General features: G+C 37.8%; 89 protein-coding genes, 4 tRNA genes and 3 rRNA genes (2 of these 96 running past the window's edge). 54 read left to right on the top strand and 42 right to left on the bottom strand.

Features of this window, described 5'->3' with window-relative positions:
• Positions 1-1,848 carry the 5' portion of a hypothetical protein gene (locus tag P176_RS0106215; RefSeq protein WP_026753888.1) on the bottom strand. The gene continues 588 nt to the left of window position 1, outside the view, so only the first 1,848 of its 2,436 coding nucleotides appear in the window; its start codon is at positions 1,846-1,848; its stop codon lies beyond the left edge, outside the window.
• A 27-nt stretch (positions 1,849-1,875) separates the two neighbouring features.
• Positions 1,876-2,478, bottom strand: a complete 603-nt coding sequence (locus tag P176_RS0106210; protein ID WP_037348752.1) for a ribonuclease HII — start codon at positions 2,476-2,478, stop codon at positions 1,876-1,878.
• Between the two features lie 200 nt (positions 2,479-2,678).
• Between P176_RS0106210 and P176_RS0106205 the strand changes: the two genes are divergently transcribed.
• From P176_RS0106205 to P176_RS0106150, 12 genes are all read left to right on the top strand, one after another.
• Positions 2,679-5,957 (top strand): SusC/RagA family TonB-linked outer membrane protein, encoded by a 3,279-nt coding sequence (locus P176_RS0106205; protein WP_026753886.1) that lies wholly within the window; start codon positions 2,679-2,681, stop codon positions 5,955-5,957.
• Between the two features lie 38 nt (positions 5,958-5,995).
• A complete protein-coding gene (locus tag P176_RS0106200; RefSeq protein ID WP_197022151.1) occupies positions 5,996-7,468 on the top strand; it encodes a RagB/SusD family nutrient uptake outer membrane protein in 1,473 nt (490 codons plus the stop codon).
• 11 nt (positions 7,469-7,479) lie between these two features.
• Positions 7,480-8,217, top strand: a complete 738-nt coding sequence (locus P176_RS0106195) for a hypothetical protein (protein WP_026753884.1) — start codon at positions 7,480-7,482, stop codon at positions 8,215-8,217.
• Positions 8,218-8,299: 82 nt separating this feature from the next.
• On the top strand, positions 8,300-10,279 hold the full coding sequence (locus P176_RS19060; RefSeq protein WP_051605414.1) for a S8 family serine peptidase: 1,980 nt from the start codon (positions 8,300-8,302) through the stop codon (positions 10,277-10,279).
• Positions 10,280-10,473: 194 nt separating this feature from the next.
• Complete coding sequence (locus P176_RS19975) at positions 10,474-12,072, top strand: aryl-sulfate sulfotransferase (RefSeq protein WP_051605413.1); 1,599 nt, start codon at positions 10,474-10,476, stop codon at positions 12,070-12,072.
• A gap of 552 nt (positions 12,073-12,624) precedes the next feature.
• Complete coding sequence (locus P176_RS0106180; protein WP_026753883.1) at positions 12,625-14,571, top strand: putative porin; 1,947 nt, start codon at positions 12,625-12,627, stop codon at positions 14,569-14,571.
• Positions 14,572-15,240: 669 nt separating this feature from the next.
• Positions 15,241-16,761: ribosomal RNA gene (locus P176_RS0106175) — 16S ribosomal RNA — on the top strand.
• Positions 16,762-16,849: 88 nt separating this feature from the next.
• A tRNA-Ile gene (locus P176_RS0106170) sits at positions 16,850-16,923 on the top strand.
• A gap of 167 nt (positions 16,924-17,090) precedes the next feature.
• A tRNA-Ala gene (locus P176_RS0106165) sits at positions 17,091-17,167 on the top strand.
• Between the two features lie 221 nt (positions 17,168-17,388).
• Positions 17,389-20,216, top strand: a 23S ribosomal RNA gene (locus P176_RS0106160).
• A 116-nt stretch (positions 20,217-20,332) separates the two neighbouring features.
• Positions 20,333-20,442: ribosomal RNA gene (rrf, locus tag P176_RS0106155) — 5S ribosomal RNA — on the top strand.
• The 16S, 23S and 5S rRNA genes sit together here with 2 tRNA genes alongside, the layout of an rRNA operon.
• A 269-nt stretch (positions 20,443-20,711) precedes the next feature.
• Positions 20,712-23,159: a helix-turn-helix domain-containing protein gene (locus P176_RS0106150; protein ID WP_026753882.1), complete on the top strand. Its 2,448-nt coding sequence runs from the start codon at positions 20,712-20,714 to the stop codon at positions 23,157-23,159.
• 72 nt (positions 23,160-23,231) lie between these two features.
• Here the strand turns inward: P176_RS0106150 and P176_RS0106145 are convergent, their stop codons facing one another.
• The gene (locus P176_RS0106145; protein WP_026753881.1) at positions 23,232-24,374 is read right to left on the bottom strand and encodes an acyl-CoA dehydrogenase; all 1,143 of its coding nucleotides are present in this window, start codon (positions 24,372-24,374) and stop codon (positions 23,232-23,234) included.
• Between the two features lie 86 nt (positions 24,375-24,460).
• Between P176_RS0106145 and P176_RS0106140 the strand changes: the two genes are divergently transcribed.
• The 8 genes from P176_RS0106140 to P176_RS0106105 all read left to right on the top strand — a co-directional run bounded on the left by P176_RS0106140 (position 24,461) and on the right by P176_RS0106105 (position 32,527).
• The gene (locus P176_RS0106140) at positions 24,461-25,519 is read left to right on the top strand and encodes an anhydro-N-acetylmuramic acid kinase (protein ID WP_026753880.1); all 1,059 of its coding nucleotides are present in this window, start codon (positions 24,461-24,463) and stop codon (positions 25,517-25,519) included.
• A gap of 155 nt (positions 25,520-25,674) precedes the next feature.
• Entirely contained in the window at positions 25,675-26,901 is a 1,227-nt protein-coding gene (locus P176_RS0106135) for a Glu/Leu/Phe/Val dehydrogenase dimerization domain-containing protein (RefSeq protein ID WP_026753879.1), read from the top strand.
• A gap of 10 nt (positions 26,902-26,911) precedes the next feature.
• The gene (gene nhaD, locus P176_RS0106130) at positions 26,912-28,309 is read left to right on the top strand and encodes a sodium:proton antiporter NhaD (RefSeq protein WP_026753878.1); all 1,398 of its coding nucleotides are present in this window, start codon (positions 26,912-26,914) and stop codon (positions 28,307-28,309) included.
• A 66-nt stretch (positions 28,310-28,375) separates the two neighbouring features.
• Positions 28,376-29,071, top strand: coding sequence for a MotA/TolQ/ExbB proton channel family protein (locus tag P176_RS0106125; protein ID WP_026753877.1), 696 nt, complete (start codon positions 28,376-28,378; stop codon positions 29,069-29,071).
• On the top strand, positions 29,071-29,466 hold the full coding sequence (locus P176_RS0106120; protein WP_026753876.1) for a biopolymer transporter ExbD: 396 nt from the start codon (positions 29,071-29,073) through the stop codon (positions 29,464-29,466). Before P176_RS0106125 ends, P176_RS0106120 begins: the two co-directional genes overlap by 1 nt.
• A 33-nt stretch (positions 29,467-29,499) precedes the next feature.
• Positions 29,500-30,384 (top strand): hypothetical protein, encoded by an 885-nt coding sequence (locus tag P176_RS0106115; protein WP_026753875.1) that lies wholly within the window; start codon positions 29,500-29,502, stop codon positions 30,382-30,384.
• A 1-nt stretch (position 30,385) separates the two neighbouring features.
• Complete coding sequence (locus tag P176_RS0106110; protein WP_026753874.1) at positions 30,386-31,603, top strand: folylpolyglutamate synthase/dihydrofolate synthase family protein; 1,218 nt, start codon at positions 30,386-30,388, stop codon at positions 31,601-31,603.
• 147 nt (positions 31,604-31,750) lie between these two features.
• Positions 31,751-32,527 carry a DUF1206 domain-containing protein gene (locus tag P176_RS0106105; protein WP_026753873.1) on the top strand — a complete coding sequence of 259 codons (777 nt, stop codon included), beginning with the start codon at positions 31,751-31,753 and terminating at the stop codon, positions 32,525-32,527.
• Between the two features lie 88 nt (positions 32,528-32,615).
• Here P176_RS0106105 and P176_RS0106100 read toward each other — a convergent pair whose 3' ends face one another.
• A complete protein-coding gene (locus tag P176_RS0106100) occupies positions 32,616-33,191 on the bottom strand; it encodes a hypothetical protein (RefSeq protein WP_037348749.1) in 576 nt (191 codons plus the stop codon).
• Between the two features lie 304 nt (positions 33,192-33,495).
• Between P176_RS0106100 and P176_RS0106095 the strand changes: the two genes are divergently transcribed.
• Positions 33,496-33,570, top strand: a tRNA-Val gene (locus tag P176_RS0106095).
• A gap of 234 nt (positions 33,571-33,804) precedes the next feature.
• On the opposite strand, the gene P176_RS0106090 is transcribed toward P176_RS0106095, so the two are convergent.
• Positions 33,805-34,470, bottom strand: coding sequence for a DUF2461 domain-containing protein (locus P176_RS0106090; RefSeq protein WP_026753871.1), 666 nt, complete (start codon positions 34,468-34,470; stop codon positions 33,805-33,807).
• Positions 34,471-34,601: 131 nt separating this feature from the next.
• On the opposite strand from P176_RS0106090, the gene P176_RS0106085 reads away from it, so the two are divergent.
• Positions 34,602-34,676: transfer RNA gene (locus tag P176_RS0106085), tRNA-Val, on the top strand.
• Positions 34,677-34,762: 86 nt separating this feature from the next.
• On the opposite strand, the gene murF is transcribed toward P176_RS0106085, so the two are convergent.
• Both murF and gldJ read right to left on the bottom strand, forming a co-directional pair.
• The gene (gene murF / locus P176_RS0106080; protein ID WP_026753870.1) at positions 34,763-36,028 is read right to left on the bottom strand and encodes a UDP-N-acetylmuramoyl-tripeptide--D-alanyl-D-alanine ligase; all 1,266 of its coding nucleotides are present in this window, start codon (positions 36,026-36,028) and stop codon (positions 34,763-34,765) included.
• A gap of 69 nt (positions 36,029-36,097) precedes the next feature.
• Positions 36,098-37,774, bottom strand: coding sequence for a gliding motility lipoprotein GldJ (gene gldJ / locus P176_RS0106075; protein WP_026753869.1), 1,677 nt, complete (start codon positions 37,772-37,774; stop codon positions 36,098-36,100).
• Between the two features lie 252 nt (positions 37,775-38,026).
• Here gldJ and porU point away from each other — a divergent pair, with 252 nt between their 5' ends.
• The 7 genes from porU (at position 38,027) to P176_RS0106040 (ending at position 48,492) form a co-directional block, all read left to right on the top strand.
• On the top strand, positions 38,027-41,890 hold the full coding sequence (porU, locus tag P176_RS0106070; RefSeq protein ID WP_026753868.1) for a type IX secretion system sortase PorU: 3,864 nt from the start codon (positions 38,027-38,029) through the stop codon (positions 41,888-41,890).
• Between the two features lie 113 nt (positions 41,891-42,003).
• Entirely contained in the window at positions 42,004-43,230 is a 1,227-nt protein-coding gene (porV, locus tag P176_RS0106065; protein ID WP_026753867.1) for a type IX secretion system outer membrane channel protein PorV, read from the top strand.
• 60 nt (positions 43,231-43,290) lie between these two features.
• Positions 43,291-43,773 (top strand): cytidine deaminase, encoded by a 483-nt coding sequence (cdd, locus tag P176_RS0106060; protein WP_026753866.1) that lies wholly within the window; start codon positions 43,291-43,293, stop codon positions 43,771-43,773.
• A gap of 226 nt (positions 43,774-43,999) precedes the next feature.
• Positions 44,000-44,998 (top strand): pyruvate dehydrogenase (acetyl-transferring) E1 component subunit alpha, encoded by a 999-nt coding sequence (gene pdhA, locus P176_RS0106055; RefSeq protein WP_026753865.1) that lies wholly within the window; start codon positions 44,000-44,002, stop codon positions 44,996-44,998.
• Between the two features lie 3 nt (positions 44,999-45,001).
• On the top strand, positions 45,002-46,723 hold the full coding sequence (locus P176_RS0106050; protein ID WP_026753864.1) for a pyruvate dehydrogenase complex dihydrolipoamide acetyltransferase: 1,722 nt from the start codon (positions 45,002-45,004) through the stop codon (positions 46,721-46,723).
• A 103-nt stretch (positions 46,724-46,826) separates the two neighbouring features.
• Complete coding sequence (locus P176_RS0106045; protein ID WP_026753863.1) at positions 46,827-47,816, top strand: M28 family peptidase; 990 nt, start codon at positions 46,827-46,829, stop codon at positions 47,814-47,816.
• Positions 47,806-48,492: an SDR family oxidoreductase gene (locus tag P176_RS0106040; protein WP_026753862.1), complete on the top strand. Its 687-nt coding sequence runs from the start codon at positions 47,806-47,808 to the stop codon at positions 48,490-48,492. Before P176_RS0106045 ends, P176_RS0106040 begins: the two co-directional genes overlap by 11 nt.
• Before the next feature lie 8 nt (positions 48,493-48,500).
• Here P176_RS0106040 and P176_RS0106035 read toward each other — a convergent pair whose 3' ends face one another.
• Together P176_RS0106035 and P176_RS0106030 are read right to left on the bottom strand one after the other, a co-directional pair.
• Positions 48,501-48,794, bottom strand: a complete 294-nt coding sequence (locus P176_RS0106035; RefSeq protein ID WP_026753861.1) for a chaperone modulator CbpM — start codon at positions 48,792-48,794, stop codon at positions 48,501-48,503.
• On the bottom strand, positions 48,791-49,687 hold the full coding sequence (locus P176_RS0106030) for a DnaJ C-terminal domain-containing protein (RefSeq protein WP_026753860.1): 897 nt from the start codon (positions 49,685-49,687) through the stop codon (positions 48,791-48,793). Before P176_RS0106030 ends, P176_RS0106035 begins: the two co-directional genes overlap by 4 nt.
• Positions 49,688-49,880: 193 nt before the next feature.
• Between P176_RS0106030 and P176_RS0106025 the strand changes: the two genes are divergently transcribed.
• Entirely contained in the window at positions 49,881-50,528 is a 648-nt protein-coding gene (locus P176_RS0106025; protein ID WP_037348747.1) for an HAD family phosphatase, read from the top strand.
• Positions 50,529-50,535: 7 nt separating this feature from the next.
• Here the strand turns inward: P176_RS0106025 and P176_RS0106020 are convergent, their stop codons facing one another.
• A complete protein-coding gene (locus P176_RS0106020; RefSeq protein ID WP_026753858.1) occupies positions 50,536-51,027 on the bottom strand; it encodes a hypothetical protein in 492 nt (163 codons plus the stop codon).
• Positions 51,024-51,908, bottom strand: a complete 885-nt coding sequence (locus P176_RS0106015) for a hypothetical protein (RefSeq protein WP_026753857.1) — start codon at positions 51,906-51,908, stop codon at positions 51,024-51,026. Before P176_RS0106015 ends, P176_RS0106020 begins: the two co-directional genes overlap by 4 nt.
• A 131-nt stretch (positions 51,909-52,039) precedes the next feature.
• Here P176_RS0106015 and P176_RS0106010 point away from each other — a divergent pair, with 131 nt between their 5' ends.
• The 5 genes from P176_RS0106010 to P176_RS0105990 all read left to right on the top strand — a co-directional run bounded on the left by P176_RS0106010 (position 52,040) and on the right by P176_RS0105990 (position 60,418).
• Positions 52,040-52,903, top strand: coding sequence for a DUF4349 domain-containing protein (locus P176_RS0106010; RefSeq protein ID WP_026753856.1), 864 nt, complete (start codon positions 52,040-52,042; stop codon positions 52,901-52,903).
• 71 nt (positions 52,904-52,974) lie between these two features.
• Positions 52,975-57,003, top strand: coding sequence for an FG-GAP-like repeat-containing protein (locus P176_RS0106005; protein WP_026753855.1), 4,029 nt, complete (start codon positions 52,975-52,977; stop codon positions 57,001-57,003).
• 144 nt (positions 57,004-57,147) lie between these two features.
• Positions 57,148-57,747, top strand: coding sequence for a SprT-like domain-containing protein (locus tag P176_RS0106000; protein WP_026753854.1), 600 nt, complete (start codon positions 57,148-57,150; stop codon positions 57,745-57,747).
• Positions 57,748-57,845: 98 nt separating this feature from the next.
• Positions 57,846-58,928, top strand: coding sequence for a mannose-1-phosphate guanylyltransferase (locus tag P176_RS0105995; RefSeq protein WP_026753853.1), 1,083 nt, complete (start codon positions 57,846-57,848; stop codon positions 58,926-58,928).
• Between the two features lie 2 nt (positions 58,929-58,930).
• A complete protein-coding gene (locus P176_RS0105990; RefSeq protein WP_026753852.1) occupies positions 58,931-60,418 on the top strand; it encodes a DUF389 domain-containing protein in 1,488 nt (495 codons plus the stop codon).
• A gap of 1 nt (position 60,419) precedes the next feature.
• Here the strand turns inward: P176_RS0105990 and P176_RS0105985 are convergent, their stop codons facing one another.
• Complete coding sequence (locus P176_RS0105985) at positions 60,420-61,187, bottom strand: ABC transporter ATP-binding protein (RefSeq protein ID WP_026753851.1); 768 nt, start codon at positions 61,185-61,187, stop codon at positions 60,420-60,422.
• Positions 61,187-61,924 carry an ABC transporter permease gene (locus P176_RS0105980; RefSeq protein ID WP_026753850.1) on the bottom strand — a complete coding sequence of 246 codons (738 nt, stop codon included), beginning with the start codon at positions 61,922-61,924 and terminating at the stop codon, positions 61,187-61,189. Before P176_RS0105980 ends, P176_RS0105985 begins: the two co-directional genes overlap by 1 nt.
• Before the next feature lie 114 nt (positions 61,925-62,038).
• On the opposite strand from P176_RS0105980, the gene pafA reads away from it, so the two are divergent.
• Complete coding sequence (gene pafA / locus P176_RS0105975; protein WP_026753849.1) at positions 62,039-63,694, top strand: alkaline phosphatase PafA; 1,656 nt, start codon at positions 62,039-62,041, stop codon at positions 63,692-63,694.
• A gap of 4 nt (positions 63,695-63,698) precedes the next feature.
• Entirely contained in the window at positions 63,699-64,508 is an 810-nt protein-coding gene (locus tag P176_RS0105970; RefSeq protein ID WP_026753848.1) for a DNA/RNA non-specific endonuclease, read from the top strand.
• Positions 64,509-64,527: 19 nt separating this feature from the next.
• Here the strand turns inward: P176_RS0105970 and bioB are convergent, their stop codons facing one another.
• The 10 genes from bioB to gcvP all read right to left on the bottom strand — a co-directional run bounded on the left by bioB (position 64,528) and on the right by gcvP (position 76,914).
• Complete coding sequence (bioB, locus tag P176_RS0105965; protein ID WP_026753847.1) at positions 64,528-65,622, bottom strand: biotin synthase BioB; 1,095 nt, start codon at positions 65,620-65,622, stop codon at positions 64,528-64,530.
• Positions 65,623-65,653: 31 nt separating this feature from the next.
• The gene (locus tag P176_RS0105960) at positions 65,654-66,622 is read right to left on the bottom strand and encodes an alpha/beta fold hydrolase (RefSeq protein ID WP_051605411.1); all 969 of its coding nucleotides are present in this window, start codon (positions 66,620-66,622) and stop codon (positions 65,654-65,656) included.
• 82 nt (positions 66,623-66,704) lie between these two features.
• On the bottom strand, positions 66,705-68,129 hold the full coding sequence (locus P176_RS19050) for a flotillin family protein (protein WP_051605410.1): 1,425 nt from the start codon (positions 68,127-68,129) through the stop codon (positions 66,705-66,707).
• Positions 68,101-68,730: a hypothetical protein gene (locus tag P176_RS0105950; protein WP_026753845.1), complete on the bottom strand. Its 630-nt coding sequence runs from the start codon at positions 68,728-68,730 to the stop codon at positions 68,101-68,103. Before P176_RS0105950 ends, P176_RS19050 begins: the two co-directional genes overlap by 29 nt.
• Before the next feature lie 60 nt (positions 68,731-68,790).
• Positions 68,791-69,975, bottom strand: a complete 1,185-nt coding sequence (locus P176_RS0105945) for a beta-ketoacyl synthase N-terminal-like domain-containing protein (RefSeq protein WP_026753844.1) — start codon at positions 69,973-69,975, stop codon at positions 68,791-68,793.
• Positions 69,976-70,085: 110 nt separating this feature from the next.
• The gene (gene bioA, locus P176_RS0105940) at positions 70,086-71,351 is read right to left on the bottom strand and encodes an adenosylmethionine--8-amino-7-oxononanoate transaminase (protein WP_026753843.1); all 1,266 of its coding nucleotides are present in this window, start codon (positions 71,349-71,351) and stop codon (positions 70,086-70,088) included.
• Between the two features lie 52 nt (positions 71,352-71,403).
• The gene (locus tag P176_RS0105935; RefSeq protein ID WP_026753842.1) at positions 71,404-72,252 is read right to left on the bottom strand and encodes a glycosyltransferase family 2 protein; all 849 of its coding nucleotides are present in this window, start codon (positions 72,250-72,252) and stop codon (positions 71,404-71,406) included.
• A 75-nt stretch (positions 72,253-72,327) separates the two neighbouring features.
• Positions 72,328-72,864 carry a methyltransferase gene (locus P176_RS0105930; protein ID WP_026753841.1) on the bottom strand — a complete coding sequence of 179 codons (537 nt, stop codon included), beginning with the start codon at positions 72,862-72,864 and terminating at the stop codon, positions 72,328-72,330.
• A 32-nt stretch (positions 72,865-72,896) separates the two neighbouring features.
• The gene (locus P176_RS0105925) at positions 72,897-73,955 is read right to left on the bottom strand and encodes a 3-oxoacyl-ACP synthase III family protein (protein WP_026753840.1); all 1,059 of its coding nucleotides are present in this window, start codon (positions 73,953-73,955) and stop codon (positions 72,897-72,899) included.
• Positions 73,956-74,061: 106 nt separating this feature from the next.
• The gene (gene gcvP / locus P176_RS0105920; protein WP_026753839.1) at positions 74,062-76,914 is read right to left on the bottom strand and encodes an aminomethyl-transferring glycine dehydrogenase; all 2,853 of its coding nucleotides are present in this window, start codon (positions 76,912-76,914) and stop codon (positions 74,062-74,064) included.
• A gap of 120 nt (positions 76,915-77,034) precedes the next feature.
• Between gcvP and P176_RS0105915 the strand changes: the two genes are divergently transcribed.
• A complete protein-coding gene (locus P176_RS0105915; RefSeq protein WP_026753838.1) occupies positions 77,035-77,865 on the top strand; it encodes a membrane protein in 831 nt (276 codons plus the stop codon).
• On the opposite strand, the gene P176_RS0105910 is transcribed toward P176_RS0105915, so the two are convergent.
• The 11 genes from P176_RS0105910 to P176_RS0105860 form a co-directional block, all read right to left on the bottom strand.
• The gene (locus P176_RS0105910; RefSeq protein WP_037348743.1) at positions 77,848-78,105 is read right to left on the bottom strand and encodes a hypothetical protein; all 258 of its coding nucleotides are present in this window, start codon (positions 78,103-78,105) and stop codon (positions 77,848-77,850) included. The two genes, P176_RS0105915 and P176_RS0105910, sit on opposite strands and share 18 nt — an antisense overlap.
• A 24-nt stretch (positions 78,106-78,129) precedes the next feature.
• Entirely contained in the window at positions 78,130-78,681 is a 552-nt protein-coding gene (locus tag P176_RS0105905) for a sigma-70 family RNA polymerase sigma factor (RefSeq protein ID WP_026753836.1), read from the bottom strand.
• Between the two features lie 54 nt (positions 78,682-78,735).
• Positions 78,736-79,434 (bottom strand): YqjF family protein, encoded by a 699-nt coding sequence (locus P176_RS0105900; RefSeq protein WP_026753835.1) that lies wholly within the window; start codon positions 79,432-79,434, stop codon positions 78,736-78,738.
• 16 nt (positions 79,435-79,450) lie between these two features.
• The gene (locus P176_RS0105895; protein WP_026753834.1) at positions 79,451-79,855 is read right to left on the bottom strand and encodes a hypothetical protein; all 405 of its coding nucleotides are present in this window, start codon (positions 79,853-79,855) and stop codon (positions 79,451-79,453) included.
• Positions 79,856-79,870: 15 nt separating this feature from the next.
• A complete protein-coding gene (locus P176_RS0105890) occupies positions 79,871-80,623 on the bottom strand; it encodes a methyltransferase domain-containing protein (RefSeq protein WP_026753833.1) in 753 nt (250 codons plus the stop codon).
• Entirely contained in the window at positions 80,614-81,351 is a 738-nt protein-coding gene (locus P176_RS0105885; RefSeq protein ID WP_026753832.1) for a DUF2071 domain-containing protein, read from the bottom strand. The genes P176_RS0105890 and P176_RS0105885 overlap by 10 nt, the downstream gene beginning before the upstream one ends.
• Positions 81,335-81,730, bottom strand: a complete 396-nt coding sequence (locus P176_RS19045) for a DoxX-like family protein (protein WP_037348741.1) — start codon at positions 81,728-81,730, stop codon at positions 81,335-81,337. The genes P176_RS0105885 and P176_RS19045 overlap by 17 nt, the downstream gene beginning before the upstream one ends.
• Positions 81,731-81,794: 64 nt before the next feature.
• Complete coding sequence (locus P176_RS0105875; RefSeq protein WP_026753831.1) at positions 81,795-82,298, bottom strand: GbsR/MarR family transcriptional regulator; 504 nt, start codon at positions 82,296-82,298, stop codon at positions 81,795-81,797.
• 180 nt (positions 82,299-82,478) lie between these two features.
• Positions 82,479-84,515 carry a M3 family metallopeptidase gene (locus P176_RS0105870; protein ID WP_026753830.1) on the bottom strand — a complete coding sequence of 679 codons (2,037 nt, stop codon included), beginning with the start codon at positions 84,513-84,515 and terminating at the stop codon, positions 82,479-82,481.
• A gap of 160 nt (positions 84,516-84,675) precedes the next feature.
• The gene (gene purE, locus P176_RS0105865) at positions 84,676-85,158 is read right to left on the bottom strand and encodes a 5-(carboxyamino)imidazole ribonucleotide mutase (protein WP_026753829.1); all 483 of its coding nucleotides are present in this window, start codon (positions 85,156-85,158) and stop codon (positions 84,676-84,678) included.
• Between the two features lie 87 nt (positions 85,159-85,245).
• A complete protein-coding gene (locus P176_RS0105860) occupies positions 85,246-86,403 on the bottom strand; it encodes a 5-(carboxyamino)imidazole ribonucleotide synthase (protein WP_026753828.1) in 1,158 nt (385 codons plus the stop codon).
• A 188-nt stretch (positions 86,404-86,591) separates the two neighbouring features.
• Here P176_RS0105860 and P176_RS20265 point away from each other — a divergent pair, with 188 nt between their 5' ends.
• The 4 genes from P176_RS20265 (at position 86,592) to P176_RS0105840 (ending at position 90,227) form a co-directional block, all read left to right on the top strand.
• Entirely contained in the window at positions 86,592-87,701 is a 1,110-nt protein-coding gene (locus P176_RS20265; RefSeq protein WP_081820682.1) for an adenylate kinase, read from the top strand.
• A 67-nt stretch (positions 87,702-87,768) separates the two neighbouring features.
• Positions 87,769-88,767: a GTPase ObgE gene (obgE, locus tag P176_RS0105850; protein ID WP_026753826.1), complete on the top strand. Its 999-nt coding sequence runs from the start codon at positions 87,769-87,771 to the stop codon at positions 88,765-88,767.
• A gap of 96 nt (positions 88,768-88,863) precedes the next feature.
• Positions 88,864-89,394 carry a DUF4136 domain-containing protein gene (locus tag P176_RS0105845; protein ID WP_026753825.1) on the top strand — a complete coding sequence of 177 codons (531 nt, stop codon included), beginning with the start codon at positions 88,864-88,866 and terminating at the stop codon, positions 89,392-89,394.
• 113 nt (positions 89,395-89,507) lie between these two features.
• The gene (locus P176_RS0105840) at positions 89,508-90,227 is read left to right on the top strand and encodes an SDR family oxidoreductase (protein WP_026753824.1); all 720 of its coding nucleotides are present in this window, start codon (positions 89,508-89,510) and stop codon (positions 90,225-90,227) included.
• A 72-nt stretch (positions 90,228-90,299) separates the two neighbouring features.
• Here P176_RS0105840 and P176_RS0105835 read toward each other — a convergent pair whose 3' ends face one another.
• The 3 genes from P176_RS0105835 to P176_RS0105825 form a co-directional block, all read right to left on the bottom strand.
• Positions 90,300-91,694, bottom strand: coding sequence for a M64 family metallopeptidase (locus P176_RS0105835; RefSeq protein ID WP_026753823.1), 1,395 nt, complete (start codon positions 91,692-91,694; stop codon positions 90,300-90,302).
• Positions 91,695-91,696: 2 nt separating this feature from the next.
• Positions 91,697-92,203 carry a hypothetical protein gene (locus P176_RS0105830; RefSeq protein WP_026753822.1) on the bottom strand — a complete coding sequence of 169 codons (507 nt, stop codon included), beginning with the start codon at positions 92,201-92,203 and terminating at the stop codon, positions 91,697-91,699.
• Positions 92,204-92,279: 76 nt separating this feature from the next.
• Positions 92,280-98,804 (bottom strand): alpha-2-macroglobulin, encoded by a 6,525-nt coding sequence (locus P176_RS0105825; RefSeq protein ID WP_037348739.1) that lies wholly within the window; start codon positions 98,802-98,804, stop codon positions 92,280-92,282.
• 178 nt (positions 98,805-98,982) lie between these two features.
• On the opposite strand from P176_RS0105825, the gene P176_RS0105820 reads away from it, so the two are divergent.
• Both P176_RS0105820 and murC read left to right on the top strand, forming a co-directional pair.
• Entirely contained in the window at positions 98,983-99,936 is a 954-nt protein-coding gene (locus P176_RS0105820; RefSeq protein ID WP_037348738.1) for a lipopolysaccharide assembly protein LapB, read from the top strand.
• 155 nt (positions 99,937-100,091) lie between these two features.
• Positions 100,092-101,441 carry a UDP-N-acetylmuramate--L-alanine ligase gene (gene murC / locus P176_RS0105815; RefSeq protein ID WP_026753819.1) on the top strand — a complete coding sequence of 450 codons (1,350 nt, stop codon included), beginning with the start codon at positions 100,092-100,094 and terminating at the stop codon, positions 101,439-101,441.
• Positions 101,442-101,532: 91 nt separating this feature from the next.
• On the opposite strand, the gene P176_RS0105810 is transcribed toward murC, so the two are convergent.
• Both P176_RS0105810 and P176_RS0105805 read right to left on the bottom strand, forming a co-directional pair.
• Positions 101,533-102,120, bottom strand: a complete 588-nt coding sequence (locus P176_RS0105810; protein WP_026753818.1) for an FMN-binding negative transcriptional regulator — start codon at positions 102,118-102,120, stop codon at positions 101,533-101,535.
• Positions 102,121-102,152: 32 nt separating this feature from the next.
• Positions 102,153-102,596: a DUF1569 domain-containing protein gene (locus tag P176_RS0105805; RefSeq protein WP_026753817.1), complete on the bottom strand. Its 444-nt coding sequence runs from the start codon at positions 102,594-102,596 to the stop codon at positions 102,153-102,155.
• Positions 102,597-102,646: 50 nt separating this feature from the next.
• Here P176_RS0105805 and radC point away from each other — a divergent pair, with 50 nt between their 5' ends.
• From radC to P176_RS0105785, 4 genes are all read left to right on the top strand, one after another.
• Positions 102,647-103,345, top strand: a complete 699-nt coding sequence (gene radC, locus P176_RS0105800; RefSeq protein WP_026753816.1) for a DNA repair protein RadC — start codon at positions 102,647-102,649, stop codon at positions 103,343-103,345.
• Positions 103,346-103,457: 112 nt separating this feature from the next.
• A complete protein-coding gene (locus P176_RS0105795; RefSeq protein ID WP_026753815.1) occupies positions 103,458-104,777 on the top strand; it encodes a polysaccharide deacetylase family protein in 1,320 nt (439 codons plus the stop codon).
• A 10-nt stretch (positions 104,778-104,787) separates the two neighbouring features.
• On the top strand, positions 104,788-105,477 hold the full coding sequence (locus P176_RS0105790; RefSeq protein ID WP_026753814.1) for a YjjG family noncanonical pyrimidine nucleotidase: 690 nt from the start codon (positions 104,788-104,790) through the stop codon (positions 105,475-105,477).
• A 75-nt stretch (positions 105,478-105,552) separates the two neighbouring features.
• Positions 105,553-106,443, top strand: coding sequence for a hypothetical protein (locus P176_RS0105785; protein ID WP_026753813.1), 891 nt, complete (start codon positions 105,553-105,555; stop codon positions 106,441-106,443).
• Between the two features lie 58 nt (positions 106,444-106,501).
• On the opposite strand, the gene P176_RS0105780 is transcribed toward P176_RS0105785, so the two are convergent.
• Positions 106,502-107,782 (bottom strand): replication-associated recombination protein A, encoded by a 1,281-nt coding sequence (locus tag P176_RS0105780; RefSeq protein WP_026753812.1) that lies wholly within the window; start codon positions 107,780-107,782, stop codon positions 106,502-106,504.
• An 89-nt stretch (positions 107,783-107,871) separates the two neighbouring features.
• On the opposite strand from P176_RS0105780, the gene P176_RS0105775 reads away from it, so the two are divergent.
• Entirely contained in the window at positions 107,872-108,615 is a 744-nt protein-coding gene (locus tag P176_RS0105775) for a rhomboid family intramembrane serine protease (RefSeq protein WP_026753811.1), read from the top strand.
• On the opposite strand, the gene rlmB is transcribed toward P176_RS0105775, so the two are convergent.
• Positions 108,612-109,346, bottom strand: coding sequence for a 23S rRNA (guanosine(2251)-2'-O)-methyltransferase RlmB (rlmB, locus tag P176_RS0105770; RefSeq protein WP_026753810.1), 735 nt, complete (start codon positions 109,344-109,346; stop codon positions 108,612-108,614). The two genes, P176_RS0105775 and rlmB, sit on opposite strands and share 4 nt — an antisense overlap.
• Before the next feature lie 53 nt (positions 109,347-109,399).
• Entirely contained in the window at positions 109,400-111,016 is a 1,617-nt protein-coding gene (locus tag P176_RS0105765) for a POTRA domain-containing protein (RefSeq protein ID WP_231481198.1), read from the bottom strand.
• Between the two features lie 249 nt (positions 111,017-111,265).
• Between P176_RS0105765 and rpsL the strand changes: the two genes are divergently transcribed.
• From rpsL to rplC, 5 genes are all read left to right on the top strand, one after another.
• Positions 111,266-111,640 carry a 30S ribosomal protein S12 gene (gene rpsL / locus P176_RS0105760; RefSeq protein WP_010181934.1) on the top strand — a complete coding sequence of 125 codons (375 nt, stop codon included), beginning with the start codon at positions 111,266-111,268 and terminating at the stop codon, positions 111,638-111,640.
• A 53-nt stretch (positions 111,641-111,693) separates the two neighbouring features.
• Complete coding sequence (gene rpsG, locus P176_RS0105755) at positions 111,694-112,170, top strand: 30S ribosomal protein S7 (protein WP_026753808.1); 477 nt, start codon at positions 111,694-111,696, stop codon at positions 112,168-112,170.
• A gap of 5 nt (positions 112,171-112,175) precedes the next feature.
• On the top strand, positions 112,176-114,305 hold the full coding sequence (gene fusA / locus P176_RS0105750) for an elongation factor G (RefSeq protein WP_026753807.1): 2,130 nt from the start codon (positions 112,176-112,178) through the stop codon (positions 114,303-114,305).
• A gap of 12 nt (positions 114,306-114,317) precedes the next feature.
• A complete protein-coding gene (rpsJ, locus tag P176_RS0105745) occupies positions 114,318-114,623 on the top strand; it encodes a 30S ribosomal protein S10 (RefSeq protein ID WP_026753806.1) in 306 nt (101 codons plus the stop codon).
• 194 nt (positions 114,624-114,817) lie between these two features.
• Positions 114,818-115,343, top strand: the 5' portion of a protein-coding gene (rplC, locus tag P176_RS0105740) for a 50S ribosomal protein L3 (protein ID WP_026753805.1). It continues 92 nt past the right edge of the window; only the first 526 of its 618 coding nucleotides appear in the window; its start codon is at positions 114,818-114,820; the stop codon falls past the right edge of the window.

The following is a 115,343-nucleotide window of genomic DNA, read 5'->3' as shown; positions in this document are numbered from 1 at the left end:
TTTAAACCCATCAACACTATTTCCCAATTGATCATACATTAAGAGAGACTTCCCTTGTGTAACTAATAATCGGTAGTTACGCTTGTTAGCGTAATCAAATACAGAAAGTGGTTGAGTGATTTTATCATTAAATTTAAGCGGAAACGGAGAAACGTCATTACCATTTCTATCTAAAACATAAACTCGATTTGATGTTGCAAAGGCCAATTGCAAACGGCCGTTTTTGTACATGTCAATCTGTTCTATTTTACCTAGAATTTTTCCGTTGAGCTGTTTTTTCCAAAAGACCTTGCCCTTATTAGAAATAAGGTACAGGTTGTTGTTAATGTCTTGCACGGCCACATCCATTTGATTGTTGGTGTGGTTTTTAACAAACTGTGGAGAGGTCAACAAGTCGGAATCAATGGCAATATTCACCTCTTCTGAAATTTGATTATCGTTTCCTTTGTTCTTAAAGGTTTTGAAAGCAGCGTTTACATGTGCAAAATTTGTGTCGTATATAAATTGTAAGGCCGAAGTTTCATACTTGCCAAGCTCAAAGCCTTCAGCATTTTCGAAGTATTTTTCCAGCCTTTTTTTTAGAAATTGAGCACTGTCAAATATAAAAAATGAAGATTCATCACTGAGATGAAGCATCAGATCTTTATAGGCATCACTTTCTGAAAGTACCGTACCATTTTGATAATTTGAAATGATTGTCTCTAGAACACTGATGTCTTCAGCAAAAACGAAAAAATCGTCAATGTTGACATAATATTTAGGAGCAGTGACAGAAATTAGAGGTGCAAATGTTGCTGCAAAATTTTCATCAGTATCTAAACTATAAATGTCTATCGTTCTGTAAGAACTATTGATTTGCTCAGATTCTAAAGCCTCAAATGTACTTGTAGGGTCGAGAGAGTAAAGTAAAAAAGCTGGAGTGTCCTCAATAACTAATTCACCAAACTCTGTAATATTATCATATATACGATTTGGTTTTGCAAGAGAATCGTTTAAAGCAATATTATGAAAATTTTGTCTCAGCATTTGCATGTTCTGAGATGTAAAACTTGTAAAATGTGTTACGGATGCAGGACAGATGGAAGCCATTTTATTTTGCTGAGGAATACTTCCTCTAAATTTATTGATCAGTGTTTGTGATGAATCTCTGGCCTCCGTGACACCGTTAAAGTAAATGTCGTTTTGAGAGATATCGACATCTATAACCGACAGTTTTGAAAAAGAAGCTTGATCTTTAAGGGTATCCGGTAATAATAGTTGGCCTAGACCTATTCTATTATTTTTATAGAAGATAGAAACAGATTGTTCATTGTCTGATGTTTCAAATAACTCTTGTATTGTAGTAGGCAATTGGGTTGGCGTTAGTGAGTTTTTTGCCAAGTTCATGCGGTTAGATATAAACAAGATACTGTCCTTGCTCGTGCTATAATAGGTAAGATCGTTTAAGGTGAGTTTTTTGATAGTGTCATCTCCACTGCCAAAAGACTCAACTACCAGATTTGGGATAGAGTCAAATTGAATAATATGATCTTTATAGTGGGTAACGATACTAATTTGCACATTATCATTATCCTCTTTTTTTATACCTATATATATAGGACTCGCATTTTGAAAATAAGCTAAAGGTGTCAATTGAGATTTGAGGCTGCTCAAAGAGGGCGCTGCTCCAATTTCTGTAAGCAGTGTATTGTTCTTGAGTCCGCTTTTGAGTGCCTCAAGATTATTGATTTTTAAAATGATTTCAGAATCAGAAGGGATTCTAGAAAGAGGGCTAGTAGTATCAGAATTGTTGTTTGAGCAACTGTTCAATACTATTAAGCCTAAAAGCAACAGCCAAAATAATCTCATGAATACGATTTTTGCAAATATAGAAAGTTAGATATCCAAATGATATTGTTCGGGTAATAATCTAAATGATTTTCTGTGGTATTTGGTAATCCCAAATTTAAGAATGGCTGCACGATGCTCCTTTGTAGGATATCCTTTGTTTTGTTTCCAATTATACATAGGAAATTCTTCGTGAATCTTCTCCATATAAGCGTCTCGATGTGTTTTAGCCAATACAGATGCCGCGGCTATTGATAAATACTTAGAGTCTCCTTTTATGATTGTTTGGTGTTCAATAGTTTGAAAGGGCTTAAATCTATTCCCATCCACTATAATGTATGTAGGTTTTGGATCGAGTAAAGTTATAGCTTTATGCATGGCGAGGATAGAGGCATTAAGTATATTGATCTTGTCAATGTCTTCAGGCAAGACCATCGCGGTGGCATAGCAGGTTGCTTGATGCTCTAAAATGGGCTTAAGTAAATTCCGTTTTGCTTCTGAAAGGAGTTTAGAGTCATTTAAAACGTCATTCTCAAAATATTTTGGTAAAATAACAGCCGCTGCTGTCACGGGGCCAGCAAGACAACCACGCCCTGCTTCATCTGTGCCGCATTCTAATTCGAAACCTGAAAAATTTAGTTTTAGTGCCAAAATGTTAAAATTTGAACAAAGTTAAAATATTAACGCAACCTTTTGTTAATATAACCATCTACAATACAGAAAGCTCAGATAATATAAGTGATTGAGTAGATTTTTTCTCAAAATTGAGTTAACGTTTTTTTAGCATAATAACTTGTTTATTTAATAATTTATTAAGATGTTTGCGAAAGACTAACTCAAATAATTGTTTTATGAAATTAAAGTTAACATGGTTAATGACGCTATTTATGGCGTGCGTGATGCAGTTCTCTTATGCACAAGAGAAGACGGTCACAGGAACAGTTACTACTGCTGATAACGAATTGCCGTTACCAGGAGCATCAGTAATTGTTAAAGGTACAACGAAAGGTAAGCAAACAGATTTCGATGGTCAATATTCTATCGAAGTAAGTCAAGGTGAAGTTTTAGTTATTTCCTATGTTGGAATGAAAACCACTGAAATTAAAGTTGGGGCTGCTAGTGTATACGATGTTGCCTTGGAATATGATAACGCCTTAGAAGAGGTTGTTGTTGTAGGGTATAGCAAAACTACCAAAGAGTCTTTCACAGGTACTGCTGCTACTGTAGACATGGAAGAGATTGAAGGTAAGGTCGTTTCTAACGTAACACAAGCGCTTAGAGGTGAGATTGCTGGGGTGAATGTTATTACAAGGTCGGGACAGCCAGGAGCCGCTGCAGAGATTCGTATTCGTGGTTTCGGTTCTATTAATGGTAATACTCTTCCGCTTTATGTTGTAGATGGTGCTCCCCTTACTGGAACAAATGTGTTGCAATCTATAAATCCAGCTGACATTGAGTCTATTGTTGTATTGAAGGATGCGGCAGCGACATCTATATATGGGTCGAGAGGTGCTAATGGCGTTGTGTTGGTTACGACAAAGCAAGGTAAGCAAGGTACTTCAAGAATATCGATCGATGTTACTACAAGTGTTAATACTTTTATGTTGCCTGAGTATGATGTTTTAACTTCTCCAGAAGAGTATATGGAAGTGTCTTGGGATGGTCTAAGAAACAATGCCATACTTAATGGTTTCCCGAATCCTAGACAATATGCTAGTAATAATCTTTACGGTACTGCTGCTGGTATTGATCCTTTATATAATATTTGGAACGTTCCTGGCAATCAATTGATAGACCAAGAAACAGGCCGATTTAATAATGGGGTTCAGCGTCGTTTTACACCAACTCTTTGGCGTGATGCTGTTTTTTCAAACGGACAGCGAACAGAGGCTAACTTACAGTTTTCTGGTGGTACCGAGAAAACAAAATTCGCAAGTTCTTTAGGATATGTTGATGATCAAGGAGCAGCTGTAAATTCACGTTATACTAGGTATTCGACTCGTTTGAATTTGGAGCACAAAGCTACTGATTGGCTTACGGTTTCTGGTAATATGGCTTGGACAGGAGCTAGAAATACTAATTCTGGGGCCGATGGAGCGAGTAGTTCTGCAAACCCTTTTGCAATTTTATATACTTCACCTGCTATTTATGATGTATTCTTAAGAAATCCAGATGGAAGCTTAGTTCCAGATCCTATTTTTGGTGGATCTCAGTATGACTACGGAAATGCTACAGGAAGGAGAGCTTGGAATGGTACTAACGCCGTAGCGGTTGCTACTTACGATTTAGATCAATCTGACATCACCACATTATTGGGTAACTTTAATGTAGATATGAGTCTAACAGATTACTTGTCTTTTGAAATGCGTTATAGTGGTCAGTTCGATCAAAGGATAAATACTAATAGAAATAATCAGTTCTATGGTGGTGCAGCTAATGCTGGAGGTAGTTTGTTTTTAGATGATGATTCGAGTGTTAATCAGAACTTTTTGCAGTTGTTAAGATTTCAAAACTCTTATGGTCAACATGATTTTGAGCTTTTCGCTGCTCACGAGTCTACCGAAGATAACTTTAGAACTATCATAGGTTCTGCAGAACGTGCAATTTTAGCAGGTCAAACAGACTTAGATCAATACACCACACCTTTAGGAAGGGCAAGTTCATTCAAAAGACAGTGGTCTTTAGATAGTTATTTTGCTGGATTTAATTATGATTATGATGATAAATATTTCTTTACAGCATCTGTTAGACGTGATGGTTCGTCAAGATTTATTGAAAACAAATGGGGTACTTTCGGATCTGTTGGAGGAGCTTGGATTATGACGAAAGAAGATTTCATGAGTGATATTTCTTTCCTTGACTTTCTCAAACTGAAAGGTAGTTATGGTGTTATTGGTGATGTTGGTACAGGGCTTTTAAATGGCTTTCAAATATTTAGTATTAATCAAACTCCTGATGGTTCATATTCATTTACTCGTAGTTCTACGCAAGCCAATCCTGACTTAACTTGGGAAACATCTAATATCTGGCAAGTAGGTTTGGAGAGTAGTTTCTTTAATGGTAAATTAAACGTTGATGTTGATTATTATGATAAAAGAACAACGGATTTGTTTTTTGACGAAAATTTACCGCCTTCTTCTGGTTTTAGCGCAATTCGTTATAATGGTGGTGAACTTCAAAATAATGGTTTGGAGTTTAATATACAGGCAAATCTCGTTCAAAATGAAAATTTTAGATTTTCAGTTAATTTAAATGGAGAAACCTTCAATAACCAGCTAACAGAAATGCCAGTTTCTATTGTAACCGGTGAAAGAGCTATTTTTGACGATAACGGAAATCTTGCCGCAGGTAAGTCCCAGTATGATTGGTATATGAGAGAATGGGCTGGAGTAAATCCTGCTAATGGTGAGGCTTTATGGTATCAATATTATGTTGATGATAATGATAATGGTGTTTTTGATGCTGGTGAATCGACAACGAGTACTGGTTTTGAAATCGATGTTGATGGTGATGGTGTAAATGACAATGAGTCTGGCACTTTATTTGAATATCAAGAATTAGGCGGTGGCAATGTTGCAAAAACCACTACAAATGTTTATTCTAATGCTACACAAGTATACACTGGAAAATCAGCGATACCAGATGTTAGAGGTGGATTTAGATTAAATGCAGGTTGGAAAAACTTTGATATATCAGCTCAGTTTAGTTACAGTGTAGGTGGTTATAATTATGATTTTGGTTATGCTGTATTAATGAATAATAGTTTAATTGGTGCGGATAATTATTCTACAGATATTAGAAACAGATGGCAACAACCTGGTGATATCACCGATGTGCCTAGATATTCGGCTACTTTCGGTCAAGATGCACAGCAGAATGCAACATCAACTAGATTTTTGACAAAGGCTGATTACTTGTCATTAAACAACGTGAATTTAAGTTATAGGTTGCCTCAAACTACTGTTGAGTCTTTAGGAATGAGCGCTTTTAGTCTTTATTTATCTGCTGATAATTTAATGATGCTAAGTCAGCGTCAAGGTCTAAATCCTACAACTACTATAGGAACTTCTAGTAGAGGTAATTTTCCTCCAATGACTACATTTAGCCTTGGAGCTAAAGTTCAATTTTAAAAAAAAATGATATGAAAAAAAATGTAATTTATTTATTAATGTTGTCAGCTTTTATTTGGAGCTGCGAGGAATCGTTTTTAGATCCAGAGAGAGCGACAGATGTGCTTACAGATGTTGATTTCACTGAGAACGTAGAAACTAACCCAGAACTGGTAGAAGGAACCTTAGAAGGTATTGCTGGTTTTATGATACAACCCCTAGGTACTTTAGGTACAGCTGCCGGTCGTCATTATGATATTGGTCAGAAAGGTGTTGATATTTTGTCGGATATAGTTACTGGGGATATGGCATTATCTGCTAGTGCTTTTGGTTGGTATAATGGTACGGCAAATTTGCTAACCACAACTGATTTTACTAGACAAGAGAACCAATTGTTATGGAATTATTACTTTCGTATTGTTGGTATTGCAAATACTGTGATTCAGACGTCCGGCGGTAATAATCCGGAATCGGATGATCCTAATGTGCTTAGAATTAATGCTCAAGCTAAGGCATATCGTGCTTACTCTTATTTTTATTTAGCACAGTTCTTTCAGCCTTCTTATGATCCAAGTCAGCCTATTTTACCATTTTATAATATTGAGACTTCTGAATTAGGTAAAGTTCCTGCGTCTCAGATTTACGAATTGATAATTAGTGATTTGACTTTCGCTGTTGAGAATCTTGATGGTTATACTAGAACTCAAATAAGTCAAATTGACAAAAGTGTTGCGCAAGGTTTACTAGCTTACACTTATGCTGCCATGGGAGATTATGCTGCTGCTAAAGTTAATGCAGAGGCAGTGATTAATACAGGTGGTTATCCTTTAACTACGTCTGGAGCTTTGGCTAATCCAGGTGCTGGTTCTGGTTTTAACTCTGTTACATCGCCATCATGGATGTGGGGTTTTGATATAACCGCAGATTTGGGTCACCAATTAATTAATTGGTGGGGTCAAGTGGATTATTATACCTATAGCTACGCTTGGGCAGGTGATACAAAATCTATTGATGACGCATTATATGCTCAAATTCCAGCAAATGATATCAGAAAAACTCAATTTGGTACTGGAGCAGCTCCTTTGCAACCAGTAAACAAATTTTTTGATCCAGGAAGAGCTCCAGGTGGACAATTTCAAATTACTACAGATTATCTTTTTATGAGGGTTGATGAGTTTTATATGTTGAGCGCTGAAGCATCTGCTAGAATGGGTGATGAAGCATCTGCTAAGTCGCGTCTTCAAGATTTATTATCTATTAGATTAGGTAGTGCATCGGCAGCCGCTAATTATCTTAATCAATTTACTGGTCCAGCTTTACTTGAGGAGATATATTTTCAAACACGTGTTGAATTTTGGGGCGAAGGAAAGGCTTATTTAGCAATGAAGCGTTTCCAAGCGACTAACACTAGAGGTACTAATCATGTATTTAGAGCTGGTCAATCTTTTAGTTATGATTCAGATGAAATGTCTTTTCAGATTCCAGAGGTTGAAATTGTTAATAATCCAAATATCTCAAGTCAGAATAATTAAAAACATAAACAATGAAAAAATATTTTAAGTATATATTAGCTTTTTCCTTCCCAATTATTGTTTTTAATTGTGAGACTGACGAAGCTGTACAAAGTGAACTATCTAATTTTGTTGGTTTCGAAATTAGTAACCCTATGAGGGTGACTGTAGGTAATAATGAGACAGAGACGTATAGCGTTGACGTGTATGCATCTGAAACTAGTTCTGCTGATAGAACTTATAACCTTATAGTTGATACTGAAGCTTCTACTTTGGGTGCACCTTATACCGTCCCTAGTTCTGTGACTATTCCAGCTGGGAGTAATATGGGAACATTTGATGTTGTAGTAACTGACGATGAATATCTCCAGTTTGAAGTTCAATCTATTTTGATTAATTTTGAAAAAGAAGCTGGTGTTGATTTTAGTGCTCCATTTAGACTAAATATAACTGAGAGTTGTCTTGATACCATTGCAACCTTTACTTTAACTTTAGATACTTGGCCAGATGAAACTACTTGGGAGCTTTACGATCTAAGTGGAACACCTGTATTGATCGGTTCTGGAGGACCATATGTGAATCCTGACGATGATTTCGCTGTGCTTTCGTTTGACTTTTGTTTAAGTTCAGGGGATTATGGTATTGTTGTTTATGACTCTTACGGTGATGGTATTGCTGATGGAGGTTATACAATTTCAGTTGGAGATGATGTTTTAGTGTCAGGGGTTGTTCCTGGTGCACAATCGACAGCAGAGTTTGTTATAGATTGAGATTTTAAATTATAATATTTTAATATAAACTATAAAACCATCTTGCTATTCAAGATGGTTTTTAGTTAAAATTCGTATTGCTATGAAAATTAAAATGATTTTGGTTGTGCTTAGTTTGGGTGTCACTACTGTTTTAGCTGCACAAAATGATAGGGATAAAACGATTAAAAACCTATCTGAGGAAAATAGGGTGTTATTACATAAACTTCTTGAAGAAGAGGCGGCCACGGAAGCACGCATTGATTCGTATCTACTAGCAAATCCTTCCGTAGATAGGAGATTTATTGACAATGAAGGAAGAACAATGGAAATAAGAGACATATATAGTGGTATGCCTATTTATGTAGCAACGTCAAATAACAGTGCTGCTAAAGCAACTAAAACAAACACACTACAACCTGGTGGAGTTTTAAATTTAAATCTTACTGGCAGTGGTATGACTGTTGGTGTATGGGATGGCGGTCCAGTTCAAGCAACGCATCCTGAATTTTCCAATACAGATAATACAGCTAGTAGAGTTACAGTTATAGATAACGCAGTTGTTGATGGCGATACTGGTGGATTTAGTAATCACGGTACGCACGTTGCAGGAACAATTAGTGCAAAGGGAGTAGAATCTGAGGCAAAAGGTATGGCTCCTGATGTTTTAGTTAAGTCGTATAATTGGACTAATGATAATTCAGAGATTTTAGTCGCAATTAATAGTGTTGATGCCCCAATCATTTTATCAAACCATTCTTATGGTACTCCAATTCTTCAAAATAATGGAGAATTACTGCCTTCTTGGTTCATGGGTGCATATAATTCGGCTGCTGCAAATATAGATTTAATCGCTAAAAATAATCCTCAATATTTGATGGTAGCCTCTGCAGGAAATGCTGGAAACCAATCTTATCCTGGAGGACTATTTTCTGGGTTTGATAAATTAACAACAGATAAAAACGCCAAAAATAATTTGGTTATTGCTAATGCAAATCCCTCAACAGCCCCTTTTACCAATGAGCTTACTAATTTAGTTATTAATCCATCAAGTAGCCAAGGGCCTACAGATGATTTGCGAATTAAACCAGATATTGCGGGTGACGGAACAGGCTTATATTCTCCTATTGCGGGTGATGCTTACGCCACATACACCGGAACATCTATGGCTTCTCCAAACGTAACAGGAACATTAGTTTTAATTCAACAATATTATCAGCAAATTTATTCTCAGTACATGCTTTCCGCTACTCTTAAGGGGTTAGTATGCCATACCGCTATTGATGATGCGTTGAGAATTGGTCCAGATCCAGTCTTTGGATGGGGCTTTTTAAATGCATTTGAGGCGGCCAACGTTATTACTAGTTCTACTGTTAATGAAGCTCGAATTGAAGAATTAACTATTGATAACACTGAAGAATTTTCATTTTCATTTTCTGCTGAAGCTGGTCAAAGATTGAGTGCTACAATTTGCTGGACTGATTTACCTGGACAGGCCGTTAGCGAACAATTAAATGATTTTACTCCAAAGTTAGTTAATGACTTAGATTTACGTCTCACGAAAGATGGCGAAGTATTTTTTCCTTATAAATTGGAATATTCTGAATCACAAGGTTTTTCTAGTACCAATACGGGTGATAATTTTGTAGACAACATTGAAAGGGTTGATATTGAAGCTCCGGAAGCTGGTATTTATACATTAACAGTATCCCATAAAGGTACTCTTCAAGGTAATGTTGGAGGTCCATTCGATCCTCAATCTCAAGATTTTTCTCTGATTTTGACAGGTAATAATGTAACATTAAGTTCTGAAAAAGTTACTCAGAATAGTTTCAATATTTGGCCAAACCCAGTAAAAGATCATATCAACATTAGTTTTTCAAATAATCAACAAACCACGGATATGCAATTAAATGTGTTTGATGTACAAGGAAGGTTAATTTTAGAGAGAGATGTACAATCATTGGATTTTGCATCAGGAAACTATACTCTAAATACATCCAATCTTACGGAAGGCGTTTACTTAGTTGAAATAAGCGGTGCATATTCATCCACTACAAAAAAAATAGTGGTAAGAAAATAAATGTTATATTGTAAATCTACTGCCAATTTCACTCAAAAAATCAATTAGCAAAAGATTTTACCATTTACACTAGAAAAACGTGTTTTTTCTAGTGTAAACGCTAAGATCTTTTCTATTATAACTGTTTTAAGATTTGACCAGGTCATTCACTAAAAGGTGCTTTTCTAAAAAAACTCAAATAATTTGTAAGAATCATGAAAAAGATATTATTCATTTTATTCACTATTGTTTCAGGCAACCTTGTTTCTCAAGAAACGATTGGTTTAGTTCTTAATCAGGAATCAACGAGCCAATCTGATGGCTATACGTTATTTAAACCTTCTTCTGATAATAGGATTTTTCTAATAAATAATTGTGGAGAGGTAGTAAATCAATGGAATTTTTTTGGTCAAGATAGCAGAAACGCTTATTTATTGGAGAACGGAAACCTGTTATCTAGCAATGGTTTTTATGCAGAATTGAGAGATTGGCAAAATAATGTAATTTGGACTATTGATTATCAGGCCGTTTTTGGTTTTCGTATACATCATGACATAGAGCCTTTACCAAATGGTAATTTCTTGGTGTTAGTTAGAGATCAGTATACCAATAGCGAAATGTTCGCTCAAGGATTGGACACATCATATCCTGACGAAGGCCTATTATTGGAGAAAATTTTAGAAATAGAGCCAGTTGGTACTGACTCTGGAAACATTGTTTGGGAATGGAAACTTATAGACCATATAGTTCAAGAATTTGATAACACAAAGCCTAATTATGGAATAGTTGCTGACAACCCGCAATTATTAGATATAAATTATGAAGAAGGACATGGGTCCAATCCCATACATGCAAACGCGATTGACTATAATGAGGATTTAGATCAAATAGCGGTCTCAGCAAGACATCTTAGTGAAGTATTTATTATAGATCATAGTACTTCTACAGCCCAAGCATCAACTCATGCAGGCGGAACTTACGGACATGGTGGAGATTTTTTATGGAGATGGGGAAATCCGCAAGTTTACGACAGCGGAACATCGGCAGATAAAAAACTGGGTAGACAGCATGACATTAAATGGATTACCGAAGGTCCTCATCAAGGTAAGATGTCGGTATTTAGCAATGATGGTTATGGATCAAACCAAACAGCTTCCTCAATTCATATTATAGATCAGAATGATACTGATGGTGTTTACAATCTTAGTTCTGGTAAATTCCTTCCCGAGGATTACTTTTGGTCCTGGGATGGTGACATCATGGGCGAAGTTATGCATGGAGGAGCCCAATGCGGCGTTCATATTATGGCCAACGGAAACGCTTTAATTAATGAATCAGATATTGGAAGGATTACAGAAATTGATAACTCAGGTAATGTCATATGGGTCTATATAATACCTGCAGCTAATAATTCTATATTTGATCAATTTACTCAGCCTTTGGGAAATGGATCTTTTAGGGCTCATAGGTTTTCTGAGAGTTTTGTAGCTTTTGAAAACGTTTCTTTAGAAACTAATAATTCCGGGATTATAGAAAATATGAATTCTATTTCCGAAAGTTGTTCTGAAGTTCTATCCTTTGATTCGTATGATTTAGCAGACTTGACTTTTTATCCAAATCCCACTAAAGGTTATGTGAAATTTACATTTAAAGATAGAATAGATAGAATTGAGGTTTGCGACTTAACAGGTAAAGTTTTACTGAGAAATTTTAATGCAGACTTTTTGAACTTGGAAAATCTAGACAACGGTATTTATTTCGTGCGTGTTTTTGCAAAGGGCAAAGAAAATGTTGTGAAAATACTTAAAAACTGAGGTGTAAGATGAATTTCATACGGTCTCAGTCATAGAAACCTAGAAGTTGCCAATGTTTTTGGTAATTTTAATTTCACTCAGATTTATTAAAAATCTAATAATAGAATTTCTAAAATATCTATATTTTAAATAGAGAACTACTGCTATGTCTTCATTGATTTTTGGCAGATTATTTTCTCATTAGTTCTGCCGCTATAAAAAGCCAATTCGAATGAACGTGTTTTTTATGGCTTTTCAATAATCGAATATTTTTTTGGATTAATAATTCTTTCATAAGCTTATTTGGTAAAAATTTATAACGCTATTAAAGATTCCGATTTTTAGAAATTGTTAGCTTTATTATTGTTCCTATTTGAAATTCCAACGGATGTTATATGCCATTAAACTTCCATAGTACTGTTTGAAAATAATTTTTTTTACGTGTTATACTACTACGAAAAGATATCTTCTTCAGTTTGCTTTATAAAACCGGTTCAATTCACAAATTGAATTAAACGTATCGCGTTGGTAGTTATTAAATATGTAATTTTATCGCTTTATTAGTAAAATACAATGCGAAACTTTAGCCTATTTATTTTAATTGCATTTTCACATATCGCTTTCGGACAAGTTCTGGAAAGGTCCGACGGTACTGGTAAATCCAAATCAAAGTCCGACTCAACTATAAACAAAAAAGAAAAGAGTAGCCCAAAAGACTCTATAAGCATATTTGATTATAAGATTATAACTTCTCAAAGGGATACCATCTATGTGGATACCTCTTTAACAATTCAAAAGGAATACAAATTCAATTACCTGAGAAGAGACGAATTCGGTCTTATTCCTTTCGCAAACGTTGGGCAAACTTACAATTCCTTAAAGCCAAGGTCTCTTACCAGTGGTATCTTGCCTAATTTTGGGGCAAGGGCAAGACATTATAATTATTTGGAAGAGGGAGATATCAACTATTATCATGTACCCACACCATTAACAGAATTGTTTTTTAAGACGGTCTTCGAACAGGGGCAGGTATTAGATGCTTTTTTTACGGTAAATACGTCTAAGCAATTTAATATGTCTATTGCCTATAAGGGATTAAGATCTTTAGGAAACTACCAACATACATTGACTAGTACGGGTAACCTCAGGATAACCTCAAACTACACAAGTAAAAATAACAGATATCAATTAAGAGCTCATATCACATTTCAGGATCTACTCAATGAAGAAAATGGAGGACTGACCGCTGAAGGTGTCGCCAATTTTACGTCAGGTAATGAGGATTTTCTAGATAGAGCTGTGTTTGACCCTAAATTTGATAATGCCCAAAGCATTCTTGATGGTAGAAGGTTTTACTTAGATCAATCTTACGCTGTCACATCGCCAAACGATTCTTTAGCAAATTCAATTAAAATCAAAGCAACGGTTTCTTTTGAGGATAAAGATTTTCAATTCGATCAAACTGCCCAATATAATGACTTATTTGGACCAGCTTTTAGTAATCGAATAAGAGATAAAGTATCGCTTCAGGATTTTAATTCTCGTTTAGGGGCAGAATTAAAAAACGATTTAGGTGAATTTTCTTTTGGTGGCAGTTATTCTAATTTTAATTACGGTTATGATTTTGCCACGATCTTAAATGACCAGGTGATTTTGAATAGAATTGTTGGAAATACGGTTGGATTATATGGCGGCTATAAAAAAACAATAAACCGTTTGAAATTTCAGGCTAATTTAGAAACCATTGTTACAGGAGATTTCGACGGATATCGTTTTAATGGTGGCGTTTCTTATATATTGAATGAAACTACTTATGTAAAAGCAGATATGGATTTTAAATCTACTGCAGCTAATTACAATTTGCTTTTAAATCAAAGTCGCTATCTAAATTACAATTGGTATAATCGAGATAGATTTGAAAATGAAAATCTAAACCAATTAAAATTTGAATTACATTCTGAAAAGCTTTTCAATGCATCTTTAGTCTATAACACCATAGATAATTATTCCTTTTTTGGGTATTCGGAAACTTTAGAGGGTGTAAAGCCGTTCCAGGCGAATGATCCTGTGAGCTATTACGGCATTACTATAGATAAGGAGATTAAAGTTGGTAAATTCGCTTTAGACAATAAGCTATTGTACCAAAAAGTTGTGAAAGGGGAAGGAGTACTTAACGTTCCTGATTTTGTGATTCGAAATAGTCTGTATTATTCTAATGCATTTTTCAAGAACAATGCCTTGTCCCTTCAAACCGGATTTATATTTAATTATTTCTCAAACTATTTTGCAGATGGTTATGACCCATTGTTGGCAGAGTTCTATACTCAAAACAGCGTCGAGATCGGAAATTTTCCAAGGCTAGACTTTTTTCTGAATGCAAAAGTGAGACAGACCAGAATATATCTTAAAGCAGAACATCTCAATGCGGCCATTACAGGCTATAACTATTTTTCTGCACCAGATTATCCCTATAGAGACTTTAATATTCGCTTTGGTCTGGTGTGGAACTTCTTTCTTTAGAGATGTTCTAACCATAGAGATGATCTAATAAGACCGAAGGTTGGTTTTATGGTTTCCCATCTTTCCTGTTTTATCTGTTAGAGATATCATAGTTCTATACATGACGAAGTCAACATAATATATATTACACAATAAATACGACACGATATATATGATTGCTTATATATGTTTTAGACTGTATAGGATGTATCCTATATATAGATGTATTTAAGGGAAAGCTTGTTTTGGGTATGATTTAGGTGTTTTGGGGTTAGGTTAAGGTTAAGGGTCGGTAAATTTAAAACGTAAGTTATTGTATTATAGAGTTTAGAAAAAAACTTCAAAAAAAGGTTTAATAAAGTTTGGTTGTAAAAAGAAAAGGGTGGTATATTTGCACCCGCCAAACGCATCAGCTAAGGCGCAACGTTCACGGTTTTTTTAGCGGATTAAAAGGGTTAGAAAAATAAAATAAAAAAAACTTCAAAAAAGTTTGCCGGGTTCGAAAAAGGGTTTTATATTTGCACCCGCTTAGCACACATAGTGCGCTAACAAAGAAAAAGAAAGTTCATTAACATATTGAATTGACAGCGTAAAATGAGAGATTGTTGGAAACGGCATCTCTCGAAAAGAACAAACCATTTTGAGTACTGAACACCATTCCTTGGTCGTCTAGAAGTTATTTAAGATTAGACGATGAAGAGTTTGATCCTGGCTCAGGATGAACGCTAGCGGCAGGCCTAACACATGCAAGTCGAGGGGTAACAGGGAGCTTGCTCCGCTGACGACCGGCGCACGGGTGCGTAACGCGTATGCAACCTACCTTTTACAGGGGAATAGCCCAGAGAAATTTGGATTAATGCCCCATAGTGACCCTTGGTCGATTGGCCTGGGGGTCTAAAGATTTATCGGTAAAAGATGGGCATGCGTTCTATTAGCTAGATGGTGTGGTAACGGCACACCATGGCTACGATAGATAGGGGCCCTGAGAGGGGGATCCCCCACACTGGTACTGAGACACGGACCAGACTCCTACGGGAGGCAGCAGTGAGGAATATTGGACAATGGAGGCAACTCTGATCCAGCCATGCCGCGTGCAGGAAGACGGCCCTATGGGTTGTAAACTGCTTTTATACGGGAAGAAACCCGCCCACGTGTGGGCGGCTGACGGTACCGTAAGAATAAGGATCGGCTAACTCCGTGCCAGCAGCCGCGGTAATACGGAGGATCCAAGCGTTATCCGGAATCATTGGGTTTAAAGGGTCCGTAGGTGGATTGTTAAGTCAGGGGTGAAAGTCTGCGGCTCAACCGTAGAATTGCCCTTGATACTGGCGATCTTGAGTCATTGTGAAGTAGCTAGAATATGTAGTGTAGCGGTGAAATGCATAGATATTACATAGAATACCGATTGCGAAGGCAGGTTACTAACAATGTACTGACACTGATGGACGAAAGCGTGGGTAGCGAACAGGATTAGATACCCTGGTAGTCCACGCCGTAAACGATGGTCACTAGCTGTCCGGACTTAGGTCTGGGTGGCTAAGCGAAAGTGATAAGTGACCCACCTGGGGAGTACGTTCGCAAGAATGAAACTCAAAGGAATTGACGGGGGCCCGCACAAGCGGTGGAGCATGTGGTTTAATTCGATGATACGCGAGGAACCTTACCAGGGCTTAAATGTAAGTTGCATTAGCTAGAGATAGCTATTTCTTCGGACCACTTACAAGGTGCTGCATGGTTGTCGTCAGCTCGTGCCGTGAGGTGTCAGGTTAAGTCCTATAACGAGCGCAACCCCTGTTGTTAGTTGCCAGCGAGTAATGTCGGGAACTCTAGCAAGACTGCCGGTGCAAACCGCGAGGAAGGTGGGGATGACGTCAAATCATCACGGCCCTTACGTCCTGGGCTACACACGTGCTACAATGGTAGGGACAGAGAGCAGCCACTGGGCGACCAGGAGCGAATCTATAAACCCTATCACAGTTCGGATCGGAGTCTGCAACTCGACTCCGTGAAGCTGGAATCGCTAGTAATCGCATATCAGCCATGATGCGGTGAATACGTTCCCGGGCCTTGTACACACCGCCCGTCAAGCCATGGAAGCTGGGAGTGCCTGAAGTCCGTCACCGCAAGGAGCGGCCTAGGGTAAAATCGGTAACTAGGGCTAAGTCGTAACAAGGTAGCCGTACCGGAAGGTGCGGCTGGAACACCTCCTTTCTAGAGAAAGGACGGCCTTGGAGTGGCAAAATGGAAAGAGATCGTTTGTTCTTTTGCTGTCGATTTAATTTTTAAGATAAACAAGTAGAGTCTCATAGCTCAGCTGGTTAGAGCGCTACACTGATAATGTAGAGGTCGGCAGTTCGAGTCTGCCTGAGACTACAAAGCAAGCTTGTCTTGTGGTTCAAGGTCTCGATGTTATATCGGGGATTTTGAAACGTTCATTACAGATTGAAAGGAAATTTTAGAAGTTGGGTATCCCAAGTTGACGTATAGGTCATCAATTAACTGATAACTGTTAACTGATAGCCGACAACTGAAACAAAAATGGGGGATTAGCTCAGCTGGCTAGAGCGCCTGCCTTGCACGCAGGAGGTCATCGGTTCGACTCCGATATTCTCCACCAAAGTGCCCATTTATTTGGGTGTTGCCTAGAGAGCGCTGTCAATTTTATTGAAAGTGGCCCAAAAGGGACGTACAGATGATCTGTACACTGTAAAGTTCATTGACATATTGAAGAAAGATACATGAAAACGGACACGTCCTTCGGGACGTGCCAACGAAGACCGCAATGGGGACGCGAGCTCCCGTTGCGGTCGACAAACTCATTAGAAAAGACAAATAGCACAACAAGCTAAATAAGAGCGTATGGGGAATGCCTAGGCTCTCAGAGGCGATGAAGGACGCGATAAGCTGCGAAAAGCTGCGGGGATTGGCACATACAAGTTGATCCGCAGGTATCCGAATGGGGCAACCCACTATATTGAAGATATAGTATCCGCAAGGAGGCAAACCCGGGGAACTGAAACATCTAAGTACCCGGAGGAGAAGAAAACAATAGTGATTCCGAGAGTAGCGGCGAGCGAAATCGGACCAGCCCAAACCAGTACCGTTACGGCGGTGCCGGGGTTGTAGGGCCACGACATTTGAGCATGATCGAACCGGAAGCCACTGGAAAGTGGTGCCATAGCGGGTGATAGCCCCGTACGGGAAAGAGATTGTAAGATAGTGGTACCCTGAGTAGCGCGGGACACGAGTAATCCTGTGTGAATCAGTCGGGACCATCCGACAAGGCTAAATACTCCTGAGAGACCGATAGTGAACCAGTACCGTGAGGGAAAGGTGAAAAGAACCGTGAATAACGGAGTGAAAAAGATCCTGAAACCATACGCTTACAAGCGGTCGGAGCCCTTCGGGGTGACGGCGTGCCTTTTGCATAATGAGCCTACGAGTTACCGTTGCCAGCAAGGTTAAGGACTTCAGGTCCGCAGCCGTAGCGAAAGCGAGTCTGAATAGGGCGCTTTAGTTGGTAGTGGTAGACGCGAAACCGTGTGATCTACCCATGGGCAGGGTGAAGCTGTGGTAACACATAGTGGAGGCCCGAACCGGTTGACGTTGAAAAGTCTTCGGATGACCTGTGGGTAGGGGTGAAAGGCCAATCAAACTCGGAAATAGCTCGTACTCCCCGAAATGCATTTAGGTGCAGCGTTGATTTATAGTTCTGTAGAGGTAGAGCTACTGATTGGATGCGGGGGCTTCACCGCCTACCAATTCCTGACAAACTCCGAATGCTACAGAATGTTGATCAGCAGTGAGGGCATGGGTGCTAAGGTCCATGTCCGAGAGGGAAAGAACCCAGACCATCAGCTAAGGTCCCCAAATGTATGTTAAGTTGAATAAACGAGGTTGAACTGCTTAGACAGCTAGGATGTTGGCTTGGAAGCAGCCATTCATTTAAAGAGTGCGTAACAGCTCACTAGTCGAGCGGTTCGGCATGGATAATAATCGGGCATAAACATACTACCGAAGCTATGGATTTATAATTTATTATAAGTGGTAGGGGAGCATTGTAGTGTCGTCGAAGGTGTACTGTGAGGTATGCTGGAGAAGCTACAAAAGAAAATGTAGGCATAAGTAACGATAATGCGGGCGAGAAACCCGCACACCGAAAGACCAAGGTTTCCCCGGCTATGCTAATCAGCCGGGGGTCAGTCGGGACCTAACGCGAACCCGAAAGGGGAAGTGGATGGACAACAGGTTAATATTCCTGTACCTGCCCGCGCTAAAAGCGACGGAGGCGAAAAGTTGGTGCGCACTGACGGAATAGTGCGTTGAAGCGAGTGGTAACACCGCGATAGTACACTGAGGCCACGGCCAAGGTGATAATCCAGCAAATCGACTTCCAAGAAAAGCGAGCGAGGCAGCCCGTACCCCAAACCGACACAGGTGGTTGGGATGAGAATTCTAAGGTGCTCGAGAGATTCATGGCTAAGGAACTAGGCAAAATCGGCCCGTAACTTCGGGAGAAGGGTCGCCCCGCTTCGGCGGGGCCGCAGTGAAGAGGTCCAGGCGACTGTTTATCAAAAACACAGGGCTCTGCTAAATCGAAAGATGATGTATAGGGCCTGACACCTGCCCGGTGCTGGAAGGTTAAGTGGAGGGTTTAGCTTCGGCGAAGACCTGAAATGAAGCCCCAGTAAACGGCGGCCGTAACTATAACGGTCCTAAGGTAGCGAAATTCCTTGTCGGGTAAGTTCCGACCTGCACGAATGGTGCAACGATCTGGACACTGTCTCAGCCATGAGCTCGGTGAAATTGTAGTATCGGTGAAGATGCCGGTTACCCGCAGTGGGACGAAAAGACCCCGTGAACCTTTACTATAGCTTAGTATTGGCTCTGGACAAGTAATGTGTAGGATAGGTGGGAGACTTTGAAGCGGCATCGCTAGGTGCTGTGGAGTCATTGTTGAAATACCACCCTTTGCTTGTCTGGCGTCTAACCCCAGCGATGGGGGACAGTGCTTGGTGGGTAGTTTGACTGGGGTGGTCGCCTCCAAAAGAGTAACGGAGGCTTCTAAAGGTCCCCTCAGCACGCTTGGTAACCGTGCGTAGAGTGCAATGGCATAAGGGGGCTTGACTGGGAGACATACAGGTCGATCAGGTACGAAAGTAGAGCATAGTGATCCGGTGGTTCCGCATGGAAGGGCCATCGCTCAAAGGATAAAAGGTACTCCGGGGATAACAGGCTGATCTCCCCCAAGAGCTCATATCGACGGGGGGTTTGGCACCTCGATGTCGGCTCGTCACATCCTGGGGCTGGAGAAGGTCCCAAGGGTTGGGCTGTTCGCCCATTAAAGTGGCACGCGAGCTGGGTTCAGAACGTCGTGAGACAGTTCGGTCTCTATCTACTGTGGGCGTTAGAAATTTGAGTGGACCTGACCCTAGTACGAGAGGACCGGGTTGGACGAACCTCTGGTGTACCAGTTGTTCCGCCAGGAGCATTGCTGGGTAGCTACGTTCGGAAGGGATAAGCGCTGAAAGCATATAAGCGCGAAACCCACCACAAGATGAGATTTCTTTAAAGGGCCGTGGAAGACTACCACGTTGATAGGCCGTAGGTGCAAGGGCAGTAATGTCTGTAGCCGAGCGGTACTAATAGCCCGTGGGCTTGCTGTGCGCCCGTTCTTTTCAAAACAGTGATTTATCGAACGTTTTATACATGTATATCTTTCTTCAGTATGTCAACTCATACGGTTGTGCCCCGGTAAAACGGGGCGCCTTCCGCAAAAGCCTAGGGTGGCCATTGCGACGGGGCTCACCTCTTACCATTCCGAACAGAGAAGTTAAGCCCGTCAGCGCCGATGGTACTGCGATCCAGTGGGAGAGTAGGTCGCCGCCTTTTTTCAAGTGCCCCGATGACATTATGTCGTCGGGGCATTTTTTTTTTCGCAATTTTTGAGATTGTTAAATGGCTATATAGCATTAAGAACACTTTCCTAAATTCAATACACTTCCATAAAATTGTCACGGTTTAAGACTTGATTTCTTTTTATAGATTCAATACTTCAAATTATAACCGTCTATAGATTCTATAACTTTATTTGCCTAAATTTATCTGCTTAATTAAAATTAGTGCGTTTTTTCTGCACCGCTAAATGAATTGGATATAGAATGAACAGTAATAAAGAACTAGAACTGGCTTGGGATTTTGTCAATCAAACAGATAGGCATATTTTTTTAACAGGAAAAGCTGGTACTGGTAAGACTACTTTTTTAAAACGCTTAAAGAAAGAATCACTTAAAAGAATGGTAGTTGTAGCACCTACAGGTGTTGCCGCTATTAATGCTAAAGGAGTGACGATACATTCATTTTTTCAGCTAGCTTTTGGTCCAATTCTACCAGATGGTTCTTCTAATAATGATACGGGCTTTAAGAGGAATTTCAACAAGACCAAAATCAATATTATCAAGTCTTTGGATTTACTAGTTATTGATGAAATTAGTATGGTTCGTTGTGACCTGCTTGATGGGATTGATCAAACATTACGTAGATACAGAGATCGTGGTCAAGTTTTTGGAGGTGTTCAGGTACTAATGATTGGTGATCTGCAGCAATTATCTCCAGTGGTTAGAGGAAATGAGTGGTCTATATTGAATCCATATTATGAGACGCCTTTCTTTTTTAGCAGTAGAGCCTACAAAGAGTGTGATGCACTTACTATAGAATTACAACATATTTATCGGCAAGACAACCCTACTTTTATTCAAATTTTGAATGAAATACGGACAAATTCCCTGACTTCTGTGTCGGCCGATGAATTAAACAAAAGATATCAACCCGATTTTCAACCTAAAGAGGAGGAAGGATATGTGTCTTTAACCACTCATAATTATAAAGCAAAAAGCGTCAATGCTAATGAGCTTAAAGCGCTTAATGGCACTGTTTATAATTATGAAGCTAAGATAGAAGGCAAGTTTCCTGAGTTTTCATACCCAAATGAATCAAGCCTAGAACTCAAAGTTGGGGCACAAGTGATGTTTGTTAAAAATGATACTTCAGCAGATAAACTCTATTTCAATGGGAAAATTGGAAAGGTCATACAATTGGATAAAGAAACCATTACGGTAAAATGTCCAGATGATAATTATACTATTGAAGTAACTCCAGAAACGTGGGAAAATATCAATTATACTTTAAATCCCGAAACTAAAGCGATCTCAGAACAAAAGCTAGGCTCATATATTCAAATGCCTTTAAGGCTGGCTTGGGCTATTACCATTCATAAAAGCCAGGGTTTAACTTTTGAGAGAGCTATTATTGATTCTCAAGGTGCTTTTGCTCATGGTCAAACTTATGTTGCATTAAGCCGCTGTAAATCATTAGAGGGGCTGGTGCTTCGTAATAAAATTGAGCCGAATCAAATTATTAACGATCAACACGTCAATACGTTCAATAAACAATCAGAAGATAACCAACCAGATGAACACCAATTAATTACTTCACGCGTGGTTTATCAATTAGGTCTCATTTCAGAATTATTCAATTACTATGAGTTTTTAATTCCCATAAGTAGGATTTTGGATATCTATTATAAAAATAGAAGTAGCATTAAAGGGAATCTTTCAGAGGTAATCACAGAGATTAAACTAGAGGTTACCAATTTATTAAAAGTAGCTAACGGATTTAAATTTCAATTACAGCAACTTACAGAGTCACATAGTTTGCCAGAATCTGATGAAAATATACAGGAACGTTTCAGAAAAGCTATATCCTATTTTGATGTAGAAACAGAAAAAAACATAACAGGGCCTTTTGAGTCTATTGTATTTACAACAGATAACAAAGCTGTTCAAACCGATCTTAAAAAACATTTGGAAACATTTGAAGTACAATTAAAATTGAAGCAGCTGTTTTTTAAGAAATTGATTAACGGATTTAAAGTGACACAATATTTAGCCTTGCGAGCTAGTGGGAAAATTGAGATTAGCGAACAGAAGCAAAAATCAAAGCCTAAAAAAGTTAATATTGTTGGGACAAGTCATGTTGATTTGTTTGAACGTTTACGTGTTTTTCGTAACGATACTGCTGAGGAGTTAGATCTGATCCATTACCAAATATTTTCTCAAAAATCGCTGTATGAGATGTGTGAACTATTACCAACTACAAAGGGGCAACTCGTTAAGATAAATGGTTTTGGAAAGGTGAGAGTTAAAAAATACGGTGAAGAGATTTTAGATATTATTACATCCTATTGTCGCGAAAATGATATTGATGTGGTCAACGGTACCGACGATGACGTTTATGAAGCCGAAAGCACAAAAAAAACAAAGCAAGCTTCTAATCTCATTTCCTTAGACTTATTTACAGGAGGAAAATCTCTAGAAGAAATAGCTGAAGAAAGGGGACTTGCCGTCAACACTATATTTGGTCACTTGGCTAGTTTTGTGGAAACAGGAGAGGTAAAGCCTACGGATTTAGTATCTGAAGCGCATTTTAAGGAACTTCAAAATTTAATTCCGAAATACAAATTTGACTCGCTTTCAGAGCTTAAAAGTCAATTAGATGATAAATATTCTTATCACGAGATTCGGATTGTCTTAAAAGAAATAGCTCAATAACTATTAAAAAGCAAAAAGACGTCATTAGTATGACGTCTTTTTTTTATTTATCAGAAAAAAATATTTAAAGTTTTATCCGTTAATCACACCTCGAGAAATTACGATTTTTTGAATTTCAGAAGTTCCCTCGTAAATCTGGGTGATTTTGGCATCACGCATCAAGCGCTCAACATGATATTCCTTAACAAAACCATTACCACCGTGAATTTGAACGGCTTCAACAGACTGTTCCATGGCCACTTTTGAAGCATATAACTTTGCCATCGCACTTGCCATATCATAGTTGTGACCCTGATCTTTTTCCCAGGCTGCTTTCATCACTAAAAGTCTAGCCGCCTCTATTTCGGTATACATGTCTGCCAATTTAAAAGCTATGGCTTGATGATTACAGATTTCAGTACCAAAGGCCTTTCTTTCTTTCGAATATTTTAAAGCCAATTCATAAGCTCCAGAAGCAATACCTAAAGCTTGTGCTGCAATACCAATTCTACCGCCGGATAGTGTTTTCATTGCGAATTTAAACCCGAATCCATCAGCACCAATCCTATTTTCTTTAGGCACTTTGACATCATTGAACTGAAGGGTGTGGGTGTCACTACCACGAATTCCCAATTTATCTTCCTTAGGTCCAATACTAAAACCTTCTAATCCTTTTTCAACAATAAAAGCATTAATACCATGATGGCCTTTACTTCTATCGGTTTGGGCAATAACTAAATAAACGTCACTTCGCCCTCCATTGGTAATCCAGTTTTTAGTACCGTTAATGACGTAATGGTCACCTTTGTCAATGGCAGTGGTGGCTTGTGATGTTGCATCACTTCCTGCTTCTGGCTCACTAAGACAGAAGGCACCAACAAATTCTCCAGTGCATAATTTGGTTAAGTATTTTTGTTTTTGTTCTTCAGAGCCGTACGTTTCTATACCGTAACAAACTAAAGAGTTATTTACAGATACAATGACAGAAGCTGAAGCATCAATTTTTGATAATTCTTCCATAACCAATACGTAAGAGATGGCATCCATACCACTTCCGCCGTACTTTGGATCGGTCATGATACCCATAAAACCAAGATCTCCCATTTTTTTTACCAATTCTTGAGGAAATACTTGTTTTTCGTCACGTTCTATGACACCAGGTAAAAGTTCGGTTTGAGCAAAATCACGAGCGGCATCTCGTATCAGTTTATGTTCTTCTGTAAGGCTAAAATCCATGTTACGTTATTAATTTGATAAAAATAGACTGCAAAGATAACGGTTTAATGTCTTTTTTTCAACAGGAATACATAATTTTACATGATATGATAAAATCAGATTATAAGGTCATTGGTGTGATGTCTGGGACGTCATTAGACGGCATAGATTTAGCTTATATCACATTCCGTTTTGCAGATAAGGTTGGGTTTGAAATTCAGCATGCAGAGACTGTTGCTTATAGTAACACTTGGCGAAAGCAACTTTCTAAGTTAACAGAGATGGAACTTGATGATCTTAAACGATTAGATAATTCTTACACAGTTTATCTTTCCGAGGTGATCAATAATTTTATTAAAACACATCGTCTTGATGATGTTGATGCGATATGTTCTCATGGGCATACGGCGCTTCATCGACCACAGGATGGATTGACCTATCAAATAGGTAATTTACCGGTTTTAGCGGAGTTGACTAATCATAAAGTAGTTTGTGATTTTAGGGTTCAAGATGTAAAACTTGGAGGGCAAGGCGCACCTTTGGTACCTATTGGAGACCAATTGTTGTTTTCCAACTATGATTATTGTATTAATCTCGGTGGTTTTGCTAATATTTCTTTTGAAGAGGAAGGTCTACGGATTGCTTATGATATCTGTCCCGTAAATACCGTGCTCAATTATTATGCAGAATTATTAGGAGAGAGCTATGATGCTGAAGGTAAAATAGCGGCTTCTGGAAAAGTAGATCAAACGCTGTTACAGCAATTGAATGAATTGCCGTTTTACAAGATGAGTTCGCCAAAGTCTCTAGGTTTAGAATGGGTAAAACATACGGTTTTGCCAATTATAGATACTTTTGACTTAGCTATCCCAGATGTTATTGCGACATTTACAGAACACGTAGCAGTACAAATTGCTGCAGTGGTGCATAAAGATTCAAAGATTTTATGTACCGGCGGCGGCACCTACAATACGTATTTATTATCTCGAATTGAGCACTTGAAAGACATTGAAATAACACACACAAAAAAGAATCTGATTGAATTTAAGGAAGCTCTAATTTTTGGTCTTTTAGGAGTTCTTAAACTACGAGATGCAATTAATTGTTTGGCAAGTGTTACTGGAGCTTGCCATGACCATAGTTCTGGCGAAATTTATAATCCGTAAAAATATCGTAAAATTAATATTTAGCGATTTTTAGTTTTTTATATTTGTTTCAGAATAAACTACTCTATGAACAATATATTTTCCCATTCTATTAATATACTTTTTAACAAGAACATGCTACTGTTAGCTAACAAACTAGAATTCAATATTTTTAGATGAAAGATTTACTTCAAAAGTACGAGGAAAAGACACCAGAAATCATATTTAATTGGAAAGATCCCGAAACAGAAGCAGAGGGCTGGACAGTTATTAACTCTTTACGTGGAGGTGCTGCCGGTGGCGGAACTAGAATGCGAAAAGGCTTAGATATCAATGAAGTCTTGTCTTTGGCCAAAACCATGGAGGTTAAATTTACTGTTTCAGGTCCAGCTATTGGTGGTGCTAAATCAGGTATTAATTTTGACCCTAATGATCCAAGAAAGAAAGGGGTTTTAGAGCGCTGGTATGCCGCGGTATCGCCATTGCTTAAAAGTTACTACGGTACAGGAGGAGACCTTAATGTAGATGAAATTCATGAAGTGATCCCTATTACTGAACAAAGTGGTGTTTGGCATCCACAAGAAGGGGTGTTTGAAGGTCACTTTAGACCCACTCAAGCAGATAAAATTAATAGAATTGGCCAGCTAAGACATGGTGTAATTAAGGTTATAGAAAACCCAAAATATTCACCAAACGTGTCTAGAAAATATACCATTGCCGATATGATAACTGGTTTTGGCGTAGCAGAAGCAGCTAAGCATTTTTATGATATCCATGGCGATTCCATTGTTGGAAAACGTGCTATTGTTCAAGGATTTGGTAATGTTGGTGCCGCAGCTGCATTTTATTTAGCACAAATGGGCGCTAAAGTTGTAGGAATCATCGATATTGCTGGTGGTTTAATTAATGAGGAGGGTTTTACTTTTAATGAAATCACAGACCTTTATCTTAATAAAGTAGGCAATACCCTGGCAAGTGATCACCTCATTCCTTTTTCTGAAATCAACGAAAAAATCTGGTCTTTAGAAACAGAAGTGTTTGCACCATGTGCCGCTTCTCGTTTAGTGACGCAAGACCAAATTGACCAAATGATTGAAACTGGTCTTGAAGTCGTGTCTTGTGGAGCTAATGTGCCTTTTGCAGATAAAGAAATTTTCTTTGGAAGTATTATGGAACACACTGACCAAAAGGTGAGCTTAATTCCCGACTTTATCTCTAATTGTGGGATGGCTCGAGTGTTTGCTTACTTCATGGAACGTAAAGTACAAATGACCGATGAGGCTATTTTTAGCGACACTTCAGAAATTATAAGAAAAGCCTTAGAGAAGGTTTACGAAAAAAATAATAATAAAACAGGCGTTAGTGCAACAGCATTTGAAATTGCGCTAAGTCAATTGATATAAACACATTATTATGGAAACCATTATAATCATTGTATTCGTCATAGGATATCTAGCGATTACCGTCGAACACAGCATAAAAATAGATAAATTAATTCCAGCCTTGGTCATGATGGCCATAAGTTGGGCGCTCATATCACTAGGGATTGACGGCTTTACGCAATGGTTTGATTCTGGAAACCATAACCTGATTGAAGACTTTGGCACATTTGCTCATGAGGTCAAGATGGAGCAAATGGAAGAGACCCTATTACACCACCTTGGTAAAACCGCAGAGATTTTGGTGTTCTTATTGGGAGCGATGACTATTGTTGAGATCATTGATTATTTCGACGGGTTCTCTACAATAAAGAACTTTATTAAAACCAAAAGCAAAAAGCGTATTTTATGGCTTTTCGGTTTTTTAGCTTTCTTTCTATCAGCTATTATTGACAATCTTACCGCAACCATAGTACTCATTTCTATATTACAAAAATTAGTGTATGATAGAGACATCAGAATATGGTACGCGGGCCTTATAATTATTGCCGCCAATGCGGGTGGAGCATGGTCTCCAATTGGAGACGTTACCACAACGATGCTGTGGATTGGTAATAAAGTGACCACAGGACACTTGTTTGTGTACCTTTTTCTCCCTTCGCTTATCTGTATGCTCGTGCCATTTTTTATAGCCTCATTTCTACCTGTGTTTAAGGGCAAATTACCCGAAAATACAGATGACAGAGCAGATGAGCCTAAAAACAAATTTAGCTCTACAATGTTATATTTAGGTTTAGGTGGTATTGTCTCAGTACCTGTATTTAAAACAGTGACGCACCTTCCGCCATATGTTGGGATGATGTTGGCCTTAGGTATCGTGGCTATTTTTGCTGAAATTTATAGTAACTCTAAGTTTAGCATGTCAAGTCAAGATTCCGAAGAGAGTGACGCACACGCCTCACATAGCCCAGTACATCATTCGTTATCTAAAATTGAGCTACCAAGTATCTTATTCTTTCTCGGTATTTTAATGGCTGTTGCTGCTTTAGAATCTTTAGGTATTCTATTTAACTTTGCAGGATCCTTACAAGAAAATATGCCCATGTTAGGGACAGAGCTTCATGGAGAAGGTGTGTCTGATCTTGTGATCTTGTTGCTAGGTGTTGGTTCGGCGGTTATTGATAATGTACCATTGGTTGCGGCAAGTTTAGGGATGTTCTCATTGCCAACAGATAATGAATTATGGCATTTTATTGCTTATTCTGCAGGTACTGGGGGTAGTATGTTGATCATTGGTTCTGCTGCAGGTGTTGTGGCTATGGGAATGGAGAAGATAGACTTTTTCTGGTATCTCAAAAAAATCTCTTGGTTGGCATTAATTGGCTTTTTAGCAGGTGCAATTGCCTTTATGTTTACGAGAACTATATTTTAAACCGTATACTTTCTTCGGAATTTATACGTTAACTCACTAATTGAATCCAATCTTAACCGATAGTTTATGTTATTACTCAGTAATATGCAAGATGGGGCAGAGCTTATTCCAGAACAAGAATCTGTAGAAAAAAGCCTCTCTGTTATAGAATTAATTAGCAGTGGAGGAAGCGCCGGAATCATTATCATGCTCTTGCTTTTTCTACTTTTAATTGCCGCAATTTATATATATTTCGAGCGACTCTTTGCCATAAAGGCGGCATCAAAAATTGATGGGAATTTTATGAATCAAATCAAGGATCATGTTTCTAACGGAAAGATTGATTCTGCTCAAATGTTATGCGCTCAAGTCAACTCTCCAGTATCGCGACTAATCAATAAGGGGATAACCCGCATTGGTAAGCCTTTAGAAGACATCAATACAGCAATAGAAAATGCAGGTAGATTAGAAGTTTATAGCCTAGAAAAGAATGTAAGTGTACTTGCTACTATTTCTGGAGTTGCTCCAATGATTGGATTTTTAGGGACTGTAATTGGGATGATATTATCCATTTTTGAAATCGCTAATTCTGGTGGGCAAATTGATATCAAACAATTATCTGATGGATTGTACACGGCGATGACCACAACCGTGGGAGGTCTTATCGTTGGTATTGTTGCCTACATGGCCTATAACCATTTAGTGGTCAAGACCGATAAGGTTATTTATCAAATGGAAGCTAACTCGCTTGAGTTTTTAGATCATTTAAATGAGCCTATTTAATGAAGATTAGAGGACGAAATAAGGTCACGCCAGAGTTCAATATGTCATCAATGACAGATATTGTGTTCCTGCTATTGATATTTTTTATGTTGGCCTCAACCTTGGTTACCACAAATGCTATAGATATTCTTTTACCAAAAGCAGATGGAAAAACTGAAAACAAACAATCCATTGCGGTCAGTATCACTAAAGATCTCAATTACTATATAGATCAAAAACTGGTTGGTCAAAGTGTTCTAGAGAACGAGTTAGTGAGTGTATTATCGCAACAAGATCAACCTACTATTGTATTGCGTGCAGAAAAATCTGTACCGGTTGAGAATGTTGTAAAGGTTATGGATATCGCTAACCGTAATAAATTTAAAGTGATTTTAGCGGTAAAGCCTAATGATTAGGTTTTCTGGAATAGAACTTGTATTGCAACACCCATGAAATATTTAGAAACCAAACACGAACGTAACTCTGCGAAGATCACCACACTTATTGTGTTGATTTTGGTGTTGTTGTTATTTGTGGTTGGTGCTCCTTATATGGATCCTCCAGAAGAGTACGGTGTAGCCGTTAATTTCGGTAATTCTGATGTAGGCAGCGGAAATATTCAACCTTTAAAACCGGTGAAGTCTGAGGTTAGAGAGCAAGCCAAAGAGCCTCAGATTGAGAAAACTAAAGTTGAAGAATCAAAAGCGCAGCCCACAAAATCTGAATCTCCTGCTGAAAAAGTGCTTACGGCAGACAACGCAGAAGTGATTGCCATGAAAAAGCAAAAAGACGCGGCAGATGCAAAGAGCAGAGCAGAAGCAGAGGCTAAAGCAAAAGCAGAGCGTGTTGAGCAGGAAAAGAAAGCTGCGGAAGAGAAAAAGCGCCAAGCGGAAGAAGCTAAAAAGAAAAAATTAGATGCCTTAATTGGTGGCGTTAAAAAATCAGAAGGAACCGAGACCGGTGGCGAAGGCCCTGGAGATGGCCCTGGAGATAAAGGTCAATTAGATGGAAATCCATATGCTCCTAGTTATTTTGGAGGTTCTGGACCTGGAAAAGGAGGCGTTGGTTCTGGTCTTGGAGGACGAGGTGGTGCCACTAAAAAAATATTCAAGCAAGATTGTAACGAAACTGGATTAGTTGTGGTTAGAATTGTTGTCAATAGAAGTGGTAGTGTTGTTGAAGCGCAACCTGGTATTAAAGGCACGACCAATACAAACCCTTGCCTATTAGAGCCTGCTAAAAAAATTGCATTATCTCATAAATGGCCTGCCGATGCTAATGCTCCAGATCGTCAAATAGGATTTGTTAGTATTAATTTTGATGTAAGTCAGTAACATGAACTATCAAGATACGGTAAGTTGGATGTTCCAACAATTGCCCATGTACCAAAATCAGGGTAAGACGGCCTTCAAAAAAGATTTAACGAATACGCTTAAGTTAGCCGAACACCTCGGTAATCCCCATCAGAAATTTAAATCGATACATGTAGCCGGTACTAACGGAAAGGGTTCTGTGAGTCACGCCCTGTCATCTGTATTACAAGAAGCTGGTTATAAAGTAGGTCTTTATACGTCACCGCACCTTAAGGATTTTAGAGAACGAATTAAAATAGACGGAATAGAGGTCAGTGAGCGCTTTGTAATAGACTTTATTGCTAGTAATAAAGATTTTCTCGAGACACAGTCCTTGTCATTTTTTGAAATGACCGTGGGGATGGCTTTCGATTATTTTTCTAAGGAAAAGGTAGACCTCGCCATTATAGAAGTTGGTTTAGGCGGGAGATTAGATTCTACAAATATTATCACCCCTCAAGTTTCGGTCATCACCAATATTGGTTTGGATCACGTTCAATTTTTAGGGAATACTCATGAGCTCATCGCTAAAGAAAAGGCGGGTATCATAAAAACAAATGTTCCAGTGGTCATTGGCGAGACTCAAACTGAAACTTTACCTGTATTTAGAGCAGTTGCTAAAAAGCATAAAAGTGACATATTCTTTTCAGATCAATTGATCACTAAGGATTATGAAATGGATCTCAAAGGTGCTTATCAAAAGCACAATTCAAAGACAGTAGTACAAACCACGTCTGTTCTGCGTGAAGTGGGTTTTAAAATTTCCGAAGAAGAACTCAGATTGGGATTACTCAACGTTGTAAAAAACACCGGTTTCAAAGGTCGTTGGCAAACGTTAAGCGAAAAACCAAAGATTGTATGTGATACTGCGCATAATCGTGAAGGTTTAAGTTACGTCATTGAGCAACTTAAAAACGAAAAATTTGATGCCCTGCATATTGTTTTTGGAGTGGTCAACGATAAAGATTTGACTTCAATTTTACCGTTAATGCCCAAGAAGGCAAGCTATTATTTCTGCAAACCCAATATACCAAGAGGTCTCGATGCTAAAACGCTAAAGGCGACTTTTCTGAAAAATGGATTTATTGGCAATGCTTATGACAGTGTTGCTGAGGCGCTTCAGACTGCCAAGAAAAATGCTTCTAAGAATGATTTTATCTATATAGGCGGCAGTACTTTTGTTGTTGCTGAAGTTGTCTAAACTCACCTCCAATCCATCTATTTTTACATCTACTATAAATATTGCTTAGTTTATAGCTTAAGTCATATGGTGCCATTATTTGCTTGAATCAACTAATGATTCTGACTTTATAGCTTTATTTTCAGCACCTAACAAAATAATTTTATTATGAAGGAAAAAATAAAGAAAATAGCTAGAGCTGGTTATGCCTCTAAGGGCGTCGTTTATGGTCTTACAGGAATATTGGCCTTTGGTGCAGCCGCTGGATTAGGTGGTAGTTCAGAAGGTAAGGTTGGCGTATTAGAGTATTTACAAAAACAGCCCATGGGTAATGTACTTTTGGGAATTATGGGCGTGGGTTTATTATGTTATGCATTTTGGAGGTTATTTCAAAGCATAAAAGATCCTGAAAATATTGGGAGCGAAGCAAAGGACATTGCCAAACGCATTGGTTTTTTCTTTAGTGGCATCGTTTATTTAGGTTTAGGTGTTTTTGCTATTTATAAGATTATAGGGTCTCCTTCAAGCGGTGGCGGCGGAAGTAAAGCGCAGATGATTCCGACGGAATATTTACCATACATATTTTATGCTATTGCTGCAGGATTAGCTATAAAATCCATTTTTCAATTTGTAAAGGCTTATAAGGGGAACTTCTTAAGTAAATTTCAATTAGGATCTGTATCTGATGCAAAGACCGTAAAAACGATTAAATGGATGGGATATTCAGGTATGATTGCACGAGGAGTGGTTACAGGGATTGTGTCTTTTTTCTTTTATAAGGCGGCAGACACTGCGAGCACACAAAACATAAAAGGTACTTCAGAGGCTTTTAATTTTCTTAGAGAAAGTTCTGGACCATGGCTGGTTGGTTTAGTGGCATTTGGTTTGATTTGCTATGGCGGATACATGATTATAATGGCTAAATACCGTAGGTTTAAGGCTTAGATTTATCTCGCTTATATTGTTTATTAGACATAAAAAAAAGGCCCGAGTAATTACTCGAGCCTTTTTTTATTATGCAGTTGATAAACGTTTATCTAGAATAGATAACTTTAGGATTGTTCAATTCCTTTTTCAGCTCATCTGTATTTTCTAAATAATCGTATTGCGTATTAAAAACACGATCAGGCTTAGTTCCTACAATATAGTATTTCACATTCAAGTCTGGTGCGTTTAAAGACACTTGGTCAGACACTCGCATTTTTTTATCACCTATTTCTTTATCAGTTGATTCTAATTTAGCAATAACATATAAATTATTATTTGCTGCCCAAATCTCGGTGATATCAAGTTCGTGCTCCATATCGGTAACTTCAGCTTCTACCATTAAAGTACGCTCCATTTTTTCGCCAGCATCAGGCATATCTACATCTAAATAAGGAACTTCAACTTCCTCTTCTTCCATAACGATCACCACTTTTGGCACTTCTACCATCTTTGTTTTGGTACCTACGTTTACGTCGGCCCAATCAACGTCGTATTCTGGTAATTCTCCAGCTTCTGCATCAACGTCAACATCAACTTCAGGTAATTCACCTTTTTCTTCTTTCTTTACATCACAGGCCATAAATAATGAGCTCGCAATAGCAATTATAAGTAATTTCTTCATTGTAAATAATTTTTTGGTTATTAGTATAAATAAGCTCTAATGAACTTATATGTCTCGTAATGGCAATTTAACACCCAAAATTGATTAAATCGTGCTGTATCCATAGCATCATTGCCTTAATGCCCATTATGGTTGTTTATAAGCTTAATATGAGATCATTATAGCGTAAATTGGGTTTTTGGCACTGAAGCCAGCCTTGAGCACCTTTAATGGATTGAAAAAAAATCAATAAAAACGATGTTGTTTTACGTGAAAATGTTTTGCAGTTTAAAAAAGTAAATTATCTTTGCAGTCCTAATAATTAGGGCGCATAGCTCAGTTGGTTCAGAGCACTTGGTTTACACCCAAGGGGTCGGGGGTTCGAATCCCTCTGCGCCCACAAAAATTTATCCCGATTTGCATTAGCAGATCGGGATTTTTGTTTTTATCGGGATGGAAGTTTTTCTTAGAATTCCATTGAAAATGATACTTCTAAAAACTCAAAAAGACAGCACTTAATTGATGCTATGAGCTATTTTAACACGTAGTCACTTAAAAAATAGTAGTGCTACGATAATTTCTGGATAAGGGCTACATATCGAAAACCTAAAGTCAAAGATGGTTTGAAATTTTGCTATATGGTTATTGCTTTTACTATAAATTCATCTAAAGGCTTATATTTTAAATAGGCATCTTCAACTAAATCAATAAAGTGATCACTGGTGACTTGATCTTCTGTTAAGTCTATAGTTGCTGTAAAGCTCTTATTATTTATCAGCTCTATGTATTGATGGTCTTTATCATAATTTTGGGGCGAAGTCACTAATTTATCATCGTATTGATTCAAGCCACCATAAAAGGATGTGAATTGCTTTGCATTGATGATATTCTCCAAACGCTCGCCATTATAATCTATAGCTGCTCTAATCTTTTCGAGATCTTCTTTTGGAGGATGGTATAATCCACCACCTATAAACGATTCATCTGGTCCTATAGAAATAAAGAATGTAGAAACGCCTTTGGTTTTGGTTCCTGAAGGGGTGCAGGTCACGTGGTTTTTGTAGACGGGTTTATTAGGATGAAACCTACGGTTATTATTGATTCTGCTAATGGTATTCTTGGGCTCTACTCTTTCAAAATGAGGATCGTGTTTTGATAAACGATCGAGGATGAGCTGAATTTCATGAAGCCAGCACGCTTTCATAGTGTGATAGCGGTCTCTGTTTTCATCCATCCACTCTTTAGAGTTATTATTTCTCAAATCTCTTAAAAATCTAAATATATAGCCTTTATCTACCATAGGATTGTTTGGTTACGGTTGTTATAGTGTTTTTAAATTGATAGATCTAAAGTTACGTATTTGTCAAAGGAAATTATAAAGCAAATCTTGATTTTCATTAGAAAAGGTTTAAATTTGATCCTTCTTAAAACGGGTCATTAACTCAGTTGGTTCAGAGTGTTACCTTGACAGGGTAGAAGTCACTGGTTCGAATCCAGTATGACCCACAGAAAAATTCCGATTTGTAATTTCAAATCGGATTTTTTTATGCTTTAACATGGGTTTTTTATGCTTCTAAGCTTTTAGAGAATTACTAAATTAAATCCAAAACACGCTCCAATGCCATCCCTCTAGAGCCCTTAATAAGTAAACTTCCGTTTTTCAGATTGATAGGGTTGAAGTTTTGTTTGAAATCTTCAAAGGTTTCAAAAAGGAAACTGTTTTTAGAAGAGGATTGTGTGAGGTAGAAATTTTTTCCAACGAAATAAACCTGTTCTAGCTCAAGACCATTCACTAAGTCTACAATTAATTGATGTTCAGTTTTGGCATCATTCCCCAGCTCAAACATGTCTCCTAAAATCGCAAATTTAATAGTGTCTTTAGGTGCGGTAAAGCTCAGTAAGGCCGCTTTCATGCTTGTTGGATTTGCATTATAAGCATCTAATAAAATCTGTAATCCCTCTTTTCTAATAATTTGAGAACGATTGTTTTCTGGAATGTAACCTTCTATAGCACTAACAATATCTGTAGCATTTACTTTAAAGTATTGGCCAATCGCAATAGCTGCACAGATATTGCCAAAATTATAGGTACCCGTTAGATTTGTATTTATGGTTTTAGAATCAAATTTCACGCTGAGATAAGGGTGATCCTGATCTAGCAGCATGGACTTCCCAAATCTTATAAGTTGGTCATACGGTTCTGCTTGTTTAACTTGAAGTTCGTCTAATTCATTAATAAAAATAGTTTGATGATCAGCTCTGAGATAATCATAAAGTTCAGACTTTCCTTTAATGACACCATCGACGCCTCCAAAGCCTTCTAGATGCGCTTTTCCAAAGTTGGTAATCAATCCATAGTTAGGTTGTGCAATAGCGCAAAGAAAAGCGATCTCTTTTTGATGGTTTGCGCCCATTTCTACAACACCTATTTCTGTAGTAGCGTTCATCTTTAAAAGCGTAAGTGGGACACCTATATGATTATTAAGATTTCCCTTGGTGGCAGAGGTGTTGTGTTTTTTAGAAAGTACACAAGTGATGAGTTCTTTGGTGGTTGTTTTTCCGTTACTTCCTGTAAGGGCCAGTATAGGGATATTCAATTGGTTTCTGTGATGAGTTGCCAAGTCTTGCAGGGTTTGCAAAACATTCTCAACTAAAATACAGTGATCATTAACAAGGTATTTGGCATTATCGATTATGCAGTACATTGCGCCTCTTTTTAATGCTTCTTCAGCAAACGAGTTGCCGTCAAAATGATCTCCCTTTAGAGCAAAGAAAAGACAGTCTTTCGTGATTTTTCGAGTATCTGTACAAAGCTCAGAAGTACTTAAATATAGCGTATATAATTTTTCTAGTGTCATGAAATAAATGTAACAAAAAAGTCCCAACCAAAATGGTTAGGACTTTTTTTAGTCGTTAAAAAATATAAATTAGTTTCTTTTCTTACCGTTACCTTCAGTCTTAGAACCCACTCTAGACATTGCGCATCTAAAACCAATATAGTCTGTTGCCATATCTTGCGGGAAATAACGACGTTGCGCTGGATCAATCCAATAAGAACGATCTCTCCATGAACCTCCTTTGTAAACTCTTACTTCATCATTGATTAAAGAAGTTCGTTGATTTGATTTATCAAAAGACTTGATAATGTTTCCAGTGGAATCTCGTTGAATATCATGCTCTGGTGAGTTGTACATTTGGTGTGTACTAGCTTCTTCGGTCATGCCTTCATCAAAGTTGTCAGCATATTGACGAGAAGATCTTGCATCTCCATCTCTAAAGTTTCTGTTATCACTTTGGCTGAAATTTGTTCTCAAGTAAGTTTCATTTTCATCAATGCCCACTTGTAAAATTTCACCCGGAAGGTTTCTAGCAACCACTTGACCATTGCTTAAGGTATCGTAAACAATATCTTCTGGTGTTACAATTTTTACTGTACCATCTTCGGTAATTGCATTTTTAGTATAAACGTTTCCTCTATAGTAGTTGAAATCATTAAATTCATCATCTACGATTGGTCTGTAAACATCGGCTACCCATTCTGCAACGTTACCTGCCATGTCATAAAGTCCGTAAGCATTAGGCTCATAAGACATTACTTGTGCAGTAATATCTGCACCATCGTCAGACCATCCTGCGATTCCACCATAATCACCTTTACTTTGCTTAAAGTTGGCCAATTGGTCACCTTTGGTCTTACGTTTTCCAGAACGTGTGTACTGGCCATCCCAAGGATATTTCTTACGACCTCTATAAACGTTAAAACTTCTTAATTCACTCATCCCTAAAGCTGCATATTCCCATTCTGCCTCGGTTGGTAGTCTATAATCTGGACTAATTAATCCAGACTCTCTACGAGCATATGTATTTATGGTATCTCCAGAAGCTGTTGTTTGAACTCGTCTTCTTGATTTCTCAGGATTAATAATAGAATCATTACCACCATAAGTTTCAGTAGGAGCATTAATGTATGTGTCAACATTAAAGTTGCTTTCTGCTGAAGAATTTAGGTGAGAACCACGTTCTAAGTATCCAGCGTCTTGTAAAGACATTTCTGCAACTCTATCAGTTCTCCAATTTGCAAATTCTACTGCTTGAATCCAGCTTACGCCTACAACAGGATATTCACCGTAACCAGGGTGGCGTAGGTAATTTTCTGTCATTGTTTCTGCGTAACCCAATCTATTTCTCCATACTAAAGTATCTGGAAGAACACCCTTATAAATTAATCTAAAGTTTTCTTCTTCTGGCGGATACGTTCTTTTTACCCAATCTAAAAATTCTAGATACATTTTGTTGGTCACCTCAGTTTCGTCCATATAGAACGATTGAATGTGCTGTTGGTTTGGAGAGTTGTTCCAATCATGCATAACATCATCGGCAACTTTACCCATTGTAAATGTACCACCTTCAATAAATACTAATCCAGGACCCGCTTCTTGTTCTTGGAATTGATCATTGTACTGGAAGCCTCCATCTCGATCATTAATCTGCCAACCTGTGGCGCGAGACGTACTGTTGCTAGAATTTCTACTACAACCTACAATGGTCAAAGATATCATTAGGGCTACTAATACCTTTAGGCTTGAGATGTTTTTCATATTCATACTTTTTTAAGTAAGCTAATTAAATTTTAGAGACGCAATATAGCAATTAAAGAGAAACTGGCAAGAGTTTTTTTAAAATTCATCGAAAAAAACTGCATTTCATCCTCTTTTTTTAACACAATAACGGATTTTGAACCGTTTTATCGGTATGTTATGTTTTCATTAACGAAACAATAAATTAAATATTGTTGTAATTTTGAATAAAAAAGGAAGACTTCATAATAAGAGTCTACTAAGGTCGTTAACTATTATATGAAAAAAGGATTACTCACCGCTTTTATAGTGTGTTGTTTTTTTGGTTTTGCCCAACAAAAACAATTTGAAATTCATTGGGACGGTACAAAGATAATGTCGACCTCTTCAACCCAGCTTGAGGTGCCAAATTTTGATAAGGAACATTTTAGTTTTTCCGAAGATAAAGGTTTGATATTTTATGCGCAATGGCCTATCTCAGTACTAGTGAACGAGCGTTCCTTGAATTTGAGCAATATATCTTATAGTGCAATATCTTCTGCTGAACTTAAAGATCTGCCATTACATCTTGTAACATCGGGTCCTAATGCAAAATTGATGAATGCCATAGACCGTGATCGGAAATCGGCATATCTAGAGCTTTCTCCTATCATAAAGGAAAACGGTGTTTTTAAAAAGATCACAAGTTTTAGCATTACCTATAGTAACAGATCCCAAACGGCTTCTAATAACTTTGCCCGTAACGGGGAAGAGCTTACCAACTCGGTATTAAATTCTGGCAGTTGGCATAAGTTTTATGTAGATAAGTCGGGTGTTTTTAAATTGACGAAAGGGTTTTTAAATCAAATTGGAGTCAATACAAATGTAGACCCACGCACCATTAAGATTTTTGGTAATGGGGGAGCCATGCTGCCCTTAATCAACGAAGATTTTTATCCTTTGGATCTTACAGAGAATGCCGTAAAATTTGTTGGAGAACAAGATGGTGTCTTTAATGATAACGATTTTATGCTTTTTTATGCTGAAGGTCCTCGTGAGTACAGTGAAGAGAGCAATACAAATATCAATTTATACACTGATCGTTCCTATTATTATGTTCAGGTTAGTGGCGGTTTTGGAAAACGGATACTTAATATGAGTCAGCCGTCCGCTCCTGCAAATCTTCAAATAAATACGTTTCGAGATTATAAATATTATGAAGTCGATGAGTTTAACATCGCAAAATTGGGAAGACGTTGGTTTGGAGACCGATTTGATGTTGAAAATCAACGGACTTATACATTCTCATTTCCAAATTTAGTGACCACAGAGACGGCGAGAATTAGAGTGTTGGCAGGTGCAATTAATGAGGGGACTACAACGGCAAACATGACTATTAACTTAAATGGCGAGGTTGTGGATAATTTACTGTTTCCAGCAACTGGGCCCAATAGTAACAACATAGGAAGTTCTGACCAATATAGTAATAATGTGCTTTTAACTTCACCGGAAGTTGTAGTTACTTTAACCTATGACAATGCAGGCAATCCATCTTCTGTTGGTTATCTAGATTTCATTTCTATTGAAGCTACAAGAAATTTACGTTTTGAGGGTAGCCAATTTCGTTTTAAAAATGATGACGTCATTACTGCAGATGGCGTTGTAGAATATACATTGGCAAATGCAGGTAATGTGCAAGAAGTCTGGGATATTTCAGATAAGTATAATGTGACTAGTGCGGTTAATCAAGATCAGGCCGCTAATTTTAATTTTAAAGCCTTTGCAGGGTCAGCAAAAAAATACCTTACGGTAACAAGCCTTAACTATTTTGAACCATTACGAGATGGCAATACATCTGTATCAAATCAAAATATTAAGGGCACCATTTTTCAAAACAGTCAAGGTGAATTTGAAGACATAGATTATTTAATCATTACGCCAACTATTCTGCGATCTAGTGCAGAGCGCTTGGCCCAAATCAATCGGGATCAAAATCAGTTAAATGTAAAAGTGGTGAGTCTAGATAATATTTATACGGAATTTAGCTCCGGAAATCAAGATATTGCCGCTATTAGAAACTTAGTGAAGTATGTCTATGATCATGCGAGTAGTCCTGAAAATAGGGTTAAGTACCTCTGTCTCTTTGGCGATACGTCTTATGATTATAAGGACCGTTTGCAAAATAACACCAATTTGGTGCCCTCTTGGCATGCCATGAATAGTTTTAGCTTAACCAATGGATTTGTGTCTGACGATTTCTTCGGAATGATGGACCCAGAAGAAGGAAGTATGGCAACATCAAACCGATTGGACATTGCAGTGGGACGCATCGTGGCCGAGACGCCTCAACGCGCAAGAGATATGCTAGATAAAATTGATTTGCATTATGGTAAAGAAGCTTTTGGCAGCTGGCGTAATAATATTGTTATGATCTCTGATGATATTGATGAGGGGGGCGAAGGTGAGCTTCAACGTACCACAGATGGTATAGCCGATGAAATTTCCGAAGAAAAACCATTTATTAATGCTGTTAAAGTTCATTCCGATGCCTTTCAACAACAAGCAACATCCAGCGGGGAACGCTATCCTGAGGCGAGTAATGCGATTAAAGATGCGATTGAATTAGGAGCATTGGTTGTCAATTACTTTGGCCATGGTGGAGAAGACGGTCTAGCTGCCGAACGATTGTTTACAAAAGTTGATGCACAAGAAATTAGAAACCTCTGTAAGTTTAATTTATTTGTTACTGTAACTTGCGAGTATACCAAATTTGACAACCCATTAAGAGAAACAGCGGGAGAGCTTACCTATTGGAATAAGGAAGGCGGCGCCGTCGGTTTAATTACTACAACCAGAAGGATATTTTTATATACAGGTGTAGATTACAACGAGGTTTTAGAACAGTATTTGTTCTCTTATGGTTCTAGTGACTATCCAAGTATGGCAGAAGCATTACGCCAAACAAAAAACGATCCCGTAATAGCAGGGAATAATCAAAAAACCCTTGTATTTTTCATTGGGGATCCTGCCATGAAATTAGCACTGCCTAGACCAGATATAAAATTAACAGCCATTAATGATGTACCAATTGGTCAAGAGACCGATGTGCTTCAAGCGCTTGGTAGGGTAAAGATGTCTGGTAGGGTTTACGATTCTCAAGGTAATTTTCTTCCAAATTATAATGGCGTTCTTACGGCAACTGTTTTTGATAAAGAAATTCAACGTCAAACATTGGCAAATGACGGGATCAACCCTCAAACTGGAATAGATGCTAAAATGGATTTTAAGACCTTGGGAGAAGTCATTTTCAAGGGGCAGGCCACGATAACCAATGGTCTTTTCGATTTCAATTTTGTGGTTCCAAGAGATATAGGAATCCCCGTTGGCAATGGTCGTGTGAGCTTTTATTCTAAACAAAATAATATTTTGGATGATAAGGCTGGTGCAAGTTTAGAGTTTCAAGTTGGTGGAATCAATGAAAATGCTGCGGTAGATAATGTAGGCCCGGTAATTAATCTATTTATGAATGATGAAAACTTTGTCTCTGGAGGTATCACTAATGAACAACCCACCTTATTGGCGAAGTTACAGGATGAAAATGGCATTAATACCGCTAGCGGAATAGGTCATGACATCACCGCTATTATTGATGGTGATGAAACTAACCCATTTGTGCTCAATGATTATTATGAAGCTAATGTAGATGATTATCAAAACGGAAAAGTGACCTATCCTTACCGAGATCTAGAACCAGGCCTGCATACCTTGACCTTAAAAGCTTGGGATGTTTACAACAACGCTTCATCGGCTACAATTGAGTTTATTGTTAGGGATAAGGATGAAGAGTTGGTGATCAATAATGTCTTAAATTACCCAAATCCGTTTCTGGATTATACAGAATTTTGGTTCAATCACAATAGTTCTGATGTTTTAGACGTTTCTATACAGATCTTTACTGTGTCTGGTAAGATTGTTCGTACTTTAAATGGACAAACTTCAGGAGGAGGTAAAACCACAAGTTCTTTATCAAAAGATATTGTTTGGGACGGTCGTGATGATTTTGGGGACAAAATTGGAAAAGGCGTTTACATTTACAAATTGAAAGTACGATCCAACCGATTAAACAAACAAGTAGAAAAAATTGAAAAGCTAGTGATCCTCTAACTCATCCCGTCTTTTTGTCGTTAACCGAAAACTTAAGTTGAGTTTACAATAAAAATTTATATTTGCTTAATGCGCAAAGGCTTTGATGCCTTGCTATGAACCTTAACATACTCATGAAAAATTACATCTTACCCCTACTATTTATTTCGATTTACAGTTTTAGTAACGCCCAAGAGACCATAACTTTTCCAAATCAATCTTCTGTAATCACAACAGCCGTTCCGTTTATGCTTATTGCGCCAGATGCACGCTCTGCGGGTATGGCAGATATGGGCGTAGCAACATCAGTTGATGCCTATTCGCAACAATGGAATGCTTCAAAATATGTTTTTTCTGAAGCTAAATCTGGGATTGCAGTAAGTTATACCCCTTATTTAAGTCAATTGGTGAATGATATTTCCGTAGGTTATTTGACTTATTTCAACAGAATTAATGAGCAGAGTGCTTTTGGATTCAGTTTCAAATATTTTGGTTTAGGAGAAATAGAAATTCGTGAAAATGAATTTGATACACCAACTATTGAAAAACCGAATGAATTTACGGTAGATATGTCTTACTCTTTGCGTTTAGCACAGCAATTCTCAATGTCTGTTGCTTTAAGGTATTTACGCTCAGATTTGAGAATTCAGCAAGTTGACGCTAACGCACAAGCCGCAGGTTCTTTTGGTGTGGATATTTCTGGTTTTTATCAAAGTGAAGAAGAAGCTTATGATAGTTTTAATGGTAGAACACGTCTAGGATTTGCTATTCAGAATTTGGGGCCTAAAATTAAATATGATGATGGAGGGAGAGAGAACTTTTTGCCTACGAATCTAAGAGTTGGTGGAGGTTTTGATTTTATTTTTGATGAATATAATAAGTTAGCAGTTACCGCTGAGGTTACTAAGTTATTGGTGCCAACGCCTCCGCTGTTTGGTTTTGTAGATACCAATGGTGATGGTGCTCAAAACTCTGATGATCCTGCAACAGAGATCAATGAAAACGAGCCAACAATCATTACACAAGGACAAAGTAATGATGTAAGTTTTCTTACTGGAGTATTCCAATCATTTGGTGATGCGCCAGGTGGTTTTAGTGAAGAGTTAAAAGAATTTACTTGGGCTTTGGGTGCAGAGTATTTGTATCAAGAGTCTTTTGCCTTTAGAGCAGGTTACTTTAATGAAAGTGACGACAAGGGTGCGAGAAAGTTCTTTGCTTTAGGAGCAGGATTTAAATACACCACTATCAATTTAGATTTATCTTACCTGTTTTCAGCATCAAAAATTCAGAGTCCGTTGGAGAATACGCTTCGCTTCTCTTTATCCTTTAACTTTGGTGAGGGAGAGTACAGAGAATATTAATGCTTTTTATAGTACTTCATAAACAAGTTCACTAAGACAACGTTTCATAAAACACAGTACATGAAAGAGATTACAATAGAAACCAAACTTAAAGTTTTTGATACTATTGAAGATCTCCCAAATGCGGTGTCTGATCTTATGAAAACAGCTGTAGATGCGAGAAAGAGAGCGTATGCTCCTTATTCTCAATTTTTAGTTGGTGCAGCTCTGTTGCTGGATAATGGCGAAATAATTACAGGTAATAATCAAGAAAACGCTTCTTATCCCTCTGGCCTATGTGCCGAAAGAACTGCTATTTTTTACGCTGGTTCAAAATATCCCGATGCTAAAATAAAAATGATGGCCTTAACAGCTGGGAGTGTTCATCAAGAAACGCTTACGCCAATACCGCCTTGTGGAGCTTGCAGACAAAGTATTTCAGAATATGAAGTTAAACAAAAGGTGCCTATAGAAATCTATTTTATGGGGACTTCGGGTAAAGTGGTGCAATCAGCATCATTAGCAAATCTTCTGCCATTAGGTTTCGATAGAAGTTTTTTATGATCTTTCCGGGCATCAATCCGCTATAATCTTCGCTGTTTTTACTTTTTGAGGCTTAATTGTTATTTTGAGAGAAAGTCCTGCATATTTTTACGTTTTTCGGTTTTTTCGTTACTAACTAAAGTGTTATTTTTGTTGTTCACGTTCGCACAATATAAATTAGTGAACATAGCAGCAATAAATAAGGCAGATGATGTCTTTAAGGTATTGTGATTAATACAACAACTTGATGAAAAAAGTAACAAAAGAAGTATACCTTAAATGGTATGAAGACATGTATTTCTGGAGAAAGTTTGAAGACAAACTAGCACAGGTGTACATCCAACAAAAAGTTAGAGGATTTCTTCACTTATATAATGGTCAAGAGGCCGTATTGGCTGGGGCATTGCATGCCATGGATTTGACCAAAGATAAAATGATTACTGCCTACCGAAATCACGTTCAACCAATTGGTATGGGTGTAGATCCAAAACGTGTTATGGCAGAGCTTTATGGTAAAGCAACCGGTACCTCTCAAGGTCTTGGTGGCTCAATGCACATTTTCTCTAAAGAACACCGTTTTTATGGTGGTCATGGTATTGTTGGAGGTCAAATTCCTTTAGGAGCTGGGATTGCGTTTGGAGATAAATACCACGATAAAGATGCTGTGACTTTATGTTGTTTTGGTGACGGTGCTGCAAGACAAGGCTCACTTCACGAAACATTCAATTTGGCCATGCTTTGGAAACTTCCTGTTGTATTTGTTTGTGAAAACAACGGTTACGCTATGGGAACTTCTGTGGCAAGAACCGCAAACCATACAGATATATGGAAACTTGGTCTAGGATATGAAATGCCATGCGGACCTGTAGATGGCATGAACCCCGTGAAAGTGGCCGAAGCTTTTGATGAAGCTATTGAGCGCGCAAGACGTGGTGATGGTCCAACATTTTTGGAGTTAAAAACATACAGATATAGAGGACACTCCATGAGTGATGCTCAACATTACAGAACTAAAGATGAGGTTGGAGAATATCAAAAGATTGATCCAATCACTCAAGTAAAAGACATCATTTTAGAGCAAAAATATGCAACTGAAGATGATCTTAAGGAAATTGACAAACGCGTTAAAAAACGTGTGAGCGAATGTGAGAAATTTGCTGATGAGTCACCATACCCTGAAAAGAGTGTGATGTATGATGCGGTTTATGAGCAAGAAGATTATCCATTCATAGAACACAAAATATAAGCTATGGCAGAAATTATAAATATGCCTCGTTTGAGCGATACCATGGAAGAAGGTACCGTCGCTTCGTGGTTAAAGAACGTAGGAGATAAGGTTGAGGAAGGCGATATTTTAGCTGAAATTGAAACAGATAAGGCAACCATGGAGTTTGAATCCTTTAATGAGGGGACTTTACTTCATATTGGCATTCAAGAAGGTGAGACCGCTAAAGTAGATACGCTTTTAGCAATCATTGGTGAAGAAGGTGAGGATATTTCAGAATATCTTGATGGCGGTTCTAGTGAAAAATCAGAGTCGAAAGACAAGGACGATTCTGATGAAGCTTCCGAAGAAAAATCAGAAAAGGAGGAATCTACTTCCGAAGAAGATAAAGAAGAAAGTAAAGACACTGAGGATTCTGAAGATACTGATGATGCGGAAAGTTCAGATGAATTACCAGAAGGTGTCACCGTAGTAACCATGCCTCGTTTGAGTGATACTATGGAAGAAGGTACCGTAGCATCTTGGCTTAAAAAAGTTGGGGACAAGGTTGAAGAAGGAGATATTCTTGCTGAAATTGAAACCGATAAGGCGACAATGGAGTTTGAATCCTTTCAATCAGGAACATTGTTACAGATTGGATTAGAAGAAGGTGAGACGGCCAAAGTAGATGCCTTATTGGCAATTATAGGCCCAGAAGGAACGGATGTTTCTGGAGTAGCTAAGAACTTTAAATCTGGAGGGAAGTCTTCAGCTAAAAAAGAAAGCACACCTAAAAAAGAAGAAAAAACAGAAACACCTAAGGCTTCTAAAGAAGACAGCAAAAAAGAGGCGTCAAAGCAAGAGATCAAAAAAGAAGAGACCAAGACAGAATCGGCATCAACTTCAGATGGCTCTAGAATATTTGTATCTCCATTAGCTAAGAAAATGGCTGATGAAAAAGGAATTAACTTATCTCAGGTTAAGGGTTCTGGCGATCACGGAAGAATCGTGAAGCGCGATATTGAAAACTATTCGCCTCAAGCAAGCTCAGCAGCTTCCGCAGAAAAATTTGTACCAACAGGACAAGAAGATTTCGAAGATGTTAGTAATTCTCAAATGCGTAAGGCTATTGCGAAAGCATTAACCAAATCTAAATTTACAGCGCCACATTACTATTTAAATGTGGAGTTTGATATGGATAATGCCATTGCCTTTAGAGCACAGTTTAACTCGGTGCCAGATGTTAAGATATCTTATAACGATATGGTAGTTAAAGCTTGTGCTTTAGCTCTAAAAAAACATCCACAAGTAAACTCTCAGTGGTTTGATGATAAAATGCGTTTAAATCATCATGTACATATTGGTGTTGCAGTTGCAGTTCCTGATGGTCTTGTGGTCCCTGTAGTTCGATTTGCTAATGAGCAATCGTTACCACAGATTGGAGCCGAGGTTAAGGATTTAGCTGGAAAAGCCAGAAACAAAAAATTAACGCCTAAAGAAATGGAAGGTAGCACATTTACAGTATCTAACTTAGGGATGTTCGGTATTGAGAGTTTTACTTCTATTATTAATCAGCCAAATTCGGCGATTTTATCTGTAGGTGCCATCATAGAGAAACCAGTAGTTAAAGAAGGAAAAGTGGTTCCTGGTAATACAATGAAGCTGTGTCTCGCTTGCGACCATAGAACGGTTGACGGCGCAACAGGATCGGAGTTTTTACAAACTTTAAAAGGATATATTGAAAATCCTGTGACCATGTTGATGTAATACAAAACAGATATAACAATGTTATAACCCTATTGAAATCCCAATTCAAAATACTTTTTTTGAATTGGGATTTTTTATCTTTAAGCCTAACTTAAACCATACTATGAAATTATTCACGTTCGCAATCTGCCTCTTTTTGATGGTAGGCTGTAAGTCTAAAAACAAACAAGTAGAGACTGTAAGTACCGCAAAGGGAGAAGAGGTCAAGGAAACGGTAAGCTATCTGGCATCAGATGAGCTTGCTGGTAGGGCTTCAGGATCACAGGGCATTGAAAATGCGGCTCAATTTATAGAGAATAAATTAAAGGATTTAGGGGTAAAGCCCTATTTTGACACCTATCGAGATAATTTTGAATTTGAAATAAGAAGTAGAGATACTTCGGATACTACACCTCCAAAAGTAATCAAAGCCTTTAATGTTGTTGGTTATTTGGAAGGCAGCGATGCCAAACTCAAGAATGAGTTCATCATATTGGGAGCACATTATGATCATATTGGTTTTAGCAAGTTGGTAGAAGGAGATTCTATCGCTAATGGCGCCAATGATAATGCCGCAGGAACTAGTGCCGTATTAGCATTAGCAAAGTATTTTTCTGAACGTAAAAACAATAAGAGAAGCTTACTGTTTTGTTTGTTTTCCGCAGAAGAAAATGGACTTAAGGGATCTGAGCATTTGGCAGAAGTACTTCAGGCAGAAAACATCAATTTATACACTATGGTCAATTTTGAAATGATTGGTGTGCCAATGAAAGATAAGGCGTATATGGCTTATATTACAGGTTTTGACAAAAGCAATATGGCTAGCAAAATCAATGAATATGCTGGCAGTGAGGCTGTGGGTTTTTTACCACAAGCTCAAGAATATCGCCTATTTATGAGGTCTGATAACTATCCATTCTTTCAGCAATTTAATGTGCCTAGTCAGACGATTTCCACCTTTGACTTCACCAATTATGATTATTACCATCATGTTGATGATGAATCTGAACTGATGGATTATGATTTTATGGCAAACTTGATTAACACTGTGGCACCGGCATTAGAAAAAATGAGCAATACAGAAACCAAAGACATACAATTGAATGGAAACTAAAAACATCATCATTACAGGTACAAGTCGTGGTATCGGCTTTGAGCTTGTGCATTTATTTGCCAATCAAGGGCACAATGTTCTGGCTTTATCTCGAAATGCGAGACCTGTGAGTAATTTGCATTTTGATAATATTTCATCTTTTGCTTTTGATTTGCACGAGGCCGATGATTATAAAAAAGTTGAACAATTTATTGTCAATGAATGGAAGCATGTGGATATATTGATCAATAACGCAGGGATGCTCTTAAATAAACCATTTGCTCAAACAACAATAGCCGATTTTACTAATGTATATCAAACTAATGTTTTTGGTGTAGCCGAAATGACAAGGACGGTGATTCCGTTTATGAAAAAAGATGGGCACGTTATTACTATAAGTTCTATGGGAGGGATTCAAGGCAGTGTAAAATTTCCAGGGTTGGCAGCTTATAGTTCTAGTAAAGGCGCAGTAATTACATTAACCGAATTATTAGCCGAAGAATATAAAGAAACAGGACCGCAATTTAATGTTCTAGCTTTAGGTGCTGTAAAGACAGAAATGTTGAAAGAAGCATTCCCAGATTATGATGTGCCCACAACAGCTTTGCAAATGGCGACTTACATTCAAGAGTTTTCCTTAAATGGAAATAAGTATTATAACGGTAAAGCGTTGCAGGTTTCTAATTCTACACCATAAAAGGAAGCTTAATATTCGTAAAGACGCAGTCTATTCTTTAATGTATTTCTTTCTTGTTGCAAGCTCTCTATTTTTTCTAGCATATTGAACACCATGTCTATGCCCTCAAAATTGAGATGAAGCTCTTTGTGAAGCCTAATCATTTTTTCTAAATCTGAAATATGATCTTGATGGATGTAAATGTGCTGTTCAATCGTTGTAATCTCAATAAGTCCATAATCGGTTAACTCATCAAAGAAGGAGCGTTCTAGTTGATAATGGGTACACAATTCAGGAATGGCAATGAGCTTAGAATCTTTCATGATTGCTGTAGTTTTTCTAATGTTTCAAAAAGTTGACGTTCCTCGTCACTTAGTTTTTCTGGCATTTTAATATTGTAAGTAATATAAAGGTCTCCAAATTGACCTTCTTTTTTATAAACGGGAAACCCTTTACCTTTAAGTTTAACTTGATCTCCATTTTGGGTAGGTGATTTCAAGTTTAATTTTACTTTTCCGTCAAATGTTTCTACCGTAAGATCGCCGCCAAGAATGGCGCTATAGAGATTCAGATCAACCGTTTTATAGAGGTTAGAGCCATCTCGTTTAAAAGGAGTAGCGTTTGAGATTTGAAATTCTATAAACAAATCACCATTTGGACCGCCGTTGGTACCTGGCCCACCCTTACCGCTAATTTTAATAACTTGGCCGTTTGTGATGCCCGCGGGAATAGTGAGTCTAATTTGTTTGCCATTAACGGTGAGTACTTGTTGTTGAGAGGTGTAAACATCCTTTAATTGCAATTGTAAAGATGCGTTAAAGTCTTGGCCCTTATATTTCACTTGCCTGCCTCGTTGAGAGAATCCGCCACCAAACATTGACTCAAAGAAGTCTGAGTATTCAGCATCTCCGTAGCCTTCAAAACCACCTTGCTGTTGATGGCTTTGTCGTGATCTGTTTTGTTGCTGTTGTGCTTGTTCATAAGAGTCACCATGTTTCCAGTTTTCACCATACTTATCATATTTTTTACGATGTTCGGGTTTGCTCAATACTTCATTGGCCTCATTAATTTGTTTAAATTTAATTTCGGCATCCTTATCGTTGGGGTTAACATCGGGATGGTATTTTCTAGCCAGTTTTCTGTAAGCTTTTTTTATATCGGCCTCAGATGCCGTTTTATCTATTCCGAGAACTTTGTAGTAATCAATAAAGGCCATAGTTGAATAGGTCGTTGTGGTATTGTTAGTGACTTAATTTAAAGATTAAATTAAGAAAATTCAGTTAATATTGGGCTGTTATTCCTAATAAGATTTATATTTTGAAGTCTTTAATTAGATTATTTTTCCGTAGAAAAATGTTTCTTTTTTTATAAATGATGATGTTCAAGTTAGAACAATAAATTGACAATAAATGAATACAACTCACTCAAAATATAAGTGTATCATATTTGATTGCGATGGTGTTTTGGTAGATAGTGAAGCCATTGGCAATCAAGTGCTAGTGGATTTGGCAAATGAATTGGGAGCAAATATTGATCTCAATTATGCCTACCAACACTTTAAAGGCGGTTCTCTTGGCGGCTGTATGAAGCAAATTGAAACTCTGATATCAAGTGAACTGCCAAATGATTTTGAGGAGCGCTACCGAAAACGAAGTTTTGAAAACTTTAGACAATACATTCAACCCATTGAAGGTATCACAGAAATTATTAAAAATTTGAAAATTCCTTTTTGTGTAGCATCAAGCGGACCAATTTCTAAAATAAGACTCAATTTAGAATTTACTGGCCTGTTGCCCTATTTTGAGGACCGTATATTTAGTTGTTATACACTTCAAAAATGGAAGCCAGACCCAGCTATTTTTCTTTGGGCAGCCTCATCTATGGGTTTTGATCCTAAGGATTGTGTGGTAATAGAGGACAGTCTTACTGGAGTAAAAGCGGCAAAGGCAGGAGGCTTTGATGTTTTTGGTTATGCGGCACAAGATTATACAAACGAGCTTAAAGGCAAAGCTGATCTGGTTTTTGAGGATATGAAAGAGTTGAGTTACTTGCTGTAAATAAGATTTATTTGGCTTGTAGAAATTTTATGTTTCTAGACATTCTTTTTTCACCATCTATAAAAATGACATCACTTGTGATTTGAGCGACTATTGAATCTTTGAAAGTTTTGGACTCTGTTGAAACAGAAAAAGTTAAAAGTATGTTTTTAGTGTGATCAGAAACTACGTTAAGTTCTGGGGTCAATGAAATTTGAGAAACTGAAAAATGTTCTTTATAATTTAGTGGAGACTCATCTTCTAAAGAGAGTTTCTGGAGTTCCTTACTGATACTTTTATCAAATTCGGGGTGTGCTAATTTGAGATGAATTAGCTCTATATAATCTCTAAATTTTTGATTAGCATAGCTTTCAACGGAATGTATATCCATATTTATCTCTTCATCTACTTCTGAAGGTAATCTCATTTCTGCATCCTCATTTTCGTTTTTTTTATCATTGTTTTTACACGAGGTGAGAAGGCATAGAGTTGCAACGAGAATATAAATGGTTTTTTTCATTGTAGACTGAATTTAAGTGTAATTATCTTCCCGTTTTTATAACTTTTATCTAATATTTTGATTTTTTTTAATGAGGTGGTGGGTACGGTTAAAAGCCTAATAAAATCATCTTTAGAATATATTTCAACTCCAATATTGTTTTCGTAGAACTTATAAATTCTAGCATCATCGTCAATTAGCCCTTCTAGTTTTGCTTTATGCGTTGTCCAATCCTTAATGTTGCCATTTGTATAATATTTTAGAATTAATGCATAATCGTCACTACGCAGGTGTACCATTTGATGATTAGAATCTATTGAGCTTATAATAGTATCGGTTTTATGGTAAGGAGACGAGACTATAAATTTGATTTTGTCATCTGGAGTTTCATAGTTAAAGCAGCCTGCTCTATCAGTCTTAAAGTAGATTGGGGATTGCTCTTGCTTTAGCAACTTAATATCTATTTGTGATTGAGTTATAGGTTCGTTGCTTAAATTATCTACAAAGCAAATGTTGTACACGTTATCAGCAAACATTCTCATAACCAAAAAGACAATTAAGGGGATCAACGTTATAAACCAATATGCCGAAACTTTAGTCTGAGGTTTTAAATTAAGAGGATGGTGTGTTTTGAATTGGCTCCAATTGTCAAAACCAACATATCGGCTCAATAAATTAAGCATATCTATTCTTGGCAATTTAGAAGTCTCATTTTTAAAGTAGGTGTAGAACCATTTTTCACTAACCCTTCCTTTTACGATTTCTAACAAACTTTCTTGAAACCTTACAATAGTCTCTCCGTTCCAATTTTTGATAGCATCTTCTGTAGAGTAATGCTCTCTAAATTTATTGAGTACTGCAGATTTTAAAAGACTGAAATGATGTTTTTCTTCGAGTGTCAAATATTATAAATTATTAGTAATCAATGTTTTAAATATTGTAAAATACTTTACAATCCTTTTACAGGAGCTTTGCAACTCCTAATGCTAAGGAGAACCTAGGTTTACATCGAAATCATTAAAATTAAAAAATTATGAATGGAACGTTAGAAAAATCAAGATTTAAAATTTTAGTATTTGTGTTTATTGCATTTGGCTTCTTGTCCTGCTCAGGTGATAAAAAGTACAATACAGAGCTACCGCTAGCTTCTTCGGAAGATTCAGAAGCTATCTCAAACGATGATCATCATGCTTTACAATTGAGTAAAGGTAGCATGCCTACACCTAAAGATTTAAAGATTATAAAATCAGCTCAAGCTCGGTATAAGGTAGGAAGCGTAAAATCTTCTACCTACCAAATTAAGCAAATCGCTCAAAAGTATGATGCCTATATTTCAGATTTGCGATTTGAAAACAACCTTTATAAAAAGGAAAATAGATTTACAATTAAGATTCCGCAACAAAACTTTGATATGATGATGGACTCTATTGGTCAAATTGTAGAGTTTGTTGAATACGAAAATATAACAACTCAGGATGTCACCGAAGAGTATATTGATGTTAACACTCGTCTTCAAACTAAAATTGAGATAAAATCCAGATACGAATCTATACTCAGAAAGAACGCAAAAACCGTCGAAGATATTTTGGCTACAGAAGATAAATTACGCATTATTCAAGAAGAGATTGAGGTTGCACAAGGAAGATTGAACTATCTAAGTAATAAAGTATCTTATAGTACCATACAGATTGATTTGTATGAAACAGTGGCCTATAAAGAAGAGCCAGAAACCTATGAGAAAACATTTTGGATTAAAACTCAAGAAGCACTATCAAGTGGATGGTGGATGATTGCTCATTTTTTGTTGGCATTAATTTATATATGGCCAATTACGATATTAATTGTAGTTTTCTTAGTTGTTTTAAGAAAGCGATGGAAAAAAAGAAAGAATATTTAAACTTGAGGGTTTTGAGATTGGTGGCATTCACTTTTTTCTGAAACAGAAATTATTATATTTATCAAAAAAAAGTGAATTCAATATCACGTATTCATCCAATAGTTTATGCGGTTTTGGTTTTTATTTTAACGGGCCAAATAAAAACACATGCACAAACTTTTGAACGTGCCGAAATTGTTGCAGGGCTTGAAGATCTGCAAAATAATAACGGGGTAGCAACTGCAGATTATGATGGAGATCTAGACTTAGACCTATTTGTGGTGGCTCACGCTCAAGATCTCGATGGGAATGAAAGCACGCATAGTAAGCTCTATCAGAATAATAATAACGGCACATTCACAGATGTCACTTTAGAGGTTGGCTTATATAACCTCTTACCTTTTAATCCAGACTTGGAAACATTTTTTGGTCTAAAGGGCTTTAAACATGGCGCCTCTTGGGGAGACTATAATAATGATGGATTTCCTGATTTGTTTTTAACAAATTCTGAAAGTGTTCAATTATTTTTAAATCAAAATGGGACATTTACAGAGGTTACAGAATCTGCTGGAATTATGGTAAATAGTCTTTGCCGTAACACAGGTGCAACCTGGTTTGATTATGATAATGATGGTTTTTTAGATCTGTACATTAGTGAATGGGACTTTTGCGACTCTAATTCTCTTTATAAAAATAATGGAGACGGGACCTTCACTAACGTGACCCAGTCTTCAAATGTTCAGGACAATAGTGTATTTGCAAGTTATATGGCCATCCCGTTTGATATTAATGAAGATGGATGGATGGATGTGTACGTCACTAACGATTTTAATAAACCAAATAACCTCTTTGTCAACCAAAATGGAAGTTCGTTTCTAGATCAATCTTCTAATTATGGTCTAAATAGTATGCTAGACGATATGGGGGCGACCTTAGGAGACTTTAATTTAGATGGTTCTCTTGATGTTTTTATCACTGGGATAGATGAGAATGCTTTATTGCAAAATGACGGTACCAATCATTTTAGTGAGGTTTCAATATCAAATAGTGTTTCAGGTACAGGATGGGCATGGGGAACGCGCTTTTCAGATTTCGATTTAGATGGAGATGAGGATTTATTTATAGCGAATGGCTTTGATTTTCAGACGAGAGGTGCAGAAAATAATGTTTACTATAAAAATCTAGCAGTAGAGGGTGGTGTCGGTTTTGAAGATGTCTCTTCGCAATTAGGTGTAAACGATTTGACCATTAGTGTCGGGATTCTTGATTTTGATTATGATAATGATGGTGATATCGATATGTATATCACAAATTCAGATCAATCCTCATTTCTTTATGAAAATAAGTTACTCAATTTTGATCAGGAAAATGCCCAGCATTACTTTAAGATCTTGTTGGAGGGAACCGCTTCTAATCGAGATGCCATAGGCACGACCTTGACCTTAACTACAGCTCAAGGTGTTTTTAAAAGATATTATACTGGGGTTGGTTTTTTATCACAAAGCTTACAAGCAGTACATTTTGGATTGGGTAATGAAGTACAGGTACAATCACTTGAAATCAAATGGCCATCTGGCCTTATTGAGACCTTTCAGGATCTTGAGGCAGATAGTACGATAAAAGCCATTGAAGGGCAGGGATATACCGCAATGAACATCTTGCCAAGTCAAAAAACCTACGGTTGTCTAGACGTGCTATCCTGTAATTATAATCCTGAAGCTACAGTAGATGATGGGAGTTGTACTTATCTAGAAGCACAAAATATTTTAGGAGCTACTAATTCAAGCTGGTTAACAACAGAAGTTTATTCGTATGCAATTGCTAACACCGCTTCGGCACAATGGATCGTTAGTGGTGGTGAAATAGTAGAAGGTCAAAACACCAATGAAATTACAATTTTGTGGGGCTTAAGTGATGTCGGCAGTGTGCGTGTTCGAGAGACCGATGGCGAATGCTTTAGTCAAGAGCAGCTTATCACAGTCAATTTGGGCGCCACTGATATTCCGGAGAATATTTCAATTTCAAGATTATGGAATGAGGTTTTGCTTGAGTGCATTAGAAAGGATTTTGCTAGACCTACAGTGCATGCTCGAAATTTGTTTCATACTAGCGTTGCAATGTATGATATATGGGCTATTTATGATGATGAAGCAACACCTTATCTGATTGGAAATACGCTGCATAATTTCAATAGTGAATTGGAAGCGTTTATTCCTTCTGAAAGCATTGAGATTTCTCGTAAAAGAGCAATAAGCTACGCCATGTATCGCCTATTAAGTTTCCGATTTCAAAATTCTCCAAATGCTGAATATTCTCAGGATTTATTGGACTTAGTGATGGAGAAATTAGGTTACAATACAAGTTACCAATCCGTGTACTATAAATTTGGTAACGCTGCAGCATTAGGTAATTATGTGGCACAAACTATAATTAATTATGGAAGTTTAGATGGTTCAAGAGAAGCAACCTTATTCGATAATGCCTATTATCAAACTATAAATGATCCATTAGCTCCTGGCGTTTCTAATGCATCGGTTATGAATGATCCTAATCGGTGGCAGCCGCTAAGTCTTGCTACATATATAGATCAAAGCGGAAACTTGATTGAAGGAGAACTTATTAATTTCCTGAGTCCAGAATGGGGCAATGTCTGGCCATTCGCAATGACAGAGAATTTATCTACAAACTACCAAAGAAACAACTACACCTATAAAGTCTATCGTGACCCAGGTGATCCTCCTTATTTAAATTTAGAGGAAACAGATGCTTCAAGCGATGCTTATAAATGGGGATTTAGTTTGGTTTCTGTCTGGGGGTCTCATTTAGATCCTAGTGACAATGTGATTTGGGATATTTCTCCAAAAACGCTAGGTAATATTCCTTTAAATGATCTCCCAACGAGCTACAGTGAGTTTCCGCAGTTTTACAATTTCACAGAAGGTGGAGACATAAGTCAAGGCCATTCGCTTAACCCTATTACGAATCAGCCTTATGAAGAACAAATGGTGCCAAGAGGTGATTATACAAGAGTTTTGGCAGAATTTTGGGCAGATGGCCCAGACTCCGAAACACCACCAGGGCATTGGTTTACTATATTGAATTATGTGAACGATCATCCGTTATTAGAAAAGCGGTTTGAAGGTCAAGGAGATATTTTAGATGTTTTGGAATGGGACGTCAAATCCTATTTTATTCTCGGAGGTGCTATGCACGATGCTGCTATTTCAGCTTGGAGTATAAAAGGGTGGTATGATTATGTTCGACCAATTTCTGCACTTAGAAATATGGCGCTACTAGGCCAAAGCACTGATCCTTCGTTAGCTAATTATAATGTTGCGGGAATCCCCCTTCTTGAAGGATATGTTGAAATTGTTAGCGAGACTGATGAGTTGTTAGAGCAGCATCCAGAGAGTTTAGGTAAGGTTAAAGTTTATACTTGGAAAGGACCAGATTTTATTTCCGCCAATACAAATCATCAAGCAGGTGTCGGTTGGATTCTTGCAGAAAATTGGTGGCCTTACCAAAGACCAACGTTTGTAACTCCACCTTTCGCAGGTTATGTTTCAGGACATTCTACTTATTCAAGAGCTGCTGCAGAAGTATTAACTGATATAACGGGCAGTGCATTTTTTCCTGGTGGACTAGGAGAGTTTACTGCCAAACAAAACGAATTTTTAGTTTTTGAAAATGGACCTTCAGTAGACGTCACCTTACAATGGGCAACGTACCAAGACGCATCAGATCAAACGAGCCTTTCTAGAATTTGGGGAGGAATACACCCTCCAGCAGATGATATCCCAGGCCGGCTTATAGGAGAAAAAATTGGTAATGAGGCCTTCTCTTTCGCTGTACCTTATTTTAGAGGAGAGACCATAGAAACCAACCTATTTGAACAAGTCGTCTTTCCTAACCCAGTTATACATAATGAGCTCTATGTAACGGCCAGTTCCGAGACAGATACTTTTACCCTGTACGACATGCAAGGTAGAACAGTAGACATCATAGAGGTTAAGTTCGATGAATATAGCGGGCAAACACATTTAAAATTTCCTGAAACGACAGCAGCAGCAATCTATTTATTAAAAATCAATAATGATTCTAAAATGATTATTTTTAAATAATGATTTGTTATTGCGTCACTATATGTATATCGATAGCAATATAGATTGATAGGTAATATGGATGAGACCAATTTACCAGAAAACGTCAAGCCTAAAGACAATATTTTGTATTAATATAATAGCCAATACCCTTATTTTTGTGCTATGCAGGAAATGCTCAAAACTTATATTCCCGAGAATGCCTATGCCATGGTGGTTGAGCTTTTAGATCATGATCACTTGGTAGTTAAGGTGAAAAAGGAGCGGAAAACAAGACATGGCGATTATAGGCGTTTGCCTAACGGAAATCATCAAATCACGGTAAATTCTAATCTTAATCACTATCGTTTTTTAATAACGCTTATTCATGAGATTGCTCATTTTGAAGCCTATAGTCGTTACGGTAGAACGATAAAGCCACATGGTTTAGAATGGAAACGCACATTTCAGCATTTAATGTTACCGTTTTTAAATCCTGAAATTTTTCCATCAAAACTATTGCCATTGCTGGCAAAACACTTTAAAAACCCAAGAGCGAGTAGTGATAGTGATGTTAACTTAGCATTAGCTTTAAAGCAATTTGATGAACCTAACGATAAAACTTATATTTTTGAGTTACCTTTTGGTAGTCATTTTCAGTTGTACAATGGAAGAGTTTTTAAAATTGGGGACAAAAGACGAACGCGTTACGAAGCTAAGGAGTTGCGCACAGGTAGAGTTTATTTGTTTAACCCTAATGCTGAGGTAGAACTTTTGAAAAGTTAAACTGAAGTTGAACAATGAGATATTAAAAGATACCTTGCTACATAGAAATTAAGTTTAATAAAAAGACTTTCCTTTTTTTGGAAAGCGTTTGAACGAATATGAAGAACAAAAACTATTATGCCATTTTAATGGCAGGCGGAGTAGGGTCAAGGTTTTGGCCAATAAGTACAGAAAGTTTTCCTAAGCAGTTTCACGATATGTTGGGAACGGGAGATACTTTAATTCAAAAAACGTTTCACCGTTTGGCGAAATTGATCCCAAAAGAAAATATTTTCATTTTAACCAATGAGCGTTACAATAACTTGGTTTTAGAACAATTGCCCGAAGTTACTAAAAGACAAGTGGTACTAGAGCCAGCCATGAGAAACACTGCGCCATGTATTTTGTATGCGGCTTTAAAAATCCAGAAAGAAAATGAAGACGCCGTCATGATTGTGGCGCCTAGTGATCATTGGATTGAAGATGAGCAAGCTTTTACCACAGATGTACAACACGCCTTTGATTTTTGTTCAGAACATGATGCGTTGATGACCTTGGGAATAAAGCCTACGTTTCCAAATACAGGCTTTGGTTATATTGAATATGACCAGTCTTCCGAAGAACAGATTAAACCGGTGCATCAATTTCGAGAGAAACCAGATTACGAGACGGCAAAATCATTTATAAGTCAGGGTAATTTTTTATGGAATGCCGGTATTTTTGTTTGGAGCGCTAAAAGCGTTGTCGAGGCCTTCAGAAATAATCAAGCCGAGCTTTTTGAACTCTTCGCAACGGGGATCAATGACTACAATACGGAGAGAGAAGAAGAATTTATAAAGGTGAATTATGCCAAATCACAAAATATCTCGGTCGATTATGCCATTATGGAATCTTCTAAAAATGTCTATGTACTGCCAGCAACCTTTGATTGGAATGACTTAGGAACATGGGGAAGCCTTTATGATAAATTAGATAAAGATCATAATAACAATGCGGTCGTTAATGCAAAAACACTTACTGAAGATGCTAACGGAAACATGATCCGGAGCAAAACGGGTAAAGTGGTAGTGGTTGATGGCTTACAAGATTACATCATTGTAGACAAAGACGAAGTTTTACTTATCTTTCCGAAGGCTAAAGAGCAGGACATAAAAATAGTACTGCAAAAAGTTAAGGATGAATTCGGTGAACATTACGGTTAATTATGAGTGACGAGCATAAATTCAATTTCTCGGAAGACGAAGCTGACGAAGCAACCAATACCAATAAAGATAAAGCGGTAGAGGCCTCTAAGGAGGCAGTAAAAAAAGACGCTAAAGGTCTTTGGCAGAGCTTTTCTAAATTCATGAATGAACTTCTTGATTTTAGAGATGACACAGATCGTGATGCTACAGTTTTAGCTATAAAGGGTGATATTCCCTTTAAAGGTGCGACGGCTTGGATTTTGGTCTGTTCTATCTTTGTTGCGTCTATTGGTCTTAATGCCGATTCTACAGCAGTTGTAATTGGTGCCATGTTAATTTCACCATTAATGGGGCCTATCTTGGGAGTTGGCTTGTCTATTGCTATTAATGATATTGATACGCTTAAGCGATCTCTCATTAATTTGGCCATCATGATTGTGCTCAGTCTTTTAACAGCATTTTTATTCTTCGCGCTTTTTCCTCTTAATGAGGAAACTTCAGAGCTTTTTGCAAGAACACGCCCAGACATTCGGGACGTCTTAATTGCATTTTTTGGTGGCGCGGCTTTAATGATTGCCAGAACTAAAAAGGGAACCATTGCCTCGGTTATTTTTGGTGTCGCAATTGCAACAGCCTTAATGCCGCCTCTGTGTACTGCGGGTTATGGCTTGGCAGAGGGCAATTGGCAGTTCTTTTTTGGTGCGATGTATTTGTTCAGTATCAATACCATTTTTATCGCTTTAGCGACCTTTGTGGTCATCAAGATTTTGCGTTTTCCAATGCTGAAATATGCAAACTCCAAAAAACGTAAGCGCATTTCAAGATTGGCAACGCTTGTGGCAATTGTGGTTATGATTCCTGCAATTTGGACGTTTTTAACGGTACTTCAAGAAAGTAAATACCAGCGTGATTATAAAAGTTTTTGTGAAAATGAAGTTGAGGCCAACGAAAACTTATGGTTGCAAAAGAAAAGTCTTGATGTTGAAAACAAAAAAATAAGTCTTTATTTTAATGGGGATATTTCAGATGCCACGTTAAGTGATCTTCAAAATGAAATGAAGGATTATGAAAATATTCAAGATTTTGAATTGGTGATCAATGCCAATAAGACAAGAAATGCCGATCGATTATTAGAATCTCTCGATCGTGCCTATGTAGATCTTGATCAAAAAGACAATGTTATTTCTGGACTTCAAAAGGAGATAGAAAATCTTCAATCAAATATCACAAATTTAAACAAACAGGTTGAGGCCAATAGCGGTCAGTCAAAAGTGTCGTTTACCAATTTGTCTAGAGATGCTAAGGTTCGTTTTAATGATCTTGAGTATTTTGGATATGCTAAGATGCTGGCGTCAAAAGACTTTATCAATATTGACACACTAGAGGTGGCCACAGTACGTTGGAAAGTTGCTTTAGCCGATAGCGTAGTTGCGAGAAAAGAGAGAGATTTAAGTACTTGGCTCAAGAAGGAGCTTAAAATAGATTCTATAGTTATCAGAAGAAATTAATCTAATGATCTTCATCAAGATACATCTTTTGAACTTTCTTGAATAATTCTGAAGAATACACAAAATCGGTAACCGCTTGGTTATCGGTTTTAAAGATATTATCTCTAGAGCCTTCCCATTCTTTTAATCCGTCTTTTAAGAATACAATTTTTTCACCAATTTCCATAACAGAATTCATATCATGGGTGTTGATTATGGTGGTCATATTATATTCGGCGGTAATCTCTTGAATGAGATTATCAATAACCATAGCTGTTTTAGGATCTAAACCGGAGTTAGGCTCATCACAAAACAAATACTTTGGGTTGTTTACAATGGCTCTTGCAATAGCCACACGCTTTTGCATACCGCCTGAGGCTTCGCTTGGCATCTTTTTATGTGCGCCTTCAAGATTAACGCGCTTTAATACAATATCGGCACGGTCTGCCATTTCGCTCTTACTCTGCTTGGTAAACATTCGTAATGGGAACATCACATTTTCTAAAATGGTCATGGAATCAAAAAGGGCACTTCCTTGAAATACCATACCCATTTCGGCACGTAAATTCCTTCTGTCATCATCGGTAATGGTAGAGAGAGGTCTATCGTCGTAAATAATTTCTCCGCCATCAGGTTTGAATAAACCAAGCAGGCATTTCAGAAAAACCGTTTTTCCAGATCCACTTTGACCGATTACCAAACTCGTTTGTCCCTTTTCGAAGGTTGTAGAGATTCCTTTTAAAATACGGGCATCTCCAAAAGACTTTTCTATGTTATTGACTTCAATCATTAGCTCAGTAATAAGGACGTTAAGATGTAATTAAACAAAATAATCAAGACACTGGTCCAAACAAATGATGTTGTACTCGCTTTTCCTACTTCTAAAGCACCACCTTTCATGTAATATCCATAAAACGAAGGTACTGTGGCTAAAATAAAACCAAAAACAAAGGTCTTGATAAAAGCATAGGCCATATGAAAAGGGATAAAATCGGTTTGCACACCAGTAACAAAATTATCTAAGGTACCAAAGCCTCCAAAAACAGCTGCAGCCATGCCACCTACAATCCCTAAGAACATAGCAATAGAAATAACGAAAGGGTATAGCATGAGCGCCATTAGTTTTGGAAACACCAAATAATTAAGTGAGTTAATACCCATGACTTCAAGCGCATCGATCTGTTCTGTTACACGCATGGTCCCAATACTAGAAGTAATATAAGATCCCATTTTACCCGCCATAATGATAGAAATAAAGGTCGGTGCAAATTCCAAAATAACAGATTGTCTTGTTGCAAAACCAATAAGGTACTTTGGGATAAGTGGATTATCTATATTTAATGCGGTTTGTATGGTGACCACACCTCCCACAAAAAATGAGATAAACGATACAATACCCAGTGATCCTATAATAAGATCATCGATGTCTTTTAAAATTAAAATCCTCATAACCGACCACTTGGTGGGTTTGCGGAACATTTCGGCAATCATAATAAAATATGAGCCTATATTATGAAGGTAGGTCATTGATGCGTTTATTACGGTAAAAGTAAAAAAAATCTAAGTGGTATTTAACCTTAACTTTAAAAGATACTTGCTTAAAACCTGTATTTTTGAAAATAGTAAAAAACCAATATTATTATGAGAACTATTCTGTTTTTTGTGTGCGTTATTATCACTTTGTCTTCGGCACATTCGCAAAATGCTGAACCTTCAAGCAAGTCTGTTGAAGTTACATCTAGACCTAAGTTAGTGGTGGGTATTGTGGTAGACCAAATGCGTTACGATTATCTAACTCGGTTTGAGTCAAAATATGGTAATGGTGGCTTCAAGCGTATGATAAATGAAGGTTTCAATTGTAAAAACAATCATTTTAATTATGTGCCAACCTACACGGGTCCGGGTCATGCCTCAGTTTATACGGGAACTACTCCAAAGTATCATGGTGTTATCAGTAACAATTGGTATGATAAAGAAGAAAAAGCCATGGTGTACTGCGCTGGAGATGATAGCGTGAGTTCTGTAGGTACCAATGACAGAGCTGGACAAATGTCTCCACACCGAATGAAAACAACAACATTTGCGGACGAGAATAGATTATTCACCCAATTAAAAGGAAAAACCATCGGTATTGCTATAAAAGATAGAGGTGCCATTTTACCAGCTGGTCACGCTGCAAATGCGGCATATTGGTTTCACGGTAAAGATGAAGGGGTCTGGATTACCAGCACATTTTACAGAACAGATTTGCCAAAATGGGTCATGGATTTCAATGCTTCGAAAACTGCCGAATCTTATTTTAAGGTTTGGGATACCTATAAGGACATAACTACTTATACAGAAAGCGGGAGTGATGAGAACCTCTTTGAGGGTGGGTTTAATGGTAAAGATAAAGCCACATTTCCTTACGATCTTGTAAAGCTTAAAGACGAGAATCGCGGATTTGACATTTTAAAAGCAACGCCCTACGGCAATAGCTTGACCACAGATTTCGCCATGGCGGCAATTAAAGGAGAAGATTTAGGAAAAGACAATATTACAGATGTGCTTACCGTAAGTTTTTCTTCAACTGATTATGTTGGTCATAATTTCGGCGTAAATTCTAAAGAAATTGAAGACACCTACATTAGACTAGATAAAGATTTGGAGCGTTTCTTCAAGTACCTTGATGCCAATGTGGGCAAAGGAGAATATACGGTATTCTTAACGGCAGATCACGGTGCAATAGATGTGCCTGCCTATTTAAATTCTTTAAAAATCCCATCTGGCTATGTCGATAATAATGACCGAAAAGAAAAGTTTCAAAAGTTTTTAAATGACACCTACGGAACAGGGGATGTGGTTGAGAACATTAGCAACAATCAAATATTTCTTAATTCAGAAAAACTAAAGGAGTTAGGCTTGAATCGTGTTGAGGTTCAAAATGCGATTGCTCACGAGCAACTCAGCTATGCCAACATTGACAAGGTTTATACTGCTCATACCTTTAATACCACAAATTTTACAACAGGAATAGAAGCTTTGTTAGAAAATGGATTCAACCAAAAAAGATCTGGGGATGTCATTTTATTGGATGATACCGCATATATTTCCTACGGAATTACGGGGACTACCCATGGTAGCGGTCTTAATTACGATACACACGTGCCTTTATTGTTCTTCGGAAAAGGGATTAAGCACGGGCATACTTATGATAAAACAGTAATTCCAGATATTGCACCCACTATTTCAGCGATTTTGGGAATCAGTTTTCCTAATGGTGCAACAGGCCAACCTTTGGGATTTGTGATAGAATAAAATGCTGAATAAAAGGTCAACCTATGGCATTCTAGCCGTAATCGTTCTTGTTGGTGTTTTCGGGTTTGAATATTTTTTAGAGCAAAAAGCGGCTTCGGAAAGATTCGAAGAAGCCAAAGCACTTAAAGACGCCACCAATGAATTCTTTCTACCAACGAGCACTACTGGACAAATTGTGCATCACAGCGGATATTCGTTGTCTTATAGTGAAGCCCACGAGCAGGCAGAGTGGGTGGCGTATGAGCTCAAGAAAGACCAGCTATCAAATGCTAATTTCAAACGTCCATATTTTGAAATTGATAAAGACATTAAAACAAGAGCAGCACATTGGTATAATTATAAAAATTCAGGCTATGATCGAGGGCATTTGTGTCCTGCTGCCGACAGAAAATATAGCAAAACGGCTTTTGATGAAACCTTTTTAACAAGTAATATCAGTCCGCAAGAACATGAGTTCAATTCAGGGATTTGGAACAGTCTAGAACAAAAAGTACGTTACTGGGCTTTTAAATATGACGGTGTTTTTGTAGTTACTGGCGGGGTTCTAGAAGAAGGTCTAGAAAGTATTGGAGAAGAACAGGTGAGTGTGCCCAAATACTTTTATAAGGTGCTCATTGATAATAACTCTGGGCAAACAAAAATGATTGCTTTTTTGATGCCCCATGAAAATTCTGATAGACCCTTGTATGATTTTGTAGTGTCTACAGATCACATTGAGCAACTCACAGGAATTGACTTTTTTCCTGAATTGGAGGATGCTGTAGAGCAGAAGCTTGAGGCATCAAGTGATTATAAGCAATGGGACTTCGATTAGACTCATCTATAGCGATGGTCTACTTTAAGACTTTAGCCTTTTCTTTGGCAGTTTCATTGCGTTCAATCTTGTGTTCAGGGCGCGACCATTTTGGTTTTTCACCTAGGGCTTGATATTGAGATTGAGCAGCTTCTACCGATTCTGGTTGCATTTTTTTGATAAAAGGTTTTTGCGGATTTAAACCTAAGAGTTTAAACATTTCCATATCCTCGCTTACATCTGGATTTGGCGTGGTTAGTAATTTATCACCCGCAAAAATGGAATTGGCACCTGCAAAAAAGCACATGGCCTGTCCTTCACGCGTCATTTCAGTTCTTCCCGCACTTAAACGCACTTGGGTCTCTGGCATCACAATTCTGGTGGTGGCAACCATGCGTACCATTTCCCAGATAGAAATAGGGGTTTGTTCTTCAAGAGGTGTTCCCTCTACAGCGACCAAGGCATTGATTGGTACAGATTCTGGTTGCGGATTCAAAGTAGAAAGCGCCACAAGCATTCCGGCTCTATCTTCTATGTTTTCGCCCATCCCAATAATGCCTCCAGAGCAAACGGTCACATTGGTTTTGCGAACGTTATCAATGGTCTTCAAGCGGTCTTCATAACCTCTCGTTGATATCACTTCTTTATAGTACTCTTCCGAAGAATCTAAATTATGGTTATAAGCATATAGTCCAGCTTCTGCTAAACGCTGTGCTTGATTTTCTGTAATCATTCCTAACGTACAACACACTTCCATATCTAGCTTGTTAATGGTACGCACCATTTCTAAGACTTGATCAAACTCTTCCCCGTCTTTTACATTTCGCCACGCGGCACCCATGCAAACTCTAGAGCTTCCCGAAGATTTGGCTCTTAGGGCTTGTGCTTTTACTTGGTTGACCGTCATAAGGTCGTTACCTTCAATATTGGTATGATATCTTGCGGCTTGTGGACAATAGCCACAATCTTCTGGGCAACCTCCTGTTTTTATAGATAATAAAGTAGAAACTTGAACCGTATTGGGGTCGTGATGCTCGCGATGTATGGTGGCGGCTTGATATAGCAACTCCATTAAAGACGTATTGTAGATGTCTAAAATTTCAGCTTTGGTCCAATTGTGTCTTGTCTCACTCATAGTTTTCAATCTTGGAAGAGATCAAAAATACTTATTTTATGCCCATAAAACTTTTAAAAAGAGTATAAAATTTTTCAGGTTCTTCAAGGTAAGGGTTATGTCCACTTTGCTCAAACATCTCAAAGGTGGCCTGTGGCATAAAGGTTTTATATTGAACAGCAAACTCTGGTGTAGATACACCATCGTAACGTCCTGCAACAACTAAGGTTTTTGCGGTGACGTCTTTTAGCTGTTGTCTATAATCTTGATTGATCATACTTCCAGACACGTCAAAATCGCCATCCCTACCAATGATAGTTTCATAAACTTCAGGAGCCCAGCCTCTAAATTTTGTCTTCGGAACTTTAGAGGTAATGTTGGTGTCATGATAGTAAATATATTTGGTTGGAAAATTACCGTAAACTGTTTTTAACGGTTCTTGGCTAGACACATACCCTAAAGTCCTTAGGGAGTCGACCACTTTCCATTTTTCGGGAAAATGTGTTTTCGCATAGTGATTATAGCTATCACAATTGGCTTGCCACATGGCTCCAGAGTGAAACCCGTTGATCAATACCATTTTCTCTACTTGGTCTTTGTATGTAATGGCGTAAGCTTGAGCGGGGACTGTACCATACGAATGACCTACAAGCGAAATTTTATCAAATTTTAAAAGCACTCTAAGTTTCTCAATAATTTCCATATCGTTTTCTACAGAGTATTCCGAAGTGTTCTTGGCATCTTCACTTTTACCTCGCCCAATCCAATCAAAAAAGACTACGGTGTTGGTCTTGTAATATTGGCCAAAAGCACCTTGCATATAATCGTGAGAATTCCCAGGACCTCCAGGTAGAAAGAAAATGGGATCGCCCTCACCCAAAACTTCTACATTAATTTTATAACCATTTATGGTATAAAATTTGGATTCAAATTTATCAAATATGTTTGGGTCTGTTTGGGCAATTAGAACAGGGTTTATGCTGGTAATTAAAAATAATAGGAGGAGGGATTTAAGCTTCATTTGGATGTGGTTTTGATAAAGATACTTAGAATGTACTTAACAAAAAAAATCCGCCATATAGCGGATTTTTATTTTTTAGAGATTAACTTTCATCTTCCCCATTTTTCTTCGGAAGTGTTTTTGAAGGTTCATCGGCTTTGTCTTTGCCTTTGAGATATTCTGGCAAATCCATGCCGGCCATATTGAACATGTCTTGTAATGGCGGTACAGATTTGTACATGCCCGATAAAAAGTTAGCAGTAGATGATTTGCCATCGTCTCCGCTGCCTCCATTTTCCCAAACGGTGACTTTATCTATTTTGATGTTTTTAATAGCGTCTGATTGTAGCCTTACCAATTCTGGTAATTTATCAGCAATAAGTAACAGCACGGCATCTTTACTGTTGTTTCCGGCAGCTTTTACAATTTCCTGTAATCCGGCAGCTTGCTTGGTTAAGACTTCAAACTGACCTTGTGCTTCAGCTTGTGCCTTAAATAAAATCGCATCTGCTTCACCTTTCGCTTTTCTTCTAATACGTTCTGCATCAGCTTCAGCATCAATTTCTACCTTGCGTTTATCAATTTCAGCAGGAACAATAATATCGGCTAATTGAGAAGAACGCTCACGCTCAGCTCTAGCAATTTCTGCATTTTTTTCTGCAGCATAAGATTCTTCTAATGCTTTTGCCGTTTGTACTTTTTCCGAAGCATTTGCTACGCGCTCAGCTTCAGCCTCCCGTTGTCTTCTTAAGGAGTCAGAATTAGCTACCGAAATCTTTGCCGTGTTTTCACCCTCAACTGCTTGAGCGTTTGCCGCAGCAACTTGCGTACGTTCATCTTGTTTGGCATTGGCCTCACCAATACTACCATCTCTGTTTTTTTCTGCAACAGATTTCCGGGCAGCGTTAATGGCGTGCGCAGCGGCTTCTTTACCAAGCGCTTCAATATAACCAGACTCGTCAACAATATCTGTAATGTTAACGTTGATGAGTTTAAGACCTACCTTCTTAAGTTCGGTCTCGACGCTCTGGGAGATATTAGTTAGAAATTTATCACGATCATTGTTGATTTCCTCAATATCCATAGACGCCACAACCAACCTTAACTGCCCAAAAATAATTTCTTTGGCCAAATCTTGAATGTCTTGCATAGCCAAACCTAATAAGCGTTCTGCAGCATTTTGCATAACTCCTGGCTCTGTAGATACACCAATGGTAAAACGAGAAGGGACGTTGACCCTAATATTTTGTTTGGATAATGCGTTGACGAGGTTGACTTCAATAGAAATAGGAGTCAAGTCTAAAAATTCGTAATCCTGAATGACGGGAATGATAAATGCAGCCCCACCATGAATACATTTAGCAGACAATCCGCCGCCCACTTTACCATAAACTACTAAAATACGGTCTGAGGGGCAACGTTTGTAGCGCTTAATAAGAATGATAAAAAATACGAATACAAAGAGTATTGCAGCAATAACGGCTATGGGTAAGCCAAGATCAAAGTCTTGTGTTAGGAGGTAATTCATAAGTTTCTGGTTTAATTGGTTCTATAGGTTTTTTGGTTGGTTCTATAATAAGAATGCCGTTATTGGTGACATCTACGACGTGTATGATGGTGCCAGATTTCAAATCGATGAGCGAATCAGACAGCGCCTCTAGTTCTCTTAGGGTACCTTGAACGCGAACGGTCACTTTTCCCATTTTGGAACGATTGGCCCCAACGGTCAAATAGACTTCGCCAATCGCGTTGATGGCATTTTTATAATTTAATGTACCGCTATCGGCTAATTTTCGCATGGCGTAAAACATAGCTGCCATTACTGCCATCATGAGAAGGCCACAGCCAAAGGCTGTAATAACGGTAACGGGTTTGGAAAGCCCAGCGTTATAACATCCAATTCCGGTCCATCCGAAAATGGTGAAAAATCCGACCAGATTTTTGAAGGTGATAAACTGAAAGCCGATACCCGTGTCTCCATCAATCTCGGCATCTAAATCGCCAATATCATCAGCACCATCCATACCTGAAAACGTGGAAATAATTATGAAAACGAAAATCAATGAGCCAATGAGCGCAATGACCCAAAAGAATTGTGAAAACGCATCAAGCGCAGAAAACCATTCCATAGTAAGCAGTAATTAAATTGGTTGTTGAAATATAAGACCTTTAAAAATGTCTTACAATACTTATTTTGAAAGAAGGATGCTTACCGCATTGCCACCAAAACCAACGGCATTAATCATGATATATGATAAACGCTTTGGTAATGTGGTCTCTAGATAAGGTACCATAATAAACTCCTGATGTTTGAGCATCAATATTGCCATTTCGATACTTAAGAGTCCCGATGCACCTAAGCTGTGACCTATCTTCCATTTATTAGTAGTCAATGAAGGAATTTTGTTACAGAAAATTTTTTCTATGGCATTAATTTCAGCTTGATCCCCTTTAATGGTGCCAGGGGTATGGGTAACAATAACATCTACAGTGTCAGGGTCAAGTGTCCCCAAGGCCATTTTCATACTGCGCTGAAAACAATCGGCATTCGTTGAAAGCGAGGCATTATGTTCTAGCAGCTCTGTACCATAGCCAATACCTGCAATTGTAGCTAATCTTTTTTCTGAGAGCCCTTTCTCTATGCAGAGCATTGCTGCAGCTTCTCCTAAAATCATACTATTCTCAGTTTTTTTGAGATTGAGCGCTTGATTTGGATAAGAGTGTTCAAAATTAGTTTGTTGCTTTTGCGACGTCTCGGCGGGAGATCCATTGGGCCTTTTATAAATCTTTAAGGCTTGCATTTGTGCAATAGTAAAAGGGGTTAGCGGTGCTTCACTGCCTCCTACTAAAAACGCGTGGCACATGTCGGCCTTGAGCCAAGCGATGCCGTTAAGCAAGGCATGTAGTGCTGTAGAGCAGGTAATGGAGTGTGATATTTCAGGGCCTTGAGTCTGTAAATCGTGTGCCACCCAAGACGAAATGTTACCCAATGTTGTTGTTGGCGAACTCAGCGTTTCGGCTTTATGATGCTCTAAAAATGCTTGGTGGTAATTCTCAAATAATTCGGTGGCGCCACGAGAAGATCCTATATTGACCCCGAAATTGTCCAAAGCGCTCCAATTGGCATTTTTTATAGCCTGTCTTGAGGCAAAGATGGCATAGAGCACCGATTTGTCCAAGGTTTTGTACTTGGAGTTTGATGTTCTTAGTGACTCAATGTCCTCTTTAAGTTCCTGCGGAAATTCACTTACTAGAAGTCCGTCCCTTTTTGTGAAATAATGGGCATTATTCTTATAGTTTTTCCAAACTGTTTCGGGAGTTTTGCCCAAAGCAGAAATAGAGGACATTGATGTTATAGAAATTGGATATTGCAATCTGGTTGGATTTTCTACAAAGGTAGATAATACGATTTGTTTTACCTGCAAAACCGAAATTTAGCATCACGTTCAGCAATCAAAATATTAAATTCCTAAAGGGTTTCTAGTTATAAGATTTCCAAAGCGGCTTCTATAGATTTGTAAACTTTATCCAATTCTCCATCGGTAATGATGTAAGGTGCAAGAATATAAATGGTTTTTCCTAGCGGTCTAAGAAATACCCCTTGGTCCATAAAGTGATGAAACAATTTATCACGCAAGCTGCCATAACGTTCGGTTTCAACATCGAGGTCTAGAGCGAAAATAACGCCTGTTTGTCTTGTTGAGGACACTTTTGGATGGGATGCTATTTTCTCTCCAAACTGTTTGTGGCGAGATGTAACCCGTTTGATGTGCGCTTGGATCTCTTCAGACTTTAACATTTCGATTCCAGCCAAAGCCGCCGTGCAAGCTAAAGGATTTGCAGAATAGGTATGACCGTGAAAAAGACCTTTGCTAATCTCATCACTGTAAAATGCATCATATATATTCTGGGTACATGAGGTAATTGCCATAGGCAGTAGCCCAGCGGTCAAAGCTTTGCTCAAACACATAATATCGGGTTTGACCTCCATATAATCTGAAGCAAAATAGGATCCTGTTTTTCCAAAACCAGTCATGACCTCGTCTGCAATAATCAAAATGCCAAACTCTTTACAGAATTTTAAAATTTCATTAAGTCCTTCAGCATTATGCATTTGCATTGCTGCGGCACCTTGTACTAGGGGTTCGTAAATAAAACCTGCAATATCATTTTCTAGAATTACTTTGCGCAACAGGTCTAAGATCATGTCATGGTTCTCTCCATTGGGTGTAGGGATTCGTTTAACATCCAAGAAAAAATCTGAAAACGGACCATTGTAATCAGACAATCCAGATACGCTCATAGCGCCAAACGTATCGCCGTGAAAACCATGTTCAAAAGAGATAAAAACATTGCGTTTCTCGTCACGGTTAGAATGGTATTGCAGGGCCATTTTGATTCCAATCTCAACAGCTGTCGATCCATTATCACTAAAAAACAATTTATTTTGATTCTCTGGCAAAATTTCAATTAATGCTTCGGAAAGTTTTACGGCAGGTTCATGGGTAAAGCCACTAAAAATAACGTGATCTAAAGTTTGCATTTGCCTTGTGACACGCTCAGTCACGTGTGGGTTGCAATGACCATACATTGCGGTATACCAAGAGGCGATGGCGTCAATGTAATCTTTGCCATCCTCATCAGTGAGTGTACAGCCTTTAGCTTTTACGATGGCCACAGTATCTGGATGTAATTTATGTTGGGTTAGTGGGTGCCAAAGGTGTTTTTTATCTCTTGATTTTAGTGTCATTGCTTTTGAGTAATAGTGTAAAAGTTGCTAGTAAAGTTAGAATAAAAACAGATTAGTTGAATTTATTTTTCATGCCGCTCCAACGTAGTTTTCTAATGAATTTGCCTTGTTCTTTGGTGACCAATGGCGTCATATTTTGTTTTTTTGCTTTAAAGTAGCCAACCATATAATCTGTAAATAAAGCGATACTTTTCTTTTTAGAAGCCAGTTTTAAAGCGGAGATGAGTGTAATTCCAAATCCGTAACGCATTTTGTACATGGCTTCACCTTGAAGGTGTTTGGAGGCCTTATTGTAACTTGCTCCTGTAGGTTTTAAATGTTTTACTTGCAAAGTCTCATCTGTCAATAATTTCCAGTTGTAAAATTTGGCCAGTAACTCATCTACAGTGTCCCAACCCATGGAGGGTTTGAGTTTGCCTATTTCTATAAAACACTGTTTTCGGTAAGCTTTAAGAGCGCCTCTAATGTGGTCTTTTCTGGTTAGATTTTCCAAGATCCATTGCTGCTCTTTTTTAATATAGCAGAATCCTGCTGCCATGCCCAGTTGATCATCTTTTTTAAAATGAAATGCTAACTGTTCTAAATAATGCTTCGGAAATATGAGATCGGCATCAAATTTACAGATCACATCATAATCGTCGTCCAAAGTGTCGAAGCCTTTATAAAAAGCATTGATGATTTTTGAACCGGGAAGGTGTTGGTTAGAAGATTGGGAATTTAGGAGCGTAAGCCAAGAATACTTTGATTCTAGTGCTGATACGATGGCCTGAGTTTCGTCAGAAGAATTGTCATTAACCACAATAACCTGCTTTGGTAATAGGGTTTGATTGGCCAGTGACTCTAGCGTTAACGCAATGCAGTCGGCTTCATTATGGGCAGGGATGACAATGTAAAATTTCATTAGAAATTCAAATTATAGCACAATAGTCTAAGATTTAAAGTTCAAAGCTAATTAAAGCAACGTGGAGTAAGTGCTTTAGCTTTTAGAATTTTTAGCTCTTTCGGCGTAAACAATATAATAGCGATTGGTGAATTGACGTAAAAGCGGTCTTATCCCCAATTTATTTGTAGGATTGGTCCACTTTTCAGTAGCAATAATGCGCCATCCAGTTTTTTCCAGTAACCAGTCAAATTGCCAATCTTCAAATTCATGATAATGGCGGTCCCAAGGGTCTGTTTTGCTTTTATAGGCAGAAGAAAACCAAAGTCTTAATGGGATGCTCGCTACAAGTTTATCTGCTTTTATAGAGGTAAGTACTGTAAAAGGAGAGAGTAAGTGTTCAAATATTTCAAATGCGGTAACCACGTCGGCAGTTGACTTTTCTATTTCATGAGTATCTATATCTAAATCAACCCCAGAGGTGTTTTGAACTTGATAACCTTGAGAGATCATAATCTCAGACATCGGATTTTTTACACCAAGGTCTAATATGGTAGATGAATTATCTACGTGTTTTTGCAGAAAACTGAGGGTATGTTTAAAACGTTTGTTTGGAAAGGTGTTTTCGTACATGTTTTATTTTATCGAAAGTAGCGCACTTCAGATTAATATCTATAAACAATGGCATTAATATTCATCCCGGCGCCAACACTTGCAAATATGATGACATCGCCCTTATCAATATGCTGATTTTCTAATTTCCCTTTTAAAATAAGATCAAGAAGTGTAGGGATGGTGGCGACGCTAGAATTGCCTAAAGTATTGATAGACATAGGCATAATTCCTTTTGGCATCTCCATGTCATGCAATTTGTAAAAACGTTTTACAATCGCTTCATCCATCTTTTCATTGGCTTGATGGATCAATATTTTTTTAACGTCGGTAATAGAACATCCGCTGTTTTCTAAACAGGATTTCATGGCCAACGGTACATTTTTTAGAGCAAATTCATAAATCTTACGCCCATACATTTTGATGTATCTCCGTTTATCGGAAATTTCAGGATGGTTTGTTTCTCCGAAATAGATAAAATGAGCTTCATCTAAAGAAAATGTTGCCGTATCATGAGTGAGGATACCGCCGTCTTCATCGGTTTTCTCAACAATAACTGCACCAGCACCATCGCTGTAAATCATGGAATCACGATCGTGCTTATCTACGACTCTCGATAGCGTTTCAGAACCAATGACCAGACAGCGTTTTGCCAATCCGGAACTAATAAATGCTTTGGCCTGTATCACACCTTCAATCCAACCGGGACAGCCAAAGAGTAAATCGTAGCCTACGCATTTTGGATTTCGTATGCCCAATAAATGTTTCACACGAGAGGCAATACTAGGTACTGTATCACTTTGTTCTGCATTGTGTTTGACGTCTCCGTAATTATGGGCTACGATAATATAGTCCAAGGATTCTTTATCAATATTGGCATCTGCGATGGCTTTTTCAGCAGCAAAAAATGCAATATCAGAGTTTAAAAGCTCATCTTTTATATAACGTCTTTCTTCAATACCTGTAATGGCCTTGAATTTAGCCACGATAACTTCGTTAGGTCCGTTGATGATAGATCCATCAGAATTTAAGAATTCGTGGCTATAGAAATTTTCGTTTTTTTTGATACCGGAAGGAATATAACTCCCGGTTCCTGTTATTTTAATACTCATAAACTTAGACTTCCTTGTTAATTATGAAAGTAACATGGCAATATAACGATTAGGTGTTAAAAGTTCGTTTTGATCTCAAAAATTTTACGATGTTCAAACGCATCATTTAGGCTTCTTCCATGTACGCTTCTATAGGAGCGCAGGTGCAGATAAGGTTACGATCACCGTAAGCATCATCCACTCGGCGTACGCTTGGCCAAAACTTGTTATCCCTTACGTATTCTAATGGAAAGGCTGCTTGCTGACGAGAATATGGTAATTTCCAGTCATCACTTGTAACCATATCCATGGTGTGCGGCGCATTTTTTAACATGTTATTCTCATCGTCGCTAGATACGAGGTCAATTTCTTTTTTGATTGAAATCATCGCATCACAAAACCGATCCATTTCTGCTTTACTTTCGCTTTCTGTAGGTTCAATCATCATGGTACCGTTAACAGGAAATGAAACCGTTGGGGAGTGAAAACCATAGTCCATAAGACGTTTGGCGATATCCACTACCTCAATACCATGGGCTTTAAACGGTCTACAATCAATAATCATCTCATGTGCTGCACGTCCTCTTTCTCCAGAATATAAGGTTTCATAAGCCCCTTTTAAACGCTTCTTAATATAGTTAGCGTTGAGAATGGCCACCTCTGTAGAGCGTTTCAATCCTTTTGATCCTAACATTTTAATGTAGCCATAAGAGATGAGACACGCTAGAGCAGAACCATAAGGTGCTGCAGAAATGGAAGTGATGGCTTGATCTCCACCAGTTTTTATTAATGGATTGCTTGGTAAAAATGGTACCAACTGTTTGGCTACGCAAATTGGGCCAACACCAGGACCACCGCCACCGTGGGGAATTGCAAAGGTTTTATGAAGGTTGAGGTGACAAACGTCTGCCCCAATATTTCCTGGATTGGTTAAACCAACTTGAGCATTCATGTTGGCGCCATCCATGTAAACTTGTCCGCCATTATCATGAATGATCTTGGTAATTTCCTTAATGGCCGACTCATAAACCCCATGGGTTGAAGGGTAGGTTACCATGAGTGCAGAAAGATTGTCTTTGTGCAATTCTGCTTTTTCACGTAAATCGTCAACATCGATGTTGCCATCTTCTGAAGACTTGGTGACAATAACTTTCATTCCCGCCATTACTGCACTTGCAGGATTGGTACCGTGCGCAGAAGATGGAATGATACAGATGTTTCTATGATGGTCATTTCTTGACTCGTGATAGGCTCTAATTACCATCAACCCTGCAAATTCACCCTGTGCTCCAGAATTGGGCTGTAATGACGTTCCAGCAAATCCTGTAATTTCGGTAAGTTGATCTTCTAATGCCTTTAAAACGTGATGATACCCTTTGGCTTGCTCAATAGGCACAAAAGGGTGGATGTTACCCCACTTAAACCAGCTTAGAGGTAGCATTTCTGCCGCAGCATTCAATTTCATAGTGCAAGAGCCCAATGAAATCATAGAGTGGTTTAAAGCTAGATCTTTACGTTCTAATGATTTGATGTAACGCATCAATTCAGTTTCAGAGTGGTGTTTGTTAAAAACGGGCTCTGTCATGAAAGATGTTGTGCGTTGTAAGCTTTCTTCAATATTATTTTCTTCGGAAATCGTCGTAATTTCAAAACTTTCCTTTTGAGCAACTCCAGCAAAAATAGAAATGATGGTATTAAGATCTTCGAGTGTCGTTGTTTCGTTTAAAGATAAAACGACGGTCTCATCATCTGGGTAATAGAAATTTGTTTTTTTGCTTTCCGCAGCAGTTTTTATGGCATGAGCATTAACTTTGATTTGAAGGGTGTCAAAGAATGATGTGTTGATTTGTTCAACGCCCAATTTGGTTAATGCTTTTGCTAAAGCTACCGTTTTGTTGTGAATGCCATTGGCGATATGCTTCATACCATTTGGCCCGTGATATACGCCGTACATACTCGCCATAACTGCTAATAGTACTTGTGCCGTACAAATGTTTGAAGTGGCTTTATCACGTTTGATGTGTTGTTCTCTTGTTTGTAAGGCCATACGCAATGCACGGTTACCGTTTGCGTCTTTAGTAACCCCAATAATACGTCCAGGAAGAAAACGCTTGTAAGCTTCTTTTGTAGCAAAATAGGCTGCATGCGGCCCTCCGTAACCTAGTGGGATACCAAAACGTTGGGTGGTACCAACAACAACATCTGCTCCAAATTTGCCAGGCGCTTCAAGCATGATCAAGCTCATAATGTCTGCCGAAACGGCAACTTTAATCTCTGCCGCATTAGCAGTTTCAATAAAGGATTTGATATCCTTAATTTGACCGTGCTTGCCAGGATATTGTAAAATAGCTCCAAAATATTCCGAAGAGAAGTCGAATTCTTTTGCGTTTCCAATAACTAATTCTATTCCAATTGGCGTTGCTCGAGTTTGCAACAGAGATAGCGTTTGTGGCAAGATGTCATCTGAAACAAAAAACTTGTTGACCTCATCTTTTTTCTGTTGACGCTCACGAACGGCATAAAGTAAAGTCATTGCTTCTGCAGAGGCCGTGCTTTCATCTAATAACGAAGCGTTAGCAATCTCCATACCCGTAAGATCTGTGATCATGGTTTGGAAATTAAGAAGTGCTTCTAGTCGTCCTTGCGCAATTTCTGCTTGGTATGGTGTGTATGCTGTGTACCATCCTGGGTTTTCTAAAACATTACGTTGTATTACCGCAGGCATAATTGTAGGGTGGTACCCTAAGCCGATATAGGTTTTAAAAACCTTGTTCTTTTTTGAAAGATTATAAATATGCAATAAATACTCATGCTCACTCATTGGTTCGTCCAGATCGAGATCCTTTTTAAGTCGGATGTCATCGGGAATGGTTTCATAGATCAATTGTTCTAAGGAATCCACACCAATAGTTTCCAACATGAGTTGTTGATCTGCCGCTCTTGGGCCTATGTGGCGAAGTGAAAAATCTGCTGTATTCATTGAGATAGTTGTTGTTTTTGGATGTGCAAAATTACGGAATAATTAAGGCTTAATTGTTAATGAAATTGAAACTTTTCAACCAATTGAAATGGTTATTAACAGTTTGAGTATTTTTGTGCTATGAAAGCCTTCAAGTCCTTTTTGGATTTTTATATCTCTAGCAGTATTCACGTAGCTTTATCAGTGTTTGCGTTGTCATGGCTCACGCTTTTGGAATTTGATTTGCCTTACGATGGAGATGTGCTTTATTTTATTTTTTTCGCCTCTATAACGGGATATAATTTCGTCAAGTTTTTTGGTCTAACTAAATTTCACCACAGAAGCTTGGCGTCTTGGCTCAAAGTTATTCAGGTGTTTTCCCTTTTCTGTTTTTTAATGATGGGGTACTATGCGCTTCAATTAGAGTTAAACACCATTATGGTGATTTCTATATTTGCCCTAATTACTTTTTTGTATGCCATGCCCTTGCTGCCTAAGCGCTTGTTTGTAGATCAATCAAAGCAATTGCGAAGCATCAGCGGACTTAAAGTCTACATTATAGCCTTGGTTTGGGCAGGCGTAACCGTAGGTTTGCCATTACTAAATGCGAATTATCATTTTGATCAAGCTATTATTTTGATGGGAGTACAACGTTTTTTGTTTGTATTGGCATTGATGCTTCCCTTTGAGATAAGAGATTTGAAATATGATAGCTTAAAACTCGCCACCATTCCTCAACAAATTGGTTTAATACGTACCAAACAATTGGGTGTTTTATTATTAGTGGGGTTTGTGGTTTTGGAGTGTGTTCAAGATTTTGCAGATGTAAAATCGTTGTTAATACTCATCTCTATAGCGGTGATTACAGCAGCGTTTATTGTATTATCAAAAGTTGAGCAGAGTGTTTACTACAGTGGGTTTTTTGTAGAGAGCATCCCTATAGTATGGGTGCTGTTAACCTTGATTTTTTAATTCTTTAGAGAAGTTAAGTTGAAGGTTATAACGTTCTTCTTCAGTTAATGCATTGATTTCAGATTGATGTATGGCTCTGGATAAAGCATTGTTCTTTTTTGTATAGGCTTTGCTTATACGGCACCATGACAGCCTTAGTGCTAATTTAAAATGTTCCCAAGGTGTAGCTTCTCCATATTGAGCCTTATCACAGATGTGATGCGCCTCTTCACAAGAAATAAATAAGAAACTTTTTTTCATAATTCTCAAATCGATAATTATAAATTAATACCAGGTTTTTTGCATGCATTCTGCTAGAGCAGTTCTTGCTCTGTGAATAATAACCCAAAGGTTAGACGCAGTAATATTTAATTCATTACAGATGGCCTCAGTTTCGTAATTAAGGATGGTTTTCATCTTAAACACTTGGGCTTGTTTGTTTGGTAATTTTGCCATGCATTTGTAGATGGCATCACCTAGCTCTGCATTTTCAATAGTGTCTTGTGCTGTTTTGTCAAAAGGGTCTGCAACACGCTCTTCAAGCCAATCCCCTTCGTTCTCATCGCTATTGTAGGTCATTCGAACTTCAGCTTTTCCTTTTTTTGAATTGATCTTGCGATAATGATCAATAATTTTTCTTTTCAGAATAGAGATAAGCCAAGTGCGTTCAGACGCTTCGCCCTTAAAGTTTTTCATTGACTTTAGACCAGCGACAAAGGTATCTTGCACCAAATCTTTGGCAATTTCCCTATCATTAACACGAGTGATCGTGTAGTTGAAAAGGTAATCTGAATAAGAGCTGATCCATTTTTTTGGATCGATAATGTGCTTTGGCATTAGACCTTTGTTTCGAGTCAAAAGTAGTATAAAAAAATTGATTTTAGCATGATGTTACCGATGAACGGTTGTTTTGTTCTTGACCTGAACCGAAGATCCTTTAGCAAGAATAATGGAGCTGGGCAAGGCGCCATTGAGAAAGGCAAAATGCTTTCCGTAATTGGTTTTAAAGTCGAGGTCTACCTGGCAATCAACCACCTTTAGCTGTTGCCAAGATGGATGAACAACTTCATACTGAAATGTTTTGTTTTTGTATTTGGTGTAACCAAAATAGTGCTCTGTTATAAATTCTTCTTTTGAATTTTCTTGAATGACTGAAGGTTCTTTAACGGTACTGGCTTTTATGGACTGCCAGCCATTTTTTAATTTCCATCGGTACTCAAAATGGTTGTGTTGCTCATCTTGTGTCCATTCATAAGACATCTTGCTGGTTTGATAATGCTCGTGATAAATAGTGTTGGCTACGATGGTGATTAGCGGTTTTGGTACGATTTCTTTGATAAAAACCGTTCCGCGCCGGCCATTATGTTTGACATAAAATCGAAGATTCACCTCAGGAAAATTGATGTGCCCAGGAAGCTTAATGCCCAACACCTTAACATCCATAAACTTAAAACCAACAACACTCACGTAACATTTTCCATTAAAAAGATCAAGCACTGTACCTTTTGGGACGAAGGGCTCTAAGATTTTAGGATCAATTTCATAATTGAGGAACATAAGGTTTTTCCAATAGGCGTTTAAGAAGGTCATATGAGAAATTAGATTGTTAAATTTTAAATCCGAAACCAGTCATTAAAAAGATGCTACTTAAATAGAGCCATAGCATTGAAAATATGACATGTGCAGATGTTTCAAAGCGTTTACCTTTCCATAACTCACTAGAGTAAATAAAAAACTGAAAGAATAATCTAATGGTCCAAAATAGACCTAGTCCTAAAGCAATAGTGCGACCAAAATTGGTGTCCAGTATTTCATTTGATGAGGTTATGCAAAGCAGCCCCATCAAAAAGACTGTAAGAGCAATAAAAAAAGTATGAGTAGTCATCATTTGTCTGTTGATAAGGCTCATGGTTTTGAGCTCTTCTTTCCACTTAAAATATCTTGGGAAAACCACATGGAAAAGCGCTAACATAATTAACAGGACTCCAATGACTTTTATGTGAATTTGCATAATATGTCAGTTATTTTAGGGTTTACATTCAAAAATGGACATGAACGGTGTGAACTTGGTTTCTTTAAAAGTCGAGAATTCTGCTTTATTAAATGCTTTTTTCCATGTTTTTCTGGAGAAGAAATGAGTGAAGCCCACTGAAAAAGCTAAAAAATTGGGAAGGTCTCTGAGATGCTCCACCATAATAATATATCCGCTAGGTTTAATAATTCGTCGGCATTCTTTTAAAAAATCTATTTTCTCATCGTTAGATCTTATTTCATGCGCTGCTGAAAGTAAAAACAAAATGTCGACACAATCATTTTCTAACGGAATTTTGCCAGATAGAATTTTTGAGGTTTTCGGGTACGTTAAAGTTACTTTTCTAGCTCTTATAATAGCCGGTTCTGTATGACGCTCGGAATCATAAAAATCAAATACTTTCAAGTCTGATTGAGGGAATTTCTGTTTTACTAAAAAACTAGTTTCATCAAAACCTGCATTTATGTTCACGAGGAGCGTTTTTTTATCATCAAACCATCTATAGGAGTTGAGCCACTCAAAATTATAATACCCGGAAAAATCATAGACGTATGCCGAGATAACTAATGGCATTAATAGTCCATAAACGAAAGCTATAACTATGGTCCAAAACCACAAGTCTGACCAGTCTATAACTAATTTGCTACAGGTTATAAGTGCTAATATTGTTAGTCCTATGACGTAAAAATGTCTGTTAAAACTTAAGATATTCAACACGCCTTGAAATTTTTTTCTTTTTATTTCCATGATTCGATTCTTCCTTTTTTCCAATAATATGGAATGTTCTCTATAATAAAAGCGTTTGCTAAGACAGCGTCTTTTAGTTGTAAAGTATCCAAATGACCAATTTGATGATTTAGAACGCTAATAGGTTTTGGTTTCCAGTTTTTTCTAACACCTTCTATTATAAGAACTTCTTTGGATTGTGCATTGTATGTGAAGGTAAAAGGGAGAGGGCCTGCGTATTTTCTGGCTGTTTTCCAATCAGGAAAAGGAGAATCTTTGGGAAGTTGAGCTAGGTTCTCGGTGTCGTCTAAAGTGATATTGATGTTTGATTTTTTTGAAATGATTTCGGTTAACTGCTCATTCTTTTTTTTCGAAATATCTGTATGCGTGTAATTATAATGTGTAAAGATGTTACCAGTAAGAGCCATACTCATTTTATCGGTTTCAGATTTTATGATGTATAGACCTCGTAAGCGTTTGCCTCTTTTGTCTAAATACTTAACAAAGATGCGATAGCCAATTAGAAAGAAATCATTGCCTAATATTTTCGGAAAACCTTTGGGGCGTAAATTTTTTGTTTGGACCATTGCCATAGCAAGAAACGCCCATTCATTGTTATAAGTATCTAATTCTAGGCATTCTGGGATGAGATTCTCTAATTGTTTTTTAGGGACAGCAAAGGTTAAAACAATTGAACTATCAAAAAAAGCTTCAACTGCAAAAGGATGGTTTTTAAGAGATTTGATCATTGAACTTTAGTTTGAAAAAGGTTGTTTTGAAATAAGAGAGATATATAAAAAGGCTAAATATTGATGCAAATAATAAATTGAATTTTCCCCAAAGTAGAAGTTCCGGAACTAAAATGAACTCTATGATGTTCATTGTCATGATTATTAATATCTGTAAAATGGCGTTTATTTTTGCTTTATAATTGCTCAATACCCAAAAGGTCATTAAGATTTCTGAAACTCCTATCGCAAATGTTATTTCGGTTGAATGACTAGATCCTAAAATTTCTGCTACAATTTCTTGATGTCTTGGGACAAGATTAAAAATCTTAAATAGTAGTCCATTTACTAACCAAATACTTGCTATCAAATAGTTTGAAATTTTGGAGGGTGTATTCATATCTATAATTAATTTTGTTATTACTAAACTTTCAGAAAATATTGAAAGTAAGTTATAAATTTTTTTAGCTTATTAGTTTCAATAAAGATTTGGTAATCCAGTTTTGCTTTTGATTGACCAATTTGTTGATCATAGCATCTGCCGTTTCTGTCAAATCATGAAGCGCTTTGGTTTGCTTGATCAGCTCCTTCGTTTTTTCGGTGCCATCATCTTTAATTGAAGAGACTTCATTGAGCACTTTAATCACAGGTTTAATTTCTCTTCGGCTACGTTCTTTCGCGATAACTCTTGCCAACTCTTGCACGTCTTTTTCGGTTGTAAAAAACTCTTTGCGTTCACCTGGGATAATCTCTTTGGTAACGATGCCCCAGTCCATAAGCTGTCTGAGATTCATACTGGTGTTCCCTCTGGAAATTTGTAGTTCCGCCATAATATCTTCCATAGAGAGCGGTTGGGTTGAGATAAAAAGTAATGCCTGAATTTGTGCCATGGCTTTATTAATGCCCCAAAGTGTACCAAGGCTTCCCCAGGTACTCACAAATTTTGTTTTGGCTTCTTCGTAATTCATACTTCAAATATATAAAATATTTTAAACTTTCAATAATTATTGAAAGTTTAATTTTTAAAAAGGATGACTTTCTTTATTTCTAGACGTTTTTTCACCTTTTAAAAACACTAATTTTCAAAAAGCAAAAGAGCGACATTTTGTGAATGTCGCTCTTTTATATAATCCATTAAGAGATAAATACTATTTTTTAGCAATCAATCCCGCACGTTTTAACAAGGCATCTGGTCTTGGCTCTTTTCCTCTAAAACGTTTGTAAAGTACCATTGGGTCCTCAACACCTCCTTGGGATAAGACATTGTCCTTAAATTTTTTCGCAACGTCTTTATTGAAAACGCCTTTTTCCATAAAGTACTCAAAAGCATCAGCATCTAATACTTCGGCCCATTTATAGCTGTAGTAGCCAGAGCTGTAACCTCCCTGGAAAATGTGTGAAAATGACGTGCTCATACAGTTGTTTTTAACGTCAGGATAAAGTTTAGTGCCTTCAAAGGCTTCAAGTTCATGAGCTTTTACGTCTTTGATATAGGTTGGGTCTTGTCCGTGCCAGCTCATATCCAGAAGTCCGAAACTAAGTTGTCTTAAGGTCTGCATCCCTTCGTGAAAGGTCGCTGACGCTTTTATTTTTTCAATCAACGCCATGGGGATCACTTCTCCGGTTTCATAATGGGTAGCAAAAAGTTCTAAGGCTTCTTTTTGGTAACACCAATTTTCTAGAACTTGGCTTGGTAATTCTACAAAATCCCAAAACACACTGGTGCCAGAAAGGCTCGGGTAGGTCGTATTGGCTAGCATCCCGTGTAAAGCATGCCCAAACTCATGAAAAAGTGTGGTGACCTCATTAAACGTTAGTAGGGATGGTTTTGTTTTTGTTGGTTTGGTGAAATTGCAAACTATAGAAATGTGCGGACGGTCATTAACCTCATTTTTTATATACTGAGGCTTGTAAACGGTCATCCAAGCGCCATTGCGTTTGCCTTCTCTAGGAAAGAAATCTGCGTAAAATATAGAAACTAAATCACCTTTGGTATCTGTAACTTTATAGGTTAAAACCTCTTCGTGGTATGTATCGACGTTGTTGACTTGTTCAAATTTTAAATCGTAAAGCCGTTCCGCAATTGTAAAAGCACCGTCGATAACGTTCTCTAATTTGAAATAAGGTTTTAGCTGTTCATCATCAAGATTGAATAATTTTTGTTTTAATTTTTCAGAATAGTAAGCGTTATCCCATTTTTGAAGTTGGTTAATGCCATCCAGCTCCTTTGCAAAGTGTTCTAGATTTTTAAATTCGTCTTCTGCGGCTGGTTTGGCTTTTTCTAAAAGTTCATTTAAGAAATGCTCAACCTTTTCTGGTGTTTTTGCCATGCGTTCTTCCAAAACAAAATGGGCGTGGGTTTTATAGCCTAAGAGATTGGCACGTTCGTAACGTAATTTAGCAATGTCCAAAACATGTTGTTGGTTGTCAAACTCGTTACCCTTAAAGGCTTTAGCTCCAGATGCTATGGCTAATTTTTTACGTAATTCCCTGTTGTCTGCATAGGTCATAAACGGGATGTAGCTGGGGTATTGTAGGGTCACAATCCAGCCTTCCTTACCTTTGGCTTCTGCCAATTGTTGAGCGGCTTCTTTAGCGCCTTCGGGTAAGCCAGAAACATCATCTTCATTGGTTAAATGCATTTCAAAGGCATTGGTTTCAGCTAAAACATTTTCGCCAAATTTTAGTTTCAATTGGCTCAATTTTTTGTCAATGTCTCTAAGTTGGTTCTTTTTGTCTTCGGAAAGGTTTGCACCATTTCTAGAAAATCCTTTATATTTTTTATCGAGTAGCGTTTTTTGTTCTGTAGATAAATCTAGTGTGCCCCTTTGTTGGTAAACAGCTTTCACACGTTTGAATAACTCTTCATTAAGGGTAATATCATTGCTAAATTCTGAAAGCAAAGGAGATACCTCTTGTGCTATTTTTTGAATTTCCTCGTTAGTTTCTGCACTATTCAAATTAAAGAAAATGCTGGATAACCGGTCTAATTCTTCCCCAGAAAAATCTAAAGCTTCAATGGTATTTTTAAAATTAGGTGCTTCTTCGTTTGAGGTGATGTCGTCTATTTCTGCCTTGGCTTTTTTAATGCCTTTTAAAAATGCCGGAAGATAATCTTCATTACTAATTTTCGAGAAAGGTGCGGTATGATATGGTGTGTTGAATGTAGTATTAAGGATGTTCATAATAGATGTTAAATTTTATCTGTGTTATGTATAAGATTAACGAAACGTTGTGATCATAATCGTCAATTAATCAATACCTTGCCGTTTTCATTGTGGTTAGTGAATAACTACCTTGAAGGTTGATTAATAGCAGAAAAACCCCGAGTAAAATCGGGGTTTTTTATTTGAGATCTTTTGAAGATTCGATAACTTTTACTTTTAGGCCTTCTTTATAGTCCTGAATGGTTTTTAAAATTTCGGGATTTGAACAGCCTAAAATTTGGGCGGCTAAAATTCCTGCATTTTTGGCGCCATTTAAAGCCACGGTTGCCACCGGAACGCCGCCAGGCATTTGTAAAATGGACAATACCGAGTCCCAGCCATCAATAGAGTTACTGCTTTTTACGGGAACACCAATAATAGGTAGCGGTGATAAAGAGGCGACCATGCCCGGTAAATGTGCGGCACCACCAGCGCCAGCAATGATGACTGAAATGCCTCGCAAGTGTGCGTTTTTACTAAAGTCAAACAGTTTTTCTGGAGTTCTGTGCGCCGAAACAATATCAACCTCTACTTCAATTTGAAACTCCTTTAAGATATCTATAGCGTCTTGCATGACGGGAAGGTCACTTTTGCTTCCCATAATTATTGCGACTTTACTCATGTGTTTTATATATTAGATTGAAGATCTTTTTTTGAAATATAATTATTTTAATGCGGTTTACTTCATTAGCAATACATCATCATTACGTTATTCGCTAATGACCTCAATAGTGTTTTTTACTTGTTCTGCCACACGTCTAGCTTTGTCAATGTCTTCATTAACTATGGTAACATGTCCCATTTTTCGAAATGGTCGTGTTTGTTTTTTTCCGTAGATATGAGGGGTGACACCTTCTAATGACATAATTTCAGCAATATGTTTGTAGACCACATTGCCAGTATGACCTTCGGCACCTACCAGATTTACCATTATACCACCAACTTTGCTGTCTGTTCTTCCCAAAGGGAGATTTAAAATCGCTCTTATATGTTGCTCAAATTGGGAGGTATAACTGGCCTCAATAGTTTGATGACCTGAGTTATGAGGTCTTGGAGCCACTTCATTGATGAGGATGTCGTCATTCTCGGTTTGGAACATCTCTACTGCCAATAATCCCACATGATCAAATGCTTCGGAAACTGCTAAGGCTGTAGCTTTGGCCTTTTCGGCAACAGCATCACTTATTCTGGCGGGACAAATAACATATTCTACTTGATTGGCTTCAGGATGAAATTCCATTTCTACAACGGGATAGGCTTTTACCTCGCCGTTTTTATTTCGAGCAACAATTACCGCCAACTCATTTTTAAAAGGAATCAACTCTTCGGCAATACATTCGCCTTTAGGTAAATCTTTTAAATCCTCAATTTTTCGAACCATCTTCACGCCATTACCATCATAGCCAAATTGAGCTGCTTTCCATACAAACGGAAACTGGAGTCCGCCATTAGTGATGGCATCTTCAATTTCAGATAAGTAAGCAAAACGCGTAAAGGCCGATGTTGGGATCCCATGGTCTTTATAAAATAATTTTTGGGTCGCTTTATTCTGGATGGTTCTTAATGTTTTTGAAGAAGGGTAGACCTTTAGTCCTTCTTTTTCCAATTGTTCTAAGGCGTCTACATTGACGTTTTCAATTTCAAAGGTTAAAAGGTCTACCTGCTTTCCGAAGTTGTATACAGCATCATAGTCCATTAAGTCTCCTTTTTCAAATTTGTCACAGGCAATCCGGCATGGTGCTTCATCATTGGCATCCATAACGTAAGTGGTAATGTCAAACTTTCGAGTGTTGTAAAGCATCATCTTGCCCAACTGTCCACCGCCTAGAATACCGAGTTTAAAATCTGAGGAAAAGTAATTTGTCATTTTTAAAGGTTTCAAGAATTTCTCCTTTCAATTCAGGAATGTAAATTTAAAATACCGCACCGCTACTGATGGATATTATGATAAAACAAAAATAAGCTAATCACATAACAATATTCTAAAATCACAAATCGAAAATCGACAAACGTGAATCAAATATGTATCTTTGTTTTTTCCAAAATCAAAAACAAGTGATTAAGCTACACGATTTAGAGTTTAAGCCCTTTATTGAGCAATCTGCCATTGAAGCATGCATAGAGCGTATGGCTCATGAGATTTCAATGGACTTGAGTGATGAAGTTCCTGTGTTTATAGGGATATTGAACGGGTCTTTTATGTTTGTGAGCGATTTTGTAAAAAAATACCCAAAACCGTGTGAGGTCACTTTTATTAAGTTGGCATCTTATGAAGGGTTGAAATCTACGGAGGACATTCACCGACTTATTGGTCTTACTCAGGATTTATCTGGAAGAACGGTTGTTATTCTTGAAGATATTATCGATTCTGGAAACACCTTAGGGGAAGTCTACCGTATTTTTAAAAATGAAAACGTGAAGGCCCTAAAGATTGCGACCTTATTTTTTAAGCCAGAAGCCTATAAAAAAGATTATAAATTGCATTATGTAGGGATGGAAATTCCTAACAAATTTATAGTGGGGTATGGTTTGGATTACGACGGATTGGGACGCGATCTGCCTGAAATATATCAACTAAAATCAACACAACACATGACCAATATCGTGCTTTTTGGCCCTCCAGGTGCTGGCAAGGGGACCCAAGCCAATTATTTAAAAGAAAAATACAATCTGGTACATATCTCAACAGGAGATGTTTTTAGATTCAATATAAAAAATGAAACCGCTTTGGGCATGCTCGCTAAGTCTTATATGGATAAAGGAGAATTGGTGCCAGATCAAGTCACTATTGACATGCTTAACGCTGAGGTTGAAAAAAATGCTGGAGCAAATGGCTTTATCTTTGATGGTTTTCCAAGAACCAATGCCCAAGCTGAAGCTTTGGATAATTTGATGAATGAGAAAGATTCGCAGATTGACGCGATGATTGCCTTAGAAGTTAATGACGAAATTTTAGTCAAAAGACTTCTAGAACGAGGAAAAACAAGCGGTAGAAAAGATGATGCCGATGAAAGTATCATCAGAAATCGTATTACAGAATATTACAAAAAAACAGCAGTGCTTAAAGAGTACTATGCTGCTCAAAATAAATATTACGGTGTAGATGGTGTTGGCAACATCGATGAAATCACCGAGCGGTTGAGTAAGGAAATTGATAAGCTATAATAGCCTCATTACCTTTAACAACTAGATTTAATAATTAAAAATAGTTCCGCTCTTGCGGAAAATGATCATGACAGAAGGTAATTTCGTTGACTACGTAAAAATGCATGTATCTTCCGGAAAGGGAGGTCAAGGTTCTGCGCATTTGCATCGCGAGAAATTTATTGAAAAAGGCGGTCCAGATGGCGGTGACGGTGGTCGTGGTGGTCACGTGATTTTACGCGGAAATGCAAACCTCTGGACACTTCTGCATTTAAAGTTTAAGCGTCACGCTAGAGCAGGTCATGGAGAGCATGGCAGTAAAAGTAGGAGTTCTGGAGCCGATGGTCAAGATGAATATTTAGATGTGCCTTTGGGAACGGTTGTAAAAGACTCGGATACTGATGAGGTGCTTTTTGAAATTACCGAAGATCAAGAAGAAAAAATTGTAGTGCAAGGCGGTCGTGGAGGTCTTGGGAACTGGCATTTTAAAAGTTCTACAAATCAAACACCTCGTTACGCACAACCGGGCGAATCTCTAGAAGAACGGGACATCACCATTGAGCTTAAGATTTTGGCAGATGTGGGCTTGGTAGGCTTTCCAAACGCAGGTAAATCGACCTTGCTTTCTGTGATTACCGCAGCAAAACCTAAAATTGCTGATTATGAATTTACAACCTTAAAACCTAATTTGGGGATTGTGGAATATCGAGACTTTCAGACCTTTGTTATGGCAGATATTCCCGGTATTATTGAAGGCGCTGCAGAAGGGAAAGGCTTAGGCCATTACTTTTTGAGACATATTGAGCGTAATTCGATCTTACTGTTCTTAATTCCTGCAGATGCTAAGGATATCCGAGAGCAATACGATATATTATTGGATGAGTTGAAACGTTACAATCCTGAAATGTTGGATAAAGAACGTATGATTGCCATCTCTAAAAGTGATTTGCTCGATGAGGAGCTTCAAGTCATGCTCAAAAAGGAATTAGATAAAACGCTTCCTATAGATTATATGTTCATCTCATCGGTGGCTCAAAAAGGCATTGTTGAGATGAAGGATCGACTTTGGAGGATGTTGAATGATTAAACCACTAAATATGAGAGTATTTATAGGTTGAAAGCATGAGTTGGAAAATGCATTTTAAATCGGAATAATTTTTGATTACCTTTCTATTAAAAAGATATGAGAAAAATAGCCTTATGTATGGTTTTGATTTCAATGTTGAGCGCTTGCTCATCAGTTCAAGTCAATTACGATTACGAGAAAACTGCCGATTTCGAAACTTATAAAACCTACGATTATTATTCTGATATGAATACCGGGTTAAGCGAACTAGATACCAGACGCCTTTTGAACGCCATGGATACTGCGCTTCAAAGTCAAGGATACACATTGTCTGCAACACCAGATTTTTTGATTGATATTAAAAGTAGCGAATACCAAGATGTTCAAAGCAACAATGTTGGCGTTGGTGTTGGAGGAACAGGAAGTAATGTTGGTGGGGGCATCTCACTAGGCATTCCTATTGGCATGAATAAGCTTAACCGTGAGCTCATTATCGATTTTGTAGATGAAGACAAAAACGGACTCTTTTGGCAAGCAGTAACCCAATCGACCTATAATCCTAATGCCTCTCCAGAAAAGCGTGAAGCTCAATTTCAAGCTATTGTAGCTAAAGTTCTTGAAGGTTTTCCGCCGGAAAAACAAAAATAAACTTGTTTCTAAGTTTTTAAAAACAGTCATACTTTATCATTTTCCTAACATTTTAAACCGCTAATGCGGCCTGTTGTTTTGTAACTTTGAGTGAAACCGAAAAATAAAACCACATGAATACTATAAAAGGAAAAGTCGCCTTAATTACTGGCGGAACAAAAGGAATTGGATTTGGAATTGCTGAAGCACTCTTAAGTCAAGGTTTAAAAGTCGCAATCACGAGTAGAGATGAAGACTCTGCTAAAGCTGCAGCTAAAACATTAGGTGAAAGAACCAATACCGACAAGCATGTCTTAGGGCTTAAGGCAGATGTTCGTTTACTAGAAAGTCAAGAAGACGCAGTGAAGCAAACCATTGCAGAGTTTGGGCAATTAGACATTGTGATTGCAAATGCGGGTCTGGGGCATTTCGGAAGTATTGAAGAACTAACTTCAAAACAATGGAATGAAGTCATTGATACCAATCTTACAGGAGTGTTTAACTCTATAAAAGCAAGTGTCGATGCGCTCAAGAAAACCAAAGGGTACTATATTACCATTTCAAGTTTAGCAGGTACTAATTTCTTTGCAGGAGGATCGGCTTATAATGCCAGTAAATTTGGAGTAACCGGCTTTACACAAGCGGTGATGTTAGATTTACGTCAGCACGGGATTAAAGTGAGTACCATCATGCCAGGATCAGTCTCTACACATTTTAATGGTAATGAACCTAGTGATAAAGGCGATTGGAAAATACAGATTGAAGATTTAGGAGAAATAGTCGTTGATTTACTAAGAATGAACCCAAGAACATTACCTAGTAAAATAGAAGTTAGACCCACTACTCCTAAATAAAAAGGATTAAAATAGAAACATCGATTTCCTTCGATGATTTAAAAGTAGCCCCATGTTTTACTAAATATGGGGCTACTCTTTTATAAGTTTTTTCTGCCCAATCAAAACGTTTCCTTGAAATACATTCAGCATATAAAGTCCAGAAGATAGGCGTTCAATATCGACAGCGGTTGCACTATGAACGTTCGCAGGAATGGAAAGCACTTCTTTGCCATCTATACTGATCAATTTAAACGAAAAATCTGTTTTCAAATCACTTTCAATAGAAACATTTAGCATATTTCCCGCAGGATTTGGGTATATGTTAATGGTAATGTGATTACTCTCAGCCGTAATGCTGCTAATGCCCAAACTAGCAACTTCAATAGTCCAAGTCACGGTATATAAATGAATATCCTCGTGGCCATCGACGCGAAGTAATGCGGTATTATCAGTAACCAGAGCTGTTAAGGTGTTGCTGCCTTCTACCAGATCAGTTTCCAAAAGACTTAAATTGTCTAATGAACTACTGAAATTTATACTATTTAGTGTCCATGTGGTGTCTAAAGTATTGGGAAGCGGTTGCACCAAATCTAATTGAAACTCCAGTGGTAAAGAAGGGTTTTCTAAAGTATTGGCAACAGGGCTATAAGATTCAATAGGAGATACCAAGGTATGGATACGCTCAATGATGCCTTCTTTGCATACAGAACAAAAGGGGACACCCAAATAGCGCATTTTACAATTTTGATGAGGACGGTACCAAGTTGAAGGCGTTCCAGTTGTTCCATACGGAAAGATTCCCACATTAGAAGATCCTAACCAGTTTTTCCATTTCACTGTTTCTGGATTATTGTCTTGTGTCATATTAACGGCTTCCGCAGCTTGCGCATCTCCAGGATAGTATTCATCCTTAAGATTGGAAAATGAATGTCCTAGCTCGTGAATCGCGATTTCAATAGCACTCTCGTCTGTTGAGGCAAATGGAAACGTACCGCCGCTGCCGCCATAATAAGGTGCATTGACCAAAATAAGCGCTTGGTCGTATTCAGGAAAATTATTAGCAAGCACTGTAGAGATTAGGGCGTAGTTTGAAGAGAATAGGAGTCGGTGAATATTAAAGCTATCATACGCTGCACCAAAATAATTATTGACGTCAATTACAGGAACGGTAGAAGAGCCAGTAGGCTCGTCTGATGCTGTTCCAGGGTGCATCGCACCGCTTTCTTCGGAAGGGACTTTGATGATGTATACATTAAAATAGTCGGAATATTCCAAAAAAGGCGACTGACTGAACATTTCGGTTACAAAAGCATTGGCATCGACTTCAAAATCATCAAATTCTGAAGCGAGATAGCCATCACCCATGATCACTAAGTTGATGCGTTTGTCAGCAGCACCAGCAACCTTTATTTGGGTAACTTCAAAGCTTTGTGCGCATAAAAATTGAATACTAATAAAACATAAAAGAGCTAAGGAATGTTTCATTGCTAGCGGATTGATGTGGTTATTAAGTCGGTAGAGGCATTTCCAGAAGCATCAATTAAGAACAAACGAACTGACGAAGTTGCTTCTTGCAACTGTAATTTGATGGCAATTTGTGCACTGTTTAAATTGAGTTGACGTTTTTCAAGGTTTCCATCGTCGTTTACATATTCCACAATGGGCTGCAACGGATTCTTAATATAACTTCGATCTAAAACATCATTTTTGTCATTGTACTGAATGCATACAATATCACCAGCGTCACTAAGTGGCTGTCTTTGTGTCTTGTCTTTTAAGCGTCCTTCTGTGAGCACCTTGTTTATAAATGTAGCACGATATGTTCCGTTCGTATCTTTTGAAATGGTATAATTAAGGAATAACAATTTTGGTGCTTTGACTTCCTTAACTTCAGAAGCCATTTGTTGAGCTCCTGCACCACAAGAAAAAAAGCCTGTATATCCAAATAGTAATAGCACTTGGATAATAGAAAAATAGGATTTGAACGAACTCATAAAAACGGATAATAGCGATGGCCAATAATGCTTAAAAGTATTAAAAATAAATGAGTTGCAAACAACTGACCAAGTATTAATCCACCTTTACCCGAACGCCTTCACTGTGGCTGCTAAATTCAGGAGCATACATGCTTTGAATGGTTGTAATCCCATTACTCATATTGCCGGCGTTATTGATGCGTAAATCATATTCAAACACATAGATGCCTTTTGGCAAAAAATCAAAAAAGAAATTGGTAGAAGCATCTTTTGTGCTCTCGTAATACCCTAAACCATCTTGAAATTTATAAGCTGATACTACATTTATAGGTTCTAAACCAGCGGCTCGCATATCTTTCATGTGTATAAACTCCATATCTCGGTCGCTTTGTAATTCGATACGCACGCGTATGAGATCACCTACCTTTAAATCTGTTTCAGATGTAATTTCAGAAAGTTGTTCGCCTCTATCGGTATTGGTTTTTTTGAATAGCTTTTTGCGCAATGCCAGCGGTGTTTCTGCAGAGGTAATTTTATCGAGATCTTCAAAATATTGCCAATATAAACTGCCCCATGCAATACCAGGATTGTTTTTGGTCAATGTTACTGTGGCCATTTCCGGGGTGATCTCAGAGCCAGACCAAGCCGTTTTATAGTATCCTGTTCCTGGTTCTACCTTAACATTTTCTAGTTTGGATGGATCAATAGGCTCGTTGCCCAAAACAACATCAACCATCTCGGTGGCTTCTGCGCCAACCAACCAATCACGTCCCTGTAGAAGCAATGCATAGACGGCTTCAGTAGTGGCTTTTGTGGTTTCCCATTTATTGGTTTGCTTATTTTTAAGTAACCAGATTTTGAGTTGGTCAATATCGTTTAAATTGCTAGTTTCAGTTTGCACGGCCTGTCCAACTTCAGCAAAAACCTCAATCATGAGCGCTTGTGTTTCTATAGGGGCTTGGTACCAATGCCAAGATGGGTTATTGCTCTTCCAGTACATTCCTAGCTCATCAGAAGTGATGCTAGTTTCTTTTAAGGAGTTTAAGATCTTCTCAGCAATTTTTGGATGAGCGTTTCGCTGCATTATCAAAGCCATAAGTCCTTTGGCATATAGAGAGCGACTTAACCAATACTTTTGAATCTGGGTTTGGTAATACGTGCTAATGTCCTGTACGTCTTTAGACATTTTTATTTGCGGAAAAAAGCTGCGCATATAAAGGTAATGCAGTTGCGTAAAGCTTAAGTGATCTTTGCTTAAATCGGTCTTTTTATCAAATTTTGTGAGGTCTTTGTATTCTTGAACAAATTCTGAATCAAGGTAAATGATGGCCTTTTCAATCATTCGGTTTTGGTCTTCTGAAGATACTGAAGCGACATTGAGCTTGTCTAAATGTCCAAAGCCTGTAATGATATGCTGGGTGATAAAACGATTGGGTTTACCGCCATGAAACCAAGCCCAGGCACCGTTGTCCATTTGGTTATTTTTTAATTTTCGTTGCGAAGATGCCAATTCATTTGTCATCTTATTCATGTCGAACAAAAGCGCAATACGTTTTTTCTGTTCTGTTTCGCTTTGTGCGTCACGCAGCCACGGGGTTTCTTGAATCAAGATGTTTTTCAACGCTTCATTTTTTTCCAGATTGGAGATCAATTCCCCTTGAGACGCCCATTGGTTAAAGACCTCTTGAATTCTAGGATTGCTGTTGGCAATATGAGATGCTAAGGCATTAGCATAATATCTGCTGAAGGTCTGTTCGTTACAATCGTAAGGGTATTCCATTAGATAAGGTAAGGCTTGAACCGCATACCACATCGGATTACTCGTTACTTCTAAGATGAGTTTATGATTTTTAAGCGTCGTATTTGGATCGTCTGGTGTTGTGGCAGCAAGCTTGTCTAGCGTAAACGTTTTGGTCTCATTGCTCTTGATCCACATTGGCAATGTTTCAGTAACCAATAGTCTATTGGTTAAAACAGGCATTGCATTTTGCTCACCATCACTAAAACTCCCGGCTTTTGCCACGATTTTGTATTGAACTGCGTCAACGTTATCGGGAATGCTTAAGTTCCAAGACACTTGGGTATTGCCATTGGCATCTACACTAAACGCTTGTGTTTTATTGGTGTTGTTCAATTTGGCGTCAATGGTTGTACCTGTCAACGCATCTGTTAATAGCAATTGCGTTTGACCAGACAAGGTATTCTCAGTTAAATTGGAAATCTTGGTGCTTATGGTTATTTCGTCACCTTGTCTTAAAAAACGTGGCGCATTAGGAATGATCATTAACTCTTTTTGGGTTACGGTTTCTAAACTAGTGGTTTTGCTTTCTAAGCTTTTGGTATGGGCCAATAGTTGTAATTTCCATTTGGTTAAAGCTTCTGGTGTTGTAAAGCTAAAACTCACATTGCCTTCGGCATCGGTTTGCAACTGCGGAAAGAAGAAGGCGGTCTCTTGAAGGTTTTTACGGATGACAACGTTTTCCAAGCTTTGTTTTTTAGAAACATCATAAATATAAAGGTTAGTCATACCGTTCATAATAGTTTTCATAGGTACAGCACTCGCCTTTCTCATCAAGAAGTAATATTCAGGATTTTCTAGACTATCTGATTTTGTGAATTTACCTTCCTTTATGGAATAAGCATTTTTCCCTCTATTATTTGTTAGACCTTGAATTTTATCATCATTCTCTAATTTTATGTCAGATGTCGAAATTGTCGCTGTCCCTGTAAATGATTCTTTAGTAGACTTTACGTATCCCATTACGACTACCTCGTCTAATCCTGAGCTATCCTCATTAAGCACTATTTTATAAAAGTTATCTTTTGAAATAGTTAAGGATAGTTTTCTATATCCTATATAAGAAAATAATATAATATCTCCTGCTTTTCCGCTCATGGAAAATTCACCATCGAAATCGGTTGATACTGCTTCAGTTTTTCCTTTGATTGTAATATTTACTCCGGGTAACGGTAGTCCGTCTGATGTGCTTACTATTCCTTTGATCACACCTTTTTTAATATCTGTTTTTTTTATGCTTGAAAAGGTTGAAGGTTTAGAAATTCTTTGTTTTCTTAGATAATTTTGTCTTAAAGAATTGTCACCAAAATAAAACCCAAACCAATTTAATTGATCATATTGCTGTGATTCGTAATTAAAATACTGACGTTCTCTATTGTAAATTCTAAAGGCGCTATTGCCAAAACTTTGTCTAGCATTTAAACTGAATTTCGGGTAATAGGTTGGGGTGTTAATGGGACTAAAATTCCAGTCATGAGATTTAAACTGATCTAAAGACGCATCGTACATGCTTGCTAAAATTTCCGCAGAAACTTTATCGCCCTTAGGTCCTTTTATTTTAAAGCTCCAAGTTTCTTCTGTTCCTGGTTGCAGTTGATCTCTAAAGGTGACGGTTTCTATTTCTAAATCTGTTTTGGGGTAGGGCACATTGATATTGAGGGTCGAGCTTAAAAAGCTGTTAAATGCCGCCAGACTGTAATGAATTGCAAACCCTCCAACATCGTCTTTGGTTACCGGAATTGCCAGCGTTTGTTTTGAGTTGCGCAACGGCACAATAAAGGTGTTTGTAATACTGCCATTTTTCTCCACTTTAACGGTAACAACAACATCTTTTGCAGCAGAGCCTAAGGTGATTTCTACTTGCTCCCCAGCGTTGTAAACATTCTGATTGGTCGACATGGAAAATAGTTGATTGTCGGCCAACGTTTTGTCTGTATCACTATAAAGCGTGGTTCTGGCCTCGTCTTTCACCAGTTGTCCAAACTTGTCTTTACTTTCAAGGCTGATGAGGTATTTCCCAGATGCCCACTTTTTAATATTGCCCAGAGCTAACTCCTTGCTTTTCTCGGTATCAAAATTGGCTTCAAATACTAGTGCTCCTTTCTCCCATTGTTCAGGGTCGGCCTCATTACCATATGCCTCATGCGGAAACTTCATCTTATATTCTTCTAGAGGAATCACTTGATAGTCGGGAGCTTCCCAAGATCGCGCTGTTAAGACGCGTTCTGGCGCCTTGAGTTTGTAGATTTTGATCTGGCCTTCCGCAGCAACAAATTCACCGTTCAAATTTCTGGTGTCTATGGCGATGGTATGATCCTTTTTGGTCTTGTCCAATTGCTCTTCTATAGAAATTGTTGCCAAAAGGGCATGGTAACCAACATTAACGACGGTTGTAGCGCTTCGGGTTTCGCCGTTGAGGTCGGTAACGTCTGCCGTAATCTTATAATTAAAAATAGGAAGTGTGCTTTTACCTACGCTAGCATCAGGCTGGGCCTTAAACGTAATTTCAAATTCCCCGTTACTGTTGGTTTGTATCTCACCGTTTTTTAGTTCTTGTGGTTCGCTATTGAACCATGGTCTGTAAGAATAGTACCATCTTGGGTACTCTACGGTTCTCGTCACGCGGTAAACTACCTTTGCGTCGGTGATGCTACTGCCAGCATAGGCTAAGGCTTTTCCCTTTACGGTAACAGAGTCGTTAACCTTAAACGTTTCGGTTACGGGATTAAATGTGGTCTCAAATTTTGGTCGCTTATATTCCTCAACCGAAACATAATGATTACTCTCAAAACTTCTGTTTTTGTTGTTTGAAGTTAATTGGAGTCGAAACTCCCCTGTAAGTCCTCCGCTAGGAAGGATGAATTCCCCCGCAACAGAGCCAAAACTATTGGTTACTAATGCTAAACTGTTTAAAAGTTCTCCATTGACATTGTAGAGTTTTACAGCGACGTTTTCATCTGCAAGCACTTGGGATGTTTCATTTTTTGAACTGATACTTATACCTTTAAAATAAACCGTTTGTCCCGGTCTATAAATACTTCGGTCTGTAAATAGAAAGGAGGCGTCCTTTATTTGTACCTCTTCTGTATTATTAAAGTTGCGGTAAGCATAAAAACCGTCAAAATATCCTGTCTCATCAGCATCTTTGAGCGCAATACTCAGATTCATGTAACGTTGCTGTGTCTTTTCTATGGTAATCATACCATTTGAGTCAGACTCCAGAAGCACCGTTTTGTAGTCGCTATTATAGTTATTTTGAAACTTTAGTTCTGCGGAAACATCAGCCTGTGGTGCTCCGTTAGTTCTATTGATGATTTGAAAGCTAATCTCGGTTGGTGAAGATGTATCAACTAGTGCAAAATTGGTGGTTTGCAGCGTTTGCGTGGCGAAGGTATTACCTTCACCATCGGTTTTTGCTAAAATAATATAATTTCCGTTTTTAAGAGGCGGAACAATAATTTCTGTAGTATGTGTTTGATAGTCTCCTTCAGTCTTTAGAGTACTGGTCCATGCTTTGCTGACAGATTTGTTCTTTAAAAAGTTAAGTTTTTTAGCTTCATTATAAATGGTATTAAAGTTATCAATCTCAGTGATTCCAACTTCATAAACTGTAAAATCAAGCGTCTTGATATTGGCGTATCTTACCAGAATACGAGCGTGTTGGTTGGTAGGGATCACAGTTTCCGACGTAAGATGAAGTGTTGGGTTGGTAATGATTCGTTTTAAAACGGCGCATTGTTCTGCGCCGCTACTATCAGGATAATTCTTAAGTGTGGCGTCACAAATAGCGATGGCTTCTTTAAGTTTCCATCGTGCCTCTGGATGTGTCTTAATGTCATATCGATTTCCCTGTTCGTAATACAGATTGGCAATTTCAAAATCATAAAGCGCGGCAACGGGATTTGGGCGTCTTTCTTTGCTTGAGGATTGTAAGGTGCTTAACAGGATATCTTCTTTATTATCAAAAGTAGAATTTTGACTCGCGTACCTCAAGCGCTCAACATCAACTGCAACTAAGGCCTCTAAGGATACATCTTTTAAATGAAACGCGATCAGATTTTGATAAATTTTGAGCGCATTTAATTCTAAGGACGTAGAATCTTTAGATTGTAATGTGATGGTAGCAAATTCTGAAGCGGGAGAAAGATAGCTTGGATCGTCAATTTCAAATTGATAGGCAGGTTTAGTGATGCTATTTTCCGAAGTGGTATAAAAGGTAAGCGCATTTTGGGCCAAGATATCATAGAGACTAGGCCTATAGATTTTAGATCCTTTTTGCTCGTTGATGATTACTGCAAATTCGGCAATTGGTGTTTGTTGGAGCTTTTTTGGGTTTTTTAATGATTTTTGATAATAAAGATCGATGTCGTCAAATAGAGTTTGAAGGTCCCAAGTACGAAAATCTTCGGCATTTACTTTTTCTTCAGTCTTGCTACGGTTGTAAAATTGATATCTATGTTGTTGAAAATACTGCCAATACATGGTGGCTAGCATATTTTCTAAGATGTGTTTCTCTGGTGCTTTGGCCTTTTCGATTTCAGATTTAAAATTTTTGACAATCTCAAGCTGCGCTTCCTCTTCTAGGGTGAGTGCATATTTACTTTTAAAGAGTAAGGCCTTGATGTATTGTGCTGAGTTATTTTCGGTTTCTGCTTTTTCTGAAATTTGCTTGACAATGTCTAAAGCCGATTTTGGTAATCCGTCCGTTTCCTTTTTAAGCACCTGTTTCCACAACGCGTCATAACCTGATGATTGTGCGTGGTGAAGTTGAGAACAAAGTAAAGATATAAGAAGAATGAGAAGCGTCTTTGATTGTGACATGGTTTTAATTTTCTTGAAATTTAAGGTCTATTAACATTCAAAAAAACAACAATTGAGTGATTGTGTCGTTTGGTTGAGTGAAGTTATGAATTTCGATTAGAAACAGTTTATATTTGACTGTCCAAAATCAAAAACAATACCAAACAACTTGTGGTACGTGTTTTGCTTAAAAGCTTATATGAAATATTTGAGTTTCCTTTTTTTGATTCCATTGTTAAGTTTCGGCCAAGGCGTATTGGATGAGAGCCGAAAGTTGATAGATGATAAGCATTTTAATAAAGCCGAGCAGCAGCTTGTAAGGTATATTGGCAGTCACCAAAACGAAAAAGAGGCGATTGAGTTATTAGGCGATGCCTATGGTCACCAAAAAAAATGGGACGAGGCGGCAGAGCAATACAAGACATTGACCGAGATAGAGCCCAATAATCCAAACTACCATTATAAGTACGGCGGAGCACTGGGGATGAAGGCCTTGAGTGTGAGTAAATTTTCGGCGCTATTATTTATTGATGACATCAAGGAAGCCTTTTTAAAAGCAGCAAAACTAGATCCTAAGCATATCGATACCCGTTGGGCCTTAGTTGAACTTTATATGCAATTGCCTGGTATTATTGGTGGCAGTAAGGCCACATCTTTAAAATATGCCAATGAGCTTGAAGTAATCTCCAAAGTTGATGGCTATTTGGCAAAGGGTTATGTTTATGAATATGACGAAGAACCCGAGTTGGCAGAAAAGTATTATAAAATGGCGATTGAGGAAGGCGGGTCTTTTAATTGTTACGAAAAGTTGACGACCTTATATGAAAATGAGAAACAGCCCGAGAAAGCGATCTTAAACATGGAAGCAACGGAAAAGGTTCATAAGCGTAATGCCATGCACTATCAAATAGGTAAAGTTTGTGCAGAATATAACATCCAATTAGAAAAAGGAGAACGTTGTTTAATGGTGTATCTTGAAAATCATTCCGCAAAAGATGGGGTTCCCAAAGCTTGGGCGTATTACCGTTTGGCACAAATCAATAAATACAAAAACAAAAAGAGCAAAGCTTTAGAGTATATTGATCTCGCGCTTTCAGAACTTCCAGATATTGAACCATTTCAGAAAGAAAAAACTTCTATTTTGAATTTATAGAATCTGTCAGAATTCTAAATCTTAATAAGATTCTTATCAACTAAAAGGATATTTTATCTTTAGACATTCTGATTTTAAAAACGGTAATAGCTTTTTAAATTAGTCGTGAATTCGTATCAAAAACCGCTATATTTGAAATTCACAAGAGAGATACTATGAACGTACATTTTATAGCTATTGGCGGCGCTGCGATGCACAATTTGGCCATAGCCCTTCACAATAAAGGCTACCAAGTTACAGGTAGTGATGATACCATCTTTGAACCTTCAAAATCGAGATTGGCCGATAAAGGCCTCTTACCTTCAGAGTTTGGATGGTTCCCCGAAAAAATTAATACCAGTTTAGAGGCCGTTGTTTTAGGAATGCATGCCAAAGCAGACAATCCCGAGCTAATTAAGGCACAAGAGTTAGGTCTTAAAATCTATAGTTATCCTGAGTTTCTTTACGAGCAGGCAAAGCATAAAACACGCGTTGTTATTGGAGGAAGCCATGGCAAGACCACAATTACCTCAATGATTCTACATGTGATGCATTACCATGATCGGGATGTGGATTATATGGTTGGTGCTCAGCTAGAGGGATTTGATGTTATGGTCAAATTAACCCAAGATAATGATTTCATTGTGTTGGAAGGAGATGAGTATTTAAGTTCCCCTATTGATCTTCGTCCAAAATTTCATCTGTATAAACCAAATATCGCATTGCTTAGCGGGATTGCCTGGGACCATATCAACGTGTTTCCTACCTATGAGAATTATGTAGAGCAGTTTTCAATTTTTGTAGATAGTATTGTGAGTGGTGGGAGCATCAATTACAATGAAGAAGACCCAGGGGTCAAACGGGTCGTTGAAGCGAGTACAAATGCCATTAGAAAACTGCCTTACAGTACTCCAGACTACCGCGTTGAGAACGGACAAACATTATTGTCAACACCAGAAGGTGATTTGCCTATAGAAATCTTCGGAAATCACAATCTCAATAATCTTGCTGGAGCCAAATGGATCTGTCAGCACATGGGCATTGATGAAGATGATTTTTACGAAGCCATAGCCACATTCAAGGGTGCAAGTAAGCGTCTAGAGAAAATTGCAGAAACAAAGAAAACAGTAGCTTATAAAGATTTTGCACATTCGCCCAGTAAAGTAGAAGCCACCACAAAGGCTGTCAAAGAACAGTATAGCGATAGAAAGTTAGTGGCTTGTTTAGAACTACACACCTATAGCAGCTTAAATGCAGAATTTCTCAAGGAATATAAAGGCGCTTTAGATGCTGCAGACGTCGCTGTGGTATTTTACTCACCGCACGCCGTAGAAATCAAAAAGTTGAATAAAGTGACGCACGAACAAATCGCCAATGCTTTTGAGCGTGATGATTTGATCATCTATACCAATCCAAAAGAATTCCAGTCCTTTTTGTTTTCACAAGATTTTGATAACAAGGCACTATTGCTCATGAGTTCTGGTAATTACGGGGCTTGGATTTTGAGGCACTTACCAAAGTCTTAAAAAAATAACACGATAGGCTTGGCCTTGGGGAGTTGTGAAGCAAGGGTGTTTTATAATTAGAGACTCCCTTTTAAAATTAGAGTTGATCCATTTAAAACACTTTTTCCAAAAACGTCTTTACGCTTTCTTGGTTTGCACGAATCAACTCTGCTCTAGCGCTTTCTATATCGCTTGGTTTTTTGTCTTGAGACAGTTTAAATTTACCCTCCCAGCTCATCATATTAATTTCAAACATACTAATGTACTCTAGGTTTTTATCTAGCCGAGGGTTATCTGCTTCCAAAACGTATTTATGCTCTGGTGCTTCTAAAAAAGCCGTCATGCTAATGAGTGATTGTTTGAGTGCCGCTTTACTTAAGATGGCTTCTACAGTGCCTTCAATATGCACTTTAATATAGTTCCAGGTTGGTAGCTGTGTGGTGCTGTAGATGCTTGGTGAGATGTAACACTGAGGACCAGAAAACAATACGGTTATGGATTTGCCGTCTGCTAGATGCGCTGCTTGAGGGTTAAATTTGTCAATATGACCAATAAGCTTTCCTTGCTCATAGATCAAAGGCAAATGCGTAATCAAAGGCTTATTATTGGCTACGGAAATGAGCGTCGCAAGAGGATAGGTTTTGATGACTTCAATTAAATGATCCTTGTTATCGTCTTGATGTTGTTTTGGTGGATACAAAAGTGTTTTGGTTTTTAATGGTTTATTTTAGCTTATACGCCAAATTGTCTAAAATGGTGATCCAGATGTTTGTATTGCATCTTGCCCCATTGTTCTTTGGTAAATGTACCAAAGACGGGATGTGCTTGCCAATCGTTTCTGTCTTTGTGAGTGTGTAATTCTTCGATCAAGGATTTGAGTTTTAATTTTTCCGAAGTAAAATCACGATCATCCATGGTTTTAAAAGAGGGCACTGTAGGAAGGTTTTTTCTCCACAGCTTATCGCTATACATGGCTTTTTTGAATAACAATCTCGCTATCCAATTGGGCTTAAGATCATAATCTTTTTTTTGCAGAATGATGTTTATCGGGTGTTGGCAATGGTGCAACATCTGGCTAACGTTCATCTTGCCCCAGTTCGCGGTTTTGCTTTTATCAATAGTTTTTAGCCTTTTCAAGAGGTCTTGATTGGCTTTTTCGGTAAATATGGAGTCCATAATCCATTAAATTAATTGCATCAGAAAGTTACAATATATATCTTTATAAGATGACAGAAAAACCGGTTTCGCTATCTATAAAGAATTGGTCACAGGACGACCGGCCGCGTGAGAAGCTAAGAGACAAGGGTAAAATGGTTCTTAGTGATGCGGAGTTGCTTGCTATTCTATTAGGCTCTGGGAATAAATTTGAAAGTGCAGTGGCGTTGAGTCAGCGAATTTTGGCCAGTGTCGATAACAATCTCAATACGCTCGGTAAACTATCCTTAAAACAACTTATGACCTTTAAGGGTATAGGAGAGGCGAAGGCAATTTCTATAGCTGCCGCTATGGAGTTGGGGCGAAGACGTCGAGGAGAGGGTTTTGTCGAGAAAAAGAAGATTTCTTCAAGTCAGTCTGTCTATGACATCATGCAGCCTATTATTGGCGAGTTGCCTCATGAAGAATTTTGGATTATTTATCTCAATAATTCCAATAAGATCATTCAGAAAAATCAATTAAGTAAAGGTGGGATTACAGGTACTTTAGTCGATGTGCGCTTAGTGCTTAAAACAGCACTTGAGTTTGGCGCGCTAGGGCTTATTCTGGTGCATAACCATCCCTCTGGGACTTTAAAACCAAGTACTGCCGATAAAGATATTACCCAAAAGCTAAAACTGGCCGCCCAAAGTTTGGATATAAAAGTTCTAGATCATATCATCGTTACCGAGAAAGCGTATTTTAGCTTTGCAGACGAATCCATTTTATAAATACTAATCCTCACACTGATTGCCAAATTCGAAATGTCATGTGGCATTCGAATTTTCAAAACAAATGCTTTTTGCAATTTTGATATGGTAAACGGTTTCAGAAATATAAAGAATGCTTTTAGTTTATACCCATAAGATCACACCAAGGTTACGTTTTACCTTTAAGCATTTATGCACGAGAATTCTGGGTATTCCTGTAAGCTTCACTACCACTATTGAAGAGTTTATTGCTCATGATAGTATGAAAATGTCGTATACCAAACAGCCTTTGAGTAGCGAGATTTTTATTAGAAACCATGAATTGCTTTTTGAACAGGGGCTATCTGACGTTGAGGTCAATGTACAGGATTGGGAGGGTACCAAATGTTTTTTTACCACAGGAGATAAAAGTGCCTTACCCTATGATATTTTTGCGGCAGCCTTTTATCTATTGAGCCGTTATGAAGAGTATTTGCCACATGTTCAAGATGATTATGGAAGATTTACCGCAACCGAAAGCTTGGCTTATAAAGAAGGCTTTCTGCATCAGCCTGTTGTTGATATATGGGCATACCGATTAAAAACTCTTTTGGCAGATAAGTTTGAGGACTTTACATTTCCAGAGCGCACGTACTCCGTAAAGCCGGTGATTGATGTGCCTGTGGCTTATTTGATTAAGCATAAGGGGTTGATGCGGGTTTTGGGAGGCACCATTAAAGAGCTGTCGCAATTAAGACTTAAAAGATTGTCTCAACGCTTTTTAGTGTTGTTTGGTTTTAAGAAAGATCCTTATGACACCTTCAAATGGATTATTAATAAACAAAAACAATACAAGTTTAAGTTCACCGTTTTTTTTCTGATTGGGGATTTCTCCACTTTCGATAAAAATATTAGCGTGAATAGGAGGAGCTTTGTATCGCTCATTAAATCTATAGCAGATTACTGTACGGTTGGATTAAAGGTGTCTTATTTTGCACTAGATGATAGCTCTATATTGAAAAAGGAAAAGAAGAAAATGGAGGCCATCATTAACTATGAACTGCACTCGACTAGAAATTCTTTTTCAAAGATTAATTTACCCAATTCCTACAGAAATCTCATTGAACTAGAAATAAAGGAAGATTTTACAATGGGTTATCTCAACTATATGGGATTTAGGGCCGGCACATGTACGCCATTTCTATTTTATGATCTGGATTATGAGATACAAACGCCTTTACTTATCAACTCATTTCATTGTATAGATCATTCCCTTTTGAGATACCAATCGCAGTTAGATAAAACAGAAGCTTTGCAACGTCTTATTATGGAGGTTAAAAATGTAAACGGCACCTTTATGCCGGTATTTCATAATTATGCCTTCGGAAATGAGCCGCAATGGAAGGGCTTTAGAAAACTATTTACCCAAATACTTGATTCTTCCAAAGGAGCACAAGAGACAAACATTGGTTAATAATTACGACATGAAATTACAGCACATAAAACACATATTCTTCGATTTAGATCATACCCTTTGGGATTTTGATAGAAACTCAGCATTGACTTTCAAGAAAATTTTTGATTTACATGGCGTTGCCATTGATCATGATGAATTTATAAATCAGTATGCGCCAATCAATCTCAGCTATTGGAAACTCTATAGAGATGAGAAGATTGATAAAGAGAATTTAAGATATAAGCGGCTTAAAGATACGTTTGACGCAGTAGGCGTAGAGGTTTCTACTGAATTGATCAATACCTTATCTGAAGATTATATTACGCATCTCAGCACATTTAATCATCTTTTTGAGGGTACTGTGGAGCTCTTGGAAGATTTGAGTAAGCGCTATCAATTGCATATCATCACCAATGGTTTTGATGAGGCGCAACAAAAAAAGATGGACGGTGCAAAAATCTCAAATTATTTTAAGACAATCACCAACGCTGAACTGGCAGGTGTTAAAAAACCAAACCCTATTATCTTTAATTACGCTTTAGACTTAGCAAAAGCTAAACCTGAAGAGAGTATGATGATTGGAGATAACTATGAGGCCGATATTTTAGGGGCCTTAGATGTCGGCTTAGATGTTATTTTGTTTAATTATCATAAAGTCAATCCTAAAGAAGGTATTAAAAAGGTAGATACTTTAGCCGACTTGAAACGTTACCTCTAAGCAGATCATCATCTAAAATCAAGAAGAATTTTTAAATTTCAATCCATACCTTTACAGGATTAATGAACTCATAGCATGAAAAAAGTAAGCATCACCATTGTCTTTGTTTTAAGTTGCTGTTTTGCAACTATGGCGCAAGAAGCCATAAACAATTACAAATACATTATCATCCCCACTAAATTTGATTTTTTGAAATCTAAAGATCAATATCAAATCAACTCTTTAGCAAAGTTTCTATTTAATAAGTACGGTTATACTGCGTTTATGAGCGATGAGGATTATCCGGCTGATTTAAATGCAAATCGTTGTTTAGCACTTACTGCAAATGTAGATGAAGTAAAAGGTGGCTTTTTAAAAACAAAAATGCAAATCAAGCTATTGGATTGCAATGATCATATTATTGCTGAATCAGAGGTAGGTGAAACCCGAATCAAGGAATACGAAAAAGCATATAACGTCGGATTGAGAGAGGCTTTTAAAACCTTTCAATATTTTGACTACGAGTATCAACCCGATGGCACTATCGTAGATAATGAAATTTCAGTCGCCAATAATGAGCCCAAGAAAGTTTCTGATCCTAAAAACACCAATGCCCAGCAGGAAATTGAACGCTTAAAACAAGAGGTGGAGACTTTAAAAAAATCTCAAGAGAATGCCGTTGAAAAAGTGGCTGTAGCAAAGGAAACTATAGCAGAATCAAAATCTGCTGATCAGGTCAAGCTAAGCGCTGTTAAAGACGAAGACGTGAGTTTTAAAGGTGCTCTATATGCACAGCCTATGGAAAATGGTTTTCAAGTGGTAGATACAGAACCAAAAAAAGTGATGTTTTTATTAAAAACAAGTTTAACAGATGTTTTTAAAGTTGAAGGAAAGGACGCCTTAGTTTATAAAAAAGATGGCAACTGGATCTACGAGACACCAAATGGAGGCACACCAAAGCAAGAAATGATCAACTTAAAGTTTTAATTCAATTTGTTCGGTTAAAGGCAGATCTGAAGTCCTTCATTACGTTCGACAAAGAAAATTAGTAGCCATATTTATCTTTCCAACGGGATTTTAAAAAATCGCGCTGAGCATTTTCTCTACTATTATTACCTGGTTCGTAAAGCTTGGTACTTTTAATTTCGTCGGGTAAAAACTCGTGGGGCACAAAATTATTTTCATAACTATGTGCATAGCGGTAATTGTCACCATAGCCTAATTCTTTCATTAATTTGGTAGGCGCATTTCTTAGTGATAGTGGTACCGATAAATTTCCTGTAGATTTTACCAATTGCTGCGCTCTTCCGATAGCTTCATAAGCAGCGTTGCTTTTAGGAGATGTGGCTAAATAGGTTACACATTGGCTCAAGATGATGCGTGATTCTGGATTGCCTATAACGGCTACCGCTTGAAAGGTATTGTTGGCGATAACTAAAGCTGTAGGATTGGCATTGCCAATGTCTTCACTTGCCAAAATCAATAGTCTTCTGGCAATAAATTTCACGTCTTCTCCGCCCTCAATCATTCGTGCTAACCAATAGACAGCTGCATTAGGATCGCTGCCTCTAATAGACTTAATAAAGGCAGAAATGATATCATAATGCTGTTCGCCTGTTTTATCATAGCGTATGGTGTTGCCTTGAATGCGTTTTTCAACCGCTTCATTGGTAATTATAATCGATTGCTCTTTGGGAAAAGAGGAAACAATCAGTTCAAAGAGGTTGAGTAGCTTTCTGCCATCGCCACCAGAAAACCGAATTAAGGCTTCTGTTTCTTTTAATTCAATGTCGAGCTCTGCAAGTATTTTATCTTCTTTAATAGCACGATCCAGAAGTGCGTTTAAGTCTTTTTTATCAAAAGAGTTTAGGGTGTAGACTTGGCAACGGGAGAGTAGGGCAGGGATAACCTCAAAACTTGGGTTTTCGGTAGTAGCCCCTATTAGAGTGACCCAACCTTTTTCTACAGCTTGTAATAAAGAATCCTGTTGCGATTTACTGAATCGATGAATCTCGTCAATAAACAAAATGGGGTTTTTGGTGGTAAATAAGCCGCCGCTCTGTTTCGCTTTGTCAATAACATCTCTAATATCCTTTACACCAGAGTTGATGGCACTCAAGGTGTAAAAGGGTCGCTTGGAGGTATTGGCAATAATTGTGGCCAAGGTTGTTTTTCCGGTTCCTGGCGGTCCCCAAAAAATCATAGAGCCAATAACACCTTGGTCTAACTGCTGTCTTAAAATGCCTTTTTCACCAATGAGATGGCTCTGGCTTAAATACTCATCAAGGGTTGTGGGGCGTAAACGTTCTGCTAAAGGTGTGCTCATTGCGCAAAATTACAAAAAAGGCATGTGACAATATTTCATATCTTACTAAAGTGGTGAGTTATTTGTTATCATGATTGTAAATTTAGAGCATGCAAGAATCGCAACATTTTAGATATTCCACAAGCGTCATTGCTTACCCTGTATGCTTTGTTTTGACACTATGGTTAGTGTTTTGGGCACAAGTTCGGTTTTTGCCATCCATTAAGCATTTTGGTGTTTATCCGCAGAAGCTCGAGGGTTTGATTGGTATTTTTACAAGCCCATTTATACATTCAGATATCGAGCATCTGTACCATAATAGTATTCCTTTATTTATTTTGTCGGTAGCTTTATTCTATTTCTACCGAAAAATTGCTTGGAAAATTTTACTGTACGGTATTTTACTTTCTGGTCTTATCACTTGGATCATTGGAAGACCTGCCAATCATATTGGGGCTAGTGGATTGGTTTATGTATTGGTGAGCTTTATGTTTTTTAAGGGCGTGTTTGCAAAGCATTACCGTTTAGTGGCCTTATCACTAATGATTATTTTTCTCTACGGAAGTCTAATATGGTATGCCTTTCCCGTAAAGGAGGGCATGTCTTGGGAAGGCCATTTGGGCGGACTTATCTCTGGGTTGGTGTTCGCCATTATATTCAGAAAGTCCATCGCAAAGCCAGAACGTTATGTTTGGCAAGAACCCACTTACAATGAGGAGAACGATCCTTTTTTAAGACATTTTGATAAAGACGGCAATTTCATTGAAAATTTAGAAGCCGAAACCGAGGAAGACTCCAGCTCCACAGATGATAATTTACACATTAATTATACCTTTAAAGAAAACAAAGATTAGCGACGCTGTCTTACCGCTTCATACAAAAATGCACCGCAGGCTACAGAGACATTTAAAGATTCAATCTCACCAAGAATAGGTAATTTTGCTTTCTCATCGACTACACTTAATACCGAAGGGTTGATACCTTTGCCTTCAGAGCCCATGATGATAGCGCAAGGCTCTTTAAAAGAGACATCGTAGAGCATATCGTCTGACTTTTCTGTAGCAGCTATTACTTTTATGCCAGAAGCTTGCATATGGAATACCGCGTCCTTAATATGGTCTACCTTACAAATCGGTATTTTAAAAATGGCGCCAGCACTTGTTTTGATGGTATCACCATTAACTGGAGCACCACCTTTCTTTTGTATAATAATTCCTGAAACTCCCGTGCATTCTGCTGTACGAATAATAGCGCCAAAGTTGCGCACATCACTCAATTGATCTAACAATAGAAATAAAGGCGTTTTACCAGATTCTATAACAGACATGACGAGTTCGTCTAAATCGTAAAAAGCAATAGGTGCGATTTGAGCAACCACACCCTGATGGTTTTTCTTTGTGAGCCTGTTTAGCTTTTCAATAGGAACGTGGGATGTGTTAAGACGTTCTTTCTTTAGTAGTTGCTCCAGTTCAGAGAATAGTTCTCCTTTAAGCCCTTTTTGCAAGAAGATTTTGTCTATGTTTTCGCCAGATTTAATGGCTTCAATAACGGCTCTAATTCCGAAAATGGTGGTTTCTTTTTCCATGAGGTAAAGGTAGATAAAAATTGTTTTTCAGGTCAACCCAAGTTATTTAGATTTCAGAATAAAGCCGTTAAACTTAAATGGATCTTCGAGTCAGAGAGCCGAAAGGTTTGATTTTCTGTTTTACCGCTGGTATAATTGAATTTAAACAGGCCTGCTTGAGTCAATAACCCAAATCCAAAGCCAAAACCGAAGAGTTTTCCGCGCTGATCCGTGTTTATATTCTCAAAATAAGCAGCGTCAATAACAGAGTGGACATAGATGGAGTTGTTAAGTTTGTATCTATATTCCGTGTTGAGAACACCATAAAGGTTCGCCAAAAGGCTGTTTTCTTCAAAACCACGAATGGAATTGATCCCTCCAAATCTGGGCAATTCGTTTTCTAAATAGCTGTTTGAAGATAAATACTGTGCCGTGAGTCTTGTAAAAATACTATTGCGCGGATTTAGGTTGAATATTTTAAAGCTTTCCACTTGAAATTGTATTTGATCGTCTTCAATGTCCTCAAAAGTTCTTTTGCCAAATCCCGCGGTCATATCAAATAGAAAATTGATTGGAAACAACACATTTTTATTTTGGCGCTTGAGGTATTGAAAATTCCCAAAATAGCTCTTAGACTCATAATCGTTAATATTGAATGTGGAAACATCGAGCAGCTCTGTAGAAATTTCAGAGTCAATTCCCACCCCAACCATACTTCTAGAATTGATTTGGTAGTTGAGTTTGGCCAGTTGTGACACATTAAGGAAAGTAGAGTCTTTTTTGAAGATGTTTAAGTTCACCTCCACACCTAGAGGCGTTCCAAATAAAAAGGGCATCTTGAGATTTCCGTCAAAAGTCACTTGATCATTTTCATCACTTTTATATAGTAAACGAAGCGATTCTCCATAATTGAGATTGTTAGTAAGGTTTAAATCAAGGTATCCATCAAACTCAATCTTATTAGTAGTTTCATTAGTTCCAAAACCTAAAAACCCGTCAAAGGTGTTGCTCCTGTTTTTCTCGATGTATACATATAATAAGGTTGAATCTTTTGAAAAGAGCACTTCGGGTTGCCTAATCACATTTGCAAATTGTAGGTTGTCGAGGTCTTCAGTTTTTTCCCTAATTTTTTTTAGGTTGAACGCTTGACCGGTCTTAATTTTTAAATAATGCTTCAAATAGGACTTTGGGAATTTCTCGTAGCCCTTGATTATGATTTTATCAATAGTCCGTTTTTCTGTTTGAGAAATGGTCAAATAGGCATTAAGCGTAAAATCTTCGTTTTTGGTAATGTTGGTGAGTTGGAGTTTTGAAAAAGGATCTCCCATGTTTGCCATTTCAGAATTAATGGTGTTCAGACTTTTTTCAAGTGTACTTATTGGGATTGAGAAGTGATCTGTTTCTATTCTGGCGCCAATCCGTTTTAAGATTTCCGAAGGCACCATCTCCTTGTTATAGATATCTACTGTATGGAATTTTTGTTTCAGTTGGTATTCAGCTAAAAACGTGCTGTCATTTTGTTTTTCTACGGAAATGAGACGACTTTCAATATATCCAATTCCTGTAAGTTGGTCGCCCATGTTCGAAACTTCAGACTTTAAGGATTGATAATCACTAAAGGAGTTGGTGTAGCCTAAGGAATCAATGGTCTTGGTTTCTAATTGTGATGCACCATGTATTATGAGTTTCAAGTCTTGAGAGTAGCCACTTTGATGACTAAACCAAAAAATGATGAACGTTAATATGATAATAGGCTGCTTGGTCATTAATAAAAAAAGATTCTTCAATATTAACGCAAATTAGGAACTTAAAATATGCTGTTTTAAAAATATTTCACTCAAGTGCATAAAATTAATTGAGTTACGTTTGAAAAATAGATATTTATTTCTACCTTTGCAGCCCTCTAAAGCGAGGGTTAAATAAAATTTATATAGAAATATATGCCAACAATTTCACAATTAGTACGAAAAGGAAGAGCCAAAATAACCAAGAAGAGTAAATCGGCTGCTTTAGATTCGTGTCCTCAAAGACGTGGTGTGTGTACTCGTGTTTATACAACGACACCTAAAAAACCTAACTCAGCAATGAGAAAGGTGGCAAGGGTTCGTTTAACAAACGGAAAAGAAGTAAACGCATACATCGGTGGAGAGGGTCACAACCTACAAGAGCACTCGATAGTATTGGTTAGAGGTGGAAGGGTAAAAGATTTGCCAGGAGTTAGATATCACATTGTTCGTGGTGCCTTAGATACCGCAGGTGTCGCAGGTAGAACGCAACGTAGATCTAAATATGGTGCAAAACGCCCTAAGAAGTAATTTAAGCAATAAGCTAATAGCCAAAAGCTAACGGCAAAAATTAAACAGAAGACATGAGAAAAAGAGCAGCAAAAAAGAGACCGCTTTTGCCGGATCCACGTTTTAACGATCAGTTGGTGACACGTTTTGTGAACATGATGATGTGGGATGGTAAGAAGTCTGTCGCTTTTAAAGTATTCTATGATGCAATTGATATTGTAGATTCAAAAAACACTGACGAAGAAAAAACAGCTTTAGAGATCTGGAAAGATGCTTTATCAAATGTGATGCCTCACGTAGAAGTACGTAGTCGTCGTGTTGGTGGTGCAACGTTCCAAATTCCAATGCAGATTCGTCCAGACCGTAAGGTATCAACCGCTATGAAATGGTTGATTAGTTATTCAAGAAAAAGAAATGAAAAATCTATGCCTCAAAAATTAGCAGCTGAAATTATTGCAGCAGCTAAAGAAGAAGGCGCAGCTGTTAAAAAGCGTATGGATACGCATAAAATGGCAGAAGCAAATAAAGCATTCTCACACTTTAGATTTTAATTGAAATGGCACAAAGAGATTTAAAATACACAAGAAATATAGGGATTGCTGCGCATATTGACGCAGGGAAAACAACCACTACAGAGCGTATTTTGTTCTACACTGGAGTGTCTCACAAAATTGGTGAGGTTCACGATGGTGCAGCAACAATGGACTGGATGGAGCAAGAGCAAGAAAGAGGTATTACAATTACTTCTGCTGCAACAACTTGTACTTGGAAGTTTCCTATGGAAAATGCCGAGCCATTACCAGAAACAAAAGATTACCATTTCAATATTATTGATACTCCTGGTCACGTAGATTTTACTGTAGAGGTAAATCGTTCATTACGTGTACTAGATGGTTTAGTATTCTTGTTTAGTGCAGTTGATGGTGTTGAGCCACAATCTGAAACGAACTGGAGACTTGCCGATAATTATAAAGTACCAAGAATTGGTTTTGTAAATAAAATGGACCGTCAAGGGTCTAACTTTTTGGCAGTTTGTCAACAAGTTAAAGATATGTTGAAGTCTAACGCGGTGCCAATTGTATTGAACATTGGCGACGAAGTTGATTTTAAAGGTATTATTGACTTAGTTAAGAACAGAGCAATCGTTTGGCATGATGATACTCAAGGGGCAACTTTTGATGTTATTGAAATTCCAGAGGAATTGAAAGCCGAAGCTAAAAAATATAGAGCTTTATTAATTGAAGAGGTAGCTGGATACGATGAAAATCTTCTTGAGAAATTCATGGAAGATGAAGACTCTATTACAGAAGAAGAAGTACACGCTGCACTAAGAGCGGCAGTTATGGATATGGCTATCATACCTATGATTTGTGGTTCTGCCTTTAAAAATAAAGGGGTACAGTTTTTATTAGATGCTGTTTGTAGATATTTACCAGCACCTACTGATAAAGAAGGTATTATTGGGATTAACCCAGATACAGATAAAGAAGAGTTGCGTAAGCCTCACGTTGATGAGCCGTTTGCAGCATTAGCATTTAAAATTGCAACAGATCCTTTCGTAGGTCGTTTGGCATTTTTTAGAGCATATTCTGGTAGACTAGATGCAGGTTCTTATATTTTGAACAACCGTTCAGGTAAAAAAGAGCGTATTTCTCGTATCTATCAAATGCACTCTAACAAGCAAAACGCTATTGATTTTATCGAAGCGGGAGATATTGGAGCAGCTGTAGGATTTAAAGACATCAAGACTGGTGATACCATGAGTGATGAGAAACATCCTATTGTATTGGAGTCTATGGACTTTCCTGATCCAGTAATTGGTATTGCAGTAGAGCCTAAAACTAAGGCAGATGTAGATAAATTGGGTATGGCGTTGTCTAAATTGGCAGAAGAAGATCCAACGTTTACAGCAAGAACAGATGAAGCTTCTGGCCAGACTATTATTTCTGGAATGGGTGAGCTTCACTTAGATATTATTGTTGACCGTTTACGTAGAGAATTTAAGGTAGAGGTTAACCAAGGACAGCCACAAGTAGAGTATAAAGAATCTATCACAAGAGCTGCAGATCATAGAGAAGTTTATAAGAAACAATCTGGTGGTCGTGGTAAGTTTGCTGATATCGTATTTAGATTAGAGCCTGCAGAAGAAGGTAAATTGGGATTAGAGTTTGTTTCTGAAATTAAAGGTGGAAACGTACCTAAAGAATTTATCCCTTCTATTGAGAAAGGTTTCAAAATGGCAATGGTCAATGGTCCTTTAGCAGGATATGAAGTAGATGCAATGAAGGTAACTTTATTGGATGGTTCTTATCACGATGTGGATTCAGATCAATTATCTTTTGAGTTGGCTGCGAAGCTTGGATTTAAGAATTCAGCTAAAGCTGCTAAAGCAGTAATTATGGAACCAATCATGAAACTTGAGGTTATTACACCTGAAGAAAACATGGGTGATATTGTTGGTGACTTAAACAGAAGGAGAGGTCAAGTGAGTCACATGGGTGATAGAGCTGGAGCAAAAACTGTAAAAGCAACTGTGCCTTTATCTGAAATGTTCGGTTATGTAACTACATTAAGAACATTGTCTTCAGGACGTGCAACATCTACAATGGAATTTTCACACTATGCTGAAACTCCATCAAATATTTCAGAAGAAGTTATCAAAGCAGCAAAAGGCGTAGAAGCTTAAAACTAAAAGAATATGAGTCAGAAAATAAGAATAAAATTAAAGTCTTACGATTATAATTTAGTTGACAAGTCTGCTGATAAAATCGTGAAAACAGTAAAAAGTACTGGTGCTGTAGTAACAGGTCCAATCCCGTTGCCAACACATAAAAAGATCTTTACGGTCTTGCGTTCTCCGCACGTTAATAAGAAGTCTAGAGAGCAATTTCAATTAAGCTCATATAAGAGGTTACTTGATATCTACTCTTCATCTTCTAAAACTATTGACGCGTTGATGAAGCTTGAATTGCCAAGTGGCGTTGAAGTAGAAATTAAGGTCTAATTAGATTGACTGCCGAGCGTAGTTAAAGTACATGTCCCACCGATGCGGTCGCGGGAAAAACGGTAAAAATACATTCAGGGTTGAAGTATTTTGGCCCTGAATTTTTTTGAATAAGTAATTAATAACAATGGATTGAAAGTTGAAGGTTTCAGTAGTTGAAACCAGAGAGTGGAGATCGTAAATCAATAATCAATATGTCTGGGTTAATAGGAAAAAAAATCGGTATGACCAGCATCTTCGATGAAAATGGAAAAAACATTCCATGTACAGTAATCGAAGCTGGACCATGTATCGTTACCCAAGTCAGAACCGAAGAGGTCGACGGGTACAAAGCCCTTCAACTTGGTTTCGATGACAAGACAGAAAAAAGTGCTACTAAAGCTGAACTTGGCCACGCCAAAAAAGCTGGTACTTCTGTTAAGAGAAAAGTCGTTGAGTTCCAAGGATTTGAAGGAGATTACAAACTAGGAGATGCTATCACAGTAGATCACTTTATTGAAGGTGAGTTTGTTGATATTGCTGGTACTTCTAAAGGTAAAGGTTTCCAAGGTGTTGTAAAACGTCATGGATTTGGTGGAGTTGGTCAAGCAACGCATGGTCAGCACAACCGTTTAAGAGCTCCAGGTTCTATTGGTGCGGCTTCATATCCTGCAAGAGTATTTAAGGGAATGAAAATGGCCGGTCAAATGGGAGACGTGAGAGTGAATGTTGAAAATTTAA

This window comes from Sediminibacter sp. Hel_I_10, from assembly GCF_000688335.1.
Lineage (GTDB): Bacteria > Bacteroidota > Bacteroidia > Flavobacteriales > Flavobacteriaceae > Psychroserpens.
Note: the sequence above shows the minus strand (reverse complement) of the source record. Positions and strands in the feature narration are given on the sequence as shown.

Excerpts from the sequence above, each read along its gene's own strand:
- P176_RS0106205 (WP_026753886.1), top strand. The coding sequence starts at position 2,679 with ATGAAATTAAAGTTAACATGGTTAATGACGCTATTTATGGCGTGCGTG.
- P176_RS0106200 (WP_197022151.1), top strand. The coding sequence starts at position 5,996 with ATGTTGTCAGCTTTTATTTGGAGCTGCGAGGAATCGTTTTTAGATCCA.
- P176_RS0106195 (WP_026753884.1), top strand. The coding sequence starts at position 7,480 with ATGAAAAAATATTTTAAGTATATATTAGCTTTTTCCTTCCCAATTATT.
- P176_RS19060 (WP_051605414.1), top strand. The coding sequence starts at position 8,300 with ATGAAAATTAAAATGATTTTGGTTGTGCTTAGTTTGGGTGTCACTACT.
- P176_RS19975 (WP_051605413.1), top strand. The coding sequence starts at position 10,474 with ATGAAAAAGATATTATTCATTTTATTCACTATTGTTTCAGGCAACCTT.
- P176_RS0106180 (WP_026753883.1), top strand. The coding sequence starts at position 12,625 with ATGCGAAACTTTAGCCTATTTATTTTAATTGCATTTTCACATATCGCT.
- P176_RS0106150 (WP_026753882.1), top strand. The coding sequence starts at position 20,712 with ATGAACAGTAATAAAGAACTAGAACTGGCTTGGGATTTTGTCAATCAA.
- P176_RS0106145 (WP_026753881.1), bottom strand. The coding sequence starts at position 24,374 with ATGGATTTTAGCCTTACAGAAGAACATAAACTGATACGAGATGCCGCT.
- P176_RS0106140 (WP_026753880.1), top strand. The coding sequence starts at position 24,461 with ATGATAAAATCAGATTATAAGGTCATTGGTGTGATGTCTGGGACGTCA.
- P176_RS0106135 (WP_026753879.1), top strand. The coding sequence starts at position 25,675 with ATGAAAGATTTACTTCAAAAGTACGAGGAAAAGACACCAGAAATCATA.
- nhaD (WP_026753878.1), top strand. The coding sequence starts at position 26,912 with ATGGAAACCATTATAATCATTGTATTCGTCATAGGATATCTAGCGATT.
- P176_RS0106125 (WP_026753877.1), top strand. The coding sequence starts at position 28,376 with ATGTTATTACTCAGTAATATGCAAGATGGGGCAGAGCTTATTCCAGAA.
- P176_RS0106120 (WP_026753876.1), top strand. The coding sequence starts at position 29,071 with ATGAAGATTAGAGGACGAAATAAGGTCACGCCAGAGTTCAATATGTCA.
- P176_RS0106115 (WP_026753875.1), top strand. The coding sequence starts at position 29,500 with ATGAAATATTTAGAAACCAAACACGAACGTAACTCTGCGAAGATCACC.
- P176_RS0106110 (WP_026753874.1), top strand. The coding sequence starts at position 30,386 with ATGAACTATCAAGATACGGTAAGTTGGATGTTCCAACAATTGCCCATG.
- P176_RS0106105 (WP_026753873.1), top strand. The coding sequence starts at position 31,751 with ATGAAGGAAAAAATAAAGAAAATAGCTAGAGCTGGTTATGCCTCTAAG.
- P176_RS0106100 (WP_037348749.1), bottom strand. The coding sequence starts at position 33,191 with ATGAAGAAATTACTTATAATTGCTATTGCGAGCTCATTATTTATGGCC.
- P176_RS0106090 (WP_026753871.1), bottom strand. The coding sequence starts at position 34,470 with ATGGTAGATAAAGGCTATATATTTAGATTTTTAAGAGATTTGAGAAAT.
- murF (WP_026753870.1), bottom strand. The coding sequence starts at position 36,028 with ATGACACTAGAAAAATTATATACGCTATATTTAAGTACTTCTGAGCTT.
- gldJ (WP_026753869.1), bottom strand. The coding sequence starts at position 37,774 with ATGAATATGAAAAACATCTCAAGCCTAAAGGTATTAGTAGCCCTAATG.
- porU (WP_026753868.1), top strand. The coding sequence starts at position 38,027 with ATGAAAAAAGGATTACTCACCGCTTTTATAGTGTGTTGTTTTTTTGGT.
- porV (WP_026753867.1), top strand. The coding sequence starts at position 42,004 with ATGAAAAATTACATCTTACCCCTACTATTTATTTCGATTTACAGTTTT.
- cdd (WP_026753866.1), top strand. The coding sequence starts at position 43,291 with ATGAAAGAGATTACAATAGAAACCAAACTTAAAGTTTTTGATACTATT.
- pdhA (WP_026753865.1), top strand. The coding sequence starts at position 44,000 with ATGAAAAAAGTAACAAAAGAAGTATACCTTAAATGGTATGAAGACATG.
- P176_RS0106050 (WP_026753864.1), top strand. The coding sequence starts at position 45,002 with ATGGCAGAAATTATAAATATGCCTCGTTTGAGCGATACCATGGAAGAA.
- P176_RS0106045 (WP_026753863.1), top strand. The coding sequence starts at position 46,827 with ATGAAATTATTCACGTTCGCAATCTGCCTCTTTTTGATGGTAGGCTGT.
- P176_RS0106040 (WP_026753862.1), top strand. The coding sequence starts at position 47,806 with ATGGAAACTAAAAACATCATCATTACAGGTACAAGTCGTGGTATCGGC.
- P176_RS0106035 (WP_026753861.1), bottom strand. The coding sequence starts at position 48,794 with ATGAAAGATTCTAAGCTCATTGCCATTCCTGAATTGTGTACCCATTAT.
- P176_RS0106030 (WP_026753860.1), bottom strand. The coding sequence starts at position 49,687 with ATGGCCTTTATTGATTACTACAAAGTTCTCGGAATAGATAAAACGGCA.
- P176_RS0106025 (WP_037348747.1), top strand. The coding sequence starts at position 49,881 with ATGAATACAACTCACTCAAAATATAAGTGTATCATATTTGATTGCGAT.
- P176_RS0106020 (WP_026753858.1), bottom strand. The coding sequence starts at position 51,027 with ATGAAAAAAACCATTTATATTCTCGTTGCAACTCTATGCCTTCTCACC.
- P176_RS0106010 (WP_026753856.1), top strand. The coding sequence starts at position 52,040 with ATGAATGGAACGTTAGAAAAATCAAGATTTAAAATTTTAGTATTTGTG.
- P176_RS0106000 (WP_026753854.1), top strand. The coding sequence starts at position 57,148 with ATGCAGGAAATGCTCAAAACTTATATTCCCGAGAATGCCTATGCCATG.
- P176_RS0105995 (WP_026753853.1), top strand. The coding sequence starts at position 57,846 with ATGAAGAACAAAAACTATTATGCCATTTTAATGGCAGGCGGAGTAGGG.
- P176_RS0105990 (WP_026753852.1), top strand. The coding sequence starts at position 58,931 with ATGAGTGACGAGCATAAATTCAATTTCTCGGAAGACGAAGCTGACGAA.
- P176_RS0105985 (WP_026753851.1), bottom strand. The coding sequence starts at position 61,187 with ATGATTGAAGTCAATAACATAGAAAAGTCTTTTGGAGATGCCCGTATT.
- P176_RS0105980 (WP_026753850.1), bottom strand. The coding sequence starts at position 61,924 with ATGACCTACCTTCATAATATAGGCTCATATTTTATTATGATTGCCGAA.
- pafA (WP_026753849.1), top strand. The coding sequence starts at position 62,039 with ATGAGAACTATTCTGTTTTTTGTGTGCGTTATTATCACTTTGTCTTCG.
- bioB (WP_026753847.1), bottom strand. The coding sequence starts at position 65,622 with ATGAGTGAGACAAGACACAATTGGACCAAAGCTGAAATTTTAGACATC.
- P176_RS0105960 (WP_051605411.1), bottom strand. The coding sequence starts at position 66,622 with ATGAAGCTTAAATCCCTCCTCCTATTATTTTTAATTACCAGCATAAAC.
- P176_RS19050 (WP_051605410.1), bottom strand. The coding sequence starts at position 68,129 with ATGAATTACCTCCTAACACAAGACTTTGATCTTGGCTTACCCATAGCC.
- P176_RS0105950 (WP_026753845.1), bottom strand. The coding sequence starts at position 68,730 with ATGGAATGGTTTTCTGCGCTTGATGCGTTTTCACAATTCTTTTGGGTC.
- bioA (WP_026753843.1), bottom strand. The coding sequence starts at position 71,351 with ATGACACTAAAATCAAGAGATAAAAAACACCTTTGGCACCCACTAACC.
- P176_RS0105935 (WP_026753842.1), bottom strand. The coding sequence starts at position 72,252 with ATGAAATTTTACATTGTCATCCCTGCCCATAATGAAGCCGACTGCATT.
- P176_RS0105930 (WP_026753841.1), bottom strand. The coding sequence starts at position 72,864 with ATGTACGAAAACACCTTTCCAAACAAACGTTTTAAACATACCCTCAGT.
- P176_RS0105925 (WP_026753840.1), bottom strand. The coding sequence starts at position 73,955 with ATGAGTATTAAAATAACAGGAACCGGGAGTTATATTCCTTCCGGTATC.
- gcvP (WP_026753839.1), bottom strand. The coding sequence starts at position 76,914 with ATGAATACAGCAGATTTTTCACTTCGCCACATAGGCCCAAGAGCGGCA.
- P176_RS0105915 (WP_026753838.1), top strand. The coding sequence starts at position 77,035 with ATGAAAGCCTTCAAGTCCTTTTTGGATTTTTATATCTCTAGCAGTATT.
- P176_RS0105910 (WP_037348743.1), bottom strand. The coding sequence starts at position 78,105 with ATGAAAAAAAGTTTCTTATTTATTTCTTGTGAAGAGGCGCATCACATC.
- P176_RS0105905 (WP_026753836.1), bottom strand. The coding sequence starts at position 78,681 with ATGCCAAAGCACATTATCGATCCAAAAAAATGGATCAGCTCTTATTCA.
- P176_RS0105900 (WP_026753835.1), bottom strand. The coding sequence starts at position 79,434 with ATGACCTTCTTAAACGCCTATTGGAAAAACCTTATGTTCCTCAATTAT.
- P176_RS0105895 (WP_026753834.1), bottom strand. The coding sequence starts at position 79,855 with ATGCAAATTCACATAAAAGTCATTGGAGTCCTGTTAATTATGTTAGCG.
- P176_RS0105890 (WP_026753833.1), bottom strand. The coding sequence starts at position 80,623 with ATGGAAATAAAAAGAAAAAAATTTCAAGGCGTGTTGAATATCTTAAGT.
- P176_RS0105885 (WP_026753832.1), bottom strand. The coding sequence starts at position 81,351 with ATGATCAAATCTCTTAAAAACCATCCTTTTGCAGTTGAAGCTTTTTTT.
- P176_RS19045 (WP_037348741.1), bottom strand. The coding sequence starts at position 81,730 with ATGAATACACCCTCCAAAATTTCAAACTATTTGATAGCAAGTATTTGG.
- P176_RS0105875 (WP_026753831.1), bottom strand. The coding sequence starts at position 82,298 with ATGAATTACGAAGAAGCCAAAACAAAATTTGTGAGTACCTGGGGAAGC.
- P176_RS0105870 (WP_026753830.1), bottom strand. The coding sequence starts at position 84,515 with ATGAACATCCTTAATACTACATTCAACACACCATATCATACCGCACCT.
- purE (WP_026753829.1), bottom strand. The coding sequence starts at position 85,158 with ATGAGTAAAGTCGCAATAATTATGGGAAGCAAAAGTGACCTTCCCGTC.
- P176_RS0105860 (WP_026753828.1), bottom strand. The coding sequence starts at position 86,403 with ATGACAAATTACTTTTCCTCAGATTTTAAACTCGGTATTCTAGGCGGT.
- obgE (WP_026753826.1), top strand. The coding sequence starts at position 87,769 with ATGACAGAAGGTAATTTCGTTGACTACGTAAAAATGCATGTATCTTCC.
- P176_RS0105845 (WP_026753825.1), top strand. The coding sequence starts at position 88,864 with ATGAGAAAAATAGCCTTATGTATGGTTTTGATTTCAATGTTGAGCGCT.
- P176_RS0105840 (WP_026753824.1), top strand. The coding sequence starts at position 89,508 with ATGAATACTATAAAAGGAAAAGTCGCCTTAATTACTGGCGGAACAAAA.
- P176_RS0105835 (WP_026753823.1), bottom strand. The coding sequence starts at position 91,694 with ATGAAACATTCCTTAGCTCTTTTATGTTTTATTAGTATTCAATTTTTA.
- P176_RS0105830 (WP_026753822.1), bottom strand. The coding sequence starts at position 92,203 with ATGAGTTCGTTCAAATCCTATTTTTCTATTATCCAAGTGCTATTACTA.
- P176_RS0105825 (WP_037348739.1), bottom strand. The coding sequence starts at position 98,804 with ATGTCACAATCAAAGACGCTTCTCATTCTTCTTATATCTTTACTTTGT.
- P176_RS0105820 (WP_037348738.1), top strand. The coding sequence starts at position 98,983 with ATGAAATATTTGAGTTTCCTTTTTTTGATTCCATTGTTAAGTTTCGGC.
- murC (WP_026753819.1), top strand. The coding sequence starts at position 100,092 with ATGAACGTACATTTTATAGCTATTGGCGGCGCTGCGATGCACAATTTG.
- P176_RS0105805 (WP_026753817.1), bottom strand. The coding sequence starts at position 102,596 with ATGGACTCCATATTTACCGAAAAAGCCAATCAAGACCTCTTGAAAAGG.
- radC (WP_026753816.1), top strand. The coding sequence starts at position 102,647 with ATGACAGAAAAACCGGTTTCGCTATCTATAAAGAATTGGTCACAGGAC.
- P176_RS0105795 (WP_026753815.1), top strand. The coding sequence starts at position 103,458 with ATGCTTTTAGTTTATACCCATAAGATCACACCAAGGTTACGTTTTACC.
- P176_RS0105790 (WP_026753814.1), top strand. The coding sequence starts at position 104,788 with ATGAAATTACAGCACATAAAACACATATTCTTCGATTTAGATCATACC.
- P176_RS0105785 (WP_026753813.1), top strand. The coding sequence starts at position 105,553 with ATGAAAAAAGTAAGCATCACCATTGTCTTTGTTTTAAGTTGCTGTTTT.
- P176_RS0105780 (WP_026753812.1), bottom strand. The coding sequence starts at position 107,782 with ATGAGCACACCTTTAGCAGAACGTTTACGCCCCACAACCCTTGATGAG.
- P176_RS0105775 (WP_026753811.1), top strand. The coding sequence starts at position 107,872 with ATGCAAGAATCGCAACATTTTAGATATTCCACAAGCGTCATTGCTTAC.
- rlmB (WP_026753810.1), bottom strand. The coding sequence starts at position 109,346 with ATGGAAAAAGAAACCACCATTTTCGGAATTAGAGCCGTTATTGAAGCC.
- rpsL (WP_010181934.1), top strand. The coding sequence starts at position 111,266 with ATGCCAACAATTTCACAATTAGTACGAAAAGGAAGAGCCAAAATAACC.
- rpsG (WP_026753808.1), top strand. The coding sequence starts at position 111,694 with ATGAGAAAAAGAGCAGCAAAAAAGAGACCGCTTTTGCCGGATCCACGT.
- fusA (WP_026753807.1), top strand. The coding sequence starts at position 112,176 with ATGGCACAAAGAGATTTAAAATACACAAGAAATATAGGGATTGCTGCG.
- rpsJ (WP_026753806.1), top strand. The coding sequence starts at position 114,318 with ATGAGTCAGAAAATAAGAATAAAATTAAAGTCTTACGATTATAATTTA.